This is a genomic window from Sorangium sp. So ce693 (genome assembly GCF_051521375.1).
Lineage (GTDB): Bacteria > Myxococcota_A > Polyangia > Polyangiales > Polyangiaceae > Sorangium > Sorangium atrum.
In genome coordinates this window covers 1,957,852-2,073,194 of the sequence record NZ_CP150347.1, presented here as the reverse complement: position 1 = coordinate 2,073,194, position 115,343 = coordinate 1,957,852, and the positions used below count along the sequence as shown (strand labels likewise).

Below are 115,343 nucleotides of genomic sequence, written 5' to 3'. Positions count from 1 at the left end.
TGCTCCGCGATCGCGCGCCCGCCGACGAGGCCAGGGAGGAGAAGGCGCCCGCGCGCGGCCCCACGCCCGAGGAGGCGGCGAAGCGCGAGGTCGAGACGGACGTGCAGCGCCTGCTCGCGCGCGCGCGCAGCCACGCGGCGCGCGGCGACCACGCTCGCGCGATCGACGACGCGTACGCCGCGCTCCTGCGCCGCCTCGACGGGGATGGTCTCATCGAGATCCACCCCTCTCGCACCAACGGCGATTACGTGCGCAGCCTGCGCGAACGGCCCGATCTCAAGGGCACGATGAGATCGATCGTGCGCGACGTGGAGGGCGTGCAGTTCGGCGTCACGCCGCCCTCCGAGCCGATCTTCCGCGCGGTGATGGACCGCGTCGTCCCGCTCGTGAGCCGCGCGCTCGCGCTCGCGCTCGTCATCTTCGGCCTCTCCGCCGCGCTCTCCTGCACGATCTCCTGCACGCCGCACGCCGGCGGCGACGAGGGCGGCGGCGACCGCTCCCCCTCGGGCACCCAGGCGGTGCTCGAGGTGCTCGGCACGCAGGACTTCAAGGCGCGGCGGCGGGCCGAGGCTCTCAGGGCGCCCGATCGCGCGCTCGCGCTGGTGGTGCTGCCGGGCGCGACGATCGACGACGCGACGTGGAAGGACCTCTTCGCGTGGGTGAGCGACAAGGGCGGCACGCTCTTCCTCGCCGGGCTCCCGCGCCTGCCCGACGAGGTCGGGCTCGGCCTGCGCGTGGCCCAGGACGCCGAGACGTCGACGGCGCTCGCCGCGGACTGGTCGCGCGGGCTCCGCGCCTCGCTCCCGCCCGGCAAGCGCCTCGTCGACCTGTACGGCGACGACCCCGACGATTCCTTCATGATCCTCCGGGGCGAATCGTCCTCGACCGCGGGCATCGTCCGCCGCTTCGGCAAGGGCAAGGTCGTCGTCGTCGCGGACGATCGCCTCGTGTCGAATGTCTCGCTCGCGGCCGCCGACAACGCGCAGCTCTTCCTCGATCTGCTCCGGTTCACGCCCCCCGCGACCGAGGTCGAGATCGTCGATGAGTGGACCGGCGTCGGCGCCGAGACGCCCTTCGCGGCCGTGCGCGAGGCGTACCTCTGGCCCTTGATCGCGCAGCTCTTCCTGCTCCTCGCGCTGCTCTACCTCTGGAAGGGCAGCGCCTTCGCGCGCCTCCGCGATCCGCCCGCCGCGGGCCGCCGCGCCTTCGCCGATCACGCGCGCGCGCTCGGCCTCGCCTACCGGCGCGCGCGCGCCTCGCGCCACGCCGCGGGCCTCTACGCGAGCTGGGCGCTCGACCGCCTGCGCGAGCGCGTGCACCGGTCCGGCCGGCGGGGCCTCATCCCGCTCGCCGAGGCGATCGCCGCGCGCACCGGCCGCCCCGAGCCCGAGGTGATGCGCGTGCTGGTCGAGGCCTCCGGCGCCCGCGACGAGGACGCGCCCGCCTCCTCGCTCCGCGCGCCGCAGAGCTCGCGCGGCGCGCGGCCCTCGCCCCGCCCGCGCGACGGCGCCGCCGCCGATCTCGAGCTCGTGCGCGAGCTCCAGGGCTTCCTCGACGCGACCGGTCAGCGAACCTCCGATCGAAAGACGACATGAACCCGATTGAATTCCGCGATCGCTTCGATCTCCTCCGCCGCGAAGCCGGCAAGGTGCTCCTCGGCCAGGACGATCTCATCCTGCACACGCTCGTCGCCGTCCTCGCCGGCGGTCACGTGCTCATCGAGGGCGTGCCCGGCCTCGGCAAGACGCTGCTCGTGCGCACCCTCGCGCACGTGCTCGGCGCCACCTTCAAGCGAATCCAGTTCACGCCCGATCTGATGCCGAGCGACGTCACCGGGGGCAACGTCTTCAACCAGAAGGAAGACCGCTTCGTCTTCCACGAGGGGCCGATCTTCACGCAGCTCCTCCTCGCCGACGAGATCAACCGCGCGCCCGCCAAGACGCAGAGCGCGCTGCTCGAGGCGATGCAGGATCTCGCGGTCACCTCCGACGGCATCACGCGCGCGCTGCCGGATCCGTTCTTCGTCATCGCCACGCAGAACCCCATCGAGTCGCAGGGGACCTACCCGCTCCCCGAGGCGCAGCTCGACCGCTTCTTGATCCAGGTCAACGTCAAGCACCCCTCGCAGGCGGTCGAGAGGCTCATCCTCAAGAACCACGTCAACGGCTTCCACGCGGCGCGCCTCGATCGCTTCGAGATCCAGCGCGTCGCCACCGCCGCGGAGCTCGTGGAGATGCGCGAGGGGCTCGCGCGGATCCGCGTGGACGACGGCATCATCGAGTACATCGCGGACATCGTCGGCCGGAGCCGCGTGCACCGCTCGGTGTACCTCGGCGCCTCGCCGCGCGCGTCGATCGGCCTGCTCGCGGTCGCGCGCGCCCTGGCCGCGAGCGAGGGCCGCGAGTACGTCATCCCCGACGACGTGAAGGCGCTCGCGCCCGCGGTCCTGCGCCACCGGCTCATCCTGCACCCCGACGCCGAGATCGAGGGCGTGAGCGCCGACGACTGCGTCGACGACATCCTCCGCGAGGCCAAGGTGCCGAAGACGGCGGCCTGAGCGCGATGATCCCCTCGCGCGCCCTCGTCCTGCTCGCGATCGTGCCCCTCGGGCTCGCGGTGGCGACGCTCGTCGATCGCACGCTGCTCCTGCCCATGCTCGCCGCGGACGCGGGCATCGCGCTCTGGGCCGCGATCGACGCGCTCCTCGCGCGGAGGCCGCTGGTCACGGTGAAGCGCCACGCGCCCGCGGTGCTCTCCATCGGGCGCCCCAACCTGATCACGCTCGAGATCCGCTCGCTCTCCCGCCGCAAGCTCTCGATCGAGGTCGCCGACGACCTCTTCGATCACGCCGAGAGCGACGACCTGCCCGTGAAGCTCGAGCTCCCGCCCAGGGAGCGCGCGACCGCCCGCTACCACGTGCGCCCCACCCGCCGCGGCGCGCACGCGATCGGCGATCACCACGTGCGCTACCTCTCCCCGTTCAGCCTCTGGATCCGGCAGGTCACGGTGCCGGCGGAGACGCCCGTCAAGGTGTACCCCGACGTGCAGGCGGTGCGCACCTTCGAGCTCATGGCGCGCCAGGATCGCGATCCGGCGGCGCTGCGCGCCTCGCGCAAGCGCGGCGGCGAGAGCGAGTTCGAGCGCCTGCGCGAGTACCGCCGCGGCGACGAGTTCCGCTCCATCGACTGGAAGGCGACCGCGCGGCAGAAGAAGATCATCAGCCGCGAGTACCAGCTCGAGAGCAACCAGAACCTCCTCTTCCTCCTCGACGCGGGCCGCCTGATGACCGCGCAGACGCAGGGGCTCTCGCTCTTCGATCACGCGCTCAACGCCAGCTTGATGCTCTCTCACGTCGCCGCGCGCGGCGGCGACCGCGTGGGCCTGCTCGCCTTCGCCGACGGCATCAAGAGCTACGCGCCCCCGGTGAGCGGCGCGGGCGCGGCCAAGCACGTGCTCTCCGCGGGGTATGACCTCTACCCCGAGCTCGTCGAGACCAACTACGGCGCGGCGTTCCAGCACGTGGGCCTGCGCGTGCGCAAGCGGAGCCTGATCGTGCTCTTCACGCAGGTCGTCGACGACGTCGCCGCGGGCGAGCTGCTCCGCCTGATGCGCGGGGTGATGCCGCGCCACCTGCCGCTCATGGTGCTGCTGCGGGACGTGGAGATCGACGCGCTGGTCGAGGGCGGCGACGTCGACCCCTACACGCGCGGCGCCGCCGCCGAGCTCTCGAGCTTCCGCGACCGGCTCGTGCGCGACCTCAAGAACCACGGCGCGCTGGTGCTCGACGTCGCGCCCGGCCAGCTCACCGGGCAGCTCATCAACCGGTATCTCGAGATCAAAGCGCGCCATCTGCTTTGATTGCGCTCCTGCGCGGGCCCCGACCTCCGCGGGGCGACGTGGAGCTGCTCCCGCCGCGCGCGCGGCCGGGCCGCGCCCATGCCGCCGGGCTGCGCTTGGGCGCGACGCCAAGCGCGCCCTCACAGCGGGCGCGCTCGGCGCTCGCGCGGCCGGGTCCGGCTGACGCATGCGCGCGCGCGGCCGCGTGATCACCCCGACGACGACGCTCAGCCGGCCTTACAGAGCAACACGTTACCTTCCACCAGCGGGGTTTTGCCTTCCGGAGCAAGTCGTTGCGCTTCTCACAGGGCCCCAACGGGCGAGCGGGCCACAGCGACATTCGTCACCTCCGTACCACCGCCCGAGCGTCGCTCGTGCGCGCTCAGCCAGTGAAACCCGGCCGATCCAGCGGTTTCCCGGCCATTTCACCGCCGCCCCGCCGTGCGTGAGCCGCCGAGCAGGGCGGCGTCTTCGCGGCTCCGCGCGCACGCCTGGTATGCGGATCGCGTGAGCGGCACAGCCCTTGATTAGGCCTGTGCGCAGAGGACGGAACGGTGGGCGCGACGCGGCGGACATCACGCCGCATGAGACGCCTGCCGATCCGTCGATGACCGAGGAGGCCAATCTGCCTCGGATGAAGGAGAAACAGGATGAATACTGACAAGAGTGGATTCGATTTCGAGATGATCACCCCTGAGGACCCGGCCGAGCTCGAGGTGCGGGAAGTCGCGCTGCATTGCCATTGCTGCGGCTACGTGAACGACGAGTGACAACCCTGGTACGCCGACCGCGTGAGCGGCGTGGCTCTTGATTGGATCTTTGCGCAGACGGCGGGTCGGCGGGCGCGACGCGGCGGACACCACGCCGCATGAGACGCCTGCCGACGCGTCACCAACCGAGGCGGCCAAGCTGCCTCCGATGAAGGAGAAACAGGATGAATACTGACAAGAGTGGATTCGATTTCGAGATGATCACCCCTGAGGACCCGACCGAGCTCGAGGTGAGGGAAGTCGCGCTGCATTGCCACTGCTGCGGCTACGTGAACGACGAGTAACATGAGCGGCGGGGGGGCGCGCCCCTCGCCGCCGGCGCCGAGGCAGCGCTCGCCGCGCTGCCTCGGCGCTTCATCTTACCCGCGCGCGAGGAGCTTTTCATGTCTACGAAGCCGAGATTCGATCTGCCGCGCATCGGCGTTGGGCTTGCCTACCGCCCCTGGTTCGTCCGCGGGATCGAGCAACACCGCGACAGGATCGACTGGATCGAGATCTGCGCGGATCATTACATCTACCGAACAGAGGGGCGGGTCGCCCGTGCCGTCGAGCTGAGCGAGCGTCTGCCCATAGCGCCTCATGGCCTCGAGCTGTCCATCGGCACCGACGCGCCGCTCGACATGGATTACTGCCGTGATATCGCGCAGCTCGCGAGAGCGGTCCGCGCCCCCTGGTACAGCGATCACCTCTGCTTCACGCAGGTCTCCCGGATCGAGCTGGGCCAGCTCACCCCGATCGCGTTCACCGAGCGTACCGCGTCGCGCTGCGCAGCGAAAGCCCGGCAGTTCCAGGACATGCTGGGGGTCCCGCTGCTCCTCGAGAACATCGCCTATTACATGGGGATCCCCGGAGGCGCCATGACAGAGGCGGAGTTCCTCAGCAAGGTCGTGAACGACGCCGATTGCGGCATCTTGCTCGATCTCACGAACCTCTACGTCAACGCCCGGAATCTCCGCTATGATCCGTATGAGTTCATCGACCAGATCCCGCTCGAGCGCGTCGTGCAGGTCCACCTGGCCGGCGGGACGTACGAGGACGGGATGTGGGTCGACACGCACGACCACCCGGTCGACAGCCATCCCGAGGTCTGGGACCTGCTCGACTACCTGTGCCGGAGAGCGCCCGTGCGCGGCGTCCTCATCGAGCGCGACGCGAATCCGCCGGACGACTTCGGCGAGATGCTGGCGGAGGTCGAGCACGCGAGGGCTATCTGGGCGTGAGGCGTTCCTCGCGCAGCTGGAGGGAGGACCATGGAACGTGTCATGAATCACATAGCAAAGGGGCGGACGATGGAGCGCGCAGCGGAGATGCGGGCGACGGGCACGGATACATCGGCGTTTCAGACCGCGTTCGCGCGGCTGCTCACCGATCCTCAGGCGTTCGAGCGCTTTTACGATGATCCGGCGCGCTTCGCCGAGGAGAACGCGCTGAGCGCCGGGCAGATGTCCGCGCTCCAGTCGCTCGACAGGGACCGGCTGCGCTGGATCTCGGGCTCGCTGGGCCTCAAGCGCTTCTACCTCGTCGAGACGTACTTCCCCGCCACGTTCGCGCTGCTCCGGCGCAACAAGGCGCTGTCGAGCGTGGGGCGGAGCTTCATCGCGACCTATCGCCCCATCAGGTCCGAGCACCTGATTCGCGCGTTTCGAGACGCCCTCTGGTTCGCCGAGCTCATCGAGCGGCGTGTCGGCCAGGGGGAGCTCGGACTCCCCTACCTCATGGACGTGATGCGCTGCGAGCTCGCCGAGTTCATTGTGTGGTCCGACGCCGCGTGCGTCGAGAGCTCGAACGATTTCAAGGCGCGGAACGCGTCGAGGCCGAGCGTCACCGAGGAGGAGCTGCTCGACGGCGCCGTGCGCGCGGGCCGGCACGTCGCGCTGCGCGAGTTCTCGTGCGACGTGTTGCCGTTCATCCAGGCGCTCGTCGACGGCAAGGCGCCGCCCGAGCCGGAGCCCGCGCCGACGCTGCTCCTGTTCGGGAGGATCGCGGTGACCGACCGGGTGCAGAAGGCCCGCGTGGGGGGGATGATAAGGTCGTTCCTTAGCCGCGCTGTCGGCGGGAAGCCCACCCGGGAGATCCTCGCGGAGATCATCGAGCCGCAGACCGATAGCGCCGCGCGGCGCGCCGTCGAGCGAGATTGCTGTCGAATTCTGCAGAAGCTCTACGCGCTGAACTTCGTGACGATCGAGGAGAGCGTGGGGCCGGGCGCGCGCGGCAGAGGCGACGGCGAGGGGCCGCGGAGCGGGGCATGAGGAGCGCTGCCCGACGCCATCATGTCTCACCGGGGGCGGCTCCCGTTCCCGGGGAGGACGCGGCGCACAAGGCATCTCGTCCATCCGGTTCATCCGGGCGGATCGACTCGGCCTACGGGCGCCTCGCCGCGGCGCTCGGCGACGACGCGGTGCTCGGCCCGGGCTCGGATCTCTCGGCCTACGAGGACCCCTATGCATTCGGCGGCTCCGAGGACTTCCGGTGCTCCGGGGCGGTGCTTCCGAGATCGGTGGAGGAGGTACAGGCCGTCCTGGCCATAGCCAATCAGCACGGCATTCCGATCTGGACCGTATCCACCGGACGGAACCTCGGGTACGGGGGCGCGGCGCCGCGGGTGAGCGGGGCCATCGTGCTCGACATGCAGCGGATGAACCGGATCCTGGAGGTCGACGAGGAGCATGCCTACGCCCTCGTCGAGCCCGGCGTGAGATTCGTGGACCTCTACGAACATCTCCGCGAGCATCGGCTGAAGCTCTGGATGTCCGCGCCATCGCTCGGTTGGGGCAGCGTCCTCGGCAATGCCCTGGAGCGGGGCATCGGCTACACCCCGTACGGCGATCACGCCGCCCAGATCTGCGGGATGGAGGTCGTCCTGGCGAACGGCGACGTCGTCCGCACCGGCATGGGAGCGTTGCCCGGCGCCAACACCTGGCAGATGTACAAGGGCGGGTATGGCCCGTCGCTGGACGGGCTGTTCCTGCAGTCGAACCTGGGGATCGTGACCAAGCTGGGGCTCTGGTTGATGCCTCAGCCGGACGGCATGATGTCATGCACCGTGCACTTTCAGAGGGAGTCCGACCTCGAGGCGGCCGTCGATGTGCTCGCGTCGCTGCGCCGCCGGGAGATCATCCAGAGCAACGCGCAGCTGGGCAATGTCCTGCGCGACGTGGCGCACCGCTATCCGCGCTCGCGCTGGTACGACGGCCCCGGCGCCATGCCCGATGAGGTGCTCGACGAGGTCCGCCGGGATCTGGGCATCGGATGGTGGTGGATCCTGCGCTTCGGCCTCTATGGCGACAAGGAGCTGCTGGACGCTCGGTTCAGGATCGTCCAGCGAGAATTCTCGAGGATCCCCGGCGCCGAGATCACGGGGCATGAGCATCTCGCCTCGGGCTCGGATGGGCTCCACGCCTGGGAGGTCGAAGGACCGGCCGGCCGGCTGGCGGGCGTCCCGGGGTTCTTCTCCTTGAACGCGCTGAAGTTCCGCGGCGACGACTGTGGGCACCTCGACTTCTCGCCGATCGTGGCGTCCAGCGGGCGCGAGGCGGCGAGGGTTTACAACCACGTGAAGGCGCGCGCCCGCGAGCACGGGATCGACTACCTGGCCGGCTTCACCGCCGGCGTGCGCCACCTGAACCACGTCTTCACGATCCTCTACGAGAAGCACGACGCGGAGCAGACGAGCAGCGCCGCCGCGCTGCTCGACACCTTGATCAGGGAAATGGGGAGGCAGGGGATCGGCGGGTACCGGGCGCACCTGGCCTTCATGGACCTGATCGGCGATCAGTTCAGCTTCAACGAGCACGCGCTCCGGCGCTTGAATGAGACCCTGAAGGATGCGCTCGACCCGAACGGCATCCTGTCGCCGGGCAAGCAGGGCATCTGGCCCGCGGCGTCCCGAAAGCAGCGCGCAGGAACGCGGTGATCGGCGCGCGCGCCACTCGCCGAGGAGGAGCCTTGCCCGATCTGCCCGCGAAGTTCGAGGCGCAGGGGCGCGGGCGGCGCATGGCCCCCGACGAACTCGTCCCGCCCGTCGATGTGGACACTCGTTCCTATAGAGTGTACACTCGTCCATATGTCGACCCCTCACGATCCCCGGTCCATGCGCGAGCGGATGCTCGCTGGCGACCTCTACATCGCCGACGATCCCGAGATCGCCGAGCAGAGCGCGGCCGCGCTGGATCTCATGGCGGCCTACAACGCGACGTCGGTACGGCAGCGCCCGCTGCGCCGCCGCTTGCTGGAGCAGCTGCTCGGCGCGATCGGCGAGGGCACCGAGATCCGCCCGCCGTTCCACGTGGACTACGGCTCGCGCATCACCATCGGGGCGCGCTGCTTCGCGAACTTCGGGCTGGTCGCGCTCGACGTCGCGCCCATCACGATCGGCGACGACGTGCAGATCGGCCCGAACGTGCAGCTGCTCACGCCGACCCACCCGGTGGAGCCCGAGCCCCGGCGGCAGAAATGGGAGGCCGCGAAGCCCATCACGATCGGGAACAACGTGTGGCTGGGCGGCGGGGCCATCGTGCTTCCGGGCGTGACGATCGGCGACAACACCGTGGTCGGCGCGGGCTCCGTCGTGACGCGCGACCTGCCGGCGAACGTGGTCGCCGTCGGTAACCCCGCCCGCGTGATCCGCGCCCTCGACGCCGCGGGCGCCGCGCCGGCGCCGGGCGAGGCGCGAGGGTGACGGAGGCGCGATGAGCGCTGCCAGGGCGAGGCGCGCCGCCCCCGCGCGGCGGGCCCGCCGCCACGACCCAGGGCGCCGGGAGCGGCTCGTGGCGACCGCGCTCGACGTGATCGCCGAGCAGGGCGTCGCCGGCGCGTCACACCGCTCGATCGCCCGGGCCGCCGACGTGCCGCTCGGCTCGACCACGTACCACTTCGCCTCGATCGACGAGCTGCTCGCCGCGGCGTTCACGCGGCACGCGGACGACGTGGCCACCCGCTTCGAGGAGCAGATGCGCGCCGCGTGCGACCGCGAGGCCGCGGTCGAGCACCTCGTCGAGCACCTCACCACGGCCCTCCTCGGCTCGGAGCGCGACCTGGTGCTCAGCGTCGAGCTCTACGTCGCCGCCGCCCGGAGGCCCGCGCTGCGCGCCGTCACCCAGGCCTGGATGCTGCGGAGCCGGCGCGCGCTGGAGATCCACTTCGACCCGGTGACCGCGCGGGAGCTCGACGCGCTGATCGAGGGCCTCGTGCTGCACAGCGCCCTATCGACGGATCCCATGGCGCCCGAGCAGATCCGGCACGCCATCCGCCGCTTCACCCGCTGAGCTCCCGGAGGAGATTGCTCCTCAGCAGTCCGTGCCGCATACCAGCCGTCCGTCTGGACACGTCACACCGGGCGTGCTGTCGGCGCCGCAGCTCACCTTGCACTCCGCCGTCTCGGCGCACGTCGCAACGCAATCCGCGTCGCACTTGAGCTCGCAGTGACTCTCGTCCTCGCACCGGATCGTGGCGCCGGCTCCCAGGTTGAACTTGCATTTGGCCTGGTCTCGACAGATCGCCGTGGAGCCATCGTCTGCCTTGAGGTCGCAGTCCGCCTGCTCCGTGCACGTGATCACGCTGCCGTCGCCGCCGTTGCCCTTGCACTCGCTCGTGTCGATACACTGGAGCGTCAGCGCGCCTTCGCTGCTGCCGTTGCACTTCGCGTCCGTCGTGCAGTCGAGCGAACACGACGTCGAGCCGCACTCGGTCTTGCAATCGGCGCCCGCCACGCACTCACAGTCGAATCCGCTGCACGCACACCCTGCCCCCGTGCACGTCGCGCTCCCTGTCTCTCCCCCGTCGCTGCCGCATCCGGCAGCCGTGAACATCGCGAGCGCCACCAGCCAAGCTCTCGTCGTCATCGTCATCCCCTCCGAGCGTAGGTCGACCGCTACACCGAATGTAGACGATGCCGTGAGCATCGTCATGCAGAGCGGCCGGAGCGCGCTCCAACGCATTCACCGTTGGACGGCCGCCGCACGCGCGTCGTGCCGCGCCCGTTCGGCCGCCTGCGGCAGGGGCAACCGGCAGCGGCGCGCGCCCGTCACTGGAGCACGACGCGGACGAGCGTGAACTCCGACCCGAACCAGCCGCTCGTCGGCCGCGAGTACGTGATGTACTGCACCCGACCGCCGTCCTCCTCGTACTCCGCGTGGTGAACCGAGTCGTACGGCGCGCGCTCCTCGGGGGCCGTATAGAGCGTGGCCTCTTCCGACCATGGGCCGGTGAGGTCCGGGGCGGTGCGCGCCACGATCCGGTGGTCTAACGGGGGCGAGTAGACCGCCAGCCACGCCCCGAGGTGCTCACAGTACGAGACGGACATGATGGGCGCGCCGTCGAACAGCTCGGCGGCATCCCCGGCGTCGTCGCTCCAGCCCTCGCCGTCGAAGTAACGGAAGGCGCCCCGGTCGAGGGGCGTCTCGAGCGGCACGCGCGCGAGGCGGCACGGCTTGGACAGACTGCCGTCGCACGCGAAGGTGTACAGGTCGTCGCCGTGGGCGACCAGCGCGGCACCCCAGCCTGGCTCGCCTTCCCCGAAGAGCAGGTCGGGGTGCTCCGCGCTCGCGTCCACGATCGGCCGCTCCGGCGCCTCATCGAGGCCCTCCCAGATCGCGAACGACTGGCCCACGCCGCGGAAGTTGAAGTCGCCCGGCTCCGCATAGATGAGGCCATACGGGATCAAAGCGCGGTCGCGCGCCGCGTCGAACACCGGCGCCCCGGGCCACACGGCCCAGCGAGCGCCGCACGGCGCCTCGGCGCAGTCATCGCCGGCGTGAGCGTCGTTGAACGCCTGCTCGTCCGCGGTGGGCGCGATGAAGTACCCCGGCGCCCCGACGCTGTCGGCCGGCGAGGAGAAGCCACCGATGCCGTCGGACGCGTCGAGATCGTCCGAGATGTCGAACGAGTTATGGTGCCAGTTCGTCCCGGCCTCGTCAGCCTGCGTGAGAACGGTGTCGCCATAGACCCAGACCGACTTGCCCCACGCGACAGCGCTGTCTCCACCGTCGCGCCCTTCGATCCACGCCCCCTTCTCGACGACGCCGATCTCCTCGGCAGACTCGACGCCTGGCCCCGACTCCCCGCCGCACGCCGCGAGGACCAGATGCGCGAGGACGATGGGGACAGAGCGGGCGGGCGTGAGGGATAGGCGCAGGGAGCTCATGACGCCATCATCCCACGGAAGGGGACGGCGCAGCTCACCACGTGCTCGATGGGCAGCTCGACGAAGAAAGTCGAACCCGCGCCGAGCGCGCTCTCGACCCGGATCGAGCCGCCGTGGGCCTCGACGATCTGCCTGGCGACGAAGAGACCGATGCCCACGCCGGCGTAGTCGCGCGACGACACGGCGCGCTCGAACCGCTCGAAGATCCGCGCCGTGTTCTCTGGGGCGATGCCGATTCCGTGATCGCGCACCGCGATCACGGCCGCGTCCCCGCGCCGCTGTACGCTGATCTCGACGGGGGCGTTCGCGCCATACTTCAGCGCGTTGGACACGAGGTTCGTCACGACCTGCTCAATCCGCAGCGCATCCCAGCGACCGAGGATCTCGCGCTCGACGCGCAGAGACAGCGAGCAGCCCGCCTGCGCCAGCACCACCTGGAGGGGCTCGACGGCCTGGCGCACCACCTCGGCGAGATTGACCCTCTCCGGATCGAGCTCGAGACGACCCGCCTTGATGCGCGACAGATCGAGCAGCTGATCGACGAGCCGCGTCAGCCGCGCGACCTGTCGAAGGCTCCCCTCCACCGCTCGGGCGGCGCGGTCGTTCTGGAGGGTCGCTGGCTCGCCGCCGCCAGGCTTGCGCTGCAGCGCCTGCAGCGTGAGCTGGAGCGCGGCGATCGGCGTTCGTAGCTCATGGGACGCGATGGAGAGGAACTCGTCTCTCTCTCGGACGGCAGCCTGGGCGGCCTCCTCACGAAGAGCGAGTCGGCCGCGATCTTCTACGGCCCTCCCCCGATCCTGGTCGATGCATTCCAGCGCGGCAGCGCTCTTCCAGATGTGGCGCACGATGAGGACGACGCAGCCGACGACGAGGAGCGACGACTCGAACGCCGAATCGTAGAGGCCGAGCGTCCGCCCCTTCACGATCGCCCAGCCGAGGAGGAACGGCGCGCCGAACGCGGCGACAAGCAGTCGGCGCGCCATCACGCCGCCGGCCCCCGCGCTGTTCAACAGCTCGACGCCGCTCAGCTCGGGCCGCGCGCACAGGGCGCCGGCAGACACCACCAGAAAGAGCAGCGCCGTATGCAACGCCATCTCGGTCGTCGCTCCGACGCCATAAAGATACCCGACCCCGAGCACATATCCGAGCACCGCCAGCTGCCCGAGCAACGCGATGAGCACGACCATCGCGAAGAAGAGCCGGCGCACGCGCCGCGCCTTCGCGTCGAGGAGACAGAGCGCCGAGCCGAGGAGGACAAAGCAGAGGGCCGTCGTGATAGCCATTCTGCCGAGGTGAGGGGTGCCGACGGCGCCCGGCCCTTCCCGGAAGAGAATCTGATCGATATGGAGCGGCTGGTTCAGCGCGTATTCCAGGCACGTGAGCAGCCCGATGAGAGCGACTCCGCCGGCGCACGCCCGCGAGAGCCGGCGCCTCCGCAAGCTCGAGCCCGCGCGGCAGTAGAGCCACAGCGACGCGCCGGCGGCAAGGAAGGCCAGCGCCGTGTTCGCCTTCATGGTCACGAATGTCGGGTGGACACTCTTGAGAACCTGAACATCGAGCCACCAGCCCACCAGGACGGCCCCAGCGGTCACGACGGCGATGGCGCTCGCGGCTCGTGGGATGATCCCAATCCAGTCGAGCAGAGGTGGACCACGAAGCGCGCGCGGGCAGCCAGGCTCGTCCAGTCCGCTGCTTCGTCCGCCCGCTTTCGACGTCATCGATCACGTAGATTGTCTTCGAACACCGCGATGCGCAACGTGCGAGGAGTCGCGCGCTGCCCTCTCGCCACGCCTCCCAGCGCCGCGCTCTACGAGTTTTTTGGCATCATCGGGTCTGCGATTCGCGCAGGGGCAGCCCGAGCGAAACGGCGGTGTCCGTCCGGCTGCAGATGGAGCGGCAGAGGTCGCGTATTGCTGCGGCGCGCCGAGCACCACACCGATGGCCGTCGCCCTCCCCGGCCGGACCTCTATCCCCAGCGCCCGCGCGCTCAGGCCATCCGTCGGACCATCTTCGTGTGCGGGATCCCCGCCTCGTCGAAGATCGGCCCCTCCTCGACGAAGCCGAGCTTGCGATAGAACGCCGCTGCAGAGACCTGGGCGTTCAGGATCAGCGCGCGCGCGCCCTCTGCGCCGGCGACGCGGATCGCCTCCTCCATCAGCCGCCGCCCGAGGCCCGCGCCGCGAAGGTCTCTCCTGACGGCCACGCGGCCCACCTTGAGCGCGCCCTCGCACGGCACGATGCGCATCGTCGCGACGACCTCGCCGCCGTCGAGGACGACGAAGTGCCGCGCGACGGGGTCGAGCTCGTCGATCTCGATGTCCTCGGGCACGGACTGCTCGACGACGAAGACCTCGCGCCGGAGGCGGAGCGCGCCGGCGTAGAGCGGCGAATCGCTGCGGATCGGGAGGACGTCGCCGGCCATCTTCGCTTCGTGCGCCGTCCCTGGCGGCGCGTCCACCCGATTCAGCGCGCCTTTTGGCTGCTCTCCGCAGACGCCCCGACCTCGGAAGAGCTAGCCTGATCGGACCGTGAAGATCATGACCTTCAACATCCTCTTCGGCGGCGAGGATCGGTTCGAGGCGATCCTCGCGATCGTCGCCGCCGCGCGCCCGGATCTGCTCGTGCTCCAGGAGTGCGTGGGCTGGGAGGACGGCGCCCGGCTCCGGGCCGTCGCCGAGGCGATCGGCGCGCCCGCCGGCGAGCGGCACGCCGTCCTGGGCAACGCCAACCCGCGGCCGAACGGGAGGCGCAACCACGTCGCCGTCGTCAGCCGGGCGCCGCTCGCCGGCGCGCGCGTGCACGCGCCCGAGACGCTGGCCCACTGCCTCGTCGAGGTCGAGCTCTCGCTCGACGGCGAGCCGCTCGTGGTGCTCGGCACCCACCTCAACGCCGGCAGCGAGGATCGCCGGCTCACCGAGGCGCGCTGGCTGCTCTCGCTCGTGCCCCCCGCCCGGTTCGCCGCGGGCCTCTGGGCGCTCGCGGGTGACCTCAACGCGCTGTCGCGCCGCGACCCCTACCCCGCGGACCTCGGCGCGCGCCTCGCGGCGGCCGGCATCGAGAAGTACGGCAGCCCGCCGCGGTTCGACACGATGGATTCGATCGAGGCGTTCGGCTGGGCCGACGCCCTTCTCCAGAGGCCGCGCACCTCGCGCTGGTTCACCGCGCTGCGCGGGCGCGACGGCGCGCAGGTGGAGACGCGGACCGACTACGTGCTGCTGTCGCCGCGGCTCGCCGGCCGGCTCGCGCAGGCCGACGTCATCGACGTCGGCGCCGCGTCCGACCACCACGCGGTCATCGCCGAGCTCTCCTGACGCGCCGCCTTTCGGCTACGCTCGCCGCGCGACCTCTCGCAGGAGGGAGCAGGAGGAGAAGCGAGCGTGGTGGATCCGCCGATCATGGACCGTGCGCCCCGGGACGACGCGGCGGCGCGACGCGATCGCCTGCTCGCCGCGCTGCTCCGCGGGCCGGACGCCCTCGTGCTGCTCCGCTGCGACGCGAGGCTGGCGCTCCTCGCCGGCAGGGCGGCGCCCCTCCAGATCGCGCTCGTCACGGCGCCAGGGGATCTCTCGGCCGACGAGATCCACGCCCTGCTCGAGCCGCTCGTGAAGGCGGTGCAGCCCGGCGGGCCGCCGACGCACGTCGTGCTCGTGGGCGGCGCCGCTGCCCCAGGCCGGGCCGCGCTCGCCAAGGTGGCGCCGCTCGTGCAGCCCGTGCGGATGGGCTTCCACCACCTCGACGCGGCGGGCGAGCTCGCGCGCGTGAAGGGGCAGGCCCTGCCGGCCCTCGATCGGGCCTACGAGCGCCTCGCCGAGGTGGGCCCGCTCGAGCCCGACGCGCTCGCGGAGGCGCTCGCCGAGGGGCACGCGCTGGCGCAGCAGGAGCGCGCGATCGTCGACCGGCTGAGGGGCAGCCGCCGCGTCACGGCGACGCTCATGATCGCGTGCGCCGCGCTCCTCGCCGTGAGCTACGCCTTCGGCTCGGGCACCCACGAGGCGGCGCTGTGGCGCATGGGCGCCAACAGCGGCGAGGCGGTGCGCCGTGGGGAGCTCTACCGGCTCCTCGCCTCGGCGTTCCTGCACGCCGACCCGATGCACCTCTTCGTCAACATGCTGGCGCTCTGGTCGTTCGGCCCGATGCTCGAGGCGCTCTTCGGCCCGCGGCGCTTCCTCCTGCTCTACGGGGCCTCGGCGCTGGGCGGGTCGCTCGCGAGCGCGATGCTGGAGGACCGGTGGAGCGTCGGCGCGTCGGGCGCGATCTGGGGCCTCATGACGGCCGGCATCGGCGTCGCGCTCCGCCCGCACGGGCTCCTGCCCCCCGCGATGATCGCGCAGATGCGCAGCCGCGCGTGGCTGCCGCTCGGGCTCAACCTCGTCTACAGCTTCCAGCCCGGCGTCGACCTGCTCGCGCACCTGGGCGGCGGCGTCGTCGGCTTCGCGCTCGTCGTCACGGTCCTCCCCCGCAGCCTCACGCCCGTGGATCAGCGCGAGCGCGCGGCGGACGCCGAGCCGAGGCCGCGCCCCCTCCTCACGGCGGCGGCCACCCTGGCGGCCGCGGCGATGGCGCTGTCCGTGGCGACGGCGTTCGCCGCCGGCCGCCCGTGGGAGCTCCGCGCGCCGCCGGTGCTGGCGCGCACCGCGGTCGCGGACACGGGCGTCGCCCTGGACCTGCCGGAGGCGCTCGCGAGCGCCGCGTCCGTGGAGGAGCTGGCCGGCGTCCGCTTCCACGCGTACGGGAAGCTGCCCAGGACGCCCGTCGTGTTCCGGGTCGCCGTCTTCCCGCTCGAGGGCGCTGTGCCGCCCGAGCAGCTGGACGCCCTCCTCGAGCAGGAGCGCAAGGTGCTCGACGAGCAACGGCCGGCGAACACCGTCACGAAGGGCCCGGCGACGCGCGTCATGCTGGGCGGGCGGCCGGCGGTGAGCGTGAAGAACGGGCTCAAGAACGGGGTGCAGATGGTGAGCTACGTCGTCGTGCTCGGGGATCGCGAGGTGATGCTCCAGGCCTACTCGACGGCGGATCGGCCGGCGACGTGGGAAGGGATCGAGGACAAGGTGGCGGCGACGATCCAGGCGCAGTAGTACGCGGCTGGCGGCGCCCGCGGCCGGCGCCGTGAGCAAACCACCTTGCGGAGATCGCGATCCCGTGGAGCACATGAATTCTCTGATGCAGCCGATCGGCCACCCCCTCCCCGGCTGGACGCCGCGGCCGCTGCCGCCGCGCGAGATTCTGCTCGGGCGCACGTGCCGACTCGAGCCGATCGATCCCGAGAGGCACGCGGCGGACCTCCATGCGGCCAACCTCACGGACGCGGAGGGGCGAGGCTGGACCTACCTGCCCTATGGGCCCTTCGCGACCCTCTCGGACTACCACGCCTGGATGGACGCCACGTGCCTGGGTGATGATCCGCTGTTCCATGCGATCGTCGACGCGACGACCGGACGGGCCATCGGCGTCGCTGCGTACCTGCGGATCGACCCCAAGAACGGCGTCATCGAGGTCGGACACCTCAGGTACTCACCGCTCCTTCAGAGGACGCCTGCGGCGACGGAGGCGATGTACCTGATGATGCGGCGGGCGTTCGACGAGCTCGGCTACCGGCGCTACGAGTGGAAGTGCGACGCGCTCAACGCAGGCTCGCGGGCGGCGGCGACGAGGCTCGGGTTCCGCTTCGAAGGCGTGTTCCGGCAGGCCGCGGTGGTCAAGGGGCGCACCCGCGACACCGCGTGGCACGCCATCATCGACAAGGAGTGGCCCGCGGCGAAGGCGGCGTTCGAGCGCTGGCTCGATCCATCGAATTTCGACGACGCGGGCCGCCAGCGGCAGAGCCTCTCCGCGCTGATGGGCGCGGAGGAGCGGCGGTAATCGCGGGGTGACCGGGCGAGGGCGAGGCGGCGCCGCGTCGCCCGGTGGTGGGGTACTTTGGCCGAAGGTGTGTCTTTTAACCGCCAAGACGCCATAAGACGCCAAGAAAACAACAATCATCTTGGCGTCTTATGGCGTCTTGGCGGTTCCATCATTCCGCCAGGAGGGCGGGAATTCCCCCGAAGCTCAAGGAGCTGCTCGTATGCGCCTTCGAACGACGCAAGCCTTTCGAGAACTTCCCGAAGGTCAAGCGCGCCCGCGGATCCGTTCCCAGAGCACCTTGGCGCCGCCCGCGACAGCCACCAGGCCGGCGACGACGAGCTTCTTGCTGGCGAGCATCAGGGCGAACAGCCCCTTGAACAGCCCCGCCTTGGCCGCCACCTTGCCCGCGACCAGGGCGCCGATGCCGTACACGGCTACCTGGTCGATCTTCTCGTCGAAGTCCTCGTAGCGGTTGCCGGGCTTGAACTCGACGAACTTCAGCACGCTCTGCATCTCGCCCCGCACGGTCGCGAGCTGCTTCATGCCGGAGACGGCGTTCAGCTCGAGCACGCCTTTGCGCCCGAGCACGCGGATCGAGTAGTTGAGCGTGTGGTGCTCGTTGCCCACGAACTCGAGCTCCTTGGCCCAGTACAGCTTCTTCGTCGCGGGATCGTAGTGAGGCGGCTCGGCCCAGCCGATCAGGCGCACGGCGGGGAAGCCCGCCTTCTGGCGCTCCAGGTTCCCCTCGCCGGTGTCCTTCTGCATCTCGGCCAGGAGCTCGCCGAAATCGATGTCCTTCGCGTCATCGTCGTCGACGTGGCCCTCCTCCACGTAGCTGATCACGACCCCCCACGAGTCGTCCGCGATCGGGCTCAGGCCGGCCGGGAACAGCATGCCGAGCGCTTCGGACCCCGGAGGATTGCCCCAGGCCTCGAGCACCTTCCTGGTGCCTTCCGGGCCCGTGAAGCGGAACGCCTCCGGCACGTCGAGCTCGGCCAGGTTGTCGCCGACCGTGACCTTCCCGCTCTGGAGCTTCAGCTCGGCATCGAACTTCTGCATCGCCGCGGCGATCTCCTCCGCCGTCGGCTCCCGCGCTGCGTCGCCGGATGGCTCCGCCGCAGCCGGCTGCGCGGCCCCCGCGGGCACGGCGCTCGCCGCTCCGGCCGCGGCCCCCGCGGGCGCGGCAGGGCTCGGGTCCCCGGCCGCGGCGAGCGCGCTCGCGCCGAGCACCAGGGCCACCGAAGCGATCGAAGCGAGTCGACGATTGGACATTTTCCCCACTCCTGACGGAACACCCTGCCGCCTTCGAGAATATTCGGGGCATTCAACCAGAGTGCTCCATGGCGCACAAGCGCAGCGTGGCGCTCCCGCAGGCTGTGGAGAAGGCAGCTCCTTCAATGCATGGATAAGTTGTTGATGCAGTGTCATTTTTCCAGGAGGGGGGCGGGGCGCGTCAGAAACGTGCTTTCGCCGCGAGTGCAAACCATCCGATTCCCTTCGCCAAGCACCGCTATGGACATGCGGCGCCATGATCCGGCTGGGTGCAAAACACCTTTCGGCCAGATTCATCCAGTCGACCTGTGCGTGACTGCCCGGAGCAATCTGCCACCGCGCAGGCGACGGCCTCCCCCGGGCGGGCGTACACGGGGGCTCAGCTCTCCCCGGTGAGCTCGACCCCTCCCCGACCGCCGCGCCGGCGCCCCTCCCGCCCGCAACGCAGGCCGCCTGGCCGGAGGCGCCCCTGCGCCCTACCTTGATCGCCATGAAGAAGCTCCGTATCGATGTCTGGTCCGACATCGCGTGCCCTTGGTGCTACGTCGGCAAGCGCCGGCTCGAGGCCGCGCTCGCCAGGTTCCCGCGCCGGGATGCGGTCGAGGTCGTCTGGCGCGCGTTCGAGCTCGACCCCTCGGCGAAGCGCGTCCTCGACACCGAGGTCTCCTACGCCGGGCGCCTCGCGAGGAAGTACGGCGTGCCCGTCGCCAAGGCCGAGGCCATGATCCAGCAGATGACCGAGGTGGGCGCGGCGGACGGCCTCGAGCTCCGCTTCGACAAGGTCCGGCCCGGCAACACCTTCGACGCGCACCGCGTGCTCCACCTCGCGGCCGAGCGCGGCGCGCAGGACGCCGTGAAGGAGCGGCTCCTCCGCGGCTACATGACCGAGGGCGAGGCGATCGGCGAGCCGGAGGTGCTCGCGCGCCTCGCCGGCGAGGCGGGGCTCGACCCGGATGAGGTCCGCGCGGCGCTCGCGAGCGACGCCCACGCGCGCGAGGTGCGGGCCGACGAGGCCGAGGCGCGCGCGATCGGCATCACGGGCGTCCCCTTCTTCGCGTTCGGCGGGCGGTACGGCGTCTCCGGCGCGCAGCCGGCCGAGGCCCTCCTCGGCGTGCTCCAGAAGGCGTGGGACGAGGCGGCCGACGCGCCCGAGCAGGCGTTCGCCGAGGGGGCGGCCTGCGGACCGGACGGGTGCGCATGAGCCGCCGGGCGTGATAGAGCTGCGCGGCGGATGTCGATTCAATGGTATCCAGGCCACATGACCAAGGCTCGGCGCACGATCGCCGAGTCGATGCCGTCGCAGGACGTCGTCATCGAGGTGCTCGACGCCCGGATGCCGCTGGCCAGCGAGAACCCCGTCCTGGCCGAGCTGCGCGGCCAGAAGCCGTGCATCAAGGTCCTGAACAAGAGCGATCTGGCGGACCCGGCCGTCACCACGGCGTGGCTCCGCTACTTCGAGGCGGAGCGCGCCGCGCCTCCTGACGAGGCGGAGCGCGGCGCCTCGCCGGGGGGACAGGTGCTCGCGATCGCGATCTCCGCGAGCCAGTCGTCCGAGGCGCGGCGCCGGATCCCGGAGCTCTGCAAGCGCCTCGCGCCCCCCAAGAACGGCCCCGGCAAGGTGGTGCGGGCGATGATCGTGGGGATCCCCAACGTCGGCAAATCGACGCTCATCAACGCGCTCATGGAGCGCAAGGTGGCCAAGGTCGGCGACGAGCCCGCGGTCACCAAGAGCCAGCAGCTCGTCACGCTGAAGACCGGCATGGCCATCTCCGACAACCCGGGGATCCTCTGGCCCAAGATCGACGACGAGGCGGCCTCGTTCCGCCTGGCCGTGGGCGGGGCGATCCCCGACACGGCCATCGACTACCAGAGCGTCGCCCTGTTCGCGGCGGGGTACTTCCTGCGGCGCTACCCCGAGCTCCTCGTCGCCCGCTACAAGCTGAAGGAGCTGCCGGAGACGGCCGCCGCGCTGATCGAGGAGATCGGCCGCCGCCGCGGCTGCCTGCGCAGCGGCGGGTCGGTGGACCTGCACAAGGCGTCGGACATCCTCGTCCACGACTTCCGCGCCGGTCGGCTCGGGCGCATCAGCCTGGAAGAGCCGCCGGGGCTGGAGTCGCCGTCGGGGATCGAAGAGAGCGCGTGAGCCGCGGCGCAGCGTCGCCGGCCAGGCTGGCCGATCGACGTGGGCGCCCAGGATCTTCGACCCGAAGGCCGCCGACGCCCGCTACGATGCCCACGCGACGGCTGCCGTGCGGCGCCGCCAGTGACGTTCGCCCCGCTCCCCGCTCCCCACGTCCCCCGCTCCCTACCCATTCACCCAACGAGGACCTCACTCCATGGCCGGAAGCAGCCTGCTCGCCCTGATCGACGACATCGCCACCGTGCTGGACGACGTTGCCGTGCTGACGAAGGTGGCCTCCAAGAAGACCGCCGGCGTGCTGGGCGACGATCTGGCGCTGAACGCGCAGCAGGTGACGGGCGTCAGCGCCGATCGCGAGCTGCCGGTCGTGCTGGCCGTGGCGAAGGGCTCGCTGCTCAACAAGGCCATCCTTGTGCCGGCGGCGCTGGCGATCAGCGCCTTCGCGCCCTGGGCCGTCACGCCCCTGCTGATGGTCGGCGGCGCCTTCCTCTGTTACGAGGGCTTCGAGAAGGTCGCCCACAAGGTGCTCCACAGCAAGCACGAGGACGAGGCGCACCGCGCCGAGCGCGTGCAGGCGCTCTCCGATCCGAAGATCGACCTCGTGGAGTTCGAGAGGGACAAGATCAAGGGCGCGGTGCGCACCGACTTCATCCTGTCGGCCGAGATCATCGCGATCACGCTCGGCACCGTGGCGGCGTCGCCGTTCAGCACGCAGGTCGCCGTGCTGAGCGGCATCGCCGTGCTGATGACGGTGGGCGTCTACGGCCTGGTCGCCGGCATCGTGAAGCTCGACGACGCCGGCCTCTACCTGAGCCGCCAGGACGGCGGTCTGCAGCAGTCGCTGGGCAGCGGCATCCTGAAGGCGGCGCCGTGGCTGATGAAGGGCCTGTCGGTCGCCGGCACGGCGGCGATGTTCCTGGTCGGCGGCGGCATCCTGACGCACGGCGTGCCGTGGCTGCACCACCCCATCGAGGACATGACCCAGGGCGCCGGCGCCGTGCTCGGCGCGGTGGTGCCGTCGCTCGCCAACATGGTCGTCGGCGTCGCGGCCGGCGCGGTCGTGCTGGGCGTCGTGACCGCGGTGAAGCAGGCGATGACGCGCGAGAAGGACGATCACTGACCCTGGAGCGCGGGCTCGCGCCGCCTGGAGCCCGAGCTCGCGCCGCGCAGGTCAGCCCTGTCCGGACCGCACAAGGGCCGCGAGCAGCCGCTCGAGCGCCGCGGCCGGGTCGGCGCCGAGGCCAGCGTGGACGCGCGAGGGCTGGACGACCGTGCTCGCCGGGGACACCACCCAGCCGAAGCGCTCGGCCTGCGGGAGCTCGGCGACGTACCCGCACGCCCGATCGCCGGCGCAGACGCGGCGGATGAAGTCGAGGTGGCCGCGGACCGCCTCCAGGTCGAGATCGGGCCAGAGGGCGAGCAGGCGCCGCTCGTCGGGCTCGAAGCGCGCGTCGAGGAAGCCCCGGACGCGGCAGAAGAGGACCACCCCGACGTTGACGCGCTCGCCGCGCTCCACGCGCGGGACCACGCGCAGCACGGCGTAGTCGAACGGGTCCGCGTCGGCGGGCGCGCGCGGAGGGCTACCGCCGGGCACGGACGGCATCGAGCGCCTCCTCGACGAAGCCCCGCGGCGACGCGAGGCGGTGGGTCAGGTAGGCGGCGTACGCCGCGCGGCGCGCCGCGACCGGCGCGGCGTCGGGCTGCGGCGCCTCGGCCGCGTCGGGCGAGAACGCGGACCGCCGCTCGCCCGAGGACCGGGCGCGAGGGTCCTGATCGGCCAGCCACGCGTCCGGGATCGCCGCGACGATCCCCGCGATGCGCTCGGGGGTGAGCCGGGCGCTCAGCGCGGCGTCGGCCGCGGCGAGATCGCCCGCGAACGGGAGCAGGACATGGCTCTTGACGAGCGGGAAGCGGTCGTGGGCGTCGGCGCGCGGGTCGGTCGCGTCGGTCCAGGCGTGGTGGACATAGAGCGCCGCGCCGTGGTCGATCAGCCAGAGGCGGCGGTGCCACAGGAGCAGGTTCGGGTTCTTGGGCGTCCGGTCCACGTTGCTCGTGAAGGCGTCGAACCAGACGACGGCGGCCGCAAGCCCCGGGTCGATCGCCGGGCCGGCGAGCGGCTGGAACGCGAGCGACCCGGGCAGGTAGTCGAGGGCGAGGTTCAGGCCGGCGCTCGCCGAGAGCAGGTCGGACAGCTCCGGATCCGGCTCGGCCCGCCCGAAGGCCGGGTCGAGCTCCATGAAGACGATCTCCGGCACCGGCAGCCCCAGCGCGCGCCCGATCTCCCCGGCGACGAGCTCCGCGATGAGCGCCTTCGGCCCCTGGCCGGCGCCGCGGAGCTTCAGGACATAGAGCCCGTCGTCATCGGCCTCGACGAGGGCCGGCAGCGACCCGCCCTCGCGAAGCGGGGTGACGTAGCGGGTTGTGTGGACGGTTCGGATCATGCCGGGCAGCAGCGTAGCGGGTGGCGGGGGAATTCCCCCACCCTGCCGGAAGGATGGAACCGCAAAGGCGCCATGAGACGCCATGATTTTTGTGTTTCGCTTGGCGTCTTTGGCGCGCTTGGCGGTTCAAGAGACCCCGCCTTCGGCCAGAGCCCTCACCCCCGTCGTCACGTGAGACGGGGGAGCCGGATCGAGCTGGAGCGCACCGGGAAGCGCGCCCTCGATAATCGATGAGGCGGCCCGGGCGCTCGCTCCGCGCAGCAGCGCGAGAGCGAGCGCCGCAGGCCCTCGTCGATCACTCGCCGAGGGGATCCAGCCTCGAGCCCAGCACGGGCTGGTAATCGCCGAGCAGGAAGCCCTGCAGGCCGTCCGTGAACTCGAACGGACCGATCACATGAACCACCTCGCTGCTCGCGCCGCCAGCGCCGCCCTCGCCGGTGGCGCCCGCCGAGCCGCCCTCGCCGGTGGCGCCCGCCGAACCGCCCTCGCCGCTCGTGCCGCCAGCGCCGCCCTCACCGGTGGCGCCCGCCGAGCCGCCCTCGCCGGTGGCGCCCGCCGAACCGCCCTCGCCGCTCATGCCGCCCGAGCCGCCCTCGCCGCCGGCACCACCCGCGCCGCCGGCGCCGCCGGCGCCGCCGGCGCCGCCCGAACCGCTCGTGCTAGCCGACCTCGTGACGGTGATGGAGTCGATATAGACGATGGTCGGGTTGGCCCAGGGCCCCTCGGCACCTGCGTCGACCTTGACGCCGATGCGCTTCACCTGGGTCTTGTTGAACGTCGTGGACGCCGCAGCGGCGGTATCGACGTCGATGGTGAGCTCGGTCCACTCTTTCAGGTCGTTGAAGCTCGTCCACGCCCAGGGGACACCCGCCCAGCTCTGCGCACCGCCGTTCTGCACGAACGTCTGCAGACCACCGCCGGTGGCCGATTGAGCCTTTACACGGAACGTGACGGTAGCGCCGGTCAGGTCGACCAGCTGAGAGAAGTCGAACTGGAACAGCGTCCCCGTGGAAGCCGTGGTGAGCGGCACAGCCAGCCGGGCGCAACCCGAGCAGCTCTCCTCCGGACCGGGACCGATGTCGGGGGCGCCGCCGCCCGCGCCGCCGTCGCCGCCGCCCGCGCCGCCGTCGCCGCCGCCCGCACCGCCGTCGCTGCCGCCCGCGCCGCCTTCACCGCCGCCCGCGCCGCCTTCACCGCCGCCCGCGCCGCCTTCACCGCCGCCCGTGCTCGCCGAGCTGCTGCTGGAGCTCGACGTCGTGCTGGAGGCGGTCCCACCGCCCGCACCGCCGCTGCCGGTGGTCTCATCGTCGCCGCAACCCGTCATGGCGAATGCGCCGACCAACATCCCGCACATTGCCAAAGAAAGAACTGATCTCATCCTGACCCTCTCCTGATGTGCACCACGAGGCCACGCAGCCCGGGCCTCCGTTCGCCATGGCGGTTGCCACCGCCCGCGAGCTCCTCCGAGCCAGCCGCGTGGCGCAAGTTACCCTGGGCAGAAATTTTTCTCAACAGCCCAAACGTGTGAGCCCGACAACCAGCTCAGCCCCATCGAGGCGCAGCTGTCGAGTCCGCCGGACGAAAGCGCCGCGGCGGGCTCGACAGCCGCGGCGCGGCGAAATCGTGCGACACGCCCTCGCCGGGGCGGCCCTCAGGCCGCGCCCCGGCGCTTCACGTCGTACCGGAGGAGCGACACGCCGCTCGCGTACGACGTCGCGCCGAGGAGCGCCAGATCGACCTTCCTGGAGCTGTCGCCGAAGAGCGGGATCCCGTGCCCGAAGACGATGGGATTCACCTTGAGGACGAGCCGATCGATGAGGTCGTGATCGAGGAGGAAGCCGGCGAAGGCGCCGCCCCCGCAGAGATAGATATCGGCCCCGTCGCCCTCCTTCAGCCGCTTCAGGGCCGCGATCTCGTCACGGTCCACGACCTCCACCTCGGCGCCCTCGCCGAAGCGGAGGGTCTTCGAGAAGATGTAGTGCGCCATGTGCGGGTAGGCTCGCTTCCCCGGGACGAGCCCGAAGGGATAGCCCGCCTCGTACGTCCTTCGCCCCATCACGACGGTGTCGTAGCCCTTCAGGCGCTCGACGTAATCGGCGGCGTGCTCTCCTTGCATCGCGAAGCCGTCCACCGAGCCGTCCTCGTGCGAGATGAAGTTGTCGACCGTCACCGCGACGTCATAGACGATCTTTCTCATTCGAATCCTCCTTGAAACGCTGTCCTGAGCTCGCCCGGGATCGATCCATCGAGCGCGCCGGGTCCTGGCGCGTCGAAGCCATTCCCATCGCGCAGCTCGCGCCAGCGCAACCAGAGAAAGCTCGCCGGGGGGCTGTCGAGCCCCTCCGGCTGGCGTTGTGACGAGTTCAGGCTGTTGTTGGATGCTCTGGCGCGCCTTGCGCGCTTCGCTGCGTCCGGTGCAGCGTACTCCCCGGCTGGCCCGAGATCACTCGGCGATGTGGGTCAGCAACGAGCCGGCCACCGGCCTGTAGTTGCCGATCACCATCGGCTCCGCGCCGGTCGTGAACTCGAACGGACCCACCACGTGGATCACCTCTCCACCGGAGCCGCCGCCTTCGCCGCCTGCGCCGCCGACACCGGCCGAGCCGCCTTCGCCGCCCGCGCCGCCGACACCGGCCGAGCCGCCTTCGCCGCCCGCGCCGCCGACACCGGCCGAACCGCCTTCGCCGCCCGCGCCGCCGACGCCGGCCGTGCCGCCTTCGCCACCCGCGCCGCCGACACCGGCCGAGCCGCCAGCGCCGCCCACGCCGCTCTCACCGCCGGCGCCGACGTCACCGCTCGTTCCACCGGCGCCGCCCACGCCGCTCTCGCCGCCGGCGCCACCTTCGCCGCTCCACCCGCCGGCACCGCCCTCACCGCCGGCGCCGCCCTCACCGCGCTCGCCGCTCGGTGCGGCGCCTCGCGCGGCGCTCGGAGTGCCGGGTTTCGTGACGGTGATGGAGTCGACGTAGACGACGGTCGGATTGGTCCAGGGCCCGGTGCCGCCCGCCGTGAGCTGAAGTCCGATCAACTTCACCTCCGTGCGTTCGAAGGAGGGCTTCGACCCGGCCAAGGCGTCGACATCGATCGTGATCTCCTGCCAGTCTCCCAGGCCGGAGATCGGATTCCACGAATAGCCGATGTTCTGATAGCCCCGATCCACCCCGTTTTGCACGAACGGCTGCACGCCGCCGCTGGTGCCGGCGTGGGTCCTCACGCGGTACGTGACCGTGCTCCCCGTCAGATCGACCGGCGAGGTGAACTCGATGAAGAACTGCGTCGCCGTATTCGCGGTCGTGAACGGAACGGACAGCCGAGCGCAACCGGAGCAATGCTCCTCCGGGACCGAGCTGCCGCCGCCTTCACCCGCGCTGCCGCCGCCTTCACCCGAGCTGCCGCCGCCGACACCCGGGCTGCTGCCGCCGTCACCCGAACCGCCGCCGCCGTCGCTCGAGCCGCTGCCGCCGTCACCCGAACCGCCGCCGCCGTCGCTCGGGCCGCTGCCGCCCGAACCGCCGCCGCCATCCGCGTTCGAGCCGCCATCACCCGAGCCGCCACCGCCGTCAGAGCCCGAGCTGGTCGAGTTCGACGACGTGCTGGAGTTGGATGAGCTCCCTCCGCCCGTCCCGCCAGCGCCGCCGCTGCCAGTGGACTCGTCGTCACCGCAACCCGTCAGGGCGAACGCGCCGACCAGCAACCCGTACGCAGCAAAAGAAAGTACCGATCTCATTCGGACCCCTCCTGGATAGACCCCCGCGAGGCCGCGCGGCAGATGTCGCCGTTCGCCACCGCGGCTCCTACAGCACTGGAGCTCTTCCGAGCCAGCCCCGCACATCGCGACATTATCCTGGACAGAAGACTTTCTCAACAGCCCGGACGGGGAAATCCGTCACCGGGTCTCGACGCGTTTGTCGTTCATCGACGCTGGCGACGCTGCAAGCATGGCAGCCACACCAGACCACCTGAGGAGTCGAGCCGGAGCGCCGCGCGACGGCTACACATAACCACCCATGAAGTCGACCGGAGCGCCGCGCGGCGGCCACATCGGATTACCTGCGGTCCCGGTCGAGAGCGCGGCGCGGCAGCCCGAGAGAGCCGAACAGCGCTCTGTCGCGTATCGATCGCTTCCTCAGCGACCGTCCCTGCCGCGACGACTTTGCCGGCGGCGAAACTGGTTCCTTCCAACCACCTCCGGACGCGGACGAGGTCATGGCCCGTCGAGCGCGCCGAGCCCCCCGATCGGCGCGTCCGGGATCATCGCAAATCAAGCGGATTGATGCTGTAGCGCGTCTCTCGCGCTTCCCTGGTGAGGAGCGGCAGGCGCCACGGGATAGCCAGGGTCACGGGGCGACGTGGGTCACCGTCGAGCCTTCCACGGGCTGGTAATCGTTGACCACCATCGGCTCCTCGCTCGTCGTGAACTCGTACGGACCCATCACATGAATCACATCGACGCTGGAGCCGCCGCCTTCGCCGCCTCCGCCGCCTTCGCCGCCTCCGCCGCCTCCGCCGCTCGAGCTGCTGCTGCTCGAACTGCTGCTGCTCGCGCTGCTGCTGCTGCTGCTCGCGCTGCTGCTGCTCGCGCTGCTGCTGCTGCTCGCGCTGCTGCTGCTCGCGCTGCCGCCGCCTTCGCCGCCTTCGCCTCCGGCCCCGGCCACCCCACCCGCGCCGCCGGCGCCGCTCATACCCCCCGCGCCGCCATCGCCGCTGGTGCCGCCCGCGCCTCCGGCGCCGCCCATACCCCCGGCGCCGCCCATACCCCCGGCGCCGCCATCGCCCCCGGCGCCGCCATCGCCGCGCTCCCCGCTACGGCCAAAGAAGAAGCGCTGGCTGCTCGGAGCCCCTTCGCCTGTGCCGGGTCTCGTGACCGTGACGTAGTCGACATCGACAACGGTAGGATTGACCCAGGGCCCCGTGTTGCCCGCCGTGACCTGAACCCCGATCATCTCCACCACGGTGCGGTTGAAGGTTCCATTTGTCGGAGCCAGCGCATCGACATCGATCTTGATTTCCTTCCACTGTCCCAGCTCGGCAAGCGGGTTCCACGAGTAGCCGATGTTCGCATAGCCGAGATCACCCCCGTTCTGCACGAACGGCTGCAGACCGCCGCCCGTGCCGGCACGGGTCCTCACGCGGAACGTGACGGTCGCGCCGGTCAGGTCGACCTTCTCGTGGAAGAAGATCATGAACTGCGTGGCCTGCCCCGCCCTCGTGAGCGGCACGGAGAGCCGCGCGCAGCCAGGGCAGCCATCGCCCGGATCAACGACGCCTCCACCCACACCGCCGCTGGCGGCACCACCACCTGCGCCGCTATCACCGGTAGTTGCTGCGCTGCTCGAGCTGCTGGCCGCGCCCGTGAAGCCCGTCGACGTGCTCGGGGGGAAGGGGAAGCCCCCGCCCGTGCCGTCCTCGATCGCGGGGTTGTCCGTGCAACCCATCACGGCGAACGCGCCAACCAGCAACCAACACCCCGCCGTAGAACGAACTGTTCTCATCCTAGCCCCTCCTAGATCCATCCCGCGAGGCCCCGCGGCTGATGCCGCCGTTCGCCTTCAGCGGCTCCGACCGCGCCCGAGCTCCTCCGAGCCAAACCGCACGAGGCGAGACTATCCTGGACAGAGCAACTTCTCAACAACACGGACGTGTGGATCCGTCGTTACAGTTTAGCGCATTACGCGATCACCGATGCCAGCTCCAATGCGCGCGAAGAAGCCACATCATGCCACCTGCGAAGTCGCGTCCGGAGCGCGGGCGCCCCTCGGCGCAGCGGCTGAGCGCCCTTGGCTGCTCGGTTATGGTGCGATGTCGAGGCGACGGCGGCGCGCGATGCGCGCGGTGCCCGCAGCGCGGCGCCATCGGCCGTCGGGGCGCCGGGCTCAGCGCCCGCCCGATGACGGGGCCGCGGTGGGGTGGAGTAGCATCATGGCAATGGCGACCACATAAAACGAGAGGCCGACCAGGAGGAACGCGATGGCGACACGGTAGATCGTGGTCTTGCGATCGCGGTAGGCGAGCGAGGCCAAGAGCCAGCCGCGCAGGTCGTCGCCCGGTTGCTGGGTGAGCCAGCGAATGTGCTGCACACCCCAGACGATCAGGGTCGCGGAGAGCAGGACGATCGCCACGCCGGCGATGATCAGCCCCTGCGCGTGGGGGCTGGTGCCGGCGATGAGGCGGCCCGAGAAGCCGGTCGTGGTGATGACGATGCCGCAGAGGCCGATGAGCACCTGGGCCCGGTTATGGAGGACGGCGAACTGCCGCTCCAGGATCCCGTGGAGGGCATCCCAGGACCCGGCGCCCACGAGCTCGACGAGCCGGTCCATCTCTTCCTCCCTCGCGATCTTCTTCATGACAGGCGCCCTAGCACTCCGGCGCCCGCGCCTCATCACGTCCCGCCGCGCGCGCGACGAACAGGCCGAACGCCGCGCACGTCAGCGCGACGAGGAGCGCGCCCGAGGCCCACAGCACGGGGCGGTGCCCATAGCGATCGACGCCCATCCCGACGACGGGCCCGAGCAGCACGAAGGCGAGGCGGAAGAGGAAGCTGCGGAGCGAGACGCAGCTCGCGCGATCGCCGTCGGGCGCGAGGCGCTGCTCCTCGTGGTGGAGCAGCGGCATGTGCAGCCCGCGCACGAGCGTGAGCAGGAAATAGAACGCGACCCCGAGCACGTGGCGCGAGAGCGCGAGGCCGAGGTACCCGGCCGCCACAAGGACGACGCACGCGAGCAGCGTCCCCGTCATGCCGAGGCGGCGGCCGGCGCGCTCGCTCAGCATCGAGCCGAGCGCGGTGGTGAAGCTCGCGACGGCCCACATGGGGCCTATCCACGCGACCGGGGCGCCGGCCTCGGTCGCGTACAGCGCCATGAGCCAGGTCGGCAGGTACGACGCGAGCGCGAGCACGACGCCGAGCAGCAGCACCGCGCGGAAGTCGGCGCGCTCGAGCAGCGCGTCGCGCACGATCGCGCGCATGCGGCCCAGGTGGTCCTCGACCTTCGGCTCGGCGCGGCGGGTCTCGCCGAACCGGAGGGCGATCCCCGCCGCGAGCGCCCAGGCCGCCGCCTCCATCGCGAACGGCAGGCGGGACCAGCGCGCGTAAAGGAAGCCGGCGGCGAGCGCGGCGCTCCCCGAGGCGATCTGCGCGATCGTGCGCATACGGCCGTACCAGCGGGCGAACTCGTGCTCTTTGCCCAGCTCGCGCAGCGAGTCGAAGAGGAGCGCGGAGTCCGCCCCCGAGACAAGGGAGAACCCGACGCCGAGCACGAGCTCGGCGAGCAGCACCGACCAGAGCCCGCGCGCGAGCGCATAGAGGCCCCAGCCGGCCAGGATGCAAAAGGAGGCGATCACGAGCGCGCGGCGGTGGCCCAGGCGATCGGCGACGTAGCCGGACGGGAACTCGAAGAGCGCGATGCTCAGGCTGAACGCGCCCTGCACGGCCATCATCGTGGCCACGCTCATGCCGATGTCCTGCGTCCAGAACAGCGGGAAGATGGCCGACGGGAACATCAGCGATTGAACGCCGTGGTAGACGCAGATGCGCCAGGGGTTCTGCCGGACGGACGACATGACAGGGGATCCGGGAGCTCACGCCGCCGCGGGCGCGCCGCCGCCTCGCGTCTAGAACTCGGTTCCGATCATGTACCTGAGTTGCCCCGTCTTCAGCGAGAAGACGTAAAGCGCCGTCCAGCTGGCGAAGAAGACGTCGTTCGCCGAGATCGAGATCCCGGACGAGACCTGCGACTTCTTGTGAACTTGCACGTCCCACAGCCGCTTGCCGGTGGCCGCCTCGAAGCAGGCGAGGCGCGTGCCGTCTTTGTGATCCTTCATGTCATAAGGGACGACCAGGAACCCGCCTTCATAGGCCCCCGCCTCCACCCCCGTGGCCCGCGTGGTCAGCGGGTCGACGCCGGGCACCACCGTCTTCCAGAGCACCTTCTTCTTGTTGTCCACCGCGGCCACCATGCCGACCTGGCTGCCCTTGCTGCGGCCGCCGAGCAGGAACCGCGGCCCGGGCCCGCTCGGGATGATCGCGCCGCTCACCGACATGCCCTCGACCTCATGCGACCCGGGCAGCCCGAGCTCGTCGAACTCGTGCCAGCGGGCGAACCGATAGCCGGGCGCCTCTTCCTGGATCGAGCTCGGAACCGTCTTGCAGGCCGCGTCCTTCGCGAGCTCGCGCCGCTTCCCGGTCGCCGGCTCGAGCCCGTGCTTCGCGTCGTCGACCGTCTCGACGACGATCACGCCGTCGCCCTGGCACAGCCGCCTCGCCTTCTCGCCGAGCAACGCCGACCACGACGGCGTCCCGGTGCGCAGATCATGGGCCTGCACCTTGCCCAGCGCGTCGATCGAGATCATCCGATCGAAGACGATCGCGCGCCGCGCCTCGTGGTTGGCCGCGTCCTTGGTGAGCGCCGCCGTCTTCCAGATCGGCTTCCCGTCGCGCCCGTCGTAGGCCGCGATCCACTCCTCGCCGCCGGGGACGTTGCTCTTGCCGATCACGTCCGGCGTGCCGTCGCCGTTCACGTCGGCGAGCATGGGCCGATCGCTGAAGTACGTTTTCGCTACGACGCCGAGGAGCGGCGTCGACCCGCCCCTGGACGGCCCCGACGCGTTCATCACGAAGGCGCCGGCGGCCGCGCCGACCACGACCATGGCCACGACGACCGACATCACGATGACCCCCGCGGCGTTGCTGGACGGCGGGGCGACCCGGACGACGTGCATGCCTTGCGGGATCGGCGCGGTGGTCGGCTTCCTGCCGCGATCGACGAGCGACCGCGCGCCGCAGTACTGGCAGGTGACTGCATCCATCCCCGCCTGAATCGGCAGCGGGGCGCCGCAGCGCGGACACCTGGTATCGACGATCCGTGCCATCGTCCCACTCTACACGAGCTGCTCGCCGGGTTCGCAACACGTTCGACGCGGCGATCCCGGGGCCTCGACCGGAGCCGCGGATCGCGGGCGTCCCCTGCGCCGCTCGCCCTCGATCCCGGTCTCCCCGGCGGTCGACGAGGAGCGCGCGAGCCCTGGCCCGCGTCGACCGCGCAGGCTCGCTGTGCCCCGCTGGTCCTCCGATCGCCGCGCCTCGTTCCCGCGCTCGCGCTGCCTGGGCGCGTCGCAGGCGCGCGTCAGGCGCTCGCGCTCATTCCGCCTCGCGGGCGAGCTCGGCCGCGACCGGGTCGGCGCCGAGCGGGATCAGGAACTCCAGCTTGTCTGTCGGCAAGTGGCCCTTCATCACCCCTGTGAGCGACTCCTTGGCCTCGGGCGTCAGGCTCTCGCCGTCGGACAGCGATCGCACGGTGTCGCGGTAGAGGTGGAGATAGGCGCGCTGTGGATCGAGCAGTTCCACGGTGCCTTGCTCGCCGTGGCCGGGGTACACGACGGTGTCCGGGCCGAGCTCCTGTTCCAGCGTGTCGAGGTTCCCGAGCCACTCGCCCGAGTGGCCGTCCGACAGGTAGGAGTGCGTGCCGTTGAAGGCGGCATCGCCGATGAAGGCGATCGGCGGATCGGCCTTGATGACCCAGATGCTGTCCGCGTGCGACTCGCCGGGCCCGAGATCCTCGACCTGGAACGAGACGTCGTCGAGCGTGACGGTCTCTCCGGACGCGACGATCCGGCTCGGGAAGGTGCGCGCTGCGGGCCACTCCTCGCCGAACACCGGGGTCCACTGCGCCGCCTTGGCCTCGTCGTCCCGCCGGATCACCTGGTCGACGGCCGCCGTCGCCAGGATGGGCGCGTCGAGCCCGCGAACGAGCTCGGTCACGCCGTTGTAGTGATCGGGGTGGCCGTGCGTGAGGAGCACGGCGAGGAGCGGTTTACCCAGCCCATCGAGCTTCTGTCGCAGCGCGATGGCGTCGGACACGGTGAGCATCGCGTCGACGGCGACGACCCCGTGCTCCGTCTCGACCAGATAGGCGTTCACATAGATGCCGTTCATCCCTGCGCTCTGCGTATGGATGACGGGCGCGGGCGCCGTCGCGCCGTCCTCTGCGTCCAGGCACCCTCCGGCGAGCAAAGCCGCGGCGACCAGCGCTGTTCCAAAGCTCCGTGACATCGTGTTCTCTCCTTGAGCAGCGAGCCCGCGACGGCGCGCCCTGACCGCGTTCGGAGCGGGCGGCGCCGTCGTTCTGCGCTCAGGATAGGAGTCCTTGCCAGGCCTTCTTGGACACCGCTGCTGCCCCCTGGAACGTGGCTGCTGTCATCCCGCGCCCCGCGACGCAGCGCTGCCCCGCTGGATCCACTGCAGCGGACGGCCCCTGCCCTCCCGCCCTAGATCTTCTTCTCTCGCGCGGTCCCGCGCCCGCCCGGGGCCGCGCCCCGCTGGCCCGAGGGCGGCTGTTCCGTTTCTTTCGTCCGTTTCGTCTGTTCCGTCCGTTCCAGCAGGGCCGCGCGGGTGAGCCCTTTCCCGCCGAAGCGCTCGGCCACCTCCGCGACGACGCCCTCGAGGCGCCGACGGCGCTCCGAGGCGACCGGGAACAGGCTCAGCGTCGGGCCGGCGGTCTGGCTCGTCAGGTCGCCGGCGGCGACGCCGACGAGCCGCACTGGCCGCGAGAGATCGAAGCGCGAGAGCAGCCCCTTCGCGCAGGTGTAGATCGAATCCGTGTCGCTGACCGGCTCGGACAGCCTCGCCTGGCGCGTCCGCAGCGTGAAGTCCGAGTACTTGAGCTTCACCACCACCGCGCGGCAGGACAGGCCCGCCTTGAGCAGGCGCCGCGCCACGCGGCCCGACAGATCGAGCAGCCAGCGCTCGATGGGCTCCCTGCCCCGGAGGTCCTCCTCCACGGTCTCCTCCGCGCCGATCGACTCCGCCGCGCGGCCCGGGACGACCGCGCGCTCGTCGACGCCCGCGGCGAGCAGCCGGACGTGCTCGCCCCACGCGGGGCCGAGCAGCTCGTGGAGGCGCGGCGCGGGGCAGCGCGCGAGATCGCCGATGGTCGCGAGCCCCGCCGCGTGGAGCCGATCGGCCGCGCGCGGGCCCACGCCCCACATGCGCTCGAGCGGCAGCGGCGCGAGGAAGGCGGCGACGTCGCCGGGGACGACGACGAGGCCGTCGGGCTTCCGCAGATCGCTCGCGATCTTCGCGGCGAACTTGCAGGACGCGACGCCGGCGGAGGCCGTGAGCCCGGTCTCGTCGCGGATCGCGCGCTTGATCTGCGCCGCGATCGCCTCGCCGTCGCCGAAGAGCGCGCGGCTCGCGGTCACGTCGAGGAACGCCTCGTCGAGCGACAGCCCCTCCACGAGCGGCGTGAAGCGGCGGAAGATCGCGAACACCTGCGCGCTCACCTCGGCGTAGCGGGCGTGCCGCACCGGCACCACGATCGCCTGCGGGCAGCGGCGGAGCGCCTCGACCATCGGCATCGCCGAGCGGGCGCCCGAGGCGCGCGCCTCGTACGACGCTGCCGCGACGACGCCCCGCCGGGAGGCGCCGCCCACCAGGACGGGGCGGCCTCGCAGCGACGGGTCGTCGAGCTGCTCGACCGACGCGAAGAACGCGTCCATGTCGATGTGGAGGATCTGTCGCATCGGTGGTGCTCTTCTGTACCGCCTCGCCGCCCGCGCGCCGCGGTGAAGCGGTGAAGCGGTGAAGCGGTGAAGGCCGAACGTGAACGCGAAGGCTGAACGCCGCGGCGGCGCCGTGCTGCGCGGTAGCGTCGTCGCTCGTTTGCTGCTACGGGTCGACTCTACTTCTTCCTTCGTCAGCCGGACACGTTGGACCGCGTCGCGGATCGTGAGTCATGACGTCGAGCGCCGCACGACCGAACTGCCCCCGTTGCGCCGCGCGCCGGCGCAAGGCGCCCGCGCTGCTCGCGGCGGCGTCGCTCGCGCTGGCGTCGGGCGCGGCCGCGGCGGACGAGCCGCGCGCCCCGGAGCGCGCCGGCGCGGGCGAGGCGCCCGCTGCGCAGCGCGCGCTCGTGCTGATCGTCGCCGGGCGCCCGGGTTCGCCGCTCGAGGCGCACGCCGCTGCGCTCGTCGCGGCGCACGTCCGGCCCTCGGGCGTCGGGCTCCACGTGGTGCGGCGCGCGCCGGCGCCCGCGCTCGATGTCGGCGAGCGCGTGGCGGCGGCGCGCGCGCTCGTGGAGCAATGGTCCGCGCAGGGCGCGCTGTGGATCGAGGCAGGCCCGGGCAACGAGCTCGCCCTCTATCTCTTCCCGCGCGGCGGAGAGCGCGTGTACTCGCGGCGGTTCCCGGCGCCTCCCGGGCGGACGTCCGCGGCCGTCGAGGCGCTCGCGAACGTCGCGGGCTCGGCGGCGGCGGAGGTGCTGGAGGGGCCCATCACCGGGGCCGGGATGGCGAGCCTCGAGGTCGGCGGCGCCGCGCAGGCCGCGCCCCCGCCGACGCCGTCCGCACCGCCGGACGCGCCCGCGCCGCCCGCGGCCCCTCCGTCTCGACCGCCCGCGCAGGCGCCCCCGCCGACGCCGTCCGCGGCGGCGCCGGACGAGCGCCCCGCGCCGCCGCCCTCGATGCTCGAGCGCGCTGACGCCGCGTGGTGGCGGCGGTGGTTCCTCTCGGCCGGCTACGCGGGCGGCACGTTCGGAGCGCACGTCCCCTGGCAGAGCGCCGTCTCGCTCTCGCTGTCGTGGACGCCCACGCCCGATTCCTACGTCGGCGCCGGCTACGACTGGATGGACACACAGCACCTCCAGGTGCAGCGCGCGGGTTTCGATCTGGATCTCGATCGGACGCCGCTCTTCGCGAGCGGGGGCCACCGCTTCGACATCGGGAGCGGGCGCTGGGCCTTCCATCTCGGCGGCCGGGCCACCTTCGACGTCGTCTCGCGGAGCGGCGTGTGGCGAGCGCCGCACGCGCTCTGGAGATCGCCGGGTCCGCCGGGAGCGTCCTCGCCAGAAGGACCGCCTCTGACGTCCGACAAGCGGGTGACCGACCTGCTGATCAGCGTCGCGCCCACGACGGGGCTGAGCCTCCGGATCTCCGACGAGCTCCGCATCTCCCTCTGGACGAGCCTCGACGTGCCGCTGAACCGGCTCTCGACCCCCGCGCCGCAGGTCGCCGATCTTCAGCCCGATCCCGTACGCTTCCTCGGCGGGATCGGCCTCGAGCTCGGGCCGGCCAGGCGGAGCGCCCCGCCTCGTACTGTCGCGGGGCGGTGACGGCGGGCGCGGCGTGCTCTCGCCGCGCCGGGCCACCGTCGCTCCAGGCCACCCTATAAAAAATGACTCGATCGTGCCCGCGGGAGGCACAGGGTCACCGTGGTCGTGGATGGACAGGCTCTCCTCATGAGTGTGCGCGTGACGGAGGGGTCGCGCGCTCACCAGGCCGAAGGTCCCCTCGTCTCTTCCATCGATCTCGAGCGGACCCGCCGCGCCGGGGCGGGTGATCCCGCGGCCCAGGCGTGGCTCGTGGCCAGGCTCCTCCCGGGCGTCCGTCAGGTCGCGCAGGCGTTCCTGCGGCGCTCGGCCGACGCGGACGACGCCGCGCAGCTGGCGACGCTCGCCATCCTGAGGGCCGCGCCCGCGTACCGCGGCGAGGCCGCCATCGAGGGCTGGGCGCGGCGCATCGCCGTGCGGACCGTGCTGCGGTACCTCCGCGCCGTGCGGCGGCGCGACGCCCCCATCGCAGGCGACCTGTCGGACGCCGAGGAGGTCCCGGCGTCGTCGCGAGGGAGCGCCCAGGAGGCGCTCCCGCGCCACGTGCGCGACTACCTGGGGGAGCTGCCCGAAGCCCAGCGCGAGGCGCTCATCCTGCACCACGCGCTCGAACACACCGTCGATGAGATCGCCGAGATGACCGACGTCAGCCCGGACACCGTGCGCAGCCGCCTGCGCCTCGGGATCGCCGCCCTGCGAAAGCGGGTCCGGCAGGACATCGCCGTCGGCCGGAGGAGATCGCCGTGAAGACCACCATGGCCCATGCCTCGGACGAGGAGCGCTGGATCGCGATCGTCGCAGCCGAAGGTCGCGGGGCGCCGATCGGGCCCGAGGACGCCGCGTTCCGCCGCCGCTACGAGGAGGCGCACCCGGAGCTCGCCGACGAAGCCGCGCTCTGGGCCGATCTCGGCCGGCTCGGCGCGCGGCGCGGCGGGGCTTCCGGCCCCGTGGACGACGACGCCCTGGCCGCGCGGATCCTCGCGCAGATCGCCGACGAGGCCGGGACGCAGCGCCTCCCTGCGCCAGAGGAGCGCCCCAGGCGACGCGCGATCGTACGGCGCGGGATCGCGGGTACCTTCGCCGGCGTCGCGCTCGCGGCGACGATCCTGGCCGCGCTCGCGGCCGAGCTCATGAGCCGCCGCGACGTGGCGCCCCCGCCCCCGCGCGCGCCAGACGCGGCGCCCGCGCAGGCCAGCGCCGGGATCGAGCCGCCGCCGCGCTCCCTCGACATTCAGCCCGCCGCCACGGCGCCCGCGCCGAAGGAGCCGCCTGTCGCGGGCGTGGTGGACGCCGCCGGCGCGGCGGCCGCTCCGAGGGCGGGGACAGCGCGCGAGGGCCACCGCGGCGAGGCGCGCCCCGGTCCGAGCGCCGACGACCTGCTGCGCGACGCCCAGCTGGCGCTCGCCGCCGGCCACGACGCCGATGCGTCGGCCGCGTACCTCGCGCTGCTCGCGCGCCATCCGGGCAGCCCGGAGGCGCGCGTCGCGCTCGTGTCGCTCGGCCGGCTCTCGCTCTCGGGCGGAGATCCCGCCACGGCCCTCGGCTATTTCGAGCGTTACCTCGCGTCCGGACGCGGCGGGCTCGGCGTCGAGGCGCGCTACGGCCGCGTCGAGGCCCTGCGCCAGCTCGGGCGCGAGAGCGACGAGCGGGCCGCGATCGACGACTTCCTCTCACGCCACGGCGACAGCGTCTACGCGGCCCGGCTGCGCGCCCGCGCCGAGGGCGCGGCCGAGCATTGATGGAGCGTTGATCCTCCTCGCGAGGCGCCTTCAAATTCATTGACTCGATCCCGGCGCCGGCGGGCACAAGGAGGGCAGGCAGCCGCGCCTGAAGCGCCACGCGCCGGAGCAGCCGGGGTGCGTCCCGGCGGCGGAGGCGGCGCGCGCTTCATCACGGCCTTCGCACCCAACATCCTTGAGAACGAGGAGGCTCGCGTGAGCGCGATCCTGCGATTGAAAGAGCTTGCACTCAGCGACACCGGATTCGTGTTCGATCCGGCGTCCGGCGCGACGTTCACCGTCAATCCCACCGGCCTGTGCGCCCTCAACGCCATGAAAGAGGGGCTCTCGCGCGAGGAGGTCGCCGCCCGGCTCCGCGAGCGCTTCGACATCCGCGGGGGCGACCCGGCGCGCGACGTCGGCGAGTTCGTGGAGCTCCTCCGGCAACACGGCCTCATCTCCGCCGAGCCGGAGGGAGCCCAGTGAAGACGAGGCCCCGCACCATCGCCGTCACCGGCCTCAACGCGACCGACAACCCCGCGCCCGGCGTGGGCGTCATCCGGGCGCTCCGCGCGGGCGGCGACGCCTCGCTCCGCATCGTCGGCCTCGCGTACGACGCGCTCGATCCCGGCGCGTACGCCGGCGACATCGTGAGCGACGTGTTCATGATCCCCTATCCATCGCAGGGCCTGGAGGCGTTCGTGTCCCGCCTCGAGTACGTCCACCGCCGGGTCGGGCTCGACGTGATCATCCCGACGCTCGACGCCGAGCTGCCCTCGTTCATCGACATCGCGCCGCGGCTCCACGCCATGGGGATCGGCACCTGCTTGCCCACGCGCGAGCAGCTCGATCTCCGCTCGAAGGCGAGCCTCGCCGCGCTCGGCGCCCGCGCCGGCATCCGGGTCCCGCGCACGGCGGCCCTCTCGGACGCCGACGAGCTCCTCCGCATCCACGAGCGGGTGCCTTACCCCTTCCACGTGAAGGGCGTGTTCTACGGCGCGACGCTGGCGACGACCTTCGATGAAGCGGTGTCGGCCTATTACAAGGTGATTGCCCAGTGGGGCCTCCCGGTCCTCGTCCAGGAGCACGTGACCGGGGAGGAGCTCGATGTGGTGGCCGTCGGCGACGGGGAAGGCGGGCTCGTCGGCGCCGTGCCGATGAAGAAGATGCTCCTCACCGACAAGGGAAAGGGATGGGCCGGGATCACCGTGCGCGACCCCGAGCTCGTCGGCATCGCGCAGGCCTTCGCGGAGGCGACGAGGTGGCGCGGCCCCTTCGAGGTCGAGGTGATGCGCGACGCGCACGGGCGCTATCACCTCATCGAGGTCAACCCGCGCTTCCCGGCGTGGGTGTACCTGAGCGTGGCTGCGGGGATGAACCTGCCTCGCGCCGTGGTCGATCTCGCCGCGGGCGCGCCGATCGAGCCGCTCCGCGGCTACGAGGTCGGCGCGATGTTCGTCCGCATCTCGATCGATCAGGTCGCGCGGATCAGCGACTTCCAGAGCATGGTGACGACGGGCGAGCTCGTCCGTTCAGGAGGCCTCTCGTGAACAGCCCGGTCTACGAATCGCCCAGCATCGTCCGGCACCAGATGGGGGCGATGAACAAGTTCGGCCGCCTCCAGGGCGTGCGGCCCCTCACCCACATCGACGGAGTCGCCGTCGCCGATCTCGTCGCCGAGCACGGATCACCGCTCTTCGTGTTCTCGCAGCGGACGCTCGTGAACCGCTACCGCGAGCTCCACGGCGCGTTCGCGCGCCGCTGGGCCAAGGTGCGGATCGCCTGGTCGTACAAGACGAACTACCTCGAGGCGATCTGCCGCACGTTCCACCGCGAAGGCGCCTGGGCCGAGGTCGTCTCGCCCTTCGAGTACGACAAGGCGATCCTCGCGGGCGTCCCGGCCGAGCGGATCCACTGGAACGGCCCGTACAAGCCCGACGCGGCGCTCGCGCGCGCGGTCTCCGGCGGCTCGATCATCCACATCGACAACCTCGACGAGCTCGCGCGGATCGAGCGGGTCGCCGAGCGGGTCAAGGCGCGCCCGAAGGTGGCCATCCGGGTCAACATGAACATCGAGGGACTCGCGCCGTGGAGCCGGTTCGGCCTGAACCTCGAGTCCGGCCAGGCCAGGGAGGCAGTGAACCGCCTCGTGAGCGGAGATCGCATGGAGCTCACCGGGCTGCACTGCCATATCGGCACGTTCATCCTCGACCCGGGCGCCTACGGAAAGGCGGCGTCCAAGCTGGCGCGCCTCGCCAACGAGATACGCGCCGCGCACGGGATCCGGCTCTCGTTCCTCGACCTCGGCGGCGGCTTCGCCTCGAAGAACACGCTGAAGGCGCAGTACCTGCTCGGCGAGCAGGCATCTCCGTCGTTCGAGCGCTACGCCGAGGCCATCTGCGACGGCCTCGGCGAGCTCGATTGTCCCGCACGGGAGCTCCCGACGCTCGTCCTCGAGACGGGCCGCGCGCTGGTGGACGACGCGGGGTACCTGATCGCGACGGTCGAGGCCAAGAAGCGCCTCCCCGACGGGCGCAGCGGCCTCGTCCTCGACGCGGGCGTCAACCTGCTCTTCACCTCGTTCTGGTACAAACACGATGTCGTCCCGGCGCAGGAGTTCAGCGCCATGCAGGAGCCCACCGTGATGTTCGGCCCGCTGTGCATGAACATCGACGTGGTGCGCGACACCATGCAGTTCCCGGCGTCGTCCCCGGGAGATCGGCTCGTGTTCCGCAACGTGGGCGCCTACAACGTGACGCAATGGCACCAGTTCATCACCCTCCGTCCGGCGGTGGTGATGGTGGGCGAGGGAGGCGCCTCCTGCATCCGCCGCGCGGAGACGCTCGACGATTTCCGCGCCGTCGAGGACGTGCCGGCATGGCTCAGGTGATCCCCGCGCCGACGAGCGGCGCGGCGCACGCGACCTGGACGGCCCGGCGCCGTCGGATCGCGGCGGCCGTGAGCTCGCTGCTCGCGAGGAGCGGCGTCGCCGAGATGGGGGAGTCGCTCCTCCGGGTCTACGCGCACATCCTGTTCTCGCGCTCGCCGGCCGTGGGGCTGCTCGTGCTGCTCGCGACCACCACCGTGCCACGCGCCTTCGTGTTCGGCGTCATCGCGGCGTGCGCGGCGAACGGGGCCGCGCTCCTCCTCGACCTCGAGAAGGACGCCGTGAGGGAGGGGTCATACGCGTACAACGCGCTCCTCGTCGGCCTCGGCGTGGCGCAGTCGTTCACCGCGGACGGCCCCGCTGTCGCCGTCGCGCTGCTCGGCGCCGCCGCGTGCGTGGTGGTCACGGCCGCGCTGCGCTCCCTCTCCGGTCCTGGTTCCGGCGGCGCCGCCGGCCTGCCGGTGCTCTCGCTGCCGTTCGTCGTCGTCTTCCACCTGACGCTGAGCACCTCGGCGTTCTCCGGGCTCACGCTCGCGGCGCACGCGCAAGGCCCGCCCGCGATCGAGGGCCTGCCCGCGCCCATCGCGCTGTTCACGCGGTGCCTCGGCGGCCTCTTCTTCCTGCCCCGCGCCGACGCGGGCGCGCTGGTGCTCGCCGCGCTCCTCGTCCACAGCCGGATCGCCGCGCTCCTCGCCGCGCTCGCGTTCGCGGCGGTGCTCGGGCTCGCCTCGCGATGGCTCTCGCTCCCTGACGGCGCGCTCGACGTGCTCGGCTACAACGCCGTCCTCACGGCGGTCGGGCTGGGCGGCGTCTGGTTCGTCCCCTCGGCGTCCTCGTTCGCGCTCGGCCTGTCCGGCGCCGTCGCCGCCGCGCTCGTCACCGCCGGCGCGATGGCGCCGCTCGCGCGGCTCGGCGCGGCGCCGCTGATCCTGCCGTTCAACGTCACCGTCGTCGCCGCCCTCCTCGCGATGCGGCGGCGCGCGCGCGACGAGCGTCCCAAGGCCGTGGATTTCCTCCCGGGCACGCCCGAGCAGAACCTCGCGTACTTCCGCACGCGGCGCGCGCGCTTCCAGCGGTCGCCGCACGGGGTGAGCTTCCGGCTCCCGTTCCGCGGCACGTGGACGTGCACGCAGGCGGTCGACGGCGCGTTCACGCACAAGGAGCAGTGGCGCTATGCCTTCGATTTCCAGGTGATGGACGAAGGTGGCCGCGCCTTCCGCGGCGCCGGGAGCGCGCCGCAGGACTTCCACTGCCACCGGCTGCCCGTGGTCGCGGCCGCCGACGGCACCGTGGTGAAGGTCGAATCGAGCGTGCCCGACAGCGACGTCGGCGCGATGAACCTCGAGCAGAACTGGGGCAACCACGTCATCGTGGCCCACGCGCCCGGCGTCTACTCCATGGTCGCGCATCTCGCGCGCGGGACGCTCAAGGTCGTGGAGGGGCAATGGGTGAAGCGGGGCGACGTCCTCGGGCTCGCCGGCAGCTCGGGTCGATCCCCCGAGCCGCACCTGCACTTCCAGCTCCAGTCGACCCACAAGCTCGGCGCGCCGACGCTCCCATGCAGCTTCACCGACGTGGTCACGGTCGGCGAGGAGGCGCGGCTCTGGCCCAGCCTGGAGCCGCGGGAGGGCGACGCCGTGCGCTCCATCGAGGCCGACGAGGACGTGTCCGCGTACTTCGGCTTCACCTGCGCCGACACCTGGGCGTACCGCGTCGGCGCGCACGTCGAGCGCGTCACGTGCGACGTGGACGTCTACGGGCGGCTCCTGATCCGCTCGGAGGACCGCGCCGCGTCGCTCTTCTACGGCAGGAGCGACGACCTGTTCACGAGCTTCGACGCGGTGGGCGACGACGCGTCGGTCGTTCACCTGCTGCGCGCGGCGCTCCCGCGGGTGCCGCTCGAGGGCAGCGCCTCGCTCCGCTGGGCGGACATGCTGCCGGCGCGGCGGTTCCGCGCGGTCGCGCTCCGGGCGCTCGCCGACTTCGTCGCCCCCTTCCTGCCAGGCGACGGGATCGAGATGGACCTCAGGATGCGCCGCGAGGGCGACCTCCTCGTGGTGCTCGGCGAGTCGCGGCGGCGCGATCGCCGCGGCGAGCCGCTCGTGCGGACGCGGGCGGAGCTCACGAGGGGCAGAGGGCCGCTCAGGGTCGAGATCACGGCGCAGGGCCGCACGCGGGTGGCGGAGCGGGTCCAGGACGCCGACAGGAAATTCACCGTGTCATTCGGCGAGGAGACGTCATGAGAGCGAGTCGATGGTTCTTCGTGATGCTGGTCGGTTGTGCCTTGAGCGGCGTCCCTTCCGGGGCCGCCGAGGCGGAGGGGAGGCCGGCGGACCTGTTCCAGCTGTCCTATGACGCCGAGGCCGCCGGGAAGGTGCAGGACGCGCTCGCCGCGCTCGATCGCCTCCCTGCGCCGCAGAAGGATGGCTACGTGGCGGAGCTCCGCCGCGGCTGGCTCTATCACAAGCTCGGGCGCAACAAGGAGGCCGTCGACGCGTACGGCAGGGCGAGCGCGATCGAGCCGAGATCGGTCGAGTCGCGCGTCGGCGCGCTGCTCCCGCAGATGGCGCTGCGCCGGTGGGCCGACGTGGAAGCGACCGCGCGGAAGGCGCTGCAGCTCGACCCCGCGAACTACCTCGCCAGCCTGCGGCTCGCGTTCGCCCTGTACAACCTGGCGCGCTACCCGGAGGCGGCGACGATCTACGGCCGGCTCGCGGAGATGTACCCGAGCGACGTCGAGGTGCGCTCGGGCCTCGGCTGGTCGCTGCTCAAGATGGGCAAGGGCGGCGACGCCGCGCGGGAGCTCCGGCGGGTCCTCGACATCGCGCCCAAGCACGCGCTGGCCCGGGACGGGCTGCGCGCGGCGGGCGTCTCGAACTGACGCGCCGGCGCGCGCCGCGAGCCGCCCGGGTCGGGTCAGCCGCCGGGGGGGCCCAGGATCACCGGCCCTGGCGAGAGGAGGTGGGTGCCATTCATCAACCAAACCGCCATCTGGCTCGTCCCCAGGCGTTGCCACACGACGTCCGTCATCAGATCGCCGTTGACGTCGCCGGCGGCGATCGCTCTCCAGCCGCCGCCGATCGGCCCGGGGATCACCGGCCCCACGTCGAGGAGCTCGACGCCGTTCATCAGCCACACCGCGATGAGGCCCTTGTCCTCGTTGGACCAAAGCACGTCCGCCATGCCGTCAGCGTTGAAATCGCTCGCCCAGAGGACTTCCCATCCCTCGCCGGCCGGCCCGGGGATCACCGGCCCCCGCCCGAGGACCTCGGTGTTGCTCATCAGCCACACTGTCATCAGGTTGCGCACGTCGTCGTTCCAGATCACGTCCCCGATGCGATCGAAGTTGAAGTCGGGCACGGGGCCGATGTCCCAGTCGCCGCCCGGCCCCGGAAGGAACGGGCCCGGCGCGAGCAGCTGATTGCCATCCATCAGCCACACCGTCATCAACTTCTTCTCCTCGTTGTAAAAGAGCACATCCGAGCCGAGGTCGCGGTTGAAGTCGTTCGGCCGGATCACCCAGCCTCTGCCGCGCGGCCCGGGGATCACCGGCCCCTGCGCGAACGGCCGGCCTCCGTCCATGAGCCAGATCGTTATCAGGTCCCGCTGATCGTGACGCCAGATCACGTCCCCCATGCCATCGATGTTGAAATCGTTCGCTATGGCGATCCAGCCTCTGCCGGCCGGCCCCTGAAGGATCGGGCCCGGCGTGAGCAGCTGGGCTCCGTCCATGAACCATATGGCCATGCGGCTGCGATCGGGGTCGATCCAGAGGACATCCTGTTTTCCGTCGAAATTGAAGTCGATCGTCTGGATGATCCTCCACCCGTAGGCGCTGGCCCGCTGTTCTGCGACCCCGAGGGTGGGAGTCGCAGGCGCCGCGGATCCGCCCTCGTCGGGCAGGTCGACGCCGGCGGCGCAGCCGAGCACGGCGTGAATCGCAGCGGCGGCACACAGATACTTGGTCACGACCACAGGACTCGTCACGCTCGCCTCTCCTGCGCCGCGTGCGCGGCACGGCAGCCGCTCCTGGGGGGATGCGCGACCTCGCCCGTGGGCACGCCGCTCACGCGCCTCCTGGAACGGCAAGCGCCAGTCCATTCGCGACCGGCGTCGGCGCCGGGAGCGCTCGCGCTGTGGACGCCGCGGCGGCGCGCGCGGGGGAGCGCGCTCCACTCCACGCTTCTTGCAGGGAGCGTCGCCCCATAGGACTTCTATGCTCATCGAGCTGGTCTCACGGAGGACTCCCGAGCTCACGGGCTGGCTGCGCTCTGGCCGCTGCCGTCTCGGAGTCGGAAGAAGAGGCCTCCCGGGACACCGGGACGCGGAAGGCGACGATCGGCTCCTCGGCGCACTCCACGCCGGAGTAGCTCCGTCGCTTCGCTGCTCTGATCGCAACCCAGGGGAGTGAACATGTCTGTTCCTGACGTGAAGCTCGTGCTCGGCACGGCGATGCTGCTCGTTCCATCCATCACTTGCGTGAGCCCGCGCGAGGCGCCCGAGGTGTCCGAGCGCGCGGACAGCGGCGCACGAGCCGGGGTCGGCGAGGCCCGGCAGGCCCTGTGTTTTGGTCGGACGATCACGAACGTCCTCGTTCTACCGGAGACGTTCCACTGGGAGGATGCCGGCCACCTGCTCCGCGTGGCGGAGGGGTTCGGCCCGCGGACGCTCAGCGTCTCCGTATCGGCGAGCGTCACGCCCGCGGTGCGCGTGCTGAGCACCGTCACGCCCCGGCAGCCCCCGCTCGCGACGCCCTCGCGCCCGGCAAGCAGCCGCGCGCTCAACAACTTCTGGCCTTTCCCGGCGCTATCGGAGGACGAGCCGTCCGGGTTCTTCCAGCCCTTCCCGGGCATGCCGGGCGGCTTCCCGGGGGGCGACGACGACACCTTGGGCCCTCAGCCTTCGACGGGAATGTCGGGCAGCGGCGGCGGCTGGAGCTATCAGCCCGCGCCGGGCATGCCGGGCGGCGGCACCTGGGGTCCTCAGCCTTCTTCCTCGGCCACGTCGGGCGGCGACATGTCCTCGGGCGCGCAGCCGGGCCCGCTGGACGATTGCGTGCCGTCGGACGAGCAGATCACCAAGGCGGTCGGGTTCGACGTGAGCGCGACCGTCGCGCTCGACGCGACCTCGGTCCTGTTCGTGCCCACGGCCGCGCTCGCGCGGGTCTCGGCCTATCCGGTCTACCAGCAATACACATGGGATATCGTCAGCACCACCGGCTGGAACTGGGAGACCCGTGCAGCAGAGACCGTCGTCGTGGGCTCTGGCATTGCCTACAGGCCGATCGGTATCTATTTCGATACTGACCTCATCTATGATCTGGCCGCGATCGGCGGCGGTCTGATCGATCCGGGCCCGTACGTGGACCCCGGCGGCAACGGCGGCAACGGCGGCGCGGGCAACGGCTCGACCCCCGGTGACGACGGGGGCGGCGGCGGCGCGGGCGGCGCGGGCGGCAACGGCGCCACCGGCGGCGCGGGCGGCAACGGCGCCACCGGCGGCGCGGGCGGTAACGGGGCCACCGGCGGCGCGGGCGGCAACGGGGCCACCGGCGGCGCGGGCGGCGGGGCCACCAGCGGCGCGGGCGGCGCCGGCACCCAGGACGGCTCGGGCGGTCCTTGGATCATCGATCCGTAGACCGCTGGCAGCGCCGGCGCTTCAGATAGGGCGACCGGCACCGACACCGGCGGCGGGGGCTCGCAAAGCAGCCGATCTCGGCGCTCCCGCGCGCCGCCCTACCGCGGCGCCCGCGCGATCTCGTCGGCCGCCCGCGCCCTCTCCTCCGCCGACTTCGACAGCGGCCCCGTCAGGAGCGCCTGCGCCTCGCGGAAGCGCGCCGCCACGTCGGACCAGTAGCTCGCTTCCGCGCCCTGCGGGGCGGCGATCTGCTTGATGACGGCCGCGTCGTACGCCGCGATGCCCGCGTACGTCGAGGCGGGCTTCGCGCGGGCCACCCAGTCGAGCGCGGCGAGTTCGCCGAGGCCCAGCGCCGCGAGCGGCGCCCGCCGCATCATGAGCGCCGCGTCCTCGGGGCCGTTGCGCAGGCCGAGCGCGACCGCGAGCAGCGTCGTCGCCTCGGCGGGGCGCGGCGTGTCCTTGGGCCACGCCGCGAGCAGCGCGGTCGCTTGATCGAAGTCCACGGCCCGCCAGTACAGCCGGCCGAGCTCGAGCCGCGCCCTCGCATAGAGGAGCCTCGACTCGGGCGAGAGCTGCGCGGTGCGCAGCGCCGCGCGGTGCTGCAGTGGAACGCCCCGGCCGAGCAGGACGCGCAGGAGCTCGGGCCGCGCCGCCGCCTCGGGCGCGATCAGGCGGCCCGCGTAGTACGTCGGCAGCCGGGCCGCGAGCCGCTCGACGGCCGACGAGGGGGGGGTGCCCGCCGCGAGCGGCGGCAGCTCCAGCGTGTCCAGCGCGTCGACGCGCCGGCCGCCATAGAGGCGGGAGAGCATCTCGCGCGCGCCGTCGACGCGGGCGTCGTGGAGCACGCCGACCGACGAGAGCTCGCGCAGACCGACGAGCGCGGCGTCACGGCCGCGGGCCTTCCAGGGATCGAGCAGCTGATCGAGCTCGCCGTAGTAGACGTTGGCGAGCTCCGCGTCCTTCCGCATGGCGTCCGGCAGCGGCGCGGACCGGACCGCCTCGACGAGCCGCATGTCGGCCCGCCCGGACTCCACGGCGACGATGCCCTTCGCGTAGAACGGAAGCTCGACGCCGCGCCGCCCGAGATCCTCGATCGCCCGGGCCTGCTCCGTCACCCACGCGAAGAGCGGCCCCTTCGTAAACGCGAGGACGCGCTGGACATCGTAGGGCGGCCGCAGCGTGGGCGGCTCGGTCGCGGTGCGCGCGAGCCGGGCGGAGAGCGTCAGGCCGAGGAGCACCTGGTAGAGGTCGCCCCGGAGCGCGCCGGGCGGCGTTTCGAGGAGCGGCGCGGCGATGGCGTCGCCGCAGGTGATGGGCGCGAGCTCGGCCCGGAGCGCGCGCGCGAGGCCCGCCTCGAGGCCCGCGCACGCCTCGACGCCCGCGAGCCGCGCGTCGCGCTTCGCGACGTCGTCCTCGGCGAGCGCCGCGTCGAGCGCCTCGATCGCGCCCTGCGCGTCGCCGCAGGGCTGCGCGGGCGCGACGGGGGCGCGCCGCGCGAACGCCTCGCAGGCGCGCGGCACGGCGGGCACGCCGGCCGGCGCCGGGGGGACCAGCGCGGTCTTCGGGTCGAAGGGCGCCGGCTTCAGGATCGGGAGCCACTCGTCCTTGAGCGTGCCGTGGACGGCGAAGGCCTCTTCCTCCGGGAGCGGCGCCGGCGGCGGCGCCGCCGGGCGGCCGTCGCCCGGCGAAACCGGCGCGTTCGGCGCGGGCGGAGGCGCCCCGGCGCAGGCCGCGAGGGAGAGCCCGATCGCGGCGGCGAGGGCGTTGAAGGCGAAGTGCGAGCGAAGGTTGGAGGGCATCACGTCTCCTTGGACACGGGCGGTCCGCAAAGGTTTCGCGGACGAGCGGCGGGCGTCCATCACAATCCGAGCGGGGGCGCAACCTGCGCGTCGCCCACGGCACGACGCCGCGGCCGGCGCCCGACCTGGGCTCCCTCTCTCGGTCACGCCCTCACCGCAGCCCGACAGCCGCGTTCGACGGGTATCGATCGCAGAACGCAAACAGCGAACCTTGTGGTGCGCATCGCACCCACGGCCCTTGACGCTCCGTCCTCAATGCGATGTCATCGTCTCGAAGGACAACCATGTACACTGGGATGCCTACCGTTCGGGACTGCCTCCATCGAGCCGGCGCGTGGCTGGGTGCTCGCAGGCGACGCATGCGCTGTATGGAGACCGGGCTGATTGTGGGACTCGCGTCCCTGCTCTCGGCGTCCTGCTCGTCGACGGCGACCGATGAGCCCGAGGAGCCCGAGAACGCCATCAAGATTGGGGCCCTCCTCCCCTTCTCCGGGAGCGAGTCGGCCATCGGCCGCAACCTCGAGCAAGCCATGTTGCTCGCGGTCGAAGATCTGACCGCCGCGGGCGGGCTCGGAGGGAGGCCGTTCGACATCGTGAGCCGAGACAGCCACTCGAGCCAGGAGCGCGGGCTCGACCAGCTTCTCTCGCTGATCTACACGGATGACGTCCGCTACCTGGTGGGGCCCGAAGAGAACGAGCTCGCCCGCGACATCGCGTTCGAGGTGAAGAAGGAGGACCTCCTCCACATGCTGCCGGGCTATGCCGCGCCCTCCATCGCGCGCCGCGATGACGTGGGCGGCAGGATGAGGCTCGCCCCTTCCCCGTTCGCCATCGGCTGCGCGCTCGCGAAATACATCGTCAGCGACGGCGTCCGCACCGCCAATAGCCTCTCCGCGCGGGACGACTACAACACAGGCGTCAGCACCGAGTTCACGACCCATTTCGCGGCGCTCCAGGGCAGGATCCTCCCCTCGGTGACGTTCAAGCCGGGCGCGCAGACGTACAAGGACAAGATCGAAGCCGCCTTCAACCTGGACGACCGGGATCGGGCACCGGCTGGCCGCACGCTGCTGGCCGCCTATCCCGCCGCCGCCTCGACCATCGTGACCGAATGGACCGTCCGCGGACGTCCGGGCAGGTGGCTCCTCGGCCCTGCATTGCACACCGAGGTGTTCCTCGCCAACATCCCTCAAGGCACCCTCGATGACGATTCCTATGGGATCTCGCCCTCGCTCAGCCTGCGGAGCGAGTGCAGCCCCAAGGACGACACCGGCGAGAAGCTCGACTGCACGAACTGGAACGCCACCGCCTTCACCTATCACTTCTCCCGCCGGTGGAACGGCGAGGTGCCGTTCCCCGCAGCGCACTTCTATTACGACGGCGTCGTCCTCATCGCGATGGGCCTCGTGTACGGCTACGCGACCACCGGGCAGATCATCACGTCCGGGCATGAGCTGCGGCAGAAGATCCTCGAGCTCAACGATCCCAAGAACGACGTGGCCTTGTGGTGGGATCTGAACACCGCGATGGCCAAGCTCCGCGCGGGGACCCCGCTCCGCTACGTCGGGGCGGCCGCCGAATACGAGTTCGACGCCTACGGGGCGAGCCAGAATCACATCATGCAAAGGTGGGTCATCGAAGGCGACCAGTTCCGCGATCTCGACCCCTTCGACGCCAAGTGCGTGGTCCAGCAATGATCTAGAGCGGTCTCCGCTCTGCTAAACTGCAGAGCAGAGCGACGGTCTCCCGCACAGGGAGACGGGCCCAGATCGGCGTTTTCGGCGCGGAAGCGCACGAAAGGGCGCTGAGGTGCGCCGATCGCGTCGCGGCGGTCGCCCGCACAGGAAACGGGCCCATCTCGACGTTTTCGGTGCTCAGTAACGGTGTCGTAGCTCGAAGAAGATCTCGCGGGGCGCGAGCGGGTACTCGAAGCCCGAGAACCCGGGATCCGGGCCGAAGGTGCCGAGGATGTTCTTGGCGCGCACGGCCAGGGTCGTCTCGTGCCCCGGGATGATCCACAGGTTGCGCGCGACCAGGCTGGCGTTCCACCTGAGGTACGTGGGCAGCTCGAACGCGCCGCCGGCCTCCAGGGTGCTCGCCTCCGCGGACCGCCGGGGCCCGACGAGGATCCCTTGCGTCGAGAGCTCCAGCGGCACGGAGCTCGGCGACGGCAGCTTCACATAGGCCCCGGCACGGGCGATCCAGCCCGGGTAAGCGACCATCGACGAGCCGACCAGATCCGCCTGGTACCCCACCTGGCCGGACTCCCGGGTGGAGTGCACGGTCTCGAACGACCCGTAGCCCCCGAAGGCGTCGCCGTGCCGCAGCTCGGCGCGGGTCGCCCAGATCAAGGACTTCTGGCTGGACACGTTCAAGGCCGTCTGGTTGATGCCCCGCGGGACGAACTCTGCCTTGTCGTTCAAGAGGCTGTACGACACCCCCGTGCTCGCCGAGGCCCAGACAGCAGGCCTCCACGTCAGCTCCGCATCCACGGTGTGGATGAGCTGAGGCGACAGGCGCTCATTCCCGATCACGTCGCCCGGCACGAGCGGCTGGGCGAAGAGCAAATACGGGGAGGGCGCCTTGAAGGCGCTGCCGTACAGCAGCTTGGCCACGACCGTCTTCCCCAGGTGCGAGGTCGCCCCGAATCGACCGGTCAGCTGATTGCCATACTTGCTGTGGTGATCGTAACGGAGCCCGCCTGTGAGCTTCAGCCATGGATCGAGCACCTTGAGGTTGGCGCTAAGGAGCGCCCCGATGTCGACCAGCTCGGCCGACTGCCGCTCCCGCTCCGGCGAGCCGAAGGACTGCCCCGTCTCCTTGGTGACCCGACGGAAGGACGGCATGTCCTCCTTGTCGTAGACGGACTCCAGATTCAATATCAGGTTGAATCGGTCCCATGGCATCCACCGGGCCTCGACGTTCGCGTCCACGCCGCGATACGCCATGCGCCGCTCGATGTAATACCAGCCGCCGGCGACGTCCACGCGATCGGCCGGCAGGACGCCGCCCTGGAAGTACATCCCCTGCACCGCGAACGCGAGCTCCCGGTTCAGCTGGAAAAGCCCGTCGACCGCCACCCGACGCTGCTGGAGGCTGACCACCGTGCCGGCGCGGTTCCCGTCGTCGTCCGTCCCGCCGGTGAGCTGTGCCCATTGCGCAAAATCCCCGCCGCGCCGGAGGCCTGACCAGTAGGCGCTGAGCCTGAGGTGGTGCCCACGCTCGGGGCTGCGGAACCCGATGCGCGCCCCGACGACCCCCGACATGCGCTCGAGGTTCTGGGCGTCCAGGCGCCCCGCGTTGTAGGGCGGGATGAGGGCCGCCGGGGACTGGGTAGGCATCTCCAGGCCGCTTCGATCATCGAGCTCCCCCGCGGCCGTCAGCATCATCTCGAAGCGATCGGTGAACATGCCGCCCACCAGGTCGAGACGGCCGCGCGGGTGGTCCCTCGTCACGCCGACTTGCACCGTGCCGTCGACGAAGGGAATGTCCTCCGGATCGAGCGTGATGATGTTGACGACCCCTAGGAACGCATCGGCGCCATAGAGCGCCGACGCCGGACCGCGGACGATCTCGATCTGCTTGACGGCCGACAGCGGTATCAGCTCCGTGCCCAGCCAGTTGCCGCTGGTGGTCCGGAACGCCGCCGATCGCCCGTTGATCATCACCTTGATCCCGCCGCTCTCGGCCCCCAGCCCGCCCGTCATCCCCTGCACGCCGGCGTTCGGCAGGATGTGATCGTCGATAAGGTAGAACCCGACGACGTGCTCCAGCACCTCGCCGACGCTCGTATATCCCCAGCGCTGGATCTCTTCCGCGGTGATCGCCGTCATGATGGCGGGCGCGTCGTCGAGGGTCTCCAGCGTCTTGGTGGCCGTCGACACCTCGACGTCGAGCAGCCGCAAGAGGTCGACGTCCTCGAGCGCGTCGTTCCGGCGCTCACCCCCCACCGCCTTCGGCGCTGCCGGCGCCGTCGCGGCCGTCGGCTGGGCCCATGCGAGACCGGGGATCGAAGCGATCACCAGCGCGACCATCCACCTGGTTTCGAGTGAGGCAAGCATCATGCGGGTTCAGTGGGCTCCAGACCTTCGTCCATCGTCGATTCGGCGCGATCGTCACGTCGCCTTGGCGGTCGCGGCGAGCTCCTCCTTCAGGGCAACGCTCACGGCGTCGAACTCGTCACGTATCCGCGCGAGGTCGCGGGCCTGCGGCAGCTCGCCTTGACCGGCTTCGAGCTGCATCTTCTCCGCCAGCTCCGCGACGCGTCCCGCGCCGATCGAGAGCATGCTGCCCTTCAGCTTGTGAGCGTTCGCCTTGATCTCTGCAGCCACGGCGCTCCGGATGACCCCCTCCAGGCCATCGAGCTGCGCCGGGACGTTCTTGAGAACCAGCTCGATCAGCTTCCGCGAGCGCGGGACCTCCGGGTCGAGCACGGGCGCGCTCGACGCCTCCGTCGCGGCGGCGGAGAGAGACGGAGACGACCCGGGCTCCTCCCGGCTCAGGACCACGTGGCGCCACAAGGTCTTCTGCAGAGACTGAGGGCGCACCGGCTTGGCAAGATAATCGTCCATCCCCGCGGCGAGCACCCGGTCCCGCTCGCCGACGAGCGCGTGCGCCGTCAGCGCGATGATCACCGTGTGGCGATTCCTCGAGCGCTCCCAGGCGCGGATCTCCTGGGTGGCGGTGTACCCGTCCATCACGGGCATCTGGCAATCCATGAGCACGGCGACGTACTGCTTCCGCTTGACGCACTCGAGAGCCTCCTGGCCGTTGCACGCGGTCTCCACGCGCAGCCCCAGCTGCTCCACCTGCTCCATCGCCACGTAGCGGTTGATCTCGTTGTCATCGACGACCAGCACGGGGAGCTTGCTCGCGATCTTGCCCGGCTCCGCGCCGGGCTTGCTCGGCGGCGGGGTCGAGGCGCCCGTGAGCGCGCTCTGCAGCGTGTTGTACAGCTCGGAGACGCGGAGCGGCTTGGGGAGCTGCGTGACCATGCTGGAGTCCATCCCGCTCAACGTCACGCTCGATCCCATGTGGTAGAGCGCCACCACGGGCAGCGTCTGCAGCGCCGGGACCGACTGGATGGTCTTGAGGAACTCCTCGAGGCCGAGATCGTCCATCTGGACACCGACGACGGCGGCGCTGAACGGCCGCTTCTCCAGCACCGCGAGCTCGAGCCGATTGATGGCGTCCCTGCCGGAGGTCGCGGACTCGGCGTCGAAGCCCCAGGCCACCAGGTGCTCCACAACGACGTCGCGCCAGCTCCTGCTGTTCTCCACCACGAGCGCGCGGCGCCCGCTCGCCCACTCGGCGGAGCGGATCTGCTCGCCTCCGGCCGTGACGCCGACCCTGATCGTGAACCAGAAGCGGCTGCCCTGCCCCGGCGTGCTGTCGAGGCCGACCTCGCCGCCCATGACCTCGACGAGGCGCTTGCTGATCGCGAGCCCGAGGCCCGTGCCGCCGTGCTTGCGGACCAGCGAGCCGTCCACCTGCGAGAAGGCCGCGAAGAGCTTCTTCTGATCGTCGGGCGCGATGCCGGGGCCGGTGTCCACCACGGCGAGCTTGATGAGCGCCGTGGCCTTGTCCTGCTGAGAGGTCGAGGCGTCGATCAGCACCTCCCCGCGCTCGGTGAACTTGATCGCGTTGCCGACCAGGTTGGTGAGCACCTGGCGGAACCGGTCGGGGTCGCCCACGATGCCGGTGGGGACGCGGCGCTCGACGCGGTACACGAGCTCGAGGCCCTTCTCGTGCGCCTGGCTCGCCATCAGCTCCGCGACCTCCTGGATGACGAGGCGCAGATCGTAGGAGACGTGCTGCGCCACGTACTTGCCGGCCTCGAGCTTCGAGAAGTCGAGCACGTCGTTGATGATCGACATCAACGTGTTGGCGGAGGCGTCGACGGTCTCCACGTAACGCCGCATCTTGCCGTCGAGCGACTGGTTCTGCATGAGCCGGATGACCCCGAGGATCCCGTTCATCGGCGTCCGGATCTCGTGGCTCATGTTGGCGAGGAACTCGCTCTTCATCCGGGACGCCTCGAGCGCCTGCTCGGTCTTCACGCGCAGCTCCTCGAACGCCTGCTCGTTCGCCTCGACCATGCTGTTGAAGGCCGCTCCGAGCAGCTCGAGCTCGTCGCCGCTCGTGATCTGCACGCGCTCCCACTTCTTCCGATCCACGATGGGCGATTCGGTCGACGGCGCGCTCGAGCGGAGCCCGGTGGCGATGGCCCCCGCCGCCGTGCGCAGCGCGAGCAGCGGCTCGGTGATGTGGACAGCGACCCGCTTGACGAGGAAATAGCTGGCCGCCCCGCTGCCGAGGATCAGCGCCACGATCAGGCCGAGCGTGGTCACGAGCCGGTTCGCGGCGAGGTCCCGGGCCTGGACCATGCGCTCGACGACGCTCCTCGTGCTGATGCCGTAGATCACGGTCCCGGCGTGGGTCCCCTCCGAGATGACCGGGGCCGCGACCTCGAGGACGTCATCCCCGCCCAGGGGGTTCTGCCGCCGCCGCAGCACGAGCCGGGTCTGGTGCGCGGTGCTGATCCCGAGGGACTCCAGGTCCGCCGCGGTGAAGTTCGGCGCCGCCGGGCTGGGCGCGTCGTTCGAGGTGGGCACCCGGGCCAGGCCGCTCGCGGCCCAGACCCGGTTCTCCGCGTCGAAGAACAACCCGTAGGCGATGTCGTTGTTCTCGGAGACGGTCTGGTGAATGAGCGCCTTGACATCCCCGAAGAGGTTGTCCGCCACCAGGCTGCGCAGCGCCAGCGCCTGATTGAAGCCGAGCAGGCGCGCCTTCTCTTCGAGACCGCTCAGGAGCTCCTGCTCACGCTTGGCCTGGACCGCACGATCCGTCGAATAGATGAGCGCGCCGCTCGCGAGCAGCGTGGTGCCTCCGAGCAGCAGCAGCGCGCCCAGGATCAGGCGCAGCAGCTTGATGCGGAGCGAGCCGTGGGTGTTCGGGGTTGCCATGCACTCTACTTTGGACGCCTCATCGAGGGCGGCGGGTTAGAGGAGGACGACGCCGCAGAAGACCCCGCTGACGAAGGCGGCGGCGGGCTGGTCTTCCCGGCGCGCGCGGCCACCGCGCGCTCGACCGCCGGCGCCAGCGCGACGTGCAGCTTCGCTTTCGAGACGATGCCGTCGGCGCCGACCTTCTCGCCGATCGCGCTCAGCTTGTCGATATCACAGCTGGAGACGAGGACGATACCCAGGTTCGAGAGCTGCGCGTTGTCGCGGAGCAGCTTCGCCAGCTTGTCGCCGTTGATGGTCGGCATGTTGATGTCGAGCGCGACCACGGAGATCTTGTCTCGCTTGATGACCGCCGTCGCGCCGATGGGCGTGGCCAGCTCGACCACGTCGAAGCCGGCCCTGACCAGGACGGCGCGCATCGCCTCGCGAGCGATGTCGTCGTCATCGATCACGAGCACCCGGATCATGACGGCGCGCTCCAGGAATGGCAGCTACGCGTGCGACGCTCCCCATGCGACGAGCAGATGGCAGGCGAGCCGGGGAGCTCGATGGTTCGAGCTAGCCCCTCGCATCGTGACCATGTGCCCGGTTGGAAAGGTAATCGCACGGCGCCTCCATTCCCCCCGATACGCGCTCACCTACCGATGAGAAAGTCAACTTGGCCGAACTGGCTGGAATTCAGGCCGAAGCGCCGTGCGAGCCTCACGTCGACCAGGCGTTTCACCGAGATGGGAAGGCGGACGCCCGACGACCGGAGCTTCCAGTCCGCGTCCGCGAGCTCGTAGAGGAGATCCGCCGCTTGCACCGCGAGCGCCTGGGTGTCGGGGATGGCCGCGAACGTCCCGAACTCCGCGTGCTCGTTCACGAGCGAACGCACGGCCACGACCACCGGAGCGCCGAGCCGGTCCACATAGGGCAGCCAGACGTTCGTCAAGAACCTCGGGCTCAGCAGGCCATTGTCGTTCGGCAGCCAGATCGCGTCGACCTTCGCCCGCTGGAGGTTCACGAGCGCGGCGCGGAGGTCCTGCACGCGTGGCTTGTTCGAGAGCTCTTCCTTGACGAAGGCCAGCTTCTCGACGTGCATGAGCGCTTCCTGTCGCGCGATGTGATCCGCGAAGCCCTGGCGGTACACGACGCCGACCCGATGTGCGTCGAGGCCCAGCGTGCGCAGGCCCACCATGGCCGTGACCGCCGGCACCTCGTAGGAGATGGCGACCGAGTTGGGGACGGTGCGCTGGAGCTCCTCGGCGAAGGACGCCATCAAGATCAGCGCGACCGGCGGGGTCGGGACGGTGCGCGCCCACTCGCGATACAGGAGCACGGTCGAGTTGTTGACAAGCACCACCGCCTTCGGACGATCGCGGGCCACGATCCGCGCCACGAGGTCAGGGCTCGACTCCTCGCTGCGCAGCAGCGAGGTGATGACATGGTGTTCCCCGGACAGCTCGACGCGGAGCGATCTCAGCATGTCGTCGAGCTGCGGATCCGAGGGGGCGATGACGGAGATGACCGGCTTCGCGTCCGGAGGCGGCGCCTTGAGCGACGGCGCCGGGTCGCTGGCCACGTGCGTGGCCGGACCCGACGAACAGCTCAGGGACAGCACGAGCCCCGCGAGGGCGGAGGCCCGCAGCAGCGAGCGCCGAGAGAGGGGACGCGTCGACCTTACTTCCATTCGTCAACCCCCAGATCGGCGAGCACGTGTTTCGGAAGCCTCCGGATCGCGCTCTCCACCGTTTGGCGCTCGCTCAGGAACGTGACCGCCACCAGCCCGACCTTCGCCGTCGAGAGGCTGAGGATCGTGAACGTCATCTTGCTTCTCGACTCGAAGTCAGAACGAAATCGCTCCGGGAGAAGAACTGCGTCGGCCGTCTGGAACTGGAGCAGCTGCAGGAGGTCTTCGATCTTCGTGACGCGCTGGACCTCGGGCGCAGCGCTCACACCCAGCAGCCCCGCTACGAACTTAGGGAGCGATTTTCGTTCGACCAGATCGACGATCCCATATCTGAGACCCGAGAGCATCTCCTTGGTGAGAGCCCTCGTCGAGACCAGGAGGTACTGCTCCGCGTCGCTCCCGGCCTTCATGCCCTGGATGTCGGCGGTCCGATTGAGCGAAGCCAGGACCGGCTTCGGCGAGAGGGCGGCGTCGGGCGGCGTCGACTCGAGCGCTGCTTTGAAATCGCTCAACTTTCCGAACACGGTGACATCGACGCCGGGCATCGACTCCTCGATCTTCTGCTCGAGGGCGCGAGCGCGAAGCGGTGTCACCGCATACACATAGAGCGTGGCCACGGGCCCAGCCGTGGTCGGCGGGCTGAGCAGCAGAAGGCAGCACCCAATGAGCAGCGCCGCCCCGAGCAGGACCATCGGCGCGCGCTTCGATCGGAGCCCCGGGCGAGCCGGAACTCCGGTCCTGTCGGGCCAGGCGCGCTCGGCGAGAGTCCTGAGGAGTGAGCGAAATCCCCCGTGCCGGACCGGAGGAGCCGCGCGGTTATTTCGTGGCATCCACGATGACGCCCAGCGGATTGCGATTCGCGCTCGACACGCGAGGTGCCCCACGGCCCGCTCGACCGCTGACCGCCGTGCCCCCATGGAGCGCCTGCAGCTGGTTTCCACCCGGCTCATGTCCTCCCGGTCATCATGGTAGGCAGCGTAGCCGATGGTTAACCCTCTTTGTCAAGCGCCCCCTGGGAGGCGCCCCCGCGTCCCCACCGAGCTTGGCGAAATGGGGACGTCGGAGAGGGTGACGACACCCGACGGCCGCTCCCCCGCCCGCAGCCGGCCAGCACGACCGCACCGGCACCGCCGCACGCGCAAACCACGGGGGCGAGCGCTTGACACGCTCCTCACGCCCCTCGGTGTCAGGGCTCGATCTCGAGCCCCAGGGGCGCCATGCCCCCCGCACAGCGGGAGCAAGAGACGGCACCTCGGAGAAAGCAGCAGATGGCGCCCCGGATTCGCGCGATACATCATGCTTCGTCAGCCTACATGGTGAGCGATGGTGCATCGTGATGCTCGGGTATTTCACCTTGTCATGCACAAACAGCAGAATCCCCGGGTGCGCCGCCGCTCCCCGCCACCGAGATCGAAGAGTCGCGCTTCGCGCTCGATCTACTTACCGCCTACCGCTGGCGCTCTGCTCACCGGCTACCGCTGGCGCTCTACGTACTGCCTACCGCTGGCGCTCTGCTTGCCGCCTACCGCTGGCGCTCTCCTGCCGGCGCTTGCCGCTGGCGCAGGACGATCGCGGCGTCCAGCTCTCCGGTGCGGCGTCCGGCCAACAATCGCTCCGACAACGGGATTGTAGTCCATCCGGTCGCCGCACAGCAACCCTCGCGAACCGCGGCCGCAGGGTCGGGGTGTCGCGGATCACAGCGGACGGCGCGCCACAGAGACGCTGGCGCCGGCCGCCGCGCAGACGTGAGGCAGAGCGCCCTGGGACCCGGCATATTTGCAAGGAACTCTCGTGACCTGGAGAACGAAGGTTCCACTCGAAGGATACTCAGTACTCAGCCAGCGGCCGGGCAAACCGCTGCCCGCCTCTGCCCGGAGCGCCGGGCGAGCGGAGCGGCTCGCCCGGCGACGCGGCGCGCCGCGCTCCGGCGCGCCCTCGTCTCAGTACCACTCGCTGCCGAGGCCCAGCGTGAAGGTGAACGTCGGCCCGTCTGGCAGGAACACCGGGTGGAGATCCGCGCTGATCGCGAAACCGCTCCGCCGCGCGCCGCTCCCGGCAAGGCCTCCGAGGATCAGGGCGCCCCGCGCGTGAGCGCCGAAGTACCAGGCCGCCGTGCTCTCGCAGCCGGCGCTCGGGAGCGGGATGCCGCCCTCCGGGACCTCCGCGCCGCAGGTCGCGACGGCCACGTAATCCATGGAGGGTCCCGCGCCGAGATCGAGGAAGTGGAACAGCGTGAAGCCCGCGAGCACCGAGTTGTAGTCGATGAACCCCGCCTCGAATCCAGCGCTGTTCTCGGTGCTCTCGGGGGTGAGCGTCACCATCGGTGTGTTCTGGTAGTATATCGCGAAATAGTGGTTGACCTGGACACCGAGCCGGCCAGAGAGCGCGAAGACGGCCCCCGCGCCCGTGGGTGACTCGATGATCCCGCCGCTGAGCGACGTACCGAAACGAAAGCGCATCCCGTCCTTCTCGCCGTCCTCGGGCTCCGTCGGCTTCTCCTCGGGAGCGGCCGGAGCCGGCGGAACCGGCGCGGGCGGCTCCGGAGCGGGCGCGTCCGCCGCCGGCGCGGACCGCGGCGCAGGCGGCGGCGCGAGCGCGGGTGCAGGCCGCGGCGCGGACGGCGGCGCAGGCGCGGGTGTGGACCGCGGCGCGGGCGCAGGCCGCGGCGCAGGCGGCACCGGCGTGGGAGATGGCGGCGGAAACGGCGTGGGAGCTGGCGCTGGCGCTGGCGCGGGCTGCACAGGTGTCGGCGCTGGCGCGGGTTGCACGGGTGTCGGCGCTGGCGCGGGTTGCACGGGTGTCGGCGCTGGCGCGGGTTGCACCGGAGTCGGCGCTGGCGCGGGTTGCACCGGAGTCGGCGCAGGCGCGGGTTGCACCGGAGTCGGCGCAGGCGCGGGTGGCAGCGGGGTCGGCGCAGGCGCGGGTTGCACTGGCGTCGGCGCAGGCGCAGGCGCGGGCGCGGGCTGCACCGGGGTCGGCGCAGGAGACGGCGGCGGTGCTGGCTGCGCGGAGGCAGACGGGAGCGGCTCTGGAGGAGGAGGCGGCGGGAGGGGAGCGTCGCCCTGGGTCAAGGCCGTCGCCGAGACCGCCAACGGAACGGTGAGCGCCGCGAGCGCGGCAAGCCAGCGAGGGGGTGTCATCCGATCTTCCTCGGCGCACTCCTCGCGGCCGTCAAGCGCCCGGAGGTGCGCGCTGTCGGCCGCGGTGCGCCGCAGCGGATGATCCGCCCGCGAGCCGTGGAGCGCCAGCCCATCGACGACCGCCCGATGCACGTCGCCCCCCGTCCCTCCACTTTCCTTCACGGAACGCGGCGGCACCGGTCACCAGCCCCTCGACCCATGCGCCGAGCTCGCCAAGCCCTCGTTTGCGGTATCAGCCCTCTGCTCGGGATCCTCTTCTCCGTGGCTTGCGTGGAGGAAACGCTCCCCTCAGCCGCGACCGGGAGCGGCGGCACTGGAAATATCCACGAGACGAGCGGCGATCGGTCGCTCGAAGCGCAGGCGGCGTATATGCGAGAAGCGGTGCCTCTCCTCGAATCGGACCCCGACGTCTTCCGGTACGCCTGGTTCTCCGGGCGAACCGACGCGATCCCCAACGTGGACCTGCTCGGCGCGCGCGGTGAGGTCACCACGCTCGGCGAGCTCTACGTCTCGCTGCCCCACGAGGAGGAGTGCAGCTCGTGACGGCCCGCGCGGCGGTCGCTCCGTCGACGCCTCCGCCCGCCGGCGCGGTGTCCGCCGTCCCGGCGGCCGGCGTGCAGGCCGCGCCGCTCGACTTCGCCGACGTCTACGAGGAGATGTTCCCCTTCGTCTGGCGGACCGTGCGCCGGCTCGGCGTGGACGCCTCGGCGCACGAGGACGTGTGCCAGGAGGTGTTCGTCGTCGTGCACCGGCGGCTCCCGGAGTTCCTGGGCCGCTCGTCGCTGAAGACGTGGGTCTTCGGGATCGTCGTGAACGTCGTGCAGACGCACCGGAGATCGCTGCGCCGCAAGAGCCCCGCCCACCGCGGGACAGGAGAGACCGTGGATCCCGAGCTGCTCGCGGGGCCGAGCAGCCTCAGCCCCTACGAGGCCATGACGAGGGCGGAGGCCGCGCGCGTCGCGCACGAGCTGCTCTCGTCGCTCGACGAGGAGAAGCGCGTGGTGCTCCTCCTCGCCGAGCTGGAAGAGATGCCGGCGGCGGAGATCGCGCGGGGCATCGGGGTGAACGTCAACACCGTCTATGCGCGGCTGAGGGCCGCTCGACAGGCGTTTTCCGACGCGGTGCACCGCCACCACGCCAGGATCCGAGGAGGCCGCAATGGATGAGCTGCGGGCCGGGGAGCGAGCGCTCCTGAACGCCCTTCGTGACGAGGACGAGCCGACCGAGGACGACAGACGTCGGATGCGCGCGGCCGTGTGGGCGAGGCTCGGCCTCGCAGGGACGGCGGCCACGGCCACGGCCGTCGCCGCGAGCGCCGAGAGCGCCGCGGGCGCCGGAGCCGCCGGCTCCGCGAGCGCCGGCGCGGCTGCGCACGCCGTCGGTCCCGCCGCCGCGAGCATGGCCGCGGGCGCGAGCACCGCGGTCGCACAAGGCGCGGCCATCACGCTGCTCGGCGCCCCGATCAAGATCGGGCTGGCGGCGCTCGTCGTGGGCCTCGCGACGGGGGCCGCGCTCTACTTCCCAACATTGTCGACACCGGGCGAGGCGCCCGATGCGCAACGCGCGCTGGAAGCAGCGACGGGCGCGGCCGAGGCGCCCCGAGCGGAGCGCGCCGCCGCGCCCTCCAGCGCCCTGGGCGACGGGACGCCTGCGCCCGCCGAGGCGAGCGCCTCCGTCAAGGCCGACGGCCCCGCCGAGGCCAGCGCCCTCGCCGAGACCAGCGCCGCGCCCGCGGCCGCTGCAGCGCGCGCGATCGCGCCGCGCACGCCACGGACGGCGGCCGCAGCGAGGCAGGGCTCCGAGGGGCTCGACGCGGAGATCGCGCTGCTCCGCGACGCGCAGCAGGCGCTGCAGGCGGGCCAGTTCGCGCAGGCGCTCTCGAAGCTCGACGAGCACGCCAGCAGGTACCCGAGGGGCGTGCTCTCGACCGAGCGCGAGGCGTCGCGCGCGATCGCGCTCTGCCGCTCCGGCCGCGCGTCGTCCGGCAGGGCGATCGCCGCGAGGCTGCTCGCGAAGAGCCCAGGCTCGCCGCTCGCGACGCGCGTGCGCGCCGCGTGCGGACAGGAGGAGTAGAGTGCGCGGGTGCACGTCTCAAGGTGGGCGCATGCGCCGTCGATCCTGCCGGCGCTGATCGTCGCGGCAGGGCTCCTGCCCGCGCGCGCGCTCGCGGCGCCCGCCGAGCCGCGCACCATCGATCTCCGCTGGGAAGCGCCCGAGGGGTGCCCGCCGGTCGACGAGGTCCGGAACGAGATCGCCCGGCTGCTGGGGACGTCGGAGCAGCGCCAGCCGATCGAGGTCGAGATCGCGATCGCTCGCCAGCGCGGCGAGCGCCTCCGGCTCGACCTGCGCATCCGCGCGCCGGCGCCGGGCGAGCGGGTGATCCATGGCGACGACTGCGCATCCATGTCGCGGGCAGCGGCGCTGATCGTCGCGATGTCGATCGATCCCGACGCTGTCGCGCGGAGCGCTGCCGCGCAGCCCGCGCCACCCCAGGCGATCGCCGCCCCCGCCGCCAGCGCGCCGCGCCCGCCGTCTCCCGCGCCGCGCCGCCCACCTCCCGCGGCGGCGCGGCCGTCCGCCACGAACGAGCGCGACGTGGAGGGAGCGCTCTGGATGAGCGCGCAGATCGAGCAGGCGCTCGTCCCGACGATCGGCGTCGGGCTCGCCGCAGGCGGCGGGATCCGCAGCGGCTGGTTCCGCGCGGACGGCGCGGCCGGCGTGGTGCCGTCGAGCTCGAGCCACATCGCGGGGCAGGCTGCGGGCGCCGAGTTCCGGCTCTGGTTCGTCGAGGTCGACGCGTGCGCGCTCCCGCTCGAGGGCCCCGTCCGCGTCTACGTCTGCGCGCTCGGCCGCCAGCACTGGCTCCGCTCCAGGGGGCGGGACGTCGATGAGCCCTTCACCCTCACGACGCCGATCTTCGCAGCCGGGCTCGGCGCGCTGCTCGAATGGCGCATCGCCGCTCCCGTGAGCGTCGAGGGCGCGCTGCACGCCGTCGTCCCGCTGAGGCGGCCCCGCTTCGTCGTCGAGAACCTCGACGGCATCGTTTACCGCCCCCCGGCCGCAGGCCTCAGCGCGCGCCTCGGTCTCGCGCTGGCCTTCTGAGCCTCAGGGCATGTCCGGGCCCGCGCGCCACGCGGCCTCGATCGCGCAGCCGGCCAGCGCCCCGCGGTAGAGGCGCAGCTCGTCGTAATGCCCTCCGAAATACGGATCCTGATCGAAGTGGGACCGCCCGAGCCAGTTGTTCGCGTCCTGGATCGCCGAGAGCGGAAAGCCGACCGGCGTGCTGCCGAGGAGCGCACCGTCGAGGTAAAGCGCCAGGGTCCCCGCCGCGCCGTCGAAGACCGCGGCGAGCTGATGGATCTCGGCGTCATCGAGCGTGGGCGCGGTGGCGACCTGCACCTGACCCGCGGCGCCGCTGTCGCTCGCGAGCGCGGCGATACCCGGCGGATCGAAGCCCGTCGAGGGGGTGATGACCAGGTAGGACCGCCCAACGCTCGCGTCGCCTTCGACGGGATCCTCACCCGTGCTGCCGATGCCGAAGTCGACGACGCGCAGGTACGCCCCTCCGCCGTCGCGGGCGACCCAGACCATGACGGTCACGTCGCTCAACCCCGTGAGGAGACCCGCGGGCAGATCGACGTAGTCGTCCTCTCCGTCGAGGGTGAGCACCCCTCCGCCGTCGAGGCTCGCGCCGCCGAAGATCTCACCGTCGGCGCCGCCGACCGTATCGGCGACGAGCGCCCCCACCCCGTCGAACGAGTACCGATGAGCCAGCGACGGCAGCGCATCGCAGGGGGCCGCGCCGCTGCCCCCTTCGCCGCCGCTGCCCGCCTCGCCGCCGCTGCCCGCCTCGCCGCCGCTGCCCGCCTCACCGCCGCTCGGCGCCCCACCACCACGCCCCCCTTCCCCGCTCCCACTACCACCTTCCCCGCCGCCGCCCACAGTCGACGCCGGAGTCATACGACCCACCGCAATCTCCACATCTGCCCCACATCCGGATAAGCCGAGGAGCAGCGCCATCATCGTAGTCTTCCGCGCGCACGACACGGGCTGATCCTAGCGCGGGCGTGCGGTCGATTCGATCACGAAAGGCGCGCGCCCCGGCAACGAGGGGGAGAGTGCTGATTCCACACGCGGGAGCCGACCATGATGTGCCGACTTGACCGAGTGTTCGCAAGTCCCTGGCTCGTCGCCGGGGGATGTCTCTTGAGCATCTCGTGCACTGGCATCCTCGGAGGCGACGACGCTCCGGGACCGGGGCTGGAACCGGGAGACGACGCCGCCGCGCCAGGCGGGATGCCTTTGCACCACATGACAGCATCGGAGTACAACAACACGGTCGCCCACCTCCTGGGCACGCGCCTGCGGCCGGCGGACGGATTCCCGGCCTCCGGCGCGAAGGGCTTCGACGCGAACGCCAGCGCGCTCTCGAGCCTCTCGCAGGTCCTCGTCCAGGGGTACTACGACGCCGCCAAGAAGCTGGCGGCCGAGGCGTTCTCGAACGAGGCGCAGCGCGCCCGGATCCTCGTATGCGACCCGGCGGAGGGCGCGGATGACGGGTGCGCGCGCGAGATCATCGAGCGCTTCGGGCTGCGCGCCTTCCGGCGCCCGCTCGAGGCGGCGGAGGTCGACCGGTACGCGGCGCAGTACGCCGACGCGCGCACCACCCTCGAGATGTCCCCCGTCGAGGCGGTGCAGCACGTCGTCCGGACCCTGCTGACGTCGCCCAATTTCTTCCTGCGGATCGAGGTCGGCCCCGACTCGAAGCGATCGCCGGGCGCCCTCGGCGGCCACGAGATCGCGTCGCGCCTCTCGTACCTCCTCTGGAGCTCACTCCCGGACGAGGAGCTCTTCGACGCCGCAGAGAGCGACGAGCTGGCCACCGAGGACGAGCTCCGGCAGCAGGTGGACCGCATGCTGTCCGACCCGAAGAGCGCCGCGTTCTTCCAGAACTTCTTCGGGCAGTGGCTCGGGACACGCACGCTCCCGAGCCACACCGTCGACACGACGCTGTTCCCGGGCTGGAACGACAAGGTGAAGGGCGCGATGATCGAGCAGGCCAACGCCTATTTCACCGGCTTCACGACCGGCGAGCGGCCGTGGTCCGAGTTCCTGACGGCGCCCCACCCGGAGAGCCCGCTGCTCGCGCCGCTCTACGCGAACGACCCCGAGGCCGGGCGCGGCGGGTTCCTGACGCTCCCCGCGTTCCTCACGCTGTCTTCCCGCGCCGAACGGACCTCCCCCACGTCCCGCGCGAAGACGATCCTGGCGCAGCTCTATTGCGCCGACCTGGCCCCTCCCGCCGGCGTGGATATCCCGGAGCTCGAGGCCGCGGGAGGCGACTCGGGCCCCGTCGACAACGTCCGCGAGAAGCTCGAGAAGCACCGCGAGTCGCCCGACTGCGCGGGCTGTCACGATCTCCTCGATCCCATCGGGCTGAGCCTCGAGAACTTCGATCCGATCGGCGCCTACCGGACCGAGTACCCGAACGGGGACGCTGTCGACGCGACAGGCAAGTACGGGAGCGCGGAGTTCCAGGACATCTCGGGCCTCATCCCGGAGCTCCAGAAGGACCCCCAGCTGGGGATCTGCCCCTCCGAGCAGCTCTTCACCTATGCGTTGCGCCGGCGCCCGAGCGGCGGCGACAGGGACACGCTCAAGGAGATCGCCGCGCGCTGGGAGAAGGGGACGATCGCGGATCTGGTGAAGCAGGTGGTGACCAGCGACGCGTTCCGCCTCCGCGCGGCGAAGGTCGGGGCGAAGTGAAGCCGCAGGCGTTGTTTCCTCACGGAACCAGGCACGAAGGAGCGATGCGCACATGAAACGCGGAATGACACGCAGGAACCTGTTGCGCGGCGCGGGCGTCTGCCTGGCGCTGCCGTTTCTCGAGAGCCTCGCCCCGCGCAGGGCGCGCGCCGGGGAGCCCGGCACGCCGAAGCGCTTCTTGCTCTGCACGTTCCCGAACGGGGCGCCCCACCACTGGTGGGAGACGGCGCCCGCGTTCGGCAAGACGCTGAAGGGCGCCGATTTCAAGCTGCCGAGGGTGCTCGAGCACTTCGCGCCGGTGAAATCGAAGATGCTCATGATAAGCCGCCTCGGCAACCACACGTGGAGCAAGGAGCAGAACGCGTTCCTCGAGCCGTCCCACTCGCGCTGCATGGCCGCGCTGTCGACCTGCGTGGACGCCGATGAGCTCGGGAGGGCCGCGGGGCAGGATCTCGGCGAGTGGGTGGGCAACGGCATCTCGGTCGACCAGCTCATCGTGCAGAAGGCAGGCCCGGAGCAGGCGACCCGCATCCCGTCGCTGCAGACGGGGCTCGGGGTGAAGCCCGGCTTCTTCGACGGGCGCAGCTACGCCTACAATCAGGCCGTCTCCTGGAAGAGCCCGCGCGAGCCCCTGAAGCGCTCGGTCAACCCGAAGGCGGTGTTCGACGCGCTCATCAACGCAGGTGCCGCGAGCGCGCCTTCGGTGCCAGGGCAGACCGACGAGCAGGCCAGGATCGAGGCGGAGCGCCGCGCGGCGACCGAGAAGAGCGTGATCGACGCCGTGCTCGCGGACGCGAACTCGCTCATGCGCAAGGTAGGCTCCGACGATCGCAAGGTCGTCCAGCAGTACCTGGACGCCCTGCGAGAGACAGAGAAGAACGTGACCCGCATCCAGTCGACGATGACCCCGTCGAGCCTGGGCTGCAGCCCGATCGGCGAGCCCGGAGTCGTCCCCGAGCCGCCGGGCCAGCAGGAGGGGCTCAACGAGAACGACAGCACGGAGGCCGGCGAGTACAAACACGATGATCACGCGAACGTCATGATCGATCTCATCGTCATGGCGATTCAATGCGACGTGACGCGCGTGATAACCCACATGCTCGACGACGCGCGCTCGGAGTTCGAGTACCGGTGCATCCCGGCCGACGTCCGCGCGAAGGTGGGCCTCGAGTACAGGGAGGGCAGCAGCCTGCATTATCACGCCTGCCAGCACGGCCCCGGCAACCTGGGCACAACGGACGAGGGCGGCCGCTACGCGGTCGTCGAGGAGAGCAACCTCGATTTCGCGGCGATCAACTGCTGGCTCGGCCAGAAGACGGCGCAACTCGCGCAGCGGCTCGACGCGATCCCCGAGGGGGACGGGACGGTGCTCGATCACTCCGTGATGGTCTACATGAGCGAGATGCGTACGCACGACCACGACGCGTACGATCTGCCCATCGTCCTCCTGGGCGGCGACGGCGTCTTCCTGAACGACGCGCACGTCGCGTATGGCCCCCTCGGCCAGGATCGCCAGCTCCGCGATCTGTGGTTCACCCTCATGAACCAGTACTACAACCTCGGCGTCGCGTCGTTCGGCGAGGATCGCCGCGGCGTGCCGAACGCGCTTCTCGAGGAGATCCTGCGGTAGCTCTGCGGGTCACGGTCTCGATGGATGGGCTCACACCGGAGGTCGAAACGCAATGTTCGAAAGCCGCTCACGTCGGTTGGTGTCCGGGGGTCTCCATGTCGCGCTCGGGCTGCTCGCGACCTGCACAGCAGAGCTCGGGTGCTCGAGCGACCCGTCGTCCGCGTCTCCCGCGCCGGAGTCGCCCGCGCCGGAGTCGCCCTCGCCGGGCGACGGAGGCGGTCCGCCAGGCGAACCGCCCTGCGTGGAGACGAACGACGGGCCAGCGCTGCCGCAGGCGTTCGCGCTGAACTGCGGCGGGTGCCACAGCGCCCACGGCAAGCCGGCCGGCGGGTTCCCCGATCTGTTCGCCTTCGACGGCACCCTGGAGGAGTTCACGGCGCAGGTGCGCACGGGGAAAGCGCGTATGCCGGCCTTCGGCGAGCAGCAGATCGCGACGGCCGACATCGAGGCGATCTTCACTTATTTTTCTGCGGAAGCGCCGCCCGCGCCGGCCTGCGACGGCGGCCAGGTCGATCCCGGCGAGTGCTCCGGCGTGGACGGCGCCATCTCGCCGCTGTTCCCCTCGGCGACGGAGGGCAGGCCGATCACCACGATGGCTGCCGATGGGACGATCACGCTCGAGGCCGCGGGGCGCGTGCGCGGGCGCCACGAGAAAGAGGAAGAGTTCAGCCCCTACCAGCCGCGCTATTTCGAGAACCGGAGCTACAAGTTCATCGTCGAGGACACGATCCCGGCGGGCGGCAGCACCATCAAATTCACCTGGCTCCCCAAGGCCAACGCATCGAACAACCAGACCATCAATTTTCGCTGCTGGTACTCGGGCGAGGGCAACGTGTTCGACTCGAACAACGGCATGGAGCGCATCACGAGCACCCACTGGGAGTTCGTCGTGGATCGCAACGCCCGGGAGAGCAGGGAGATCCGCGAGGGAGACCTGCTCGAGTTCGAGTTCGGGGTGTTCCTTGACGCGGGCACCGTCGAGGGGAGGACGAGCTATTACAGCGACACGTTCCGCTACCGCGTCGGCAGCGGCGAGCTGACGCCGTTCAACGAGGCGAACGAAGTGGCCCTGTCGGGCGGCGACGGGACGATACCGTACATCTACGAGGAGCCTCATCTCTATTACGAACAGATGGCGCTCAACATCCAGGAGAGCTCGATCCAGCCCTTCCTCGAGGGGCGCCGCCTGTTCCATACGGACTTTGCCACCGGCGAGCACAGCGAGGGCGGTAACCCCGTCTTCGAGGAGCAAGCCGGCAAGGCGGGGCCGCTCTCGAACCAGGCGGCGTGCGTGAGCTGCCACATCAACAACGGTCGCGGCGCCCCGCCCGAGCCCGGCGAGGCGATGGAGACCGCTGTCGTGAAGGTGTTCGGCGCAGGAGCGAACGCGGACGGCCGGCCCGCCGCAGATCCAAGCTACGGCCGGCAGCTCCAGGACAAGGCGCAGGGCGGCGGCGCCAGCGAGGGCACGGCCACCGTGGCCTACACCGAGGAACCCGGGCAGTTCCCCGATGGCACGCCGTACGTCCTGCGAAAGCCCACGTTCCGCTTCGACGGGCTCTCCGCAGGGCCGATCGCGAGCTACTCGGTCCGCGTTGCCCGCCCGCTCGTGGGCATGGGCCTTCTCGAGGCGATCGCGGAGGACGCGCTGCTCGAGCGCGCAGATGGGATGGATTGCAACCAGGACGGTATCTCGGGCCGTCCGAACCTGATCCCGGACCCGGTCTCGGGGGCGCTGCGACTAGGGCGCTTCGGCTGGAAGGCGAGCAAGGTGAGCGTACCGCATCAGGTCGCCGACGCGCTGGTGGCGGACATGGGCGTGACGACGAGCCTGTTCCCGGTCGAGGAGTGCGGCGAGGCGCAGACGGGTTGCCAGGCCGGCACGCGCGGAGATCCCGAGCTCGCCGACGACGATCTCGACAGGCTGGCGACCTACATGCGCATGCTGGGCGTGCCGCCGCGCCGCGACACGGCGGACCCAACCGTCCAGCGCGGTGAGGCGCTGTTCAGCCAGGCAGGGTGCGCAAGCTGCCATGTGCCCTCAATGAAGACGGGGGGCCGCCACCCGCTCGTCGAGCTGCGGGATCAGCTCATCCAGCCGTTCAGCGATCTGCTCCTGCACGACATGGGAGAAGAGCTCGCGGACACGTCGACGAGCGAGCACCTCGCGGGGCCGCGCGAGTGGCGGACGCCGCCGCTGTGGGGCATCGGGCTGCTCGAGGCCGTGAACGGCCACACCCAGCTGCTGCACGACGGCCGCGCGCGGAACGTGGTCGAGGCGATCCTGTGGCACGGCGGCGAGGCGGACGCCGCGAAGCAGCGCTTCATGGTGCTCCCGGCAGGAGATCGCGACGCGGTTGTCGCCTTCCTGCGCTCGCTCTGAGCGCTCGCCCTTCTGCCCTCGCTCCGAGCGCCCCCATTTCTGCGCTCGCTAAGAGCGCCCTCCCCCCGCCCCCGCCTTCCTTCGGCCTTCTGGGTGCTCGATCCGCTCGACGTTCCCGGCGCACAAGGGGCGGGCGCCGCTCAGAACCCCGAGCGGTGCGCCATCCGCCTCGAGAGCCAGCGCATGGGGCCGGGCGCCACGCGGGCGGCGAGGCTCGCGGTCTTCACGAACAGGCTCGTCTCCAGGACGTCGCGGCCCGCGTCGACGGCGCGCACGATCATCTCGGCGACCTCGTCCGGGCTCTGCTTCTTGTGGCCCGGCGGGCGGTAGCCGACGTTGTCGTCGGTCACGACGGCGTTCGCGTGGAACGGGGTCTCGACCGGGCCCGGCCGCACCACGAGCACGCGCACGCCGCGCGACGAGAGCTCCGCGCGGAGCGACATCGCGAGCGCCTCCAGCGCGAACTTCGACGAGGCGTACGGGCCCATTCGCGGCGCGGCGACGAGCCCGGCGATCGAGGAGACCATGACGATGGTGCCCTTCGTGGCCGCGAGGGGCTCGATCGCGAGCCGCGCGAGGTGCACGGGGGCGACGACGTTCAGCCGGTAGAGCGCCTCCAGCTCGGCGGGCTCGATCTCGATCGACGGCGTGTAGTAGCCGCGCCCGGCGTTGTTCACCAGCACGTCCAGCCGGCCGTACGCGCCGAGCGCCCGCTCGCAGAGCGCCTTGCGATCCTCCTCGACGGTCACGTCGCCGGCCACCGCGAGGGCCTCGCCGCCCGCCGCGCGCACCTCCGAGGCGACGCCCTCGAGCGCATCTCGCCCGCGCGCGCTCAGCACCACGCGCGCGCCGCGCTTCGCCCAGGAGAACGCGAGCGATCGACCGATTCCGCTGGATGCACCGGTGATGACGACGACGGGAGCCATGTCGGCGAGAGTACACGACATTCGGATCGCGAGGAGAGACTTGCTGCTGGCGGCCGCCTGCCGCACGGCGAGGGATCGGGCAGCCGGCGCCGCGATCCCAGCCTCCCCGACCTCGCGCGCAGCTGCCTGAACGCACGACGCCTGATCTCGCGGGAGCAGCGGTATCGGACGCTGGCGTCCTACCGTTCCGGCACAGGACCGTCGCACGGCTGACAGCCGAATCGTTCTCCATCAGCGGTATCCGGCGCTGGCGTTCTACCGTTCCGGCACAGGACCGTCGCACGGCTGACAGCCGAATCGTTCTCCATCAGCGGTATCCGGCGCTGGCGTTCTACCGTTCCGGCACAGGACCGTCGCACGGCTGACAGCCGAATCGTTCTCGAATGGATCAACTCATCGATCGAGGACAACAGGAGCACGCCATCACAGGACACAGTTCGGTAATACGTAACACAAACTTCGCGCATTTCGTCACCGCGCCTACTATAGTCCGGCCCACACGAAGCCGCCGGGGGGGTGGCTGGCCATCTCCCCGCATAGCGAGCTATGACGTTGGGGTCTCGATTGCATTGACGCGCCCGAATCGCGCAAATGCGCGAGCGCGTCGCCGTTGCATTCTGACGCGGGGTGACCAGCAGAGGCAGGAGCGCGGCTCGTCCGCCCTCCGTCGGACGGCAGCACCGCGGCGGCGGTTCGTGATCGTGGGGTGATCCGAATGGGTCCGGCCCTCGGCTCCATGCAGCCATGGCCGTTCAACCAACCTGTTTGGCGTGTCCGGCCGGCGAACGATCTCGGCGTTGCGTACTCATCGCGCGCCTGGCGCTGACATTCCACGTATGCGCGGAACGTAATTTCCTCCGTGACTACGTGGCTCGTTTCACGAGCAAACAGGTGCGAATCGACACAGGACGGAATCCGGTTCCGGGGAGGGAATGGGGGAAGCACCGTGTGTGCACGCAGCTCGCCAGCGCAATTCAGAACGGGGCGCGGAGCGGGATCGTAACGGGCCGCTGACGAGCGTGAGCGCGTAGAGGCAGCGAGCGAGAGCGCGCATAGCGACGCTCTCGGCGAGCACCCCTGCGCGCGGCGCAGCCGCGGTATCCACGTGTTCATGACAGCAGATCTCGCAAGACGCTCTCAACCTCAAACCCTGATAGAGAATGAAATGAAGAAGAAGTCGATTGTTGCCTTGTCGATGATGGTCGGCGCCGCCCTCGTGGCGCAGGCGGAGCCCGCGAGCGCCGGGTATTGCCCGGCGGCGTACGCGGGTGACATCACGGAGTACGCCATTCCTTCGAACGCCTCGCCGGGGAACATCACCTTTGGCCCTGACGGTCGCGTGTGGTTCACCGTGCTCTCCGGCAGCAAGATCGGGGCCGCAAAGTCCAGCGGCGCTGTGACCGAGTACCCGCTCGCGGCCGGCGCGAGCCCGGTCGGCATCACCGTCGGTCCGGATGGCCGGATCTGGTTCACCGACGCAGGGAGAAACCAGATCGGGGCGATCACGAAGCACGGCGTCGTGACCGAGGTTGCGATCCCGACGAACAGCTCGAGCCCCTCCGCGATCACGCTGGGATTTGATGGGAATCTGTGGTTCACCGAGGTCCTCGGCAACAAGGTCGGACGCATCACGCCGGACGGGGTGATCACCGAGTTCGCGCTGCCGACCGCCGGCAGCCAACCGCGCGGGATCGCGGCGGGAATCGACGGAAATGTCTGGGTCGCGGAGTCGCGCGGGAACAAGATCGCGCGGATCAGCGCGTCCGGGACCGTGACCGAGTACCCGCTGCCGCCCTCGGCCGCGCGCCCCAGCGCGATGACGCTCGGTCCCGACCTCAAGATCTGGTTCACCACGGCGGGCGAGATCGCGAATATCGACACCAGCGGGACCGTGACGGAGTTCGCGCTCCCCGCGCTGGGCCTCGGCGTCTCGGCCATCACGCTCGGGGTGGACGGCAATCTCTGGTTCACGGAGCAGTCCGTGGACAAGATCGTACGCATCACGACGAGCGGCGTCATGACCGAGTACGCTCTCCCGATCGCGGGCTCTCGTCCGCTCGGGCTCACGCTGGTCCCGTCGCTCCAGGGGTGCGGCTTCCTCGACCTCTGGTTCACCGAGGCGGGGGGGAGCCGCCTCGGCAAGATCCGCACGGTGACCACCCACTGAGAAGCACGCATCCGGAGAGATAGAGACTTGACCGCCTGCCGGCGAGCGCTTCGGCGGCCAGGCGGTCTTCGCTGGATTGTTGGCTTGATAGATGCGCCGTGCACCGGGATGATCCAGGTGCACACGCGCACCGTCACTCTGAACGATGGAGATGAGCATGAATACGACAGGTAAGTTGGTTCTTTCGGCGCTCTCGGTCCTCGGTCTTGCGGCGTGCGCCGTGAGCGGCACGGACGAGGCAGAGGTCCTGGGCGAGTCGCAGGAGGCGCTGATCAACGGCACGGAGTTCTACGGGTCGGACACGCTGTTCAACGCGATCACGGCCGCGATCAACCAGGCGGGGCTCAGCGCGTCCCTCGACTACCTCGGCACCGGGTCGGGCAAGGGCGAGCAGTGCCTGGAGGGCACCGGCGCCGCCCCCTGCAACACGAAGGCTCAGACGATCGCCCCGATGTCCAGGGACTTGCAGGGCTCTTGTGACAGTGGTCAGAAGAGCAATCGCATCGCGCTCGACGCTATCTACATTCTGGCGGACGACACCCAGGCCGCCACCAGCGCGACCTCGGCGAACATCAAGGGCGCGTTCTGCGGCGACGGCTCCGGGAGCCCCGCCACCTGCGCCAATTTCGACACGTGGGGCGAGCTCACCACGGGCTCGTCGAACCCCTCGAACGCAATCAAGCTGTACCGCCGCGACGACATCTCGGGCACGACCGACACGTTCAAGAGCCTCACCGGCTGCACCACGTTCTGCGCCGGCGTGAAGATCATCGTCGAGGACCTCATCGCCGGGCCGCGGCTCTCGACCGACTCCGCAGGAACCCTGGGGACGCCGAACACGTCATCGATTGTGACGTACTCGGGCGCTCCGACCGCGGCGGCGCCCTGCCTGCAGACCGATTCGGCCACCGATTGCATCGGCAAGCTCGCGGGCGCGAACGTCGACGCGCTCGCCTACGCGGGCGGCGACGGGTTGCGCCCGTCGAACCCCTTCGCCAACCAGGCGTTCACCATCGACAGCAAGGCGCCGACCACGGCCAACATCCGCAAAATTATCACGGACCCGAGCAACAAGTACCCGCTCGCTCGCTTCCTGTACCTCAACGAGGGCAATGGATCTCGGGCTACAGCCGAGACGAACTTCCTGAACTGGATCATCGCGAACCCGCAGACCTTCGAGAACACCCTGACGGCCTCCGGCTTCATCGCGTGTGACCCGGGAAATCCTCTCGATTGCGGTGCCACCGGCACCACGTGCCCCCGCAACAGCAGCCTGCCGTGAGCTGATAGGCTGATGACGAAGGACGGAGCGCGCCGCGCAAGCCATGGCGGTAGGCGCGCTCCGTTCGACGCACATGGCCAGCGCGGCGCGCTCGGGCACGCCCCCCGTCTCATCACCCGCCGAGCACCGTGCACCGCGGAGTCGTCCTCCAGGGACGGAACGCGCCCCCGCTGCTGCCGGATTGAAACCGCTCCGCAACACTGCCCAGCACAGGAGGTCTGAGCGGTGAGCGCTTACTTTCCATCACGGTCGAGAGGCGAGCTTGCGGCGCGTGAATCAATGGCAGAGCTATCATCTACGTCGACGTCACCGCGATAGCGTCACGGGTCCGTGACAGCCGGCATTCACGGTTGTTCCAGGAGCTCACCGGTGGCATTTCGGCCGCCGCGACGATAGGGGGTTCGCCGCTGCGAGCCCGGGGAGTTGGCATCGATGCGTCAAGGTTGGCGTTGGGTGACGATGAGATCGCTGGTGCTGTTGCTCGGGGTCGTGTCCGTGGCCGGGTACAGCTGTGGAGGTGATGATACCGGTGAGCCCCCGGAGGACACGAGCGGCGGCGGCGCTACCAGCGGTGGTGACGGCGGCGGCACCGGCGGTGCCGGCGGCAGCGGCGGGGTCGCGGGCGGTGATAACGGCGGAGGCGGCGGTACCGGCGGGGTCGCGGGCGGCGATAACAGCGGAGGCGGCGGCACCGGCGGTACCGGCGGCAGCGGCGGTGACGGGGGGGGCACGCCGCCACGTCAATGCGCCCCTGCCCGATCGCACGAGCCGATCCCTCAGCGCCACTCGGCGACGGTCGAGGATGCCCTCGATACCTTCAGCAATCTCTCGGGGGAGATCGAGATTCAATGTGGCAACTGCCACAAGGCCCCGGCAGAGCAAGGCGACTTCTCCTACACCGGCACTCCGGAGAACCTGTGCAATGCGCGCGGCAAGAACGGCAAGACGCCCGTTGACGTCATGCTCAGCGGGGAGATGCCCTACAAGATCGGCGGGCAAGAGGCGCTCGGCCGGCGGGTGCAGGCGTGGATCGAGCAGGGGTGCCCTGCCGGCACGTACGTCCTCCCGAAGGGCGAAATCCACGTCGATCCCGACGTGGATTTCGTGACCCCGCGCGAGATCGGCGATGCGCAGACGGAGCTCGGGAACTGCATCCCCGACGCCGAGATCGTCGGTCGAGACGAGGAGGTGGATGAGCGCTTCGCCGCGATGCGATCGTTCGAGGACCTCCCGGTCAAGCTGTCGGAGACCGATTTCGTCTCGCTGGACGCCGAGGTGCTCGCGCGCAGGGGGACGCTCGCTTACGCGCCGACCTACCCTCTCTGGTCGGACGACGCGGCGAAGCTCCGCTTCGTGCACGTCCCGGCGGGGCAGGCCATCACGTACGACCCGGAGGCGAAGAGCCTCCGCATCCCCTCGAACAGCCGCTTCTACAAGACCTTCTTCAGGGCCGTGGTCGAGCCCGACGGCGCCACGCGATACCGCAAGATGGAGACGCGCATCATCGTGACGCGCGAGCAGGCCGAGGACGCGATCTTCGGCACATACGTGTGGAACGCGGAGGAGACGAGCGCGAAGCTCCTCGGGACCGGGCTCGATCCGGCGTCACCGGACAGCAGGGAGCTCTACGTGAACGGCGAGCCGTTCCCCGACTACGTCCGCCCTTACACGGCCAACGAGACCACCGGTGCACTGCAGAGCTACGCCGTGCCCGGTGCGACGCGATGCGTGGCGTGCCACACGGGCTCGGAGAGCGAGAGCTTCGTCCTCGGCATCACGCCCTTCCAGCTCCACAAGCGACCCAAGGGGGAAGGCGGCGTCTACACGCCGGACGTGCTCGCCGACGAGCTCAATCAGCTGGAGCGTCTCCTCGGGTACGGCGTCGTGCGCGGCACGTTGGCGACCCTCACGCCCGACGACTTCCCCAGGCTCGAGGAGTCCGCGCTGCCCCGCCGGCCGCGCAATGACGACGAGCTGAACATGCAGGCCTACATGGCAGGCAACTGCGCCCATTGCCATAACCCGCGCGGCTATGCGGTGGCGAGCAAGGCGACGCTGCGAGGCCTGGATATGTCGCCTGGCGGGAGCATCTTCGGGTTTCACATGGATACCGTGGGCTCGGACGGGCGGCTCTACTTTCCTGGTGTGCCGGCGTCCTTCGATGAGCTCGTCATCCAGAACTCCATCCCGGTCGGAGGTATCTACCGTCGCGTCGTCCTGCCCACGGGATCGTGGACTCCCCGTGCGTTCGGCCTGCCCGTGGACAACGAGGAGGTAAACGCATTCTTCAACCTCCACATGCCGATGCACACGGCGTCTGTGGACTGCCGCCTGCCGGTCCTCGTGGCGCGCTGGTGGGCGTCGGTGCCGCGCGACTACGAGCGCGGGGGACGGGAGGCGCCGGGAGATCCGGAGGCGATCGAGCTCGCCACGCGCGCGGCGGACGCCGCGGAGGCGCGTGCCCTTCACGACTGCGAGCAGCATCGCGAGCTCGGGTGGGTGCTCGAGGACACGACCGAGCGCTATCCGTACGTCCCGCGCAACATCGACTGGAAGACGAAGCTCGACGACTGGATCCGCGCGGAGGAGGTGACGAGCGAGCACGAGGCGCTGGCGAAGAAGGTCTACGCTCAGGGGTTCTTCATCCCAGGCTGCGCGTTTCCGGACGACGCGCCAGAGCCTGCACCGGTGGAGCAGTGGATGATCAATCCGGGGACCGGGAGGCCGCGCCGGCCGTGGAGCGCGATCTACTGGGCCAACCCGGGGGAGCATATCTACGCCGGTATCTGCACGAATTGCCATGGGATTCACGGAGACGCCCAGACCGGCGCGGCCAGGGCGCTCCGCGCGACCTCCGGGGCGAGGGTGGCGAGCTTCGTGGACGGGCTCTTCGGCCCGCGCTGGGCCCCCAACGAGAACCTCGCCACGTTCCATGGGCCCGACGCGGGGGAGGACGGCCTCGGGCCCGACGGGGCGGCGAAGTACCTCGTCTGGATGGCGACGGGGGGCACCACCGTTTCATTCGGCCGTACCGCGGAGGAGGAGAGGACCTTCTTCAACGTCTTCGTCGACAATCGGATCGTGGCCGCGGTGCCGATCCCGCTCGATCCGGAGACCGCGAAAGCCGCATTCAAGAGATCGAAGGCGAACATGCTCGGCGTTGCGCGCGCCGCCTGCGATGAGATCCGCACCGATGCTCATCGGTTCGGAGCCCTTTACGACGCCGCGGCCGCGAGCGGGAATTGGAGCGTCATCCTGGGCAGCGCCGTGGCTCCGGAGTTCGGCGTGCCCATGTGGAGGGACGTGTGCACGCTCAGGAACCCTCTTACGGACGAGCTCCGCACCGCGGACGCGAGCTCGCCGGAGGTCGATGCATGGCTCCGGAGAGCGGCCTTCAACGCCGGTGTAATGGCCTACATCTACATGCGTGACGAGCTGACGAAGGGAGTCATCGCGGTTCCGCGTGACGCCTGCGAGCTGAAGTTCCCGCGGTAGTGAATCGTTCTGGCGCGTGCGACGCGCTACACGGAGATGTGTTACGATGAAGATGCGTCAACGATGGCTGATCATGGTGGGTGCGCTGGCCGGGCTTTCGATCTTCACGAGCGCTTGCGGGGACGACGATACCTCATCATCGTCGGGGCAAGGCGGAGGTGGGACCACGAGCGCCAGCGCCAGCACGTGGTCGGGCGGAAGCTCTGACGGCGGCGGCGGCATGGGCGGCACGGGCAGCGGCGGCGGCACGGGTGGCGCTGGTGGCACGGGCGGCGGTGGCAATGCGGGCGGCGCTGGTGGCACGGGTGGCACGGGCGGCAGCGGCAACGCGGGCGGCGCTGGCGGCACGGGCAGTGGCGACACGGGCGGCGCTGGCGGTACGGGCGGAGCTGGTGGCACGGGCGGAGCTGGTGGCACGAGTGGCGGCGATCCGGAGGAGTGTGGCCTGCCGCCGGACACCGACCCTGAACCCAAGGTCCGCTTCATCAATGCCCTTCTGCCGAATCGCACGAACTTCCCGGTGGGGAGCGGCGACCCGCCTGCGCTCCGCCTCTACGTGAACGGGGCGCCGGTGCCCGACGTAGAGGCAGTGTCGCCCAGCAGGGTCGCCGCCTCTGTCACGAGGTACGCCAAAGTCACGGCGGGCGCGATCACGTTCTCGGCACGAAGCGATGACGGAACCAGCGGTGGCGCAGGCGACGCGCTCACGATCTCGGCGGATCCGCTGACGATTGCCCCTGGGACGCGCTACACGATCGTGGCCGTCGGAATCCTGGGCACTACCAGCCCGACGGGGCCGCAGCTTCTCATCGCAGAAGAGAAGTTCACGACGCCTTCATGCAGCGAGGTCGGCCTGCGCTTCGTGAACGCCGACGCCAGCGTGGGGCCTCCGAAATCGTTCTACATCGACCGAAGCGCCACGGCCGTCGCGGCGCTCGACGGGTTCACCGTCAGCGCTCCAGAAGGCCTGCTCGTGCCCCAGTCGCCACGATCGATCACTGTCACCGCGTCGAGCAGCTTCGGTCCGACGGGTCAGGCGCCGTTCTCGTTCTCTGCGGCATCGCTCGTCGGTGGGCGATCGTACTTCGTCATCGAGACCGGAGAGCCGACCCGCGTCGTCGCCGATGCGCGCGCACACGGGTTGCTCGTCGTCCCGGCGGGGGACGACTCACCTGCCATGTTCATCAACCGGGATCCGCTCGTCTATCTCTTCCACGCATCGCCGCCGCCCACGCCGTCGCCCCTCGAGGTCTACTCGGGCACGGAGAGGATCGCCATCAACCTGACGTATGCGCAGGCGCCGACATACACCGATCTGCCGCCGGGTGAGTCGACGCTCTCAGTCGTCGCGCCCGGCTCCGGTGGCGGCGATGGCTCGGGTGACACCGTGGTGGTCGGCGCCCAGCCGACGGGCCCGCTGGAGCCCGGCGCGATCTACCTGGGAGGTCTCCTCGGCATCGCCGGAGAGACGGGCGACAAGGCGCTGCAGCTCAAGCTGTGGAGGGTCCAGCCGGAGCTGCCCGAGACGGTCACCAGCACGCGCGTCATGTTGATCAACGCCTCGGCGACAGCGCCCTCGGTGGATCTCGGCCACTGGTCGGTCAATGCAGATGGGACCCAAGGTGAACCGTTTACACCCGTGCTCACGGACGTCGCGTACGCGTCAGCCAGCGCCAGCACGGCCGTCGAGTTCGCGGCGCCGAGAGCCGCCGGCCGGCAATGGGTAGGAGTTCGACCGGTCGGATCGGCCGACGGCATCCGGAGCGCTGCGAGAAGCCTGTCACCGACCTGGTATGCCGCTGTCCTCCTGGGAGACTGGAGCTCATCCGACCCAGCGAGCGCCGCGCGGCTCATGTTCATGAGAAATCTCGGCATCGCCTCCTCGGCTGTTTTCGTGGCGTTGCCGACTCCCTGACCGGTCGAAATCCTGCGCCCTCGCTCGACCGTCCTGATCTCCCCGCGCGCACCCTCACGATACGCAGCTTGCCTGGCGGCCTGCGGGAGCGGCACACGCCTTCCGGCCCGCGCGGCTCGTCTGCTACTGCTGATGACCAGGGTGCACATGAAGAACGTCGTCGAAGCGCTGTTGATGGGCTCATGGCTCCTGGCGGCCGCCGCGTGCGGCGACGACGGGCCGACCGAGCCGCCCTCGGGCACGGGAGGGGGCGGCCCGGGAGGCGGCGGCAGCGGCGGCGGTGTATCCGGGAGCATCCGTTGCCCCGGCTCGGACATCGTGTGTCCCGGAGGCGCGCGGTGTCAGATCGACGCCGAGGGCAAGCCGTCGGGCTGCGCCGCCGCGTGCGACGCGGCGCGCGCCTGCGGCGACACGGCGTGCTGCAGCCCCGGGGCCACGTGCGCGCGCGGCGTCTGCGAGGCGGCGGACCTCGTGCTCGGGCCCCCGGAGCGAGGAGAGCCCGTCACGTTCGCCACGGTCCGCGTCGACGAGGACGCGTGCGAGCTGCTGCACGGGTGCGTCGGCGCGAGCGGCCGGCGGGCGCTCATGCGCTTCCACGTCTCGCTCGAGAACGCCGGCGACGTTCCGCTCGAGCTCGGCGCGCCCTCGGAGAGCGACGTCTTCGAGCCGAACTTCTGCGAGGACAGCTACGTCGTCCCGCGCTTCTTCCGCGCGCGCCTCGGCCAGGGCGGCGCGGTGGTCGCCGAGGCCGAGCTCGACGCGCGCTGCGTCGCGATGCCAGGCGGCCAGTACGGCTGCGACGCGCAGGGCCTCGGCCCAGGAGAGCACGTCGAGCAGCCCGGCACCCTCGCGTGCAACGCCCTCGACGTGACCGGCGTCCCGGCCGGGCTCTACGAGCTCGAGATCACCGTGAACCCGAACAGGACCCTCGCCGAGGCGCGCTTCGACAACAACACGATCGTCCTCCCCGTCGATTACACCGCCTGCGACGGCACGATCTGCGGCGGCGCGTGCTGTCCCAGCGGCCACGCGTGCGAGGCCGGCGTCTGCATCGTGCCCGACCTGCGCCCGGACAGGCAGCGCATCGTCGACACGATCCAGTTCTCGTACCAGACGTTCCCCAGAGACGCCTGCGAGCTCATGGAAAGGTGCATCGGAGGCCCCGGCCGGCGGCATCTCCTCGAGTTCGAGGGGCGCGTCGAGAACGCAGGGCCGGGCCACCTCGACCCCGGGCCCGAGTTCAACAGCCCGCTCTTCGAGTACGCGCAGTGCCACCAGCACTTCCATTTCCTGAACTTCACCGATTACCGGCTGGTGGACGCGGGGGGCGAGGTCGTCTCCCAGGGGCACAAGCAGGCGTTTTGCCTTGTCGACATGGAGCCTCTCGATCCTTCGTCCCCCGCGCCGCGCGGCTACCCGACCTCGGGAGGCATGGGGTGCAACTTCCTGAGCGCGGGGTGGGCCGACACGTACGACGTCGGCACGCCGTGCCAGTGGGTCGACGTGACGGACGTGCCCGAGGGGGACTACACCCTCCGCGTCACCGTCAACCCGATCGGCGCGATCGCCGAGCAAGCGATCGAGAACAACGTGGTCGAGGTGCCCGTCCATGTCCCGGCGTTCGCGCCCTGCGAGCCCGAGCCGGAGATCTGCGGGGACGCGGTGGACCAGGACTGCGATGGGCTCCCCGACGACGGCTGCCAGGGCGAGGGGTGCGCCTCCCCGGTGCCCGAGGTGTGCGGCAACGCGGTCGACGAGAACTGCAACGGCGTCCCGGACGACGGCTGCACGCCGATCCCGGGCGCCGACAGCTGCGAGACGCCGGGAGAGCTGACGGGCTCGATGGATTACGCGGCGGAGATCACGGCCGAGAACACCTCCGATGTCGCGCTGCCGTGCGGCGGCAGCGGCGGCGAGGTGTTCTTCCGGTTCACGCTCCCGTCCGACGAGGTCGTGTACCTCGGCACCCTGGCGTCGGACGTCGACACGGCGCTCGCGGTGCTCGAGGGCGACGGGTGCGGCGGCCCTCCCGTCGGCTGCGCGGCCGACAGCTGCGGCGACGCCGCGCCGGGCGCGCACTTCGCGGCCAGGCTCCGGGCCGGGACCTACACGGTGGTGGTCAAGGCCGCGCGCCCCGAGGCGCTCGGCACGGTCCGCCTCAGGTTCCAGCGCGCGTCGTGCCTCGGCGAGAGGGCCGGGGTCATCTCGGGCAGCGGCCTCATCAGCGGCGACACCACCGGGGCGCCGATCCCTCCCAGCTCCTTGTGCGGCGCGAGCAGCCCTGAGCAGACGTTCTATGTCCCTGTCTGCCCGGGGACGTCCACCGTGGTGTCCTCGTGCGGCCTGACCGGCTTCCCGATGACGATCAAGACCGCGGACGACGCATGCAATCCCATCGACATCGAGTGCTTCGGCCCGCTCAGCGCCTGCGCGGGCGAGAGGGAGGGCGTGAACTCCCGGATTTACGGGGCGCGACCGGGAGGGAGCCTCGGCGCCATCACCGTAAAGGGGCGTACTCCGGTGGATTTCGGGCCGTACCAGCTCTTCGTCGCGCCATTCCAGTGACAGGAGCGCAGCGCCGAGCGTGAACCGCGCTGCGCTGCGCCTCCCTTTCCACGAGCGAAGATTGCGCTCGACCTCGGGCGATCTGCGCTAAAACCGCGCCCATGCGAGCCCACCATCGGTCCGAACGGACGCGCCTCCGGGCGCTCTCGTCCCTGTCGAGCGCGCTCGTCGCCGCGCTCGGCCTGACGTTGCCGGCGTACGCCGCGCCTCCGGCCGCAGCGCCGGCGCAGCCTGCGGCGGCTCAACCTGCGGCCAAGCCCGCGCCCGCGGCGGCGGCGCCGGTCGCGACGAAGGCGCAGCCTGCGGCGGCGGCGACCAGCGTGAGCGTCGCGATCCCGGTCGAGAAGTACACGCTCGAGAACGGGCTCGAGGTGGTCCTGCACGAGGATCACCGCACGCCCGTCGTGGCCGTCAACGTCTGGTACCACGTCGGCTCCAAGGACGAGCCGCGGGGGAAGAACGGCTTCGCGCACCTGTTCGAGCACGTCATGTTCCAGGGCTCGAAGCACGTGGGCGAGGACATGTTCTTCAAGTACCTGGAGCGGGCCGGCGCGAGCGATCGCAACGGGACGACGAACACCGACCGCACCAACTACTTCGAGACCGTCCCCGCCAACGAGCTCGCGCTGGTGCTCTGGCTGGAGAGCGACCGGATGGGGTGGCTGCTCGACCACGCGAACGAGGCGACCTTCACGAGCCAGCGCAATGTCGTGAAGAACGAGCGCCGCCAGAACTACGAGAACGCGCCCTACGGCCTCGTGCCGCAGTTCGTCCGCGCGGCCCAGTTCCCGGAGAGCCACCCCTACCACCTGCTGACCATCGGCACGCCCGAGGATCTCGACGCGGCGCAGATGGACGACGTGAAGGCCTTCTTCCGGACGTTCTACGTGCCCAACAACGCGACCCTCGTCGTGGCCGGCGACATCGAGCGGGGCAAGGCGAAGGAGCTCATCCAGAAGTACTTCGGCCCCGTCGCGAAGGGCGCCCCGCCGCCCGTGGCGACGAAGCCCGACCCCGGCGACCTCGCGATCGAGAAGCGCCTCGACATCGAGGCGGACGTGGAGCTGCCCCGCGTGACGATCAGCTGGGTGACGCCGCCGAGCTTCGCGCCCGGCGACGCCGAGCTCGACCTCGTCGCCAACGTCCTCGCCTCGGGCAAGACGAGCCGGCTCTACAAGAAGCTCGTGTACGATCTCCAGATCGCGCAGGACGTCTTCGCGTTCCAGCAATCGAGCCAGCTCGCCAGCACCTTCCAGATCACGGCCACGCTGAAGAAGGGCAAGTCGCCCGAGCAGGCCCTGAAGCTCATCGACGCCGAGCTCGATCGGCTGCGCAAGGCGCCGCCGACGCAGGACGAGCACGACCGGGCCCAGGCCAAGGTGCTCTCGGAGCTGGTCTTCAGCATGGAGCAGGTGACGGCCCGCGCGAACGCCATCAACAACTACAACCAGCTCACGGGCGATCCGGGGTACTTCCCCAAGGACGTGGCCAGGTACGAGAAGGCCACCGCCGCCGACCTGCAGAAGGCGACCGCGGATCTCCTGCCCCAGGGCAGGCGCGTGATCGCCCTCGTCACGCCGAAGCCGGGCGCCCCGAAGGCCGGGCGCCTCGTGAAGCAGACCGGGGCGGCGGCGCCCGCGACGGCGGGCGCGAAGCCCACCGCCGCGGCGCCCGCGACCGCGGCGAGCGCGCAGCCTGCGCTTGTAGCGCCTGCTGTCGCGGCGCCCGCGGCCCCGCCGGCGGGCCCGAAGCCCGCCGCGGCGCCGGCGACCGACAAACCGGCGGCCGCGCCGGCCATCATGAAGCCCGCTGGCGACAAGCCCGCGGCCGACAAGCCTGCGGCCGGACCGGCCGCGCCGAAGGGGGGTTGAGCCCATGCGCATGAAACGAACCGTCTCCGCCTCGCTCGCAGCCGTGGCGCTCGCCGCCTGCGCTCCGGTCACCTCGACGCCGCCCCCCGCGCCCCCCGGCGCGCCGCCCCCCGCCGCGGCGCCGCCCGCCGCCGCGGCTGCGGACGACTTCCGCAGATCGCCGCCTCCCCCGGGGCCGGAGGTGGTCTTCCGGCCGCCCCAGATCGAGGAGGCGAAGCTCGCCAACGGGATCCGCGTCCTCGTCGTGGAGCGGCACGAGCTTCCGATCGTGGCCGTGGACGTGACGACCGTCCGCGGCGCCGATCAGGCCGAGCCGGGAGTCGGCGCGTTCGCGGGCGCGATGCTCATGCAGGGCACCAAGACCCGCAGCGCGCTTTCGCTCAGCGACGCGCTCGGCAAGCTCGGCGCGAGCTTCTCGTCCGCGGTCGGCTTCGACGGCGGCGGCGTGGAGGGCCAGAGCGTGACGCCGCGGTTCGGGGAGATGCTCACGCTGCTCGGCGACGCGTACATGAACCCGGCCTTCGCGCCGGCCGAGATCGAGCGCGAGCGGTCGCGCCGCATCACCCAGCTCGCCGAGATGAACGATCGCCCCGCGTCGCTCCTCTCCATCGCCCAGGCCCAGGTCCTCTACCCCGAGGGCCACCCGTACAACGCGCCGCTGATCGGCACCGAGGCGGCGCTGAAGAAGATCACGGCGGGCGCCCTGGCGAAGTTCCACGCCGCGCAGTTCCGGCCGGAGCTGACGACCGTCGCCATTGCCGGGGACATCACCAAGGCCGACGCGGTGAAGGAAGTGGAGCGGGTCTTCGGCGCCTGGAAGGGCCCGGCCTCCGCGCCGCCCGCCCCCGCGAAGGCGGCGCTCCCCGCCGATCCGCCGGCGATCGCCGTGGGCGCGCCGCGCGTCGTCGTCGTCGACCGGCCTGGGCTCACGCAGTCGACCGTGACGGTGGCGCTGCCGGGCGTGCCGCGCGCGACGACGGACTACGACGCGCTGCTCGTGATGAACACCCTCCTCGGCGGGCAGTTCTCGAGCCGCCTCAACCTGAACCTGCGCGAGAAGCACGCCTACACCTACGGCGCGCGCTCCGGCTTCGACATGCGCCACGGAGCCGGCCCGTTCTCCGCGGGCGGCGCCATCGTGCGGGAGAACACGGGCCCCGCCGTGCGGGAGATCTTCGCGGAGATCGACCGGATGCGGAGGGAGCCCGTCACGAGCGAGGAGCTCGCGGACGCCAAGGCGAACCTCATCCGCCAGCTGCCGGCGCGCTTCGAGACGGCGGACGCGACCGCGTCGACGATCGCCGGCCTCGCGGTCTACGATCTGCCGCTCGACGAGTACGCGACGCGACCGGCGAGGCTCCAGCGGATCACGGCCGCGGACGTGCAGCGGGTCGCGCAGAAGTACCTCGCGCCCGAGCAGCTCCGGGTCGTCCTGGTGGGCGACGCCGGCGCTGTCGGAGAGCAGCTCTCGGCGTTGCAGCTCGGTGAGGTCATCGTGCAGAAGGCGCCAGGCGTGACGGCCGGGCCGGCGGCGGCGGCCGGCAAGCCGGCGGCGGCCGGCAAGCCGGCGGCGGTCGGCAAGCCGGCGGCGCCCGCGCAGCCTGCCGCGCCCCTGGTCACGAAGCCCGCGGCGCCCGCGCAGCCTGCCGCGCCGCAGGCCACAAAGCCCGCGGCGCCCGCGCAGCCTGCCGCGCCCTCGAAGCCCGCAGCGCCCCCCGCAGCGAAGAAGCCGTGAGGTACGCCGCGCTGCTCGCCTGCGTGTGCGCGCTGGCGTGGAGCGCGCCCGCCGCCGCGCAGACGGGGCCGGCGGCCCCGGACTGGGCGTTCGGCACGCCGGGCGGCGAGGTGGCCCTCGCCGCGGCCTGCACCGCCTCGCTCGCGGCGTACCTGCTCCCGCAGCGGCGCTCCGGGTGGGGCGCCGCCTCCAGCGAGGAGCGCAACGACGCGATCGGCCTCGCCAGCGATATCACCGGCGCCGCAGCGGGCACGCTGCTCCTCCTCGGCAGCGGGTACGCCCTCGAGGGCAGCTACCTCGGGGGCGCCGGCGTCCCCCGCCCCTACGCGCGGGCGCTCAGGACATCGCTCATCGAGGTCGAGGCGGCGGCGCTGTCGACCGGCCTCTCGAACGTGATCAAGCGCCTGGCGGGCCGGTGCCGGCCGCGCTCGTGGCGGACCGATCGGTGCGGCGAGACCGACCTCGATTTCGACGCCTTCCCCTCGGGTCACACGACCCCGGTGGCCGCCATCGCGGGCGCGCGCCTGAACCTCGCGCTGCGCACGACCGGCGACGCCGCGCCGCGCCTCGGCGCGCTCGCCCTCGCCGAGGCGGCCACGGTGGTGACGATGGCGTTGCGGATCGGCGCCGGCGCGCACTCCTGGCAGGACGTCGGCGCCGGCATGATCCTGGGCCACGTGACGGGCTTCGCCATCGCGGCCGTCCACCCGATCCAGCCGACCAAGGCCCGGTACGCGGCCGGCGTGATGCCCGGCCCGCCCCCCGAGCCCGCCGCGGTCACCTGGTCGTGGGCGTTCTAATGCGGCCGTCGAGAGGCCGCCGGGGGCCCGGCGACCGGGCATGCGCCCTGCTCCCCGGCCGCCCGCCTCAGAGGCCCATGCAGCTCGCGTAGTACGTCACGGTGGCCGGCCAGTCGGAGAAGACGCCGCGGACGCCCACGTCGCGCGCGAGCACGTCGAGCATCACCATCGTGTCGCCGTCGTTATCGATGCTGTCCGCGACCGACTGGTAATAGTAGCCCCCGCCGCTCGCCAGCGGGCCCGAGCGCTCGAGCGTCCATGTGATGATGTCGAGGCCAGCGGCCTTGGCGGCCTCGGCGTAGTCCGAGGGCACGATCCGTTTTTTGCCATCGAGCGTCACGAGCGCGAACATCGGCGGCGCGATGATCTTCACGCCCTGATCCGCGAGGCGCTGCATCCCGGAGACCGCCTCCTCGTACCCCTCGGCGGTATCGACGCGCTCGTCGAGGTACACGGCCTGCGCGCCGAACTCCGGCTCTCTCTCGAGCCAGTAGAGCACGTCGTCGAGGCTGAACGACTGCGCGAACACCTGATTCGGGTCGATGTCGGCCGCCTTGTACTCGTCGATCATCTGCTGCGCGAAGTCCTGTTGCTCGTACTCGCCCTCGTACGGCATCTCCACCTCCGGGACCTTGAGCTCCGGGGTGAACTTGACGCCCAGGCTCGAGAAGAGCTCGATGCTCTCGGCGTGCGTGAGCAGCGTGCCGCAGCTGGCGTAGAGGTCCGTGCGGAACGTGGGCGTCGCGGCCATGTACTCCAGGGCCGTAGCCGCGTCCGGGTTCGCGGAGTCCATCTTTCCGCAGAGCCGCTTGAACTCGGCGAGGGTGATATCGCTCGTGCAGCACTTCGCCGACGCGGGCGTCCCGGCCTCCGCGTCGGCCGGCGCGAACGGCTCCGAGCACTTCTCGGCGAGCTCCGGGATCGCGAGGATGTTCGTCGTCGTGTGGAGATCGCACTGGGCGTGACGGCACACGAGCTTTCGGTCCTTGGTGAAGGTCACGTCGCACTCGACGATGCCGGCGCCCATGCGGGCGGCCGCCTCGTACGACTCCCTCGTGTGCTCGGGGAACTGCATGCAAGCGCCGCGATGGCCGATGGAGAAATCGGTCCGCTGGAAGGGCCCCTCGGAGCACGAAAGCAGCTTCTCCTTCAGCTCGCCTTCTTCCATGTCCGCGACGAGGTAATACGGCCGCGGGCCGAGCTGCACGCTGAACTGCCCGGCATCGTCCTCGGCCGGCGGGGCCGGCAGCGGCGCGGGCTGCACCGACTCGTCGCCGCTGGAGCACGCGCTCAGCGCAGCGACAGGCAGCGCGACAAGCGCCGTGGCCGTGCTCAATCTGGCGCTCTTCCTGATCATGAGACGCTCCCCTCTGGGTGGATTGAAGTTTGGACGGTACTCGCGTGCTCCTGTGAGAATATGTCGTCAGCGAAACAACAAAGCGACATCCCCTCTCCGGCGTGCCGTCGCCAGGAGCGACGGCATGCGTGTGTGCTTCTCGAAGAGGGGCGCGATGCGATCCATGCTCGCGCATGCCCACCTTCGAGAAGCGCACGCGCATCGCCGCGCCCCCCGAGCGGGTCTTCGCCTTCCACGAGGAGCCTGACGCCCTCGAGCGCCTCACGCCCCCCTGGGAGCACGCGCGCGTGCTGGAGAAGACCGGCGGCATCCTCGTCGGCGCGCGCGTGGTCGTCGAGACGCGCGTCGGCCCCGTCCTGCTGCGCTGGGTCGCGGAGCACACGCAGTACGAGCGGGGCCGGATGTTCCAGGACACGCAGCGCAGCGGGCCGTTCAAGCGCTGGGTGCACACGCACCGAATGGACCCCGACGGCTCGGGCGGCTGCTACCTCACGGACCGCGTGGAGTACGAGCTCCCGCTCGGCGTGCTCGGCCGGCTCGGCGGCGGTCGCTTCGTCCGGCGCAAGCTGGAGCGGATGTTCGACTACCGCCACGAGGTGACGCGACGGGCCTGCGAAGCCCCGCCGCGGTAGCCCGCTCGCCGACCGCCGCGTCCGCCACGTCCGCCGCGCGGCCCACGCCCCGCTGGTTGCCAAGGCGTACGCCGGACCCAAGTTGCTCGCAATGCCGCGGCACGCGGCGGCGAGGAGAAGGAGCATGGCTATCTACCGTTGCGGCCGTTGCGGCTCGATCAACCGGGTTGCGGACCAGAGGATCAAGGATCGGCCGGTCTGTGGCCGCTGCAAGGCCCACCTCGACACGACGGGCGCTCCGCAGCCGGTAGACGGGGCCGCGCTCGAACAGGCGATAGCGAGCTCTCCTGTCCCCGTCCTTGTCGACTACTGGGCCACCTGGTGCGGCCCGTGCCGTGTCGTCGCGCCGACCCTCGACGAGCTCGGCCGCAGGAATGCGGGCAAGGTGCTGGTCCTCAAGGTCGACACCGACGCCGATCCGGCGGAGGCCGGGCGCCGGCGCATCCAGGGGGTGCCCACCTTCGTGCTCTTCAACGGAGGGCGAGAGCTCGATCGCCGCAGCGGCGTGGCCTCGCGCGCCGATCTGGAGCGCTGGATCGAGACCAAGGCCGGGCAGCCCTCCATGCGCGCGAGCCACGCTTGAGCCTGCGCTGCGGGCCCTGGAGGGAGCGGAGCTGGGGAGCGGGGAGCCGAGAAGAGCGGGTGAAGCGACGCGCCTGGTCGACGTCACCGGCGCACCATCAATCAAGCGTTGCGCGTCCGGCGAGGCAGGTGTGGCGTTGAAGAATTGATTCATTCCGCGTCGGTCGACGCAGCCATTTGGATTTACGGGCCTGGGGCGCGCGCCGTCGTCGAGCGCGCGTTCGAGCTGACCGAGCGGCTGCCACGCGCGTTGCGACGGGCCCAGCAGCGTGCGATCCTCTCCGTGCTCAGCGAGCGGATGCTGGAGCTCCTCAGGGAGGCCTCGATGAACCCCGACAAGATCCCGGAGACACCCGCTGCCCGGAAGCTCCGCCTTTTCCTCGAAGCGCAGGGGCGGAAGAAAGGCCGGGCCGAGGGCGAGGCCAAGGGCCGGGCCGAGGGCCGTCAAGACGCGCTGCTCACGCTCCTGCGGGCGCGCGGGCTCTCCCCCTCGCAGGACGACGAGGCGCGCATCCGGGCCTGCGCCGACGCGACGAAGCTCGATCGGTGGATCGCGCAGGCGGCCACGGCCACGACGGTGCGCGAGGCCCTCGGGATCAGAACCCCGGCCGCGAGGGCCCGCCCCCGCACGCCGGGTCGCCCCCGGCCGGCCTCCCCGTCGCGCTCCTGACCGGCCTCGCTCGCCTCGCCGCGCCCGCCGGGCCAGTGCCTGCACAGCCGACCTGACGCGCCGGCGCAGCGTTCGCTCAGGTCGTCCCCGGGGCGCGCGACGCGGAGCTCGCCTCTCCTCGCCCGAACGCCGCAGCCGCCGCCCCGCCGCGCGACGCCCGGTAGCGCGCCAGCTCTCCGAACTGCGCGAGCCGCGCGCGCACGATGTTCCTGCTGATGCCGAGCAGCCTCGCCGTCTGGAGCTGGTTGCGATCGCAGTAGCGGTACGCCGTCCGGATGATCGTCTCCTCGATCTGCTCGTGCAGGTTCGGCAGATTCTGCTCGAACAGCGCGAGCAGCGCGCCCTCCAGCGCCGTCGCCTGCGGCGTCGGCCTCACCTGGGACACCGCGTCCGTCGCCCCCTGCTCCGGCGGAGGAATGCTCGCCCCCGCCTTCGGCTGGAGCGCCGTCAGGCGCAGATCCGCCGGGGTGATCTCCTGGCCTTTGCAGACAAGGAGCGCGTGGTGCATCGCGTTCTCGAGCTCCCGGATGTTCCCGGGCCAAGGGTGCCCGAGGAGCCGCGCCGTCGCCTCCGCCGTGAGCACGGCCGGCCCCGAGCCGAGCCGGTGCGTGTAGAGCTCGATGAAGTAGCGCGCCAGCGGGAGGATGTCGCCCGGCCGCTCGCGCAGCGGCGGGAGCGACAGCGTCGCCACGTTGAGCCGGTAGAAGAGATCCTCGCGGAACTTCCGCGCGATCACCGCCTCCTCCAGGTTCACGTTGGTCGCCGCGATGAGCCGCACGTCGATCGGGATCGGCTGGCGCGAGCCGAGCCGCACCACCTCGCGCTCCTGCAGCACGCGGAGCAGCTTGACCTGGAGCGGCAGCGACAGATCCCCGATCTCGTCGAGGAACAGCGTTCCGCCGTCCGCGGCCTCGAACCACCCGGCCTTCGAGGTCGTCGCCCCCGTGAAGGCGCCCTTCTCGTGGCCGAACAGCTCGCTCTCGACGAGGGACTCCGACCAGGCGCCGCAGTTGACCGCCACGAAAGGCCGCCCCCGCCGGTGGCTCAGCGTGTGGATGTGACGGGCCACGATCTCCTTGCCCGTGCCGGTCTCCCCCGTCACGAGCAACGTCGCGTCGCTCGGGGAGAGCTGCCGGATCCGCTCGAGGATCGCCTGCGAGCGCGGATCCTCGAAGACAAGCGCCTTGGCGCGCACGGAAAGGGCCAACGAGCTCGTGTTGGGAAGCGTGAGCAATGGCATCGTCATCGGGCTTCACTCACCATGATAGCGGACGGTTCATCCATTATAACGGATGCACCTGCCATGCGCCAGAGATCTTTCTCTGGCGCGACCCCACCGGTCGTCTCGGATGGCTTCGGGCCTTCCGTCACGCTGCGCCTCGATCCGTCGCGCTACGCCTCGAGGAGATAGCCGCGCACCTCGTCGACGAGGGCCTTGATCTCGTGGTCGGTGCGGGACCTCGGGCGCGGCGCGCTGACGGGGACGACGCGCTTGATCCTCCCGGGCCGCGGCTCGAGCACGACGACGCGATCGCCGAGGAACACGGCCTCCTCGACGTCGTGCGTGACGAGGATCATCGTGATCTGCTCCTCCTGCCAGATGCGCTGGAGCTCCTGCTGCAGCTTCGCGCGGGTCAGCGCGTCGAGCGCGCCGAACGGCTCGTCGAGCAGCAGGATGCCCGGCCGGTTGACCAGCCCTCGCGCGATCGCCGCCCGCTGGGCCATCCCGCCGGAGAGCTGGTGCGGGTAGGCCCGCTTGAACGCCGACAGGCCCACGAGCTCGAGGTGCTCGTCGACAGCGCGGGCCTTGTCGGCCTGCGTCCACGCCGAGCTCTCGAGCCCGAGCGCGACGTTCTGCTCGATGGTGAGCCAGGGGAAGAGCCGGTGCTCCTGGAAGACGATGCCCCGATCGAGGCTCGTCCCATCGACGCGCGCGCCGCCGACGAGGATGTCGCCCTCGTAGTCGCCGTCCAGCCCGACGAGGAGCCGGAGGAGCGTCGACTTCCCGCAACCGCTCGTGCCCACGACGCTGATGAACTCGCCGGGGTGAATGGTCAGGCCGATCCCGCGGAGGACCTCCAGCGGCTTGTCCTTGACCACGTACTTCTTGCTGACGTCGCGAATGTTGATGACTCCAGGCGAGCCCATGAGTTCCTCCTCGAAGCAGACGAAGCAGACGGAATCAAACGTTGAAGACGTTGACGACGTTCACACGCCGCGGACGCGCCATCGCAACAGGCGGTCTTCCGCCGCCTTGGCCAGCGCGTTCAGGCCGAAGCCCACGAGGCCGGACACGATGAGCCCGACCAGCACGACATCCATGGCGAAGCGCTCGCGCCCGTCCACCATCAAGCTGCCGATCCCGGGGGCGGGCTCGAGCAGGTACTCGGCCCCGAGCGTGCCGAGCCACGCGTAGATGAGCCCCTGGTGCACGCCCGCGAAGAGCGACGGCGCGGCGGACGGCAGGATGACCTTGCGGAGGATCTGCCACCGCGAGAAGCGGAGCACCCGCGCCACCTCGATGTGCTCGACACCGACGCTCCGCACGCCTTCATAGGTGTTCACGACGACCGGATAGAAGGCGGACAGCGCGATGAAGGCGACCTTCGCCTGCTCGCCGACGCCGAGCCACACCGACATGAGCGGGATCCACGCGAACAGCGCGACCTGCTTCGCGGCGTGGAAGCTCGGTGAGAACAGCTTGTCGGCGGTGCGCGAGACGGCGAGGAGGCCGCCGACGGCGCCGCCCGCCACGACGCCCAGCGCGAGCCCAAGGAGATCCCGGACGAGGCTGGCGCGCAGGTGGCCCCAGAGCTCGCCGCTCTCGTGAAGCGCCCTCGCGGCCTCCCAGACCGCGAGCGGCGGGACCAGGATGCGGGTGTTGGCGAGCTCGTAGCGGCAGACCACGAGCCACGCGACGAACAGCAGGACGGGCAGGACCAGGCCGCGCCGCAGCCGCGGCTGGATCAGAGCATGGGTGATGGCGCTCATCGTGCGATCTCCGTAAGGTTCCGGTAAGGTTCCGGTGAGGTGTTACAGGGCCGCGCGCCGCCAGCGGAGGAGGCGGGCCTCGATCGCCTCGAGCCCCTTGTCGAGCACGAGCCCGACGATCCCCACGACGAGGATCGCCGCGAGCACCACGTCGAGCTGGAACAGCTGGCGGCCCCAGACGATCAGGAACCCGACGCCCTCGGAGGACGCCAGGAGCTCGACCGTGACGAGCGACAGCCACGCTTGCGTCAGGCCGTAACGGATGCCGACGGCGATGGACGGCACCGCGGCGGGGAGCACGACCTTCCGGAGCAGCTGAGCATGGCTGAACCGGAAGACCCGGGCCACCTCGATGTACGATCCCGGCACGTTCTTGATGCCCTGGAACGTGTTGATCGCCACCGGGATGAGGCTCGCCTGCGCGATGAGGATCAGCTTGAGCGACTCGCCGATCCCCGCCACCATCATGACCAGCGGCAGCCACGCGAGGGCGGGGACCTGCGAGAGCGCCTTGAAGAGCGGGTGGACGTGCTCCTCGACCCGCCGCGAGAGCCCCATGGCGATGCCGAGCGCGAGGCCCGCCGCGCCGCCCGCGGCGAAGCCGCCGAGGACGCGGCCGAGGCTGACGGCGATGTTCGTGTGCAGATCGCCCGAGCTCGCGAGCTCGGTCAGCGTCTGCAGGACGAGCCCTGGCGCCGGCAGGATCTGCGCCGGGATCAGCTCGCGCTGCGAGGCGTAGCTCCACGCGAGGAGGAGCGCCGCCGGGAAGACGAGCCCCACGGCGACGTTGCCCACCCGCCGCGACAGGAGCCGGGAGGCGCGGCCCGCGGGCAGCGCCACGTCGGGCGCCTCGAGCTTGTAGGCGGCCTGGGTCTGGCTTTCTTGAATTCCCTGCTGCGTCATCTTGGTTGCCTTTCTCTCGTGGCGTTCCGCCCTGCCCTGCGCTGGGCCCCTTCGCCGCGCGCTCCTCTCATGACCTCCCGGGGTGCTTGACCTTCCCGTTCACGTCGAACTCGGGCCAGTAGCCCTCGAGGTTCAGCTCCTTCAGCGCCGCGTTCAGGAACCGCAGATCGATCCAGGAGTCGACGTCGAACGTGTTCCTGATCAGGCCGAACCGCTTCGCGTCGACGACGGCCGCCTTGTAGCGGGAGATCAGGTATTCATCGAACAGGGGGCTCGCGCGCACCTTGAGCGAGTCGCCCGTCTGGTCCGCCTTGAAGTTCGAGTACGGCACCCCCGACTTGGACCAGAGCTGGTAGATCGGCGCCGGGTTGGCCTCGTTCTGCGCGATCCAGTGGGCGGCCTGCACGACGACCTTGACGACGCGCTTCGTGATGTCCGGATACTTGTTCGCGAAGTCCTCGGTGACGATCAGGTGGGCGTGCCGCAGGTAGGCCGGCGAGTCGTTCTTCGTCGAGTAGACGATCTTGGCGACCCCTTGATCCTGGAGCGTGAGGAGGTCGTATCCGCCGAAGGCGGCGTCGATGTCCCTGGTCGCCAGCGCCGCCTTCGCGGTCGCGGAGTCCATGTTGAGGATCCGGAGATCGCGCTCCGACAGGCCGCTGCCCGCGAGGATCTTGTTGACGGCGAGCTGCAGGTTCGTGCCCTTGAAGAGGGCGACCTTCTTCCCCTTGAGGTCCGCGAGCGACGCGATCGACGAGTCCGCCGGGACGGCCAGGTAGGTGTGCTGCCTCGTCGACACCCCCGCGAGGAGCTTCGTCTTGAGCCCCCCTGCCCTCCCGATGCTCGACGGCAGGTCTCCCTGGAGCGCGAAATCGAGCAGGTGGTTCGCGTACGCCTCGTTGACGGCGGGCCCGGCGCCCTTGAAGAAGGACCACTCGATCTTGATGTTGTCCTTCTTGAACTCCTCCTCCAGGAGCCCCCGCGCGTGCACCACGCTCAAGCTGCTACCGCCGACGAACGGCCGGTTCCCGATCCCCACCCCCGCGAACGCCACCCGGATGACGCTAGGCGCGTCCGCCCGCGCCACATGCGCAGACAACGTCAAAATCGCCGCCACCAACATCTGCACAAAAATCAAAGCTCGTCTCATATTTTTCCTCACTGAATTCATTGCCACGCGTCGCCGAGCGATGCTCGCCCGCACAGGAGACGGGCCCAGATCGACGTCTTCGGCGCGCAGGCGTACTCCGGTACGCCGAGCACCGAAGACGTCGAGGTGGGCCCGTATCCGAAGCGGGCGAGCATCGCTCCTCAGAAGCCGCCTTGGAGCTGGGCTAGGATTTCGTGCGTGGCCCCCTCGGTGCTCGTGCGGTCGTCTCGACGGTTGAGGTTGAGCTGGAACTTCGTCGTCTCCGCGAAGAAGACGTTGAAGCCGAGCGTGTAGACGTCGACCCGGTTCTCTTTCACCTCGGTGCTCGGGTCGAAGAGGTCGACGCGGAGGAACGGCTGGTAGGTCTTCGGCCACCAGTCGTCGTAGCGGCCCTGGTTGCGGTAGCCCCTCAGGAACTGCTCGCCCCAGTTGTAGAAGAAGGTCGCCACGTGCGACAGGCTGGTTTGCCTCGTCTTCCGAGGGTCCTCCGCCGTCGTCCCGAGCGTCACGTCGTCCTGGCCGTAGATGAACTCGTAGGTGACGCCGATCGGATAGTGGTTGTAGTAGATATCGCCGCCGAAGCGGCGCTTGACGCCCTTTCCGGACAGCGTCTTCTTCTCGTCCTTGAGGAACGTGTTCTGCCAGCCGATGTACGCGCTCCCGCCGAGCGTGATCTGGCGGAGGATGGAGTTGTAGTCGGACGGCACGGTGAACGCGAGGCGGCCGATGATGTCCTTCTCGCTGTTGTCGTCGGCCGTGTTCGGCCCGCTCCCGTTGACGATGCCGATCGCGTAGGCGAGGACGGGCGCCCGGTAGTTGTAGCCGTAGTCCACCTGCGGCAGCACGTCGCCGCGGACGATGAGCCCGAGGTCGCGCCGGTTCAGCCCGAGCTTCGTCGTGAACTGCGCGTTGGTGATCACCGGCTTCAGCTCCTCGCTCGCGGGGACCTCCAGCCCGAACGGCAGGAGCTGCTGGCCCAGGGTGACCTGCAGGACCCAGTCCTCGGGGGCGAGGGTGGGGAGCACGGAGTACGCCAGCTGCGCGTCCAGCAGGTTGAGGAAGCTGTTGTTGCTCGCCTGCTGGGGCGAGGCGCCGAAGCGCACCGAGTAGGTCAGGTTGCGGCCTTCCTCGTAGTCCTTGTAGAGGATGCCATTGAACGTGAGGGTCGCGGCGCCCGTGTCGAACGTCACCTTGCGATCGTTCGAGGTCGCCGTGTTCACCGGCTGCTCCGTCCATCCGATGCGCGCCTGGATGACGCCGCCGACGAGGAGGGAGCGGGTCGAGAGGGCGGTGTGGAGGTCGCGCTCTCGCTGCCACTGGAACTTGAAGTTCTCGAGGTCGGTGACGAGCCCTTGCAGGTCGTCGCGCGTGACGGCGTTGGGATCGGGCTCGACGAAGGCCTCCGCGGCCGCGTCGCCCGCGGGCGGGGTGCCGGGGGGCGGCGCGCCGGGAGCAGCCGGGGCGGCGGCCGCGGCGCCCGGCGCGGCGGGGGCCGCGCCAGCAGGCGTCGCCCCCGCGGGCGTCGGAGCCGCGCCAGCGGGCGCAGGCGCCGCGGCGCCGGGGGCCACGCCGGCAGGCGCGGGGGCCGCACCACCGGGCGCAGGTACAGGACGCTCACCCTGGGTTCTGCCGGGCGGGTTCTGCGCACTCGCCTGCGTCACGCAAAGGACGATGGTCGTCGTCGCGAGGATCGATGAGAGGGCGGTTCTTGAGCGGTCGAGCAAACGCATGAATGGATCCAGAGGGGTTCGTTGATTCACAGTTACCGTCGGGCGGGGCCGCTTCCGTCGCCCCGCCCGGCGCTCCACGTTCAGGCCGCCTTGCTCTTCCGCAGCTTCTGCTCGACCGCGGTCCCGGCGAAGAAGCCGGGGTTCTTGCCTGCAAAGAAGTTGTAGGGATGGGTGAACACGAGATCGCGGAAGTTCGCCTCCGTGAGCGCCCCGCGCTCGACGAGGCTCCAGGTATCCGCGAGGACCTCGGTCAGATCCGGCACGTCCCAGTGGCCGCTGTCCGACGCCCAGAAGGCGTTGAGCTGCACGCCGAGCGGGTTGACCTTCGTGTTGAACGCGTACGCGATCGTGGGGTCGTCCGCCTCCGAGCCGAAGTAGAAGTTCGGCACGTACCGGTCCCGGATGTCCTCGATCCGCTCGATGCCCGCCGCCGCGAAGTCGTCGAGCGCGCCCGCGTCCTGCGGCTGCCTCCGCGAGTTGTTCGAGACGCCGAGCGCGCCGCCGAGGACAGCGTTGATGTCGCCGAGCCGCGCCGCGACCTCCTCTCCGCCGTACTGCTGGTACAGCGCGTACAGCAGCTTCGCCTCGATCAGATCGGGGTTGTAGTTCTGGACCGCCCTACCGTTGCGCTTCTCCCAGTGCCCCACCAGATCCGCGAACAGCGTCGCGCCCCACGCCGCCCCTCCCTCGAGGAAGCCGACGCGGAGATCGGGGAACCGGCGGGTCACGCCGCTGAAGAAGAGCGACTTCGCGAGCGCCTCGGAGGCGGAGGCGAAGTGGCCGATGTGATTGTACATGTAGCTCGAGACCGAGCTGCGGCTGGTCCACCCCATCCCGGCGGAGTGGGTGGTCAGCACCGTCCTGAGCTCGACCGCCTTGGCCCAGAACGGGTCGTAGTTGTGCTCGCTGTCCACGCCGAACGTGTCGAGCCAGTTCGCGTGCCGCGCGACGTCCGGGTGGTGCCGCGACGGGTACTTCTCGGCCACCGACCGGATCGGCCGCCGGAGGTTGCCCGGGATGAGGGCGACCTTGAGGCCGAGCTCACGCACGGCGAACTCGAGCTCTTCGACGCCCTCCTGCGGCGTGTGCAGCGGGATGGCCGCGACAGGCGTGAGGCGGTCGGCGTACGGCCGGTACACGTCGGCGTGATAGGCATTGACCGCGCGGATGAGCACCCGGCGCAGATCCTCCTTGCCGACGTGGGTGGCGAACGTGGAGACGTTCGGGAAAAGAACCGCGTAGTCCGTCCCCGACTCGCCGAGCCGCTCGTGCAGCAGGCTGGGCAGCGACACCGTGGCGAGATCGAGGGTGTTCTTCGTCGGCAGCGCCCACCACGGCGGGCGGACCGAGCGCTGCGCCGCGCGCTGCTCGGGCGTGAGCTCGTACCACTCGTTGCTCAGGTAGCCGAAGCCCCGGTTGATCGCGTCGCGGAACTCGTCGACGGACTTCGCGCCGCCGTACTTCGCGATGTAATCCTCGAGGATCGGCGCGAACTCGATCGTGTGCAGATCGGTGTCGATCACCGGGTAATCGAGCTTGTCGCGCACCACCCGCGAGCGAGAGGTCTTCTTGCCGTCTTTCAGCGAGAGGTGAGAGGATGAGACGCTCATGACGATGACTCCATGGCGCGATCGCGCGGTCACGCGGCGGCCATCGGCGCCGGGCAGCCGCGCCCAGGGCGCACGAGGCCGCGCGCCGACCAGGCGCCCGCTCCTGTGCTGAGAATGTGAGAGGCCTTCGAGCTAGAGCGCCGCGAGCGCGGCGCCCCTACAGCGCGTGGCGGTCCATCGCTCGACGTCAGCGCCGATCCGGCGGGGCGCGAGCCGCTGCGAGCGCCAGGAGAGCGCCTGCGCGCAGAGCTCGGAGCGCGTCGCGAGTCGACGCCACACGACGCCTGGCGCGCCCGGGAGGGCGTTCGTCAGGATCGTGCTCGCGAGGATGGCTGAGACCGCGCGGGGCGCGATCACTGGATCTTTCATGGCTCTCTTCAGGTCAACTATCGTCCTGACGCATTGCATTGCGCGGACCAAGCCTTCACCGTGGCCAGCAGAGCAGGTCGGGCGGAAGCACCGCAGATGCGCTCGGCCTTGTGACCGCGCCCTCGCGCTCCAGCGCGCCGTCCCGGGGGAGAATTCAGAGAGGGCTCGATGGCCCCGACGCCTCCCGGCAGCGAAGGAAACTGGCCGCGCGCGGCACACGCCGCGCACTCTGTCAGGAAAGAAGCTCGACGCTCGTTGCGCCGCTGCGGGTTGCGTTCTGCATTCTGCATGCGGCGTACCAGGCTTATGTCCGCTTCAAAAGACGTGGATCCGTTATATCAGACAACCCCATGCTGCTGGAGCAGCAGGCGGGTGCTGCCCGGGTGCTTCTGCAGCAGCAGCCCCCGGGCAAGGTGCGTCATGGCTTGGACGGCGACGCGTGCGCCAGGCTCATCCCGGTCGCGAACGAGATCGCGCTCTGCAGGTCGCGGCGGGTCATGATGCCGGCGAGATCGATGTCGAGGTGGACGATGGCCTGGGACACCTCCGGCCGGATCCCCGTCAGGACGACCTGCGCCCCGAGCAGCCGGACCGCCCGCGCCACCTGCAGGAGGGCGCTCGCCGAGGCCGTGTCGATGTGCGGCACGCCGGTGACGTCGATGATCGCCACCCGCGCCTGCCGCTCGACCACCCTGCTCAGCAGGTTCTCCATCATCTGCTGCGCCCGCGCCGCGTCCAGCACGCCAACCAGCGGCAACACGAGGACGCCCTGGCTGATGGGCACGATGGGCGTCGACAGCTCCAGGAGCGTTGCGGCGTGATCTCGTTGGCCCTGGCGCTCGCCTAGCGCTCCTCTCCGCTCGAGTCGAAGAGGACCGCGAACCCGCCCCAGATCATACGCTTCGGGTCGAAAGGTGGATTCTCCGTCATCTGCATGCGCGGGTCGTCCTTCATCTTCGCGCCCGCCTGGTCGCGCACCTCCTTCGATGGCCACACGATCCAGGAGAACACGATGGTCTCGCCTGCCTCGGCCTTCACCGCGCCCTTGAAGTCGGTGATCTTGCCGTCGGGCACGTCGTCGCCCCAGCACTCGACGACGCGCGTCGCACCATACTCCTTGAAGACCTCCGCGGCCTTCACGCAGGCCTCGCGATAAGCTGCCTTTTTGTCCGTGGGCACAGGAGTGACAAAGCCGTCGATGTAGCTCATGGGCGCGATTATGCAGACCTGCCGCTCACGGCGTCAAGCACGGCTCCTCCACGCAAATGGCGGACTCTGCAGTTCACGCAGAGGCCGTCAGTCCCGAGGCAGGCACAGCAAATCGCGGCAAGCAGGCCCTGGCGCGGGCGATGATCGGGAGAGAGAGAAATCGAGAGGCGTACTCGCAATGCGCCCTGCGCGTCGTCGAGGACGGCAACCGCCGCGCCTGCCGTGCTGGCTTTGGGCGCACCGGATCACGGCGTGCGCCTCGACGTGCCCATCGCTAGCGGTAGGGCCCGCCCCCGGGGCCGCGCAGGAGGTTGCGCTCGATCCTTGCGCGCACCTCGTCGAGCGTGTCGGTGGCCCACACCATCGTCTCCGGCGCGATCGAGGAGGCGATCGGTCCCACGGTCACGCCGCGATCGTCGATGGCGACGGGGCCAGCGCGCTCGTCGAGGGCGAGGAGGGCCCTACGGGCGCCAGGGTCGAGCAGCTCGGGGGCTCGGTCGGTCTGCCGCGGATCCACGCGCACGAGGAAGCGACGATCGAACGCCTCGTCGTCAACGACGATGTCCTGCCCGCCCAGCATCGTGACGAGGCCGTCGAGGAGCCGTTCACGCCGGACGGCGAGGCCAAGGCCGAGCTCGGTCTCGAAGATCGCCCGCGCGATGACCCGGTGGCGATCGCGCGCCGCGCGCTCCGAGCCGATCTCGATCGGGCCCCCCTCGATGCGGCCCGTGACCGAGAGCGGCGCGCTCGCGAAGGCGAGGCCGCGCGCCGCGGCGAGCGCGCGGAGCGCCTCGGCGTGTCCGGCGAGCGACGCGGCGGCGCGGAGGCCAGCGCGCGCGCCGTCGAGGAGCTCGACGATCTGCGCGGCGCTGTGGGCGGCGCGCACGATCCACGCCTCGTCCATGCCGAAGCTGTACGGCTCGGAGAGCGTACAGCCGCCATCGTGGATCCGGACGTCGTAGGACGCGCGGTGCAGCGCGACGAGGTGCTCTCGGAGCGCCACGGTGAAGAGATCCCCTGTCCGGGAGGGATCGTCAGCCGCGATCGAGAACTCGCTGTCGAGATCGTCGCTGCCGGTCGCGACCGCGTTCACGAACCCCAGCGCCACGTCCCGACGGTGCATCTCGAGGCCGAGATCGAGGGGCGGCTGGAGCCAGCCGTGGACGAGGACGTGCGCTTGCCGTTGGGTCCAGCTGATCTCCACGGAGACGAGGCGCCCCGCCACGAGGCCCCTCGCCTCGCGGTCCCGTGCGGCGAGGCCGAGCGTCGCGGCCGCGGCCTGGACCTTCTCCCAGCTCCCCATGCACCCACGCTATCTGCGCGAACCACCGGGCGCAATCATCGCAATCCCGCGCACCTCCGCCCAACGGACCTTGCCTCACTGCCAGCCCTGGTTGGCGCGAACGTAGAAATGTCATGGTTCCTTCAGCGCCAGCGCGCGCTTGCCGCGCACCTCGGGCTCAGGCCGCTCGAGAGGACTTCACCGAGAAAGACAAGGAGTCCCCACAGGGGGACCCCGAGTCTCCCTGAATGTGCTGCTGTCGTGCTGCACAGCCGCCCGGTCGCGTCCCGACTGGCAACGTCACGCCGCCCGCTGAGCTCGCTGGAGATCATCGAGGTGGGTCGCGATCCTTGCTGCGGGCTCGCGCCTCAGGCCGTCAGCGTGGCGTCATGGCAAGCCGCGCAGGACGTCGAGCGCCCGGGCTTCCCGCCGCACCTCGCGCAGGAAGGCGGCGGCGACGACGCCGGGGTGCGTTCGCTCCGGCGCGGCGCCGAACGCGGCGAGGACCTCCGCGAGCGGGCGGGACGCGTCATCTTCGGGAGGCGGCCCGCCGAGGCGGGCAGCCCCGAAGAAGAAGCTCGCAGCGTAGAAGGCGAGGGCGATGGCGCGCGCCAGACGCGCTCGCTCGCGCTCGCCGTCGTTCGCGGGCCTCCCGAGGTACGCCTCGAGCAGCGCCTCCCGCTGCTCAGGCCGCGGGTACGCAAAGACCCCGAGCTGCGCGAGATCGATGAACGGATCTCCCGCGCCCGCGTGGGTCCAGTCGACGAAGTACACGCGCTCGGCCGCCACGAGCACGTTGTTCGGGTTGAGGTCGCGATGACACGCGGCCGCGTGCGCGTGGGGCGCGCTCACACGCTCCAGCTCGGCGATGGTGCGCACGAGCTCGGCTGGCAGGCCCACGCCTGCGAGCGCGGCGCACTGCGCGTCGAGAAAGCGCAGGAAGTCCATGCGCGACGGGCCGCGCGGGAACGGCGGACCGTCGTGGAGCCGCCGCAACGCCGCCGCGACCCGCTCGATCTGCGTCGGATCGCTCGTCGGGCGGAGCGGCGTCCCCGCGATGCGGTCCATGATCGTCACGCCCGTCCGCGCGTCCGCGTGGTGCAGGCGCGGCGCGACGCCGCGCTCGGACGCGACGCGCATGCACGCGCTCTCGCGCGCGGCGCGCTCAGGATCGCTCGGATCGAGCGCGAAGCGCTTCGCGACGTACGGCGCGCCGTCGACGACGAACGCGATCAGCGCGGCGCCGGAGAACCCGCCGGAGAGCGAGGTCACGTCCTGGACCGGGCGCCCCGGGAACGCGGCCTCGAGCGCGGCGGTGACGTCCGGGTGCAGCTCCGGGGCGCTCATGCCCACCCCCGCATCGAGGCGAGCCGCTTTGCGTAGAGGCGGCTCCGCGCGGCGACATCGGCAGGCCGTGCCCAGTCCCACCCGATCGCCTGCCAGTCCGGGTCGTCGGGATCGAGCCCGAGCGACGCGACGAACGCGCGATCGGCGACGAAGAAGTGGTGTTTGTACGCGAGGAGATAGCCGGGCGACGCCTCCGGCAGCGCCTCGACGTGGGCGCGCGCCTCCTCGTAGGTCGCGAACCAGTGGTGCAGCACGCCGCCATCCCGGCCGTAGAGCAGCGTCCCGAGCTCGGGCGCTCCGGGCTCTCCCGCGAGGGCGAGGCGCGCGCGCTCCCAGCTCGAGAAGCCGCACTCGCGCGCGACCACCGCGAGGCAGTGCTTCCGGCGGATGCCGGCGACGGCCGCGGCGAGCGCGGCCTCGTCGGCGCGCCCGAGCTCGGGCAGCGCGCGCAGGCGCAAAAGCGCCTTGGCGTCGTTCGACGCGAGCTGCTTGTGCAGCAGCTCAGCGCGGGTCTTCAGCTCGCGAACGGGATCCATCATGGACGTCTCCTCTCGAATCGGCCGCTACCCGCTCCCTCGGCCCGAGGATGTCGACGTGGTCATGACGGTGCGAGGTGACTCGCGGTCGTCGCGTCGCAGGGTGAAAGGCTTCTTTCCGGCGGGGAGGGCGCCCCTGCGCACCCTGGCCAGAAGCTAGCGCTTCGCGTCGGGGCGCGCCAGACCGAATCCAGGAGCGTGCGGGCTGAACGCGGGCGTCGGTGCGCCACCTTCTCCACCTCTTCCGAAGGTGTGAGCGCACCCTCGCGGCCTCACGCGGGCCCGCACCAGGACTCGAGCGCGCCCCTCAGATCGGCGAGGCACGTCGCCCGTCGGGCGGCGTCGCTCGCCCACGCGACGTGCCCGTCCGGCCTCACCAGGAGCGCATCGAGGGCGGCGAGATCGCTCTCCGGCGCGGCCGTCGCGCGGACGACGTCGACGCGATCGCTCCACGCCGCGCCTGCCTCCCGGAGATCGACCGCACCGGTGAGGTCGAGCAGGACGAACCGGCCCGTGGGGAGCAGCTCGTACAGCCGCGCGGCGCCGCGGTCCGTCACGAGCGCGCGATCGGGCGCCCGCCTGCCGACCCAGGGGTGCGCCGCCGCCGTGTCGCCGGGCGGATACGCGACATCCAGCGCGCTCACGAGCTCGGAGATCCGCCGATTGACGGGCTCCATGGCGAGCAAGTCGCTCATCATCTTTCGGAGCGCCAGCCCCGCCTCCGAGACGTCGCCGAGCTTCGTTTGAACCTCCGTGTTGCGCCCCACGGCCAGGCCCACGGGGTGGCGCTCGTCATGATAGCTGTCCAGGAGGCGGGGCGGCGCCCAGCCGTTCACCTCGGCAGCGAGCTTCCATCCGAGGTTCATCGCGTCTTGCAGTCCGACGTTGAGCCCCTGGCCGCCGGCGGGAAAGTGGATGTGCGCCGCGTCGCCCGCGAGCAGGACCCGCCCACGCCGGTACCGCTCGGCGACCCGCGTCGCATTGCCGAAGCGCGACAGCCACCGCGGATCGCGCATCCCGAAGCCCCTCCCGACGATCCTCGCGACGCCGCTCTCGAGCTCCCCGAGCGTGACCGGCTCGGACGTGGGCACATGAGCCCGCTCCGGGTCGAACACGACGAAGCGATAGATGCCCTCGTGATCGCCGGGTGGAAGCGGGGCCGCCAGCACGGAGCCGCGCGAGCACGTGTGCCTGAACGGCCTGGCCGGAGGCTCGTCGAGCTCCACATCGCCCAGGATGGCCGTCACTGTCGTCTCCGTGCCCGGAAACCCGATGCCGCTCGAGCGCCGCACGGTGCTCCTCGCTCCGTCGCACCCCACCACGTAACGCGCGCGCTCCTCGACCTGCCCCTCGGGGCCTTCGACCCGCAGGGCGACCTCGCCTTCGCTCTCCGCGACCTCGACGACCGAATAACCGCGCTGGATCTCGGCGCCCAGCTCCCGGGCCCGCTCCTCCAGGAGCGCCTCCGTCTGGGCCTGGGCTAGCCACAGCGTGTACGGGTGCCGCGTGTCGAGGCGCGAGAAGTCGAGCGAGGTGTCGAGCCACGCGAAGTGCCCTGCCGGCATCGGCACACCCCGGCGCTGGAAGCGGTCCACGATCCCGCGCTGATCGAGGATCTCCAGGCTCCTCGGGTGCACCGTGAGCGCGCGCGATTGCTCGGTGCGCGTCCGCCGCTGCTCCAGCACACGGACCCGGACCTTCGCGAGCGCGAGCTCCGAAGCCAGCAACATCCCTACCGGGCCACCTCCAACCACCACAACATCATTTTGCATCGGCATTGAAACCTCCACGCCCCGAACTCTAACAACGTTAGAGTAAATTGAACGGTGTTAGAGTCAAGGCCGTGCTTCGACTTCCGGGCGCGAGCGAGGGAAGGACCGACGATGCGGCTACGACGTGAGCAGGTCGTCGCGACGGCGCTGCGTCTCCTGAACGACGTCGGGCTCGATGCGCTGACGATGCGCCGGCTCGGGCAGGAGCTGGATGTCCAGGCGGCGACGCTCTACTGGCACATCAAGAACAAGGAGGAGCTGCTCGACGCGATGGCGGAGGCCATGCTGGCGGGCTGCGCGGAGAGCGTGCCGGTAGCGCTCTCGGGGATGGAGCGCGCGGCGGACATGGGCGAGCGGCTCCGCCGGGCGCTCCTCGCGCACCGCGACGGGGCGCGGGTGTTCGCGGGGACCTACGTCGCGCAGGACAACACGCTGCGGGTCTCGGAGGTGCTGATCGGCGCGCTGAGCGACGCCGGTCTCTCCCCGCGCGCCGCGGCGTGGGGGTGCTGGTCGATCGTGTACTACGTGATCGGCTTCGCCCTCGAGGAGCAGGCCCTGGTGGTCCGCCCGGGAGCGGACCGCGGCAAGGCCGATCCAGCGCTCTTCCGCGAGGCGGTGGAGCGAGGAGCTTACCCGCACCTCGCGGCGGCGCTCCCGCACCTCCTGAGCGCCGACACGGACGCGCGGTTCCGGTACGGGCTGGAGCTCATCCTCAAGGGACTTGAAGCGGAGCTCGAAGCGGCGCCGCGACCGAGGGAGTCCAGGAACTCGCCGCACGCCGGAGCCAAGAAGCGGGCGCCCCGCCGGAGCGGCTGACCGCCGCCGGCGGGGATGGCCGGCCCGCTGGGGCCGACGGTCGCTCCCGACCTGGGCCGCGCCGCTGCGGCTCCTGCGCTGCGGCTGCGCTTACCTGGGTCGAATCGCCGCGATCACGCGCGCGGAGAACCATCCTCCCGCGGAGTTCACGACGTGCGAAGCGGCTCCGCGAGCCAGCGCACCAGCGCGTCGGCCTCGAGATCGAGCAAGGCATCCTCGACCTCGCCCGGGCCGATCGCGCGGGCTCGCTCGATGATCGAGCGCTCTTCTTCGGCCGTCGGTCGCCGCCCGATCCGCCGGGCGAAGAGCCGGCCGAGCAGCTCCGCGATCGCCTGCTGCTTGCCGCGCTCCTCCCCGCGCTCCTCGCCGCGTCGCTCCCCGCGCTCCTCGCCGCGTCGCTCCCCGCGCTCCTCGCCGCGCCGCTCCCCGCGCTCCTCGCCGCGTCGCTCCCCGCGTCGCTCGGCCTCGATGATCATCTCCCCGATGATCGGCGTGCGCCGGAGCAGCCCCTCTTCCTTGTCCTCCACCATCACGACGAGCTCCTTCAGCAGATTATGCCCCCAGGGATCGATGGTGGCCATCACCAGGAGCGCCGTGTACAGCTCGGCCCGCTCCTCGGGGGTGGCCGCCCCCGTATGGATCTCCGCGACGACCTGCCTCAGCGCCGCCAGGGTCGCGTTCCGGGCGAGAGGCGCGAACACCAGCCAGAGCACGCTGCCGCGCGCGCGCAGCTCGGAGACCGTGCGCTGGTAGACGGCGTCGATGCGGAAGTGCGCGCCGCTGAACGGCCGCCCCGGCCACGCGATACAGCGTTTGCCCGTCGCCGGCAGTCGCCGCCTGCGGCCCGACAGGACCACGGCAACGCTCTCGATCGGCGGCACCGCCTCCCCGTGAGCATCGAGGCGCAGCGCGGCGAAGAGGAAGCCGAGGTACTCGAAGACGCGATCCGGAACGTCGTCGCGGAGCGCGAAGCAGAACTCGACGTGCAGCACGCGCGGCTCGCCGTCGATCCGCAAGCGAATGGCCTTGTCGAGGCGACGCTCGATGTTCGTGACCTGGCTGTCGACCCAGCCGAGGACCTCGACGGGACGGCCCTCCGGAACGAGAGCGCGCACCAGGTCCTCGGGGCGCCTCCGGGCGAGGTGGCGAAGCGTGATGTCGGCGTCTCCCATGCGCGGCATCCATGGCAGCGCGCGTACCAGGGGCGCAGGCCGCTGAAATCAGCCGAATCCAGGGTGTGGCGTGGCGCCAGGCAGGTGGCGGCGCCATGGCGGGCGCGGGTCGGGGCCGACCGGCGAGCGCGCCTCGGATAGAGCCGACCGGGCAGCGCCGCGATCGCCTGCGGCTGGCCACGCTCCCGTCCTCGTCGCTCCCTGCGCTCTTGCCCGCGCGCGACGTCGGGATCGATGCCCCGGCGCGAGGCCGGTGACAGAATCATCTCACGCGGCCGGTAGCATGGCCGGCCAGGAGGGGCTCGATGCGAACGTTGATCTCGACGGTTATCCTGCTCGCCGCGCTCTCGGCGGGCTGCGCGGCGGAGCAGGCGGGAGCGCTGGGCAACACCTCTGCTGGCGCCGGCGCGAGCGCCATCCGCCTGCCCGAGGGCGCGCGGCTCGTCGATCTGACCTATCCCTTCGACGACAAGACCATTTACTGGCCCACGGCGACGACCGGCTTTGCCCACGAGACGGTGCACTACGGCAAGACCGAGGGCGGTTACTTCTACTCCGCATATACGCTCTGCGCGCCGGAGCATGGCGGCACGCACCTCGACGCGCCCATCCACTTCGCCGAGGGCAAATCGACCGCAGACGCCGTGCCCCTATCGCGCCTCGTCGGCTCCGCCGTGGTGGTGGATGTGTCGGCCGCCGCGTCCAGGGACCGCGACTACCTCGTGACCAGGGCGGACATCGAGGCGTTCGAGCGGGCGCACGGCGCCATCGAGCCGCTCACCATCGTGCTGATCCGGACGGGCTGGGGCGCGCGCTGGCCTGACAAGAAGAGGTATCTCGGCGACGATCGGCCTGGCCACGCCGAGGCGCTGCACTTCCCCGGCATCGGCGAGGACGCCGCGCGGGCGCTCGTCGCGCGGAACGTGGGCGCGGTCGGCATCGATACGGCGAGCATCGACAACGGCCCGTCGAAGGATTTCATCACCCATCGGGTGCTGCTCGGGGCGGATATCCCCGCGTTCGAGAACGTCGCCTCGATGGAGTCGCTGCCTCCGCGGGGCGCGCTCGTCATCGCGCTCCCGATGAAGATCCGCGCCGGCTCCGGCGGGCCGCTGCGCATCGTGGCCGCGCTGCCGCGCTGACCGCCGGATCCGCACCGGCGCCCGGCCCGCGCTGCCGCGCGGGGAAGCCCGCGAGCGCCCGGACCTAGAGGTTGATCTTGTAGTTCAGCTTGACCTCGTCGCCGTGCATCCCGCGAAACCCCCAGTCGTGGGGCGGCGACTCCGAGATGCAGATCTCGATGTCCTGGTGCTCGATCCCGACCTCGTCCCGGATCTTGTCGAACAGCAGCCGCACGAGCTTCTTCTTCGTCTCCACGCTGCGCCCGGTGATCATCGATATCTCGATGATCGTATAGGCGTCTGTGCGCCCGCCCGGCGCCAGCATGTCCTCGCGCTCCATCGGGAAGAAGCGATGCGCCCGCTTGTCCTGCGGCATCTGCAGCGCCTCCATGACGCAGGCGTGGATCACCCTCGACAGGGCCTCCTTCACCGGATTGAGCTTCTCCTTGATTCCGTAGATCTTCACCTGAGCCATGCGCGGTTCTCCTGGAACAACGTCAAATCATCCATGCCACTCTGCTCTCGCCTCTCGATCGCGCCGAAGGCGCGGTCCGCCGGCTCTCCGGCTCTCGGGCGCCCCGCTCGGCGAAGCGACGCCGGGCCGCGGCCGCGCGCCCTCCGGCGACGCCATCCCCGTCTGCGCGCGCTCTCTTCAGTCGTCCGCGTCGTCGCCCTTCGGCCCGGACTGCCCCGCGGCGGCCTCCTCGCCCTCGTCCTCGGGGGGCCCCGCGCCCGCCGCGTCCGCGGAGAGCGCCATCCGCTCGGCGAGGGGCCGCTCGGGCAGCGTGAGCAGCGGGCCGTCGCCGAGATCGCCGATCATGTTGAGGTACGCGTTCATCGCGTGGCACACCGAGTCGGTGCGCACGTAGCGATCCCTGACGCTCCAGAACACGCCGCCGGCGGCCGCCTGCGGGTTCTTCACAACGAACGAGCTCTCCGGACCGTACGTGTACTGCAAGAGCAACCGGATCGCGGCGACCACCGCATCCTTGTACCGATCGCAGCCCTCGGTGCCCTTCTTCCGGCAGTGGTGGTACACCTCCGACATCACCTCGGCGAGCCAGCCGCTCCCGCTGCTCGACAGCGACCGCTGCCAGCGGCCGTAGCGGTAGGCGTCCTCGGGCCTGCGCCACTGCCGCTTCACGAGGTCGTCGGCGCAGCGGAAGACGGTCTGCTCGACGCGCTGGTCGCCGCCGGCCTTGGCAAAGTCGAGGAGCGACTGGACCGCCCACGAGCTCGAGATCGGGTTGGGCTTCCTGTAGTCGTCGCCGAGGAAACACCCTTTCTCTGCGATCCTGGCGAGCAGGTAGTCCGCTGTCCGGGCCGCGGCGTCGAGGTACTTCTTGTTCTTCGTGGCCCGGTAGGTGCGCGACAGGGCGGAGAGGACCTGCCCCGTGTAGAGCGTCGAGTCCTTGCCCTGGACCTTCCACGCTCCGCCCTCCTGCCCGATCAGGGCCGAGCGCACGCTGCCGTCCGGCCGCTGCATCGAGATCAGCCACTCGGCCGCGAGCACGGCGGACTCGAGGTACCTCTTGTCCTTCGTGACGCCGTGGAGCTCGAGGAGCGTGAAGATCGACTTCGACGCCGTGCCGACGACCAGCCGGCGCTCGGGCCGCTCGCGCTCCAGGTCGAACGCGTAGAAGAAGCCGCCGGCCGTGCGATCGCGCGCCTCGCGGCTCTGCATGCCCATCATGAAGCCGGCGGCCTCCGTCGCCAGGCGGAGCAGGCGCTCGTCGGGCTTGTAGGCGTGCAGCTTGAGCAGCGTCAGCGCCGTGGACGCGGTGTAGATCGTGTGCAGCTCGCGCTCGAACCGGTCCGCGGGGGCGTGGTAGTACTTGTGAACCCCCTTGTGCCGTGGATCGATGACGCGCAAGAGATAGCCTTTGCCGTCCTCGATGCGCCGCGCGAGGAGGGCCTTGTCGAGGGCGCGGACCGGCACGAGCCCCTCGACGAGCTCGACGCCCTTCCCCGGGCGCTCGACGCTCTCCACCATCGACTCGTGATGATCCGGCAGCTCCACGACCAGCCGCGCGCCCGCGAGCGCGCTCGTCATCGCCGCCGCGCCGCCCGCCGCGGCCACGGCCCTGCGCGCGGCGTCCTTCAGCGCGACGCAGAGCCCCGCGTCCGACGCCTCCCCGCGGGCGATCTGCTTCCCCTCCCGAAAGCCCATCACGACGGCGCGGAAGGGGCGTTTGGACGAGAGGGCGAGATCGCACGTCACCTTGTCACCGCCCGCCGCCACCTGACGGACGAAGGCGACGGCGCGATCGCGGAAGGCGCCGTTGTCGAGCTCGGCGCCCGCGCCCCCGTTCTCCGGCGCCTGGATCACCGGGTCGGGCACCCGGGGCAGGTTCGCCGCGATCTGGGCCGCGAAGCGGTCGTCGCCCGGGGGAAGGGCGCGCTGTCCACCTTCCGCACCTTCCGCACCTTCCGCGGCGCTGGCCGTCGCGGAAGGTGCAGCGGCGGGCTTCCCGGCCGCGGGGTCCTCGCTCGGCTTGCGGCCGTCACAACCGCTCGTGACCCCACACGACAGAGCGGCGAAGGCCGCCAGGGTTGCGATGGAGAGCACGCGAGCAGACGGCATGGACAAGGACCCCGAAGCGGCGATTCGACGCGTATCAAGAACCCAGAGGTCCCGCAAGGCCGAACGGGGTAGCCGCGCGCCTCGCGATGCGCCCGCACGCGCGCCTCGCGATTCGGCCGCATGCGCCCTCGCTATTCGCCTGCATGCGCCCCGCGCTATTCTGCCCGCATGGGACCCGCGCAGATCAAGGGCAAGAACGTGGACATCAAGCTGTGGACCCGGCCGGACGAGGTCGAGGCGATCGCGCTGGAGCAGCTGCGGAACATCAGCGCCCTGCCCTGGGTGTTCCACCACGTCGCCGCCATGCCCGACGTCCACTTCGGCAAGGGCGCGACCGTCGGCTCGGTCATCGCGATGCGGGACGCGGTCGCGCCGGCCGCCGTCGGCGTCGACATCGGCTGCGGGATGGGCGCGCTCCGCACGAACCTCACCGCGGCCGATCTGCCCGACGACCTCCGGCGGATCCGCAGCGACATCGAGCGGGCGATCCCCGTCGGGTTCGCCGCCCACGACGCCCCGCCGGAGGGGTTCGAGCGCCTCCCGCTCTGGGACGAGTTCGCGAGCCTGAGCCCGAAGGTCCAGGGGCTGTTCGCGCGGGCGCGCTGTCAGCTCGGCACGCTGGGGGGCGGCAACCACTTCATCGAGCTCTGCCTCGACACGGACGGCGGCGTGTGGCTGATGCTCCACTCCGGCTCTCGCAACATCGGCAAGGAGCTCGCCGAGATCCACATCGCCACGGCGAAGAAGCTCGCCCACAACCGCGACCTGCCCGATCGCGATCTCGCGGTGTTCCTCGCCGGCACCCCGGAGATGAAGGCCTACCGGCACGACCTCTTCTGGGCGCAGCGGTACGCGCGGACGAACCGCGAGGCCATGTTCCACCTCGCCGAGGGCGTCCTCCGCCGGCACTTCCCCGAGCTCGCGATCCAGGAAGCCATCTACTGCCATCACAATTACGTGGCAGAAGAGTGTCATTTCGGCGAAGAGGTGCTGGTGACGCGCAAAGGCGCGATCCGAGCGGGCAAGGGCGAGCTCGGCATCATTCCCGGCTCGATGGGCACGCGCTCGTACATCGTCCGCGGCCTCGGCAACCTCGAGGCGTTCGAGAGCGCCTCGCACGGCGCGGGGCGCAGGATGAGCCGCGGCGAGGCGAAGCGGCGCTTCACGGTCGGCGATCTGGCCGCGCAGACGGCCGGGGTCGAGTGCCGCAAGGATGGCGGCGTCCTCGACGAGATCCCCTCCGCCTACAAACCGATCGAGCGCGTCATGGAAGACCAGCGCGATCTCGTGGAAATCGTCGCCGAGCTCCGGCAGGTCCTCTGCGTGAAGGGGTGAGCGACCGGCGCGGGTCCGGACAGGGAACTTTTCGCGGCGGCCCCGTTCGCGGCCCCTCCCCGCCCCGCTCTCGGCTACGATGCACGTCGCGTTCACGACGCGCGCCGCGTACCCACCGCGGCGCGCACCGCCGCGCGGAGAAGCCATGAAGTCGGACTGGATCGATCTGGGCCCCCTCTCCGAATTTCCGGCGGAGGTGCCCGTGCTGCGCAAGGACGACGCGGGGCGGCGCTTCGCCTGCGTCCTCCGGGGCGGCGAGGTCCACGCGCTCGACGATCGCTGCCCGCACCAGGGTTACCCGCTCTCTCAGGGCGCGCTGCGCGACGGCGTGCTGACCTGCGCGTGGCACAACTGGAAGTTCGAGCTCGCCTCGGGCGCCTGCACGTTCGGCGGCGAGCCCGTGCGGCGCTACGCCACCCGCATCGACGACGGGCGCGTACAGCTCAACCGGGCCGTCGACACCGCGGCCGAGGTGCGGCGCCTCGTCGCCGGCCTGCGGGAGGCCGTCGTGCGCGACGAGCCGGCGCGCGCCCTGCGCGAGGGCCTCCGGCTGGGCGCGCTCGGGCTCCACCGGGGGGAGACCGGCCTCGGCAGCCTGCACCTCGCGTTCGAGGTGCTCGCCAGGGACGGGGCGGAGCGCGCCGAGTACGGCTTCGATCACGGCCTCGCCCTGCTCGCGGACCTCTGCGCCTGGGTCGAGCGCGGCTGGATCCCCGCCGAGGAAGCGTTCGTGGTCGCCGCCCACGCGATCGGCGAGGCGTCGACCCGGCTAGGCCCCCGCGGCAAGGGCCACGGCAAGGTGGGGGCCCGCTCGCCCCTCGCGCGCATCGCCGACTTCGAGCTCGACGAGCCCACGAAGGTGAGCGAGGCGCTCGCGGCGGAGCGCCGCGACGAGGCCGAGGCGCGGATGCGCGAGCTCGTCGAGATCCGCGGCACGGCCGGCGCGCGCCGCGCGCTCATGCCCTTCGTCGCGCAGCACCTGTACGACTACGGGCACGGCGCCATCTTCCTCTCGAAGGCGCTCGAGCTGGCCGAGCGGTTCTCGTCCGCCGCCGACGAGGTCCTCGCCGCCTCCACGGTGCAGCTCGCCTGGGCGACCGCCGACACGAGCCTGCCCCCCTTCACCGCCACGCGCGCCGCGCTCGCGCGCCTCGCCGATCTGGCCCTGCCCGGCCCCGACGGCGCCGCGGCGGCCACGCGCCCGGACGCGGCGCCGCTCGAGGGCGCGGAGCGCGCCGCCTTCGAGGCCGAGGTGCTCGCAGGAGAGCAGCCGGCCGTCGAGGCGACGGTGCGCTGGCTCGCGCGCGGCGCCGGGCCGCTCGCGCTGCTCGGCGCGATCGGCCACGCCGCCGCCGTCCGCCTCGCGCGCTTCGACTCGGCCTGGGAAGCGCGCCTCGACGCCGAGGTCGGGGTGCTCGACGTCACCCACGCCGTCACCTTCGCGGAGGCGGCGGCGGCGCTCGGGCGCGAGGCCCTCCCGCGCGAGGCCGCGCAGCTCGCGGTGCTCGCGGCCGGCTTCGTCGGCAAGCTCCGCAAAGCGGACGCCGCCGCGCCGCAGGCGTCCTCTACGACTCACGGGCGAGGCGGCGGGCTGCTCCAGGCGGTGGAGGCGCGCGACGTCGGCGCGGCGCTCGCGATCGCGCGGGAGCTCGACGCCGCGGGTCGCCGGCGCGCGTTCGCCGAGCTCGCCCCCTTCGCCGCGTTCGACGCCGCGGTGAGGCCCATTTTCACGGCGCACGCCGTGAAGACGCTCGAGGCGCTGGAGCGGCTCGAGTCGTCCGATCCTCGGCCCGACGGCGCGTACCTCGCGGCGCTGCTCACCCACGTCGTCCCCGTCCGGCGGGAGCTCTCCGCGCGCCGGATCGCGGCTGTGGCCAAGAAGTTCATGTCCGATGGGCGGCCACCCGACGGGCTGTATTGAGCGGGCCGCCCGCCCGGCGGACGGAGACCGGAGAAACGTGCACTGGTGCAAGCATCATTCATACTGACTGTCTATGCGGCTTGAGCCTGGATCCCACGTAGCGCCGCACCTGACGCTCGACAGCCTCCTCCGGATGGGAGGCGTCGGCAGCATCTGGACGGCGCATCACCTCGGGCTCGGCAAGGAGGTCGCCGTCAAGTTCATCTCTGCGTCGCTCGCGACCGATGCGACCGCGGTCGCCCGGTTCCACCGCGAAGGCGCGCTCATGACGAGGATCAAGAGCCCCCACGTGGCCGAGGTGTACGAGCACGGCGTCGCCGCCAACGGCCTCTCGTACATCGTGATGGAGCTGCTGCGGGGCGAGGAGCTGTCCGACCTGCTAGCGCGCGCCGGGCGCCTCCCCCTGGAGGAGACACTCGCCCTCGTCTCGCAGCTCTGCGCGGGGCTCACCGCCGCGCACAAGCTCGGCATCATTCACCGGGACATCACGCCACAGCACGTCTTCCTCGCCGACACCGACGGAGGCACCTGCGTCAAGCTGCTCGATTTCGGGGTCGCCAGGGGCGATGTCGACCCGGATGGGACCACGCTGACGAACACGGGCGCGGTGGTCGGCAGCCTCGTTTATATGAGCCCGGAGCAGTTCTTCAACCCGAAGCTGGTCGACGGCCGCTCGGATCTCTGGTCCGTGGGCGTCATGGCCTACCACGCGCTCACCGGCGCGCCGCCGTTCGAGCAGAAGGGGATCGAGGCCCTCCTCGGCGCCATCCGGATCGGCACCTTCTCGCCTCCGAGCCAGCGTTGCGCCGAGATCACGCCTGCCCTCGACGCGTGGTTCGTCAAGGCGCTTGCCCGTGAGCCGTCCGGCCGCTTCGGATCGGCCGAGGAGATGTCCGAAGCGCTCCGCCGGGCCGCCGCCGGGCCGCCGGGCCCAGGGAGCGCGCCTCCCAAGGTAGATTGACCGGCATGGCCCGCGCCCGCACCCCGAGCCGTTCCAACCATGAGCTCGTGTTTCGCAGCGCCCGCAAGGGCGAGGAGGGCACCCTCGCGACGGTCGCCTACCGCGCGTTCCAGGCGGGTGATCCAGAGGCGTGGCTGCGGTATTTCACCGAGCACGCGCACCTCGCCCTCGACAACGTGATCGTCGCGGAGACCGACGGCCAGCTCGTCGGGTACGTCGCCTCGCTCGACCTGACGATGAGCTTCGCGGGCGCGGACGTGCCGTTCCAGGGCCTCTCCTCCGTGGCGGTGCTCCCGGAGTTCCGCCGCCGGGGCATCGCGGATCGGCTCGTCCGCGAGAGCCTCCGCCGCATGCGCCGCCGGGGCGAGGCGCTCACCCTGCTCCACCCTTTCCGGCTCTCG

The 115,343-nt window shown here is 71.0% G+C and carries 92 protein-coding genes (2 of these 92 only partly in view); 48 read left to right on the top strand and 44 right to left on the bottom strand.

The window, feature by feature from the left end:
- The 8 genes from WMF14_RS07880 to WMF14_RS07845 form a co-directional block, all read left to right on the top strand.
- A protein-coding gene (locus WMF14_RS07880) for a DUF4350 domain-containing protein (protein ID WP_437799703.1) crosses the window boundary here: on the top strand, positions 1 to 1,595 show its 3' portion. 493 nt of this gene lie to the left of the window's left edge; 1,595 of the gene's 2,088 nt are visible here — the last part of the coding sequence; its start codon lies beyond the left edge, outside the window; the stop codon is at positions 1,593 to 1,595.
- On the top strand, positions 1,592 to 2,557 hold the full coding sequence (locus tag WMF14_RS07875; protein ID WP_437328149.1) for an AAA family ATPase: 966 nt from the start codon (positions 1,592 to 1,594) through the stop codon (positions 2,555 to 2,557). The genes WMF14_RS07880 and WMF14_RS07875 overlap by 4 nt, the downstream gene beginning before the upstream one ends.
- 5 nt (positions 2,558 to 2,562) lie before the next feature.
- Complete coding sequence (locus WMF14_RS07870) at positions 2,563 to 3,858, top strand: DUF58 domain-containing protein (protein ID WP_437799701.1); 1,296 nt, start codon at positions 2,563 to 2,565, stop codon at positions 3,856 to 3,858.
- Positions 3,859 to 4,990: 1,132 nt separating this feature from the next.
- A complete protein-coding gene (locus WMF14_RS07865; RefSeq protein WP_437799699.1) occupies positions 4,991 to 5,827 on the top strand; it encodes a DUF692 domain-containing protein in 837 nt (278 codons plus the stop codon).
- A 42-nt stretch (positions 5,828 to 5,869) separates the two neighbouring features.
- Positions 5,870 to 6,856, top strand: a complete 987-nt coding sequence (locus WMF14_RS07860; protein WP_437799698.1) for a hypothetical protein — start codon at positions 5,870 to 5,872, stop codon at positions 6,854 to 6,856.
- Positions 6,853 to 8,520, top strand: coding sequence for an FAD-binding oxidoreductase (locus tag WMF14_RS07855; RefSeq protein WP_437799696.1), 1,668 nt, complete (start codon positions 6,853 to 6,855; stop codon positions 8,518 to 8,520). The genes WMF14_RS07860 and WMF14_RS07855 overlap by 4 nt, the downstream gene beginning before the upstream one ends.
- A 177-nt stretch (positions 8,521 to 8,697) precedes the next feature.
- Positions 8,698 to 9,285, top strand: a complete 588-nt coding sequence (locus tag WMF14_RS07850; RefSeq protein WP_437799694.1) for a sugar O-acetyltransferase — start codon at positions 8,698 to 8,700, stop codon at positions 9,283 to 9,285.
- Between the two features lie 10 nt (positions 9,286 to 9,295).
- Complete coding sequence (locus tag WMF14_RS07845) at positions 9,296 to 9,871, top strand: TetR/AcrR family transcriptional regulator (RefSeq protein ID WP_272101054.1); 576 nt, start codon at positions 9,296 to 9,298, stop codon at positions 9,869 to 9,871.
- A gap of 21 nt (positions 9,872 to 9,892) precedes the next feature.
- Here WMF14_RS07845 and WMF14_RS07840 read toward each other — a convergent pair whose 3' ends face one another.
- The 4 genes from WMF14_RS07840 to WMF14_RS07825 form a co-directional block, all read right to left on the bottom strand.
- Positions 9,893 to 10,447 (bottom strand): hypothetical protein, encoded by a 555-nt coding sequence (locus WMF14_RS07840; RefSeq protein WP_437799692.1) that lies wholly within the window; start codon positions 10,445 to 10,447, stop codon positions 9,893 to 9,895.
- A gap of 182 nt (positions 10,448 to 10,629) precedes the next feature.
- Positions 10,630 to 11,748, bottom strand: coding sequence for a DUF4185 domain-containing protein (locus WMF14_RS07835; protein ID WP_437799690.1), 1,119 nt, complete (start codon positions 11,746 to 11,748; stop codon positions 10,630 to 10,632).
- On the bottom strand, positions 11,745 to 13,262 hold the full coding sequence (locus tag WMF14_RS07830; protein ID WP_437799688.1) for a sensor histidine kinase: 1,518 nt from the start codon (positions 13,260 to 13,262) through the stop codon (positions 11,745 to 11,747). The genes WMF14_RS07835 and WMF14_RS07830 overlap by 4 nt, the downstream gene beginning before the upstream one ends.
- Before the next feature lie 473 nt (positions 13,263 to 13,735).
- Positions 13,736 to 14,170 carry a GNAT family N-acetyltransferase gene (locus WMF14_RS07825; RefSeq protein ID WP_437799686.1) on the bottom strand — a complete coding sequence of 145 codons (435 nt, stop codon included), beginning with the start codon at positions 14,168 to 14,170 and terminating at the stop codon, positions 13,736 to 13,738.
- A 115-nt stretch (positions 14,171 to 14,285) separates the two neighbouring features.
- On the opposite strand from WMF14_RS07825, the gene WMF14_RS07820 reads away from it, so the two are divergent.
- From WMF14_RS07820 to WMF14_RS07810, 3 genes are all read left to right on the top strand, one after another.
- The gene (locus tag WMF14_RS07820) at positions 14,286 to 15,059 is read left to right on the top strand and encodes an endonuclease/exonuclease/phosphatase family protein (RefSeq protein WP_272101798.1); all 774 of its coding nucleotides are present in this window, start codon (positions 14,286 to 14,288) and stop codon (positions 15,057 to 15,059) included.
- Positions 15,060 to 15,143: 84 nt separating this feature from the next.
- Entirely contained in the window at positions 15,144 to 16,823 is a 1,680-nt protein-coding gene (locus WMF14_RS07815) for a rhomboid family intramembrane serine protease (RefSeq protein ID WP_437799684.1), read from the top strand.
- 73 nt (positions 16,824 to 16,896) lie between these two features.
- Complete coding sequence (locus tag WMF14_RS07810; RefSeq protein ID WP_437799682.1) at positions 16,897 to 17,607, top strand: GNAT family N-acetyltransferase; 711 nt, start codon at positions 16,897 to 16,899, stop codon at positions 17,605 to 17,607.
- Between the two features lie 246 nt (positions 17,608 to 17,853).
- Here WMF14_RS07810 and WMF14_RS07805 read toward each other — a convergent pair whose 3' ends face one another.
- Positions 17,854 to 18,861, bottom strand: coding sequence for a DUF2167 domain-containing protein (locus tag WMF14_RS07805; protein WP_437799680.1), 1,008 nt, complete (start codon positions 18,859 to 18,861; stop codon positions 17,854 to 17,856).
- Between the two features lie 490 nt (positions 18,862 to 19,351).
- On the opposite strand from WMF14_RS07805, the gene WMF14_RS07800 reads away from it, so the two are divergent.
- From WMF14_RS07800 to WMF14_RS07790, 3 genes are all read left to right on the top strand, one after another.
- Positions 19,352 to 20,062, top strand: coding sequence for a DsbA family oxidoreductase (locus WMF14_RS07800; RefSeq protein WP_437799678.1), 711 nt, complete (start codon positions 19,352 to 19,354; stop codon positions 20,060 to 20,062).
- Positions 20,063 to 20,092: 30 nt separating this feature from the next.
- Complete coding sequence (gene ylqF, locus WMF14_RS07795) at positions 20,093 to 21,004, top strand: ribosome biogenesis GTPase YlqF (RefSeq protein ID WP_437799676.1); 912 nt, start codon at positions 20,093 to 20,095, stop codon at positions 21,002 to 21,004.
- Between the two features lie 193 nt (positions 21,005 to 21,197).
- Complete coding sequence (locus tag WMF14_RS07790) at positions 21,198 to 22,121, top strand: DUF808 domain-containing protein (protein ID WP_437799674.1); 924 nt, start codon at positions 21,198 to 21,200, stop codon at positions 22,119 to 22,121.
- Positions 22,122 to 22,172: 51 nt separating this feature from the next.
- On the opposite strand, the gene WMF14_RS07785 is transcribed toward WMF14_RS07790, so the two are convergent.
- The 11 genes from WMF14_RS07785 to WMF14_RS07735 all read right to left on the bottom strand — a co-directional run bounded on the left by WMF14_RS07785 (position 22,173) and on the right by WMF14_RS07735 (position 34,956).
- Positions 22,173 to 22,604: a DUF3037 domain-containing protein gene (locus WMF14_RS07785; RefSeq protein WP_437799673.1), complete on the bottom strand. Its 432-nt coding sequence runs from the start codon at positions 22,602 to 22,604 to the stop codon at positions 22,173 to 22,175.
- Positions 22,582 to 23,442, bottom strand: a complete 861-nt coding sequence (locus tag WMF14_RS07780) for a HipA family kinase (protein WP_437799671.1) — start codon at positions 23,440 to 23,442, stop codon at positions 22,582 to 22,584. Before WMF14_RS07780 ends, WMF14_RS07785 begins: the two co-directional genes overlap by 23 nt.
- Before the next feature lie 295 nt (positions 23,443 to 23,737).
- Positions 23,738 to 24,787 carry a hypothetical protein gene (locus tag WMF14_RS07775; protein ID WP_437799669.1) on the bottom strand — a complete coding sequence of 350 codons (1,050 nt, stop codon included), beginning with the start codon at positions 24,785 to 24,787 and terminating at the stop codon, positions 23,738 to 23,740.
- Between the two features lie 306 nt (positions 24,788 to 25,093).
- Complete coding sequence (locus WMF14_RS07770; RefSeq protein ID WP_437799667.1) at positions 25,094 to 25,639, bottom strand: dihydrofolate reductase family protein; 546 nt, start codon at positions 25,637 to 25,639, stop codon at positions 25,094 to 25,096.
- 246 nt (positions 25,640 to 25,885) lie between these two features.
- Entirely contained in the window at positions 25,886 to 27,169 is a 1,284-nt protein-coding gene (locus WMF14_RS07765; RefSeq protein WP_437799666.1) for a hypothetical protein, read from the bottom strand.
- Positions 27,170 to 27,779: 610 nt separating this feature from the next.
- Complete coding sequence (locus WMF14_RS07760) at positions 27,780 to 28,877, bottom strand: hypothetical protein (protein ID WP_437799664.1); 1,098 nt, start codon at positions 28,875 to 28,877, stop codon at positions 27,780 to 27,782.
- 438 nt (positions 28,878 to 29,315) lie between these two features.
- Complete coding sequence (locus WMF14_RS07755; protein WP_437799662.1) at positions 29,316 to 29,786, bottom strand: hypothetical protein; 471 nt, start codon at positions 29,784 to 29,786, stop codon at positions 29,316 to 29,318.
- Positions 29,787 to 29,796: 10 nt separating this feature from the next.
- Complete coding sequence (locus WMF14_RS07750; protein WP_437799660.1) at positions 29,797 to 30,999, bottom strand: MFS transporter; 1,203 nt, start codon at positions 30,997 to 30,999, stop codon at positions 29,797 to 29,799.
- A 51-nt stretch (positions 31,000 to 31,050) separates the two neighbouring features.
- The gene (locus WMF14_RS07745; protein WP_437799658.1) at positions 31,051 to 32,244 is read right to left on the bottom strand and encodes an outer membrane protein assembly factor BamB family protein; all 1,194 of its coding nucleotides are present in this window, start codon (positions 32,242 to 32,244) and stop codon (positions 31,051 to 31,053) included.
- 331 nt (positions 32,245 to 32,575) lie between these two features.
- Positions 32,576 to 33,487, bottom strand: a complete 912-nt coding sequence (locus WMF14_RS07740; RefSeq protein WP_437799656.1) for an MBL fold metallo-hydrolase — start codon at positions 33,485 to 33,487, stop codon at positions 32,576 to 32,578.
- Between the two features lie 215 nt (positions 33,488 to 33,702).
- Positions 33,703 to 34,956, bottom strand: coding sequence for a DNA polymerase IV (locus WMF14_RS07735; protein ID WP_437799654.1), 1,254 nt, complete (start codon positions 34,954 to 34,956; stop codon positions 33,703 to 33,705).
- Between the two features lie 212 nt (positions 34,957 to 35,168).
- On the opposite strand from WMF14_RS07735, the gene WMF14_RS07730 reads away from it, so the two are divergent.
- The 8 genes from WMF14_RS07730 (at position 35,169) to WMF14_RS07695 (ending at position 44,025) form a co-directional block, all read left to right on the top strand.
- Positions 35,169 to 36,542: a hypothetical protein gene (locus WMF14_RS07730; RefSeq protein ID WP_437799652.1), complete on the top strand. Its 1,374-nt coding sequence runs from the start codon at positions 35,169 to 35,171 to the stop codon at positions 36,540 to 36,542.
- A gap of 126 nt (positions 36,543 to 36,668) precedes the next feature.
- Positions 36,669 to 37,286, top strand: a complete 618-nt coding sequence (locus WMF14_RS07725; RefSeq protein ID WP_272101027.1) for an RNA polymerase sigma factor — start codon at positions 36,669 to 36,671, stop codon at positions 37,284 to 37,286.
- Positions 37,283 to 38,278 (top strand): tetratricopeptide repeat protein, encoded by a 996-nt coding sequence (locus WMF14_RS07720; protein WP_437799650.1) that lies wholly within the window; start codon positions 37,283 to 37,285, stop codon positions 38,276 to 38,278. The genes WMF14_RS07725 and WMF14_RS07720 overlap by 4 nt, the downstream gene beginning before the upstream one ends.
- A 195-nt stretch (positions 38,279 to 38,473) precedes the next feature.
- Positions 38,474 to 38,743, top strand: a complete 270-nt coding sequence (locus WMF14_RS07715; RefSeq protein WP_437328120.1) for a PqqD family protein — start codon at positions 38,474 to 38,476, stop codon at positions 38,741 to 38,743.
- Positions 38,740 to 39,807 carry an ATP-grasp domain-containing protein gene (locus WMF14_RS07710; protein WP_272101022.1) on the top strand — a complete coding sequence of 356 codons (1,068 nt, stop codon included), beginning with the start codon at positions 38,740 to 38,742 and terminating at the stop codon, positions 39,805 to 39,807. Before WMF14_RS07715 ends, WMF14_RS07710 begins: the two co-directional genes overlap by 4 nt.
- Positions 39,804 to 41,147: a hypothetical protein gene (locus WMF14_RS07705; RefSeq protein ID WP_272101021.1), complete on the top strand. Its 1,344-nt coding sequence runs from the start codon at positions 39,804 to 39,806 to the stop codon at positions 41,145 to 41,147. Before WMF14_RS07710 ends, WMF14_RS07705 begins: the two co-directional genes overlap by 4 nt.
- Positions 41,135 to 43,387, top strand: coding sequence for an urea transporter (locus WMF14_RS07700; protein ID WP_437799648.1), 2,253 nt, complete (start codon positions 41,135 to 41,137; stop codon positions 43,385 to 43,387). The genes WMF14_RS07705 and WMF14_RS07700 overlap by 13 nt, the downstream gene beginning before the upstream one ends.
- Positions 43,384 to 44,025 carry a tetratricopeptide repeat protein gene (locus tag WMF14_RS07695; protein WP_437799646.1) on the top strand — a complete coding sequence of 214 codons (642 nt, stop codon included), beginning with the start codon at positions 43,384 to 43,386 and terminating at the stop codon, positions 44,023 to 44,025. Before WMF14_RS07700 ends, WMF14_RS07695 begins: the two co-directional genes overlap by 4 nt.
- 35 nt (positions 44,026 to 44,060) lie before the next feature.
- Here WMF14_RS07695 and WMF14_RS07690 read toward each other — a convergent pair whose 3' ends face one another.
- Entirely contained in the window at positions 44,061 to 45,113 is a 1,053-nt protein-coding gene (locus WMF14_RS07690) for an FG-GAP repeat domain-containing protein (protein WP_437799644.1), read from the bottom strand.
- A 444-nt stretch (positions 45,114 to 45,557) separates the two neighbouring features.
- Between WMF14_RS07690 and WMF14_RS07685 the strand changes: the two genes are divergently transcribed.
- Positions 45,558 to 46,781 carry a hypothetical protein gene (locus tag WMF14_RS07685; RefSeq protein ID WP_437799642.1) on the top strand — a complete coding sequence of 408 codons (1,224 nt, stop codon included), beginning with the start codon at positions 45,558 to 45,560 and terminating at the stop codon, positions 46,779 to 46,781.
- Between the two features lie 98 nt (positions 46,782 to 46,879).
- Here the strand turns inward: WMF14_RS07685 and WMF14_RS07680 are convergent, their stop codons facing one another.
- Positions 46,880 to 48,580, bottom strand: coding sequence for a hypothetical protein (locus WMF14_RS07680; RefSeq protein WP_437799640.1), 1,701 nt, complete (start codon positions 48,578 to 48,580; stop codon positions 46,880 to 46,882).
- Positions 48,581 to 48,966: 386 nt separating this feature from the next.
- Here WMF14_RS07680 and WMF14_RS07675 point away from each other — a divergent pair, with 386 nt between their 5' ends.
- Positions 48,967 to 50,277, top strand: coding sequence for an ABC transporter substrate-binding protein (locus WMF14_RS07675; protein ID WP_437799638.1), 1,311 nt, complete (start codon positions 48,967 to 48,969; stop codon positions 50,275 to 50,277).
- Between the two features lie 177 nt (positions 50,278 to 50,454).
- Here the strand turns inward: WMF14_RS07675 and WMF14_RS07670 are convergent, their stop codons facing one another.
- The 6 genes from WMF14_RS07670 to WMF14_RS07645 form a co-directional block, all read right to left on the bottom strand.
- Entirely contained in the window at positions 50,455 to 52,602 is a 2,148-nt protein-coding gene (locus tag WMF14_RS07670) for a TonB-dependent receptor plug domain-containing protein (RefSeq protein WP_437799636.1), read from the bottom strand.
- Between the two features lie 93 nt (positions 52,603 to 52,695).
- Entirely contained in the window at positions 52,696 to 55,545 is a 2,850-nt protein-coding gene (locus tag WMF14_RS07665) for a response regulator (protein ID WP_437799634.1), read from the bottom strand.
- Positions 55,546 to 55,550: 5 nt separating this feature from the next.
- Positions 55,551 to 56,012, bottom strand: a complete 462-nt coding sequence (locus tag WMF14_RS07660; RefSeq protein ID WP_437799633.1) for a response regulator — start codon at positions 56,010 to 56,012, stop codon at positions 55,551 to 55,553.
- 167 nt (positions 56,013 to 56,179) lie between these two features.
- Positions 56,180 to 57,217 (bottom strand): hypothetical protein, encoded by a 1,038-nt coding sequence (locus WMF14_RS07655; RefSeq protein WP_272101011.1) that lies wholly within the window; start codon positions 57,215 to 57,217, stop codon positions 56,180 to 56,182.
- Positions 57,208 to 57,834 (bottom strand): hypothetical protein, encoded by a 627-nt coding sequence (locus tag WMF14_RS07650; protein ID WP_272101010.1) that lies wholly within the window; start codon positions 57,832 to 57,834, stop codon positions 57,208 to 57,210. The genes WMF14_RS07655 and WMF14_RS07650 overlap by 10 nt, the downstream gene beginning before the upstream one ends.
- 1,323 nt (positions 57,835 to 59,157) lie before the next feature.
- Positions 59,158 to 59,676, bottom strand: a complete 519-nt coding sequence (locus WMF14_RS07645; protein WP_437328108.1) for a hypothetical protein — start codon at positions 59,674 to 59,676, stop codon at positions 59,158 to 59,160.
- 1,062 nt (positions 59,677 to 60,738) lie between these two features.
- Between WMF14_RS07645 and WMF14_RS07640 the strand changes: the two genes are divergently transcribed.
- The 4 genes from WMF14_RS07640 to WMF14_RS07625 are packed head-to-tail and all read left to right on the top strand — an operon-like array spanning position 60,739 to position 63,459.
- Positions 60,739 to 60,900: a glycosyl hydrolase gene (locus WMF14_RS07640; protein ID WP_437799630.1), complete on the top strand. Its 162-nt coding sequence runs from the start codon at positions 60,739 to 60,741 to the stop codon at positions 60,898 to 60,900.
- Complete coding sequence (locus tag WMF14_RS07635) at positions 60,897 to 61,523, top strand: RNA polymerase sigma factor (RefSeq protein ID WP_437799628.1); 627 nt, start codon at positions 60,897 to 60,899, stop codon at positions 61,521 to 61,523. Before WMF14_RS07640 ends, WMF14_RS07635 begins: the two co-directional genes overlap by 4 nt.
- Complete coding sequence (locus tag WMF14_RS07630) at positions 61,516 to 62,430, top strand: hypothetical protein (RefSeq protein ID WP_437799626.1); 915 nt, start codon at positions 61,516 to 61,518, stop codon at positions 62,428 to 62,430. The genes WMF14_RS07635 and WMF14_RS07630 overlap by 8 nt, the downstream gene beginning before the upstream one ends.
- 9 nt (positions 62,431 to 62,439) lie before the next feature.
- Complete coding sequence (locus tag WMF14_RS07625) at positions 62,440 to 63,459, top strand: hypothetical protein (RefSeq protein ID WP_437799624.1); 1,020 nt, start codon at positions 62,440 to 62,442, stop codon at positions 63,457 to 63,459.
- 3 nt (positions 63,460 to 63,462) lie between these two features.
- Here the strand turns inward: WMF14_RS07625 and WMF14_RS07620 are convergent, their stop codons facing one another.
- Complete coding sequence (locus WMF14_RS07620; protein ID WP_437804160.1) at positions 63,463 to 64,317, bottom strand: LamG domain-containing protein; 855 nt, start codon at positions 64,315 to 64,317, stop codon at positions 63,463 to 63,465.
- Positions 64,318 to 64,668: 351 nt separating this feature from the next.
- Here WMF14_RS07620 and WMF14_RS07615 point away from each other — a divergent pair, with 351 nt between their 5' ends.
- The 3 genes from WMF14_RS07615 (at position 64,669) to WMF14_RS07605 (ending at position 70,136) form a co-directional block, all read left to right on the top strand.
- Positions 64,669 to 66,123: a DUF1592 domain-containing protein gene (locus WMF14_RS07615; protein WP_437799622.1), complete on the top strand. Its 1,455-nt coding sequence runs from the start codon at positions 64,669 to 64,671 to the stop codon at positions 66,121 to 66,123.
- Positions 66,124 to 66,175: 52 nt separating this feature from the next.
- Positions 66,176 to 67,753: a DUF1552 domain-containing protein gene (locus WMF14_RS07610; RefSeq protein ID WP_437799620.1), complete on the top strand. Its 1,578-nt coding sequence runs from the start codon at positions 66,176 to 66,178 to the stop codon at positions 67,751 to 67,753.
- Positions 67,754 to 67,832: 79 nt separating this feature from the next.
- Positions 67,833 to 70,136, top strand: coding sequence for a di-heme oxidoredictase family protein (locus WMF14_RS07605; RefSeq protein WP_437804158.1), 2,304 nt, complete (start codon positions 67,833 to 67,835; stop codon positions 70,134 to 70,136).
- A 140-nt stretch (positions 70,137 to 70,276) separates the two neighbouring features.
- Here WMF14_RS07605 and WMF14_RS07600 read toward each other — a convergent pair whose 3' ends face one another.
- Positions 70,277 to 71,062: an SDR family NAD(P)-dependent oxidoreductase gene (locus WMF14_RS07600; RefSeq protein ID WP_437328100.1), complete on the bottom strand. Its 786-nt coding sequence runs from the start codon at positions 71,060 to 71,062 to the stop codon at positions 70,277 to 70,279.
- Positions 71,063 to 72,227: 1,165 nt separating this feature from the next.
- Here WMF14_RS07600 and WMF14_RS07595 point away from each other — a divergent pair.
- The 8 genes from WMF14_RS07595 (at position 72,228) to WMF14_RS07560 (ending at position 86,892) form a co-directional block, all read left to right on the top strand.
- Positions 72,228 to 73,229, top strand: a complete 1,002-nt coding sequence (locus tag WMF14_RS07595; RefSeq protein ID WP_437799618.1) for a Vgb family protein — start codon at positions 72,228 to 72,230, stop codon at positions 73,227 to 73,229.
- 157 nt (positions 73,230 to 73,386) lie between these two features.
- Positions 73,387 to 74,511, top strand: a complete 1,125-nt coding sequence (locus WMF14_RS07590; RefSeq protein ID WP_437799616.1) for a hypothetical protein — start codon at positions 73,387 to 73,389, stop codon at positions 74,509 to 74,511.
- Between the two features lie 453 nt (positions 74,512 to 74,964).
- The gene (locus WMF14_RS07585) at positions 74,965 to 78,006 is read left to right on the top strand and encodes a hypothetical protein (protein ID WP_437799615.1); all 3,042 of its coding nucleotides are present in this window, start codon (positions 74,965 to 74,967) and stop codon (positions 78,004 to 78,006) included.
- A gap of 46 nt (positions 78,007 to 78,052) precedes the next feature.
- Complete coding sequence (locus tag WMF14_RS07580; protein ID WP_437799613.1) at positions 78,053 to 79,921, top strand: DUF4397 domain-containing protein; 1,869 nt, start codon at positions 78,053 to 78,055, stop codon at positions 79,919 to 79,921.
- Positions 79,922 to 80,068: 147 nt separating this feature from the next.
- Positions 80,069 to 82,486 (top strand): lysyl oxidase family protein, encoded by a 2,418-nt coding sequence (locus WMF14_RS07575; protein ID WP_437799611.1) that lies wholly within the window; start codon positions 80,069 to 80,071, stop codon positions 82,484 to 82,486.
- A 101-nt stretch (positions 82,487 to 82,587) separates the two neighbouring features.
- Positions 82,588 to 84,357 carry a M16 family metallopeptidase gene (locus tag WMF14_RS07570; protein ID WP_437799610.1) on the top strand — a complete coding sequence of 590 codons (1,770 nt, stop codon included), beginning with the start codon at positions 82,588 to 82,590 and terminating at the stop codon, positions 84,355 to 84,357.
- Positions 84,358 to 84,367: 10 nt separating this feature from the next.
- Positions 84,368 to 86,092 (top strand): M16 family metallopeptidase, encoded by a 1,725-nt coding sequence (locus tag WMF14_RS07565; protein WP_437799608.1) that lies wholly within the window; start codon positions 84,368 to 84,370, stop codon positions 86,090 to 86,092.
- Positions 86,089 to 86,892 carry a phosphatase PAP2 family protein gene (locus tag WMF14_RS07560; RefSeq protein ID WP_272100992.1) on the top strand — a complete coding sequence of 268 codons (804 nt, stop codon included), beginning with the start codon at positions 86,089 to 86,091 and terminating at the stop codon, positions 86,890 to 86,892. The genes WMF14_RS07565 and WMF14_RS07560 overlap by 4 nt, the downstream gene beginning before the upstream one ends.
- Positions 86,893 to 86,959: 67 nt before the next feature.
- On the opposite strand, the gene WMF14_RS07555 is transcribed toward WMF14_RS07560, so the two are convergent.
- Positions 86,960 to 88,249, bottom strand: coding sequence for a glycerophosphodiester phosphodiesterase family protein (locus tag WMF14_RS07555; RefSeq protein WP_437799607.1), 1,290 nt, complete (start codon positions 88,247 to 88,249; stop codon positions 86,960 to 86,962).
- A 173-nt stretch (positions 88,250 to 88,422) separates the two neighbouring features.
- Here WMF14_RS07555 and WMF14_RS07550 point away from each other — a divergent pair, with 173 nt between their 5' ends.
- The 3 genes from WMF14_RS07550 to WMF14_RS07540 all read left to right on the top strand — a co-directional run bounded on the left by WMF14_RS07550 (position 88,423) and on the right by WMF14_RS07540 (position 90,133).
- Positions 88,423 to 88,881 carry an SRPBCC family protein gene (locus tag WMF14_RS07550; protein WP_272100990.1) on the top strand — a complete coding sequence of 153 codons (459 nt, stop codon included), beginning with the start codon at positions 88,423 to 88,425 and terminating at the stop codon, positions 88,879 to 88,881.
- Between the two features lie 124 nt (positions 88,882 to 89,005).
- Positions 89,006 to 89,464: a thioredoxin family protein gene (locus tag WMF14_RS07545; RefSeq protein WP_437799605.1), complete on the top strand. Its 459-nt coding sequence runs from the start codon at positions 89,006 to 89,008 to the stop codon at positions 89,462 to 89,464.
- Positions 89,465 to 89,608: 144 nt separating this feature from the next.
- The gene (locus WMF14_RS07540) at positions 89,609 to 90,133 is read left to right on the top strand and encodes a hypothetical protein (protein WP_437799603.1); all 525 of its coding nucleotides are present in this window, start codon (positions 89,609 to 89,611) and stop codon (positions 90,131 to 90,133) included.
- Positions 90,134 to 90,209: 76 nt separating this feature from the next.
- Here the strand turns inward: WMF14_RS07540 and WMF14_RS07535 are convergent, their stop codons facing one another.
- The 14 genes from WMF14_RS07535 to WMF14_RS07470 form a co-directional block, all read right to left on the bottom strand.
- The gene (locus tag WMF14_RS07535; RefSeq protein ID WP_373372290.1) at positions 90,210 to 91,373 is read right to left on the bottom strand and encodes a sigma-54 interaction domain-containing protein; all 1,164 of its coding nucleotides are present in this window, start codon (positions 91,371 to 91,373) and stop codon (positions 90,210 to 90,212) included.
- A gap of 152 nt (positions 91,374 to 91,525) precedes the next feature.
- Positions 91,526 to 92,281, bottom strand: coding sequence for an ABC transporter ATP-binding protein (locus WMF14_RS07530; protein WP_437799601.1), 756 nt, complete (start codon positions 92,279 to 92,281; stop codon positions 91,526 to 91,528).
- A 60-nt stretch (positions 92,282 to 92,341) separates the two neighbouring features.
- Complete coding sequence (locus WMF14_RS07525) at positions 92,342 to 93,124, bottom strand: ABC transporter permease (protein WP_437799599.1); 783 nt, start codon at positions 93,122 to 93,124, stop codon at positions 92,342 to 92,344.
- Between the two features lie 42 nt (positions 93,125 to 93,166).
- The gene (locus tag WMF14_RS07520) at positions 93,167 to 94,027 is read right to left on the bottom strand and encodes an ABC transporter permease (RefSeq protein WP_437799597.1); all 861 of its coding nucleotides are present in this window, start codon (positions 94,025 to 94,027) and stop codon (positions 93,167 to 93,169) included.
- 67 nt (positions 94,028 to 94,094) lie between these two features.
- Positions 94,095 to 95,177, bottom strand: coding sequence for an ABC transporter substrate-binding protein (locus tag WMF14_RS07515; RefSeq protein ID WP_373372274.1), 1,083 nt, complete (start codon positions 95,175 to 95,177; stop codon positions 94,095 to 94,097).
- 161 nt (positions 95,178 to 95,338) lie between these two features.
- Entirely contained in the window at positions 95,339 to 96,745 is a 1,407-nt protein-coding gene (locus WMF14_RS07510) for a hypothetical protein (protein ID WP_437799595.1), read from the bottom strand.
- A gap of 242 nt (positions 96,746 to 96,987) precedes the next feature.
- Positions 96,988 to 98,517, bottom strand: coding sequence for an amidohydrolase family protein (locus tag WMF14_RS07505; RefSeq protein WP_437799593.1), 1,530 nt, complete (start codon positions 98,515 to 98,517; stop codon positions 96,988 to 96,990).
- Between the two features lie 132 nt (positions 98,518 to 98,649).
- Positions 98,650 to 98,886: a hypothetical protein gene (locus tag WMF14_RS07500; RefSeq protein WP_437799591.1), complete on the bottom strand. Its 237-nt coding sequence runs from the start codon at positions 98,884 to 98,886 to the stop codon at positions 98,650 to 98,652.
- Between the two features lie 418 nt (positions 98,887 to 99,304).
- Positions 99,305 to 99,670 carry an STAS domain-containing protein gene (locus WMF14_RS07495; protein ID WP_437799589.1) on the bottom strand — a complete coding sequence of 122 codons (366 nt, stop codon included), beginning with the start codon at positions 99,668 to 99,670 and terminating at the stop codon, positions 99,305 to 99,307.
- Positions 99,671 to 99,729: 59 nt separating this feature from the next.
- Complete coding sequence (locus tag WMF14_RS07490) at positions 99,730 to 100,095, bottom strand: DUF1428 domain-containing protein (RefSeq protein ID WP_272100977.1); 366 nt, start codon at positions 100,093 to 100,095, stop codon at positions 99,730 to 99,732.
- 274 nt (positions 100,096 to 100,369) lie between these two features.
- On the bottom strand, positions 100,370 to 101,398 hold the full coding sequence (locus tag WMF14_RS07485; RefSeq protein ID WP_437799587.1) for a hypothetical protein: 1,029 nt from the start codon (positions 101,396 to 101,398) through the stop codon (positions 100,370 to 100,372).
- 366 nt (positions 101,399 to 101,764) lie between these two features.
- Positions 101,765 to 102,724 (bottom strand): phosphotransferase, encoded by a 960-nt coding sequence (locus tag WMF14_RS07480; protein ID WP_437799585.1) that lies wholly within the window; start codon positions 102,722 to 102,724, stop codon positions 101,765 to 101,767.
- The gene (locus WMF14_RS07475; protein WP_437328078.1) at positions 102,721 to 103,263 is read right to left on the bottom strand and encodes a hypothetical protein; all 543 of its coding nucleotides are present in this window, start codon (positions 103,261 to 103,263) and stop codon (positions 102,721 to 102,723) included. The genes WMF14_RS07480 and WMF14_RS07475 overlap by 4 nt, the downstream gene beginning before the upstream one ends.
- Positions 103,264 to 103,532: 269 nt before the next feature.
- Positions 103,533 to 105,032: an FAD-dependent monooxygenase gene (locus WMF14_RS07470; RefSeq protein ID WP_437799583.1), complete on the bottom strand. Its 1,500-nt coding sequence runs from the start codon at positions 105,030 to 105,032 to the stop codon at positions 103,533 to 103,535.
- Between the two features lie 111 nt (positions 105,033 to 105,143).
- On the opposite strand from WMF14_RS07470, the gene WMF14_RS07465 reads away from it, so the two are divergent.
- Complete coding sequence (locus WMF14_RS07465; protein WP_437799581.1) at positions 105,144 to 105,848, top strand: TetR/AcrR family transcriptional regulator C-terminal domain-containing protein; 705 nt, start codon at positions 105,144 to 105,146, stop codon at positions 105,846 to 105,848.
- Positions 105,849 to 105,994: 146 nt separating this feature from the next.
- On the opposite strand, the gene WMF14_RS07460 is transcribed toward WMF14_RS07465, so the two are convergent.
- Complete coding sequence (locus tag WMF14_RS07460; protein WP_437799579.1) at positions 105,995 to 107,020, bottom strand: hypothetical protein; 1,026 nt, start codon at positions 107,018 to 107,020, stop codon at positions 105,995 to 105,997.
- Positions 107,021 to 107,325: 305 nt separating this feature from the next.
- On the opposite strand from WMF14_RS07460, the gene WMF14_RS07455 reads away from it, so the two are divergent.
- Positions 107,326 to 108,162 (top strand): cyclase family protein, encoded by an 837-nt coding sequence (locus WMF14_RS07455; RefSeq protein WP_437799577.1) that lies wholly within the window; start codon positions 107,326 to 107,328, stop codon positions 108,160 to 108,162.
- 64 nt (positions 108,163 to 108,226) lie between these two features.
- Here WMF14_RS07455 and WMF14_RS07450 read toward each other — a convergent pair whose 3' ends face one another.
- Positions 108,227 to 108,616, bottom strand: a complete 390-nt coding sequence (locus tag WMF14_RS07450) for a tautomerase family protein (RefSeq protein ID WP_437799575.1) — start codon at positions 108,614 to 108,616, stop codon at positions 108,227 to 108,229.
- 177 nt (positions 108,617 to 108,793) lie between these two features.
- Positions 108,794 to 110,725: a D-glucuronyl C5-epimerase family protein gene (locus WMF14_RS07445; RefSeq protein ID WP_437799573.1), complete on the bottom strand. Its 1,932-nt coding sequence runs from the start codon at positions 110,723 to 110,725 to the stop codon at positions 108,794 to 108,796.
- 168 nt (positions 110,726 to 110,893) lie between these two features.
- Here WMF14_RS07445 and WMF14_RS07440 point away from each other — a divergent pair, with 168 nt between their 5' ends.
- From WMF14_RS07440 to WMF14_RS07425, 4 genes are all read left to right on the top strand, one after another.
- Entirely contained in the window at positions 110,894 to 112,060 is a 1,167-nt protein-coding gene (locus tag WMF14_RS07440) for an RtcB family protein (protein ID WP_437799571.1), read from the top strand.
- A gap of 145 nt (positions 112,061 to 112,205) precedes the next feature.
- Positions 112,206 to 113,981, top strand: a complete 1,776-nt coding sequence (locus WMF14_RS07435) for a Rieske 2Fe-2S domain-containing protein (protein ID WP_437799569.1) — start codon at positions 112,206 to 112,208, stop codon at positions 113,979 to 113,981.
- 73 nt (positions 113,982 to 114,054) lie between these two features.
- The gene (locus tag WMF14_RS07430; RefSeq protein WP_272100966.1) at positions 114,055 to 114,942 is read left to right on the top strand and encodes a serine/threonine-protein kinase; all 888 of its coding nucleotides are present in this window, start codon (positions 114,055 to 114,057) and stop codon (positions 114,940 to 114,942) included.
- A 5-nt stretch (positions 114,943 to 114,947) separates the two neighbouring features.
- On the top strand, positions 114,948 to 115,343 hold the start of the coding sequence (locus WMF14_RS07425; RefSeq protein ID WP_437799566.1) for a GNAT family N-acetyltransferase. It continues 924 nt past the right edge of the window; 396 of the gene's 1,320 nt are visible here — the first part of the coding sequence; it begins with the start codon at positions 114,948 to 114,950; its stop codon lies off the right edge, out of view.

Coding starts and splice junctions, on each gene's coding strand:
- WMF14_RS07685 (WP_437799642.1), top strand. CDS start 45,558: ATGTCTGTTCCTGACGTGAAGCTCGTGCTCGGCACGGCGATGCTGCTC.
- WMF14_RS07505 (WP_437799593.1), bottom strand. CDS start 98,517: ATGAGCGTCTCATCCTCTCACCTCTCGCTGAAAGACGGCAAGAAGACC.
- WMF14_RS07550 (WP_272100990.1), top strand. CDS start 88,423: ATGCCCACCTTCGAGAAGCGCACGCGCATCGCCGCGCCCCCCGAGCGG.
- WMF14_RS07780 (WP_437799671.1), bottom strand. CDS start 23,442: ATGATCCGAACCGTCCACACAACCCGCTACGTCACCCCGCTTCGCGAG.
- WMF14_RS07590 (WP_437799616.1), top strand. CDS start 73,387: ATGAATACGACAGGTAAGTTGGTTCTTTCGGCGCTCTCGGTCCTCGGT.
- WMF14_RS07700 (WP_437799648.1), top strand. CDS start 41,135: ATGGCTCAGGTGATCCCCGCGCCGACGAGCGGCGCGGCGCACGCGACC.
- WMF14_RS07545 (WP_437799605.1), top strand. CDS start 89,006: ATGGCTATCTACCGTTGCGGCCGTTGCGGCTCGATCAACCGGGTTGCG.
- WMF14_RS07860 (WP_437799698.1), top strand. CDS start 5,870: ATGAATCACATAGCAAAGGGGCGGACGATGGAGCGCGCAGCGGAGATG.
- WMF14_RS07555 (WP_437799607.1), bottom strand. CDS start 88,249: ATGATCAGGAAGAGCGCCAGATTGAGCACGGCCACGGCGCTTGTCGCG.
- WMF14_RS07870 (WP_437799701.1), top strand. CDS start 2,563: ATGATCCCCTCGCGCGCCCTCGTCCTGCTCGCGATCGTGCCCCTCGGG.
- WMF14_RS07580 (WP_437799613.1), top strand. CDS start 78,053: ATGAAGATGCGTCAACGATGGCTGATCATGGTGGGTGCGCTGGCCGGG.
- WMF14_RS07515 (WP_373372274.1), bottom strand. CDS start 95,177: ATGAGACGAGCTTTGATTTTTGTGCAGATGTTGGTGGCGGCGATTTTG.
- WMF14_RS07755 (WP_437799662.1), bottom strand. CDS start 29,786: ATGAAGAAGATCGCGAGGGAGGAAGAGATGGACCGGCTCGTCGAGCTC.
- ylqF (WP_437799676.1), top strand. CDS start 20,093: ATGTCGATTCAATGGTATCCAGGCCACATGACCAAGGCTCGGCGCACG.
- WMF14_RS07875 (WP_437328149.1), top strand. CDS start 1,592: ATGAACCCGATTGAATTCCGCGATCGCTTCGATCTCCTCCGCCGCGAA.
- WMF14_RS07600 (WP_437328100.1), bottom strand. CDS start 71,062: ATGGCTCCCGTCGTCGTCATCACCGGTGCATCCAGCGGAATCGGTCGA.
- WMF14_RS07815 (WP_437799684.1), top strand. CDS start 15,144: ATGGACCGTGCGCCCCGGGACGACGCGGCGGCGCGACGCGATCGCCTG.
- WMF14_RS07830 (WP_437799688.1), bottom strand. CDS start 13,262: ATGAAGGCGAACACGGCGCTGGCCTTCCTTGCCGCCGGCGCGTCGCTG.
- WMF14_RS07645 (WP_437328108.1), bottom strand. CDS start 59,676: ATGCGCTTTCGTTTCGGTACGTCGCTCAGCGGCGGGATCATCGAGTCA.
- WMF14_RS07475 (WP_437328078.1), bottom strand. CDS start 103,263: ATGATGGATCCCGTTCGCGAGCTGAAGACCCGCGCTGAGCTGCTGCAC.
- WMF14_RS07450 (WP_437799575.1), bottom strand. CDS start 108,616: ATGGCTCAGGTGAAGATCTACGGAATCAAGGAGAAGCTCAATCCGGTG.
- WMF14_RS07655 (WP_272101011.1), bottom strand. CDS start 57,217: ATGGAAGTAAGGTCGACGCGTCCCCTCTCTCGGCGCTCGCTGCTGCGG.
- WMF14_RS07435 (WP_437799569.1), top strand. CDS start 112,206: ATGAAGTCGGACTGGATCGATCTGGGCCCCCTCTCCGAATTTCCGGCG.
- WMF14_RS07570 (WP_437799610.1), top strand. CDS start 82,588: ATGCGAGCCCACCATCGGTCCGAACGGACGCGCCTCCGGGCGCTCTCG.
- WMF14_RS07855 (WP_437799696.1), top strand. CDS start 6,853: ATGAGGAGCGCTGCCCGACGCCATCATGTCTCACCGGGGGCGGCTCCC.
- WMF14_RS07660 (WP_437799633.1), bottom strand. CDS start 56,012: ATGATCCGGGTGCTCGTGATCGATGACGACGACATCGCTCGCGAGGCG.
- WMF14_RS07440 (WP_437799571.1), top strand. CDS start 110,894: ATGGGACCCGCGCAGATCAAGGGCAAGAACGTGGACATCAAGCTGTGG.
- WMF14_RS07565 (WP_437799608.1), top strand. CDS start 84,368: ATGAAACGAACCGTCTCCGCCTCGCTCGCAGCCGTGGCGCTCGCCGCC.
- WMF14_RS07765 (WP_437799666.1), bottom strand. CDS start 27,169: ATGAGATCGGTACTTTCTTTTGCTGCGTACGGGTTGCTGGTCGGCGCG.
- WMF14_RS07465 (WP_437799581.1), top strand. CDS start 105,144: ATGCGGCTACGACGTGAGCAGGTCGTCGCGACGGCGCTGCGTCTCCTG.
- WMF14_RS07775 (WP_437799669.1), bottom strand. CDS start 24,787: ATGTTGGTCGGCGCATTCGCCATGACGGGTTGCGGCGACGATGAGACC.
- WMF14_RS07825 (WP_437799686.1), bottom strand. CDS start 14,170: ATGGCCGGCGACGTCCTCCCGATCCGCAGCGATTCGCCGCTCTACGCC.
- WMF14_RS07490 (WP_272100977.1), bottom strand. CDS start 100,095: ATGAGCTACATCGACGGCTTTGTCACTCCTGTGCCCACGGACAAAAAG.
- WMF14_RS07520 (WP_437799597.1), bottom strand. CDS start 94,027: ATGACGCAGCAGGGAATTCAAGAAAGCCAGACCCAGGCCGCCTACAAG.
- WMF14_RS07575 (WP_437799611.1), top strand. CDS start 80,069: ATGAAGAACGTCGTCGAAGCGCTGTTGATGGGCTCATGGCTCCTGGCG.
- WMF14_RS07750 (WP_437799660.1), bottom strand. CDS start 30,999: ATGTCGTCCGTCCGGCAGAACCCCTGGCGCATCTGCGTCTACCACGGC.
- WMF14_RS07485 (WP_437799587.1), bottom strand. CDS start 101,398: ATGGGGAGCTGGGAGAAGGTCCAGGCCGCGGCCGCGACGCTCGGCCTC.
- WMF14_RS07840 (WP_437799692.1), bottom strand. CDS start 10,447: ATGACGACGAGAGCTTGGCTGGTGGCGCTCGCGATGTTCACGGCTGCC.
- WMF14_RS07740 (WP_437799656.1), bottom strand. CDS start 33,487: ATGTCACGGAGCTTTGGAACAGCGCTGGTCGCCGCGGCTTTGCTCGCC.
- WMF14_RS07460 (WP_437799579.1), bottom strand. CDS start 107,020: ATGGGAGACGCCGACATCACGCTTCGCCACCTCGCCCGGAGGCGCCCC.
- WMF14_RS07680 (WP_437799640.1), bottom strand. CDS start 48,580: ATGCCCTCCAACCTTCGCTCGCACTTCGCCTTCAACGCCCTCGCCGCC.
- WMF14_RS07480 (WP_437799585.1), bottom strand. CDS start 102,724: ATGAGCGCCCCGGAGCTGCACCCGGACGTCACCGCCGCGCTCGAGGCC.
- WMF14_RS07770 (WP_437799667.1), bottom strand. CDS start 25,639: ATGAGAAAGATCGTCTATGACGTCGCGGTGACGGTCGACAACTTCATC.
- WMF14_RS07620 (WP_437804160.1), bottom strand. CDS start 64,317: ATGACTCCGGCGTCGACTGTGGGCGGCGGCGGGGAAGGTGGTAGTGGG.
- WMF14_RS07845 (WP_272101054.1), top strand. CDS start 9,296: ATGAGCGCTGCCAGGGCGAGGCGCGCCGCCCCCGCGCGGCGGGCCCGC.
- WMF14_RS07820 (WP_272101798.1), top strand. CDS start 14,286: ATGACCTTCAACATCCTCTTCGGCGGCGAGGATCGGTTCGAGGCGATC.
- WMF14_RS07725 (WP_272101027.1), top strand. CDS start 36,669: ATGAGTGTGCGCGTGACGGAGGGGTCGCGCGCTCACCAGGCCGAAGGT.
- WMF14_RS07785 (WP_437799673.1), bottom strand. CDS start 22,604: ATGCCGTCCGTGCCCGGCGGTAGCCCTCCGCGCGCGCCCGCCGACGCG.
- WMF14_RS07595 (WP_437799618.1), top strand. CDS start 72,228: ATGAAGAAGAAGTCGATTGTTGCCTTGTCGATGATGGTCGGCGCCGCC.
- WMF14_RS07805 (WP_437799680.1), bottom strand. CDS start 18,861: ATGTCCAATCGTCGACTCGCTTCGATCGCTTCGGTGGCCCTGGTGCTC.
- WMF14_RS07790 (WP_437799674.1), top strand. CDS start 21,198: ATGGCCGGAAGCAGCCTGCTCGCCCTGATCGACGACATCGCCACCGTG.
- WMF14_RS07730 (WP_437799652.1), top strand. CDS start 35,169: ATGACGTCGAGCGCCGCACGACCGAACTGCCCCCGTTGCGCCGCGCGC.
- WMF14_RS07810 (WP_437799682.1), top strand. CDS start 16,897: ATGAATTCTCTGATGCAGCCGATCGGCCACCCCCTCCCCGGCTGGACG.
- WMF14_RS07800 (WP_437799678.1), top strand. CDS start 19,352: ATGAAGAAGCTCCGTATCGATGTCTGGTCCGACATCGCGTGCCCTTGG.
- WMF14_RS07530 (WP_437799601.1), bottom strand. CDS start 92,281: ATGGGCTCGCCTGGAGTCATCAACATTCGCGACGTCAGCAAGAAGTAC.
- WMF14_RS07455 (WP_437799577.1), top strand. CDS start 107,326: ATGCGAACGTTGATCTCGACGGTTATCCTGCTCGCCGCGCTCTCGGCG.
- WMF14_RS07850 (WP_437799694.1), top strand. CDS start 8,698: ATGCGCGAGCGGATGCTCGCTGGCGACCTCTACATCGCCGACGATCCC.
- WMF14_RS07665 (WP_437799634.1), bottom strand. CDS start 55,545: ATGGCAACCCCGAACACCCACGGCTCGCTCCGCATCAAGCTGCTGCGC.
- WMF14_RS07445 (WP_437799573.1), bottom strand. CDS start 110,725: ATGCCGTCTGCTCGCGTGCTCTCCATCGCAACCCTGGCGGCCTTCGCC.
- WMF14_RS07835 (WP_437799690.1), bottom strand. CDS start 11,748: ATGAGCTCCCTGCGCCTATCCCTCACGCCCGCCCGCTCTGTCCCCATC.
- WMF14_RS07610 (WP_437799620.1), top strand. CDS start 66,176: ATGAAACGCGGAATGACACGCAGGAACCTGTTGCGCGGCGCGGGCGTC.
- WMF14_RS07735 (WP_437799654.1), bottom strand. CDS start 34,956: ATGCGACAGATCCTCCACATCGACATGGACGCGTTCTTCGCGTCGGTC.
- WMF14_RS07470 (WP_437799583.1), bottom strand. CDS start 105,032: ATGCAAAATGATGTTGTGGTGGTTGGAGGTGGCCCGGTAGGGATGTTG.
- WMF14_RS07865 (WP_437799699.1), top strand. CDS start 4,991: ATGTCTACGAAGCCGAGATTCGATCTGCCGCGCATCGGCGTTGGGCTT.
- WMF14_RS07430 (WP_272100966.1), top strand. CDS start 114,055: ATGCGGCTTGAGCCTGGATCCCACGTAGCGCCGCACCTGACGCTCGAC.
- WMF14_RS07525 (WP_437799599.1), bottom strand. CDS start 93,124: ATGAGCGCCATCACCCATGCTCTGATCCAGCCGCGGCTGCGGCGCGGC.
- WMF14_RS07695 (WP_437799646.1), top strand. CDS start 43,384: ATGAGAGCGAGTCGATGGTTCTTCGTGATGCTGGTCGGTTGTGCCTTG.
- WMF14_RS07615 (WP_437799622.1), top strand. CDS start 64,669: ATGACAGCATCGGAGTACAACAACACGGTCGCCCACCTCCTGGGCACG.
- WMF14_RS07630 (WP_437799626.1), top strand. CDS start 61,516: ATGGATGAGCTGCGGGCCGGGGAGCGAGCGCTCCTGAACGCCCTTCGT.
- WMF14_RS07745 (WP_437799658.1), bottom strand. CDS start 32,244: ATGGATGCAGTCACCTGCCAGTACTGCGGCGCGCGGTCGCTCGTCGAT.
- WMF14_RS07500 (WP_437799591.1), bottom strand. CDS start 98,886: ATGAAAGATCCAGTGATCGCGCCCCGCGCGGTCTCAGCCATCCTCGCG.
- WMF14_RS07760 (WP_437799664.1), bottom strand. CDS start 28,877: ATGGGTTGCACGGACAACCCCGCGATCGAGGACGGCACGGGCGGGGGC.
- WMF14_RS07535 (WP_373372290.1), bottom strand. CDS start 91,373: ATGCCATTGCTCACGCTTCCCAACACGAGCTCGTTGGCCCTTTCCGTG.